The organism is Cryobacterium sp. (genome assembly GCF_026786305.1).
Lineage (GTDB): Bacteria > Actinomycetota > Actinomycetes > Actinomycetales > Microbacteriaceae > Cryobacterium.
The window spans coordinates 1-112,031 of sequence record NZ_JAJAYI010000064.1 but is presented as its reverse complement, the minus strand read 5'-3'; the positions used below and the strand labels follow the sequence as shown (position 1 = coordinate 112,031).

Sequence of the window (112,031 nt, the reverse complement as noted above, 5' to 3'; positions counted from 1 at the left end):
GGCTCGGGCGTGGCGACCGGAGCCGCAACGGGCTCGGGCGTGGCGACCGGAGCCGCAACGGGCTCGGGCGTGGCGACCGGAGCCGCAACGGGCTCGGGCGTGGCGACCGGAGCCGCAACGGGCTCGGGCGCGGCAACCGGGGCGGCCACCTCAGCCACGGGCGCCTCAGCTACGGGCGCGGCAGCGCCGGATCCATCGCCGATCGTGACGAGAGGAGTTCCGACCTCGACGGTCTCGTCTTCCTGCACCAGGATGGCTTCAATGATGCCGGCGACCGGGGACGGAATTTCCGTGTCCACCTTGTCGGTCGATACCTCGAGCAACGGCTCGTCGACCTCCACGCGGTCGCCCAGGTTTTTGAGCCAGCGGGTGACCGTGCCCTCTGTAACACTCTCACCGAGTGCCGGGAGGCTGACGGATTCGCTCATGCGCATGTCTCCTTCAAAACCGTTTTTTTATCTATAAATTGGATGAAAATGGTGAAAACCGACTACATCGCGTGAAGCGGTTTACCGGCGAGCGCCAGGAAGGCCTCACCCATCGCTTCACTCTGCGTCGGGTGAGCGTGCAAGAAAGGAGCAACATCCTCCGGGTACGCTTCCCAGTTAACAACGAGCTGGCCTTCGCCGATGAGCTCACCGACGCGGGCGCCGATCATGTGAATACCCACGATGGGGCCATCCTTGACTCGCACAAGCTTGACCGACCCGGCAGTGCCGAGAATGGAGCTCTTGCCGTTTCCACCGAGGTTGTACTCGTAGGTGGCAATCTGGTCGGCACCGAACTTGTCGGCGGCTTTGGCTTCGCTGTACCCGACAGACGCAACTTCGGGGTCAGAGTAGGTGACCTTGGGGATGTTGAGATCCTCGACGATGATCGGGTTCATTCCGGCGATTTCTTCAGCGACGAAGATACCCTGTTGAAAGCCGCGGTGGGCGAGCTGCAGGCCGGGAACGATGTCGCCCACCGCGTAGACACCGGGGATGCTGGTGGCGAGGCGCTCGTCGGTGATGACGAACCCACGGTCCATGGTGACGCCGACTTCGTCGAAACCGAGACCCGCGGTGACCGGGCCACGGCCGACGGCCACGAGCAGAAGATCGGCCTCAACGGTTGCACCGTTCTCGAGCGTGACGACAACGCCCGAGTCGGACTGCGTGACGCTCTGAAAGCGGATGCCGAGAGAATACTCGATACCGCGCTTGCGGAACGCGCGCTCCAACTGCTTGGAGATCGACTCTTCCTCGTTGGGCACGAGGTGCGGCAATGCTTCGATGATCGTGACGTCGGCGCCGAAAGACTTCCAGATGCTCGCGAACTCGACGCCGATGACGCCGCCGCCGAGCACGGCGACCTTCTTGGGAACGTATTCCAGGGCGAGAGCGATCTCGCTCGTGATGACGCGCCCGCCGATTTCGAGGCCGGGCAGCGAACGGGAATAGGAACCCGTGGCCAGAATGACGTTCTTGCCGACGATCGTGTCGTCGCCGACCTGTACGGTCGTGGGGGAGACCAAACGGCCTTCGCCCTCGACCACGGTGATGCCGCGCGCCTTGATCAGGCCCTGAAGCCCCTTGTACTTGCTCGCGACGATGCCCTCGCGGAACGCGGTGACGGCAGCGATATCGATGCCCTCGAACGCGGTCTTGACGCCGTATTTGGCGGCTTCACGGCTGACGTCGGCGACCTCGGCCGAGTGCAGGAGGGCCTTGGTCGGAATGCAACCGACGTGCAGGCAGGTGCCGCCGAGTTTGCCCTTCTCGATCAGACCAACGGTGAATCCCAGCTGCACGGCACGCAGCGCTGCTGCGTAACCACCGCTTCCGCCACCGAGAACGACAATGTCAAAATTCTGTTCCGACACTCAGCTACTCCCTCGCGCATTATGCTTTGTCACGACGGCCGACAAGATCGTGCTGATCGGCCGCGTGGATTGACAAGCTTTTTCTTGCCCCTACGACTGTACTACGGGCGTGAAAAGTCCTCGGCCAGTCGGAGAAGCGTCCGAACGGACACCCCGGTCGGTCCGGCGGCTGTGAATCCCCAGCCGGGTCCGGAATTCTGGGCCGGTCCGGCAATGTCGAGGTGAGCCCAGGGAATCGTCTGGCCGGCCGCATCCGTTCCGATGAATTCCTGCAAGAAGACCCCGGCGAGCAGCATTCCTCCGGCCGTGCTGCCGATCTTCGCGTTGGCGATGTCGGCGACGTCGGAATTGAGGGTGGCGCGCAACTCGTCCGGAAACGGCATCGGCCAAGCCGTCTCGCCGACCGCGGCGCTGGCTGCGAGCACGTGCTGCACGAGAGCATCGTCTCCCATCGCGCCGAAATAGCGGTTGCCCAGGGCAACCACGGCGGCGCCGGTGAGGGTGGCGACGTCGATTATGGCGTCGGGGTGTTCTTCGGCCGCAGCGACGAGCCCGTCGGCGAGCACGAGGCGACCCTCGGCATCCGTGTTGAGCACTTCGACGGTGCGTCCGCCGCGCAGGTGCAGCACGTCGTTGGGGCGAATCGCTGAACCCGACGGCATGTTTTCGGCGATACACATCCACGCGGTGATGCGCACTGGCAGCTGGAGTCTGGCGGCGGCGACCACCACGGCAAGTACCGTGGCGGCACCGGTCATGTCGTACTTCATACCGACCATCGATGCCGGCTGCTTGAGCGAGAGGCCGCCGGTGTCAAAGGTGATCCCCTTGCCGACGAGGGCGAGATGCTTGCTGGCTTCGCTCGGCGTGTAGCTGAGCTTGACCAGGCGCGGCGGGCGGGTTGAACCGGCACCGACGCCGGCGATGCCGCCAAACCCGTCGGCTACGAGCTGCTGTTCGTCCCAAACCGTCACGTCGAGTGGTAGGCCGTTCGCGGCCTCGATCGCCAGGTCGGCGAGTGAGGCCGGGTAGAGGTCGAGCGGTGGCATGTTCACGAGGTCCTTGACCAGGCGGATCGCCTCGGCGCTGACCTCTGCCCGTTGCACCGCGGATGCCGCCGGCGTCTCGGTGTGCACCACGACGGTGTGGGCCGGTACCTTGGCGGCTGCCAGTGAACTGTGCCGGTACGTCGTGTACGAATAGCCGCCGAGGGCCGCACCCTCGAGGACTGCTTCGACCTGCTCGGCGTCACGCAGGGGGAGGGCGAAGGCGACCGAGGCCGCACCGGTGAGCTGGCGCACTGCTGCACCGGCTGCGTGGCGAAGGGCGTCGGTGCTGGCCACACGTCCGAGCCCGACAACGGCGATGCTGCGCGGCGTACCGACAGTGACCACCAGGCGCACGACCTCGTCGCGGGCGCCGGTCACGCTGAGGAGCGGCAGGTGAGCCGTCACCGAGGCGATCAGATCGTCGCCGAGCGTGGCATCCGCGAGCAGCCGCGCCCCATCATCCGTTTGGAGGCACGCCAGGATGAGAATGTCGGCGGTGGAGCCCCGCGCGGACTCGGTGGACAGGGACAGTGTGGGAACAGTCATACCTCGATGGTAACCGTGGCACGAGTCGTGGCTGTTCGCTCTGGGCACGATGGTGAAAGCCCCGAAACACAGCGGAAATGAGGTCCCCGGATTAGAGTTAAGAAATGTTAGACCCCGAGGATCTGTACGAACTCACCGCAGACGCCGATGGCGTCCCGGAAGGATTACACCTGATCATGGGCCTGACCGGCTTCGCGGATGCCGGTGGCGCGGTCGCGCAGTTCACCGACTACCTCCTGACCACACTGGAGCACACCGTGGTGGCGTCGTTCGACACGGACACCCTGCTCGACTACCGCGCCCGGCGCCCGATCATTTACTTCGACCAGGATCACCTCACCAACTACCAGCCGCCAGCGCTGCGGCTGTACCTGGTCCGCGACGAGATCGGCCAACCGTTCCTGTTCCTGACCGGCTTCGAACCGGACTTCCGGTGGGAGCAGTTCACCGCCGCCATGCTGCAGCTCGTCGAACGATTCACGGTCGCCTCGACGACCTGGGTGCACGCCATCCCGATGCCCGTTCCACACACCCGTCCGATCGGCGTGACGGTCAGCGGTAATCGCTCCGACCTCATCGAGAACCGATCGGTCTGGCGTCCGCACACCCAGGTCGCGGCCAACGCCCTGCACCTGCTGGAATTGCGCCTACAGGAACGTGGCGCCTCGACCGTCGGGTACGTGTTACTCATTCCGCACTATTTGGGCGATACCGAGTTTCCCGCCGCAGCCCTGAGCGCTCTCGAGAGCACGAGCGCGTCGACCGGTCTGATCTTCCCGACCGATCGGCTGCGTGAAGCCAATCGCGAATTCGTCGCGCGCATCGACGATCAGGTGCGAGACAATCCCGAGCTGGCCAAGCTCGTGGGCACCCTCGAGCAACGCTACGACGCCTACATGGAAGGCAGTCCACTCCGGTCGCCCCTCACCGACGAAGACGGCGAACTTCCGTCGGCCGATGAAATCGCAGCGGAACTCGAGAACTTTCTCGCCCTGCGCCGCAGCCGAGACGACGGGGCCGTCAGCTAGGCGCAGCTGAAAGACGCCAGCGGCCGCGGCCAAAGTTGCCGGTCGGGTGAACGGGATAGGTTAGATCGAGTGAACTCTCGACGATCCATTCTGATCTTTATCATCGGGTCGTTCGCGTACCTGTCGGCCGTGCTGCAGCGCACCTCGATGGGAATCGCCGGGGTCGCCGCCACGGAGAGATTCGGCGGCTCGGCAGCCATCCTCTCGAGCCTGGCCGTGGTGCAGCTCATCGTCTATGCTGCCGCGCAGATTCCGGTTGGCGTGTTGATCGACCGGTACGGCCCGCGGGTGCTCATGATCACCGGTACGACGCTCATGGTGACCGGCCAGATCACGCTGGCACTGGCGCCGGATATCACGGTCGCCGTCATCGGCCGCATTCTCGTCGGCGCCGGCGATGCGACCATCTTCATCTCGATGATCCGCCTGATCAGTTCCTGGTTCAGCGGTCGCGTCGTTCCTCTGTTATCGCAGTGGATGGGTAACATCGGCCAGCTCGGCCAGGTGCTCTCCGCGGTTCCCCTGGCGTGGTTGTTGGACACGAGCGGCTGGACTCCGGCCTTTCTCTCGGCAGCTTCCGTGGCCGTGGTTGCCTTGATCGTGGTCATCATATTCGTGCAGGACCGGCCCAGAGACGTCGCGGAACACGTGCGCGCCAACAGCCTCGGCATCGCGCTGACCCAGCTGCGGCACAGCTTTCGGCGCCCGGGTACCCAGCTCGGATTCTGGTCGCACTATGTGACGCAGTCATCCGGGACCGTGTTCAGCCTGCTCTGGGGCTATCCGTTCATGGTCTACGGTCTCGGCTATGAACCGGCCTTCGCCGCGGGAATGCTCACGGTGTTGGTCGGCGCCGGGCTCGTCTTCGGACCGATCCTCGGCCTACTGACGGCCCGCCACCCGTTGCGCCGCAGCAACATCGTGCTCGGCATCGTGACGGGCATCGCGTGCGCGTGGGCGATCGTGCTGCTCTGGCCCGGCGTTCCGCCACTCTGGACGATCGTGTTGTTGTTGGTGGTACTCGGCATCGGCGGCCCCGGCTCCCTCATCGGTTTCGACTTCGCGCGCACCTTTAACCCGCAGCGCAGCCTCGGCTCGGCCAACGGTGTTGTCAATGTCGGTGGGTTCACCGCGAGCTTCGTCATGATGTACCTGATCGGTTTACTGCTCGACCTGCAGGACGGATGGCGCGTCGCCGGGGGAGGAGCGCGTGACTTATACGCGCTCGACGCGTTCCGGGTGGCGTTTTCGGTGCAATATCTCGTCATCGGAATTGGTGTCGGTTTTCTGGTACACGCCCGGGTACGCACCCGGCGCCAGCTCTCCCGCGATGAGGGAATAGAGGTCGCACCGATTTGGGTTGCATTATCACGCTCCTGGAAACGTCGTAACCGATGATCGTAGTACGTGTCGTGGCTTGTCGTCCAGACAATCCGTGCAATAATTGTCTTTAGGACCCGTTCTGGTCCGGGGCATGCTGACATCATTTTGGCATGGGTATCCCGGGACTTGACATGGGTCCAAGTTCTGCCCAAAAACGCTTCTGGCTCCTTTTCGGCCAACAGAAGCAGGTAAGACTCCGCATGAGAGGTGTTCGAATGGCAACCACCGTCAAGACCGAGGTGACCGACGAGTCCGTCACGACTCCCGTAGTAGTACCGCCGGTCAAGAAGACCGTCACCAAGGCTGCAGCTGCGAAAGCCGCTGCCGCCGAGGCCGCAGCGACGAAGAAGTCCGCGGCTCTTGAAGCGGTCGCCGACAAGCCGGCGCCGAAGAAGCGCGTCACCAAGGCGAAATCCGTCAAGAAAGACGACGACGCCGACGTTGATGGCGGTTCCGAGGCCGACGAAGAAGAGGCAGACGACGACAGCACCAAGCGCACGGCGTCAACGGAACCGCTTCCCAGCGGGGCCCTCGTGCTCTCGCTCGTCGACGACGACGACGAGGTTCCGGTGTACTCCAGCGCCATCACCGGCGCCACGGCTGACCCGGTCAAGGACTACCTTAAGCAGATCGGTAAGGTCGCGTTGCTCAACGCGGCTGAAGAGGTCGAGTTGGCGATGCGGATCGAAGCCGGGCTGTTCGCGGAAGACAAGCTGTCGGAGATGACCGACGTCGAGAAGAAGAATTCCCTCGGCCGCGAGCTGCAGTGGGTTGCCAAAGACGGTGCCCGGGCCAAGAGCCACCTCCTCGGCGCCAACCTGCGTCTCGTCGTGTCGCTCGCCAAGCGGTATACCGGCCGTGGCATGCAGTTCCTCGACCTGATCCAGGAGGGCAACCTCGGCCTCATTCGTGCGGTGGAGAAGTTCGACTACACCAAGGGCTTCAAATTCAGCACCTATGCCACCTGGTGGATTCGCCAAGCGATCACCCGCGCCATGGCCGACCAGGCCCGCACGATCCGCATTCCGGTGCACATGGTCGAGGTCATCAACAAGCTCGCCCGGGTACAGCGCCAGATGCTGCAGGACCTCGGTCGCGAACCCACGCCGGAAGAGCTGAGCCGCGAACTCGACATGACGCCCGAAAAGGTCGTCGAGGTGCAGAAGTACGGGCGCGAACCGATCTCCCTGCACACCCCGCTGGGTGAAGACGGCGACAGCGAATTCGGTGACCTCATCGAAGACACCGAGGCCGTTGTACCAGCGGATGCCGTGGGCTTCACCATGCTGCAGAAGCAGCTGGAAAGCCTGCTCGACTCGCTCTCGGAGCGCGAAGCCGGTGTGATCCGCATGCGCTTCGGCCTCGGCGACGGCATGCCGAAGACCCTCGACCAGATCGGTGACACCTTCGGTGTCACGCGCGAGCGCATTCGCCAGATCGAGTCCAAGACGATGGCTAAGCTTCGTCACCCGTCCAGGTCGCAGTCCCTGCGCGACTACCTCGAGTAAACGTGTCAGTGACAGGGTCCCCCCGGCTTTCGAATTCGATTTCGTGAGTTCCCTTCGGTATGCCCCCGCAATTTTGGTCGGTCGAGCCGTTCGAGTGTTGGCCCGCTGGCGCAAGCCGGGCGGTGGCTCAGCCATCCCCGGGGTCGTGGTCAACCGCATCGCCCCGGGCTTCTTGGCCGCGACGCTCAACGGCTTCCCCCTCGGGCTGGTGATCGTGACCGGGTCCAGCGGCAAATCAACGGCGACAAAGATGCTCGTCGCCGTTCTGCGGGCCCACGGCCTGACCGTGTTCACCAACCAGTCAACGGCGAACATCAGCCAGGGGTTGACCAGCGCCCTCCTGGAACGGGTCGGCCTGTCCGGGCGAATCGCCGGGGATGTGGCCGTGCTCGAAATGGACGAAGGCCACGGCGCGTTCATCGCCGGGTCGTTGAACCCGCGAGTTGTCGCCCTCACCAACGTCATGGTCGATCAGATCGATCGCTTTCACGACTCCGAGATGGTCGCTGCCCTGCTCGCGAAAATCGCCACTCGGGCCACGGAAACCGTGGTGCTCAACGCCGATGACCGCTATCTGGCCGAGCTCGGCTCGGCCCTCGAACCGACCGTGCGGGTTGCCCGTTACGGCGTGACCCCCGCCGTTCTCGGCCAGTATCCCCGCGGACTCGGCTACGCCGAGACCACACCGAATCGCCTGCCCACCGGTATCGGGCTGCAGCTGACACGCGTGGTCGGCCGGGACGCTGCCGTGGAATTTGGCACGGACGGGCACAGCATCCGCTTACCGGCCCGCGGCATTCACTATGCCGTCGACGCACTGACCGCATTGTGCACGGCCCAGGCGACGCTGGGGGAACGTTTCGATCCCACCGTCGCCTGTGCCTCGCTGTCGGCCATGCCGGCCGTCTTCGGTCGCGGCGAGGTCGTCACCGTTGGCGGAAAGACCATCGAGTTCGTACTCGTGCAAAACCCGTCAAGCTTTCAGCTCAACGTCGACAGCCTCGAGGCCGACACCGAGCAGATTCTGGTGATCATCGGATCCGATGTGCGCGACCCGTCCTATTTCTGGCCGGTGGACACCTCCGGGCTCCGCCACGTGCTCATCGCCTCGGGGCTCAAGGCGCACGACATCGCCCTGCAGCTCGCCTATGACAATGTGCAGGTCGACCGCATCGAACCCGATGTCCCGACTGCCCTCGACGCGTTCCTGGCGCTGCCTGATCCCGCATCCGGGGTGAAAACCATTATCTTCTCCGCCGACGGTATGCGGCGCACCCGCGCCCACCTCGGCCTCGTCTCCAATGCTGAGGAATCGTAAATGACCGCCACTTCGCTTCAGCGGCCGTTCACTGTCGTATCGCTGCTGCCCCGCCTGCTCGACACCAATGGAGATGCCGGCAATGCCCGGGTGCTCGCGCAACGGATTCGCTGGGGCGGCCACGACGCGCAGGTCGTCGACGTGCACTGCCGTGCCGACCTGCCCGAACAGGTCGACGCTGTGTCGATCGGTTCGGGAACGGATGCTGCGATCCTGCCGGCCCGCGACGCGCTGCGTACCCTGGTCCAGGAGCTTCGAGTCTGGTCCAACTCCAAAGTGCCCGTGCTGGCCGTCGGTACCGGCTGGGAACTGCTGAGCTGGGGCATCGACCGTGCCGACGGCACCGTTATTGAGGGCCTCGGGCTCGTGGCCGGTCAGGCCGCGCCGCGGGCGGCTCGCGCCACCGACGACATCATTGTCGCCTCAAAATATGGCAGGTTGATCGGGTTCGAGAACCACGCCCGTGACTACATCGGCGCCGAAGCCAGCCCGCTCGGACGTGTGCTCTACGGGACCGGAAACGGTTACCGAGCGTCCGGTCCGCTGATCGAGGGACTGACCATGGGAGAGGTGTTCTGCACCCACCTGCACGGCCCGGTTCTCGCGCGCAATCCCGCACTCGCGGACCACCTGCTGCGGGCTGCGTTCACCCGCCACGGACTCGAGTATGCGCGAGGTGCCAGGGCGGAATTCGTTGATGAGACCGCGCAGGCCGCACGCAACCAGGTGGCCGCGCGCTTGGGGCAACCGGTGGAATAACGTGCCCGGATGACGATGTGCGTGAGCCAAGAAAACCGCGCAGGAAGCTGGCCTCCGCCAGCCGCCTGCGCGGCGTTCGTTCTCGTTCGGCTCGAAGTCCGGATCAGCTAGGAACGCTGATCTTCCAGCAGACGACTTGACTCGTCGTGCCAGCTTTCGGCAATGCTCGCGAGCTTCTCTTGGTGCTTTCGGCCGTGGTGGGCGCAGAACAGCAGTTCGCTGTTCTTCACGACGACGCGAATGTAAGCCTGGGCGCCGCAAGCGTCGCAGCGGTCGGCTGCGGTGAGCTGGTGGGGGGCGCCCTGGTTATCTACAGCACCATTTCCGGTGGCGATCTGGGACATATTCTCCTCCTCCAGAGTTAATTGCATGAACCCTCGTTGCTAATGTAAGCACGCCAAGGGGTCAAAGACGAGATGAACGGCCGGTATTTCGCTTACCGCGTAGACGCGTCATGCCGGGCTCTGAGCCGCCACCGGGCAGCCCGGCGCGAAAGATTGCCGGTCGGGGCCGGTATTCTTGATTGTTGTGAGCTCTGACTATTCCGCGCGCCACCTGTCGGTCCTTGAGGGTCTGGAGGCAGTGCGTAAACGCCCCGGCATGTACATCGGTTCCACCGACTCGCGTGGACTGATGCACTGCCTGTGGGAGATCATCGACAATTCCGTCGATGAGGCCCTGGGTGGGCACGGTGCCAGCATCAGCATTGAGTTACACCCCGACCACAGCGTCGAGGTGTGTGACACGGCCCGCGGAATACCAGTCGATATCGAACCCAAGACCGGCCTGACCGGCGTCGAGGTCGTGTTCACCAAGCTGCACGCGGGCGGAAAGTTCGGCAGCGGATCCTATGCCGCGTCGGGCGGCCTGCACGGCGTGGGAGCATCCGTTGTCAACGCCCTCTCTGAGCGCCTCGACGTCGAGGTCGACCGCGACGGCAAGACCTGGGCCATGTCGTTTCACCGCGGCGAACCGGGCCTGTTTGCCGATTCGGGCGAGAAAAGCCCCGATGCCCCGTTCAGCCCGTTCGAGAATCGCAGTGAACTCCGGGTGATTGGCAAGGTCAAGCGGGGTGTCACGGGAACTCGGATTCGCTACTGGGCCGACCGGCAGATCTTCACCAAGGGCGCCACGTTCCACACCGACGAGGTGCTCAACCGGGCCCGCCAGACGGCTTTCCTCGTTCCCGGGCTCGCCATCGAGGTCGCCGACCGACGCACCGATGAACCGGTGACGAGCCTGTTCCAGTTCGACGGCGGCATCTCCGAATTCGTCGAACACCTCGCCACGGATGCCCCGATCACCGACACCTGGAGACTGACCGGCAGCGGATCCTTCAGCGAGACGGTGCCCGTGCTCACCGAGAAGGGCGCCATGGTGCCGACCGAGCTCGTGCGCGACTGCCAGGTGGATATCGCCCTGCGCTGGGGGACCGGCTACGACACGATCGTGCAGAGCTTCGTCAACATCATCGCCACGCCCAAGGGCGGCACCCACCAGGCCGGCTTCGACGCCGGGCTGCTCAAATTTCTGCGCGGCCAGGTTGACCTGAACGCCCGGAGGCTCAAGGTGGGCAGCGACAAGCTTGACAAGGACGATGTCATGGCAGGCCTCACCGCCGTGCTCACCGTACGCCTGCCCGAACCACAGTTCGAGGGTCAGACCAAGGAAGTGCTCGGCACCCCCGCGGTGCGGGCGATCGTCGCGAACGTCGTCGCGACGGCCATGGCCGAGAGATACGCCTCGCCGAAACGCGACGATAAGACCCAGTCAGCGCTGCTGCTTGACAAGATCGTCGCCGAGATGAAGTCGCGCATCTCCGCCCGGGCGCACAAGGAAACCCAGCGTCGCAAAAATGCCCTGGAAAGTTCGTCACTACCGGCGAAGTTGGTCGACTGCCGCAGCAATGACGTGTCAACGAGTGAACTGTTCATCGTTGAGGGTGACTCGGCCCTCGGCACCGCCAAGCTCGCCCGCGACAGCGAGCACCAGGCGCTGCTGCCGATCCGCGGCAAAATCCTGAACGTGCAGAAGGCGTCCGTCGCCGACATGCTCTCCAACACCGAGTGTGCCTCAATCATCCAAGTGATCGGGGCCGGTTCTGGTCGCAGCTTCGACCTGTCGGCGGCACGCTACGGCAAGGTGATCATCATGAGCGACGCCGACGTCGACGGCGCCCACATTCGCACCCTGCTCCTCACGCTGTTCTTCCGCTACATGCGGCCGATGATCACCGAGGGCCGCGTTTTCGCTGCCGTTCCGCCGCTGCACCGGGTCGTCGTGATGAATCCCGGCAGCAAACCCAATGAGACCATCTACACCTACTCCGAGACCGAACTGCACTCGGTGCTGGGTGCGCTGGAGAAGAAGAACCGGCGCTACCAGGACCCGATCCAGCGCTATAAGGGCCTCGGTGAAATGGATGCCGACCAGCTCGCGACCACAACCATGGAGCGGGCCCACCGCACGCTGCGGCGAGTGCGCGTCGACGATGCCGAAGCCGCTGGAAGGGTGTTCGAGTTACTCATGGGCAACGACGTCGCCCCGCGCAAGGAGTTCATCATCGACAGCTCCGACAAACTCTCCCGAGACCGCATCGACGTCTAACCCTTTGCGGTGCGCGCGCTGCGCTCAGCCGGTTTCTGCACGATCTACGCTAGATTTCGGTGCCGATCGCGTCGATGATCGCGTCGAGCATGACGCCGGAGGCGTCGCGGCGCGACCCCGACGCCGGCAGGCTCCGTGGCGTACCGTCCGGTCCGACGGCACGGGCCGGACTGCGGCCGACCCAGGCCGCCGCGATAGTGTCCTCGCCCTTGAGAAAACGCTGGGCTCGCACTCCGCCGGTCGCCCGACCCTTGGTCGGGTATTCGGAGAAATCGCTTTGTTTAGCGCTGCCCGGGTCGGTTCCGGGCAAAGTCTGGCTACTCGCCGCCACCGTGGCCACCACGGCCGTCGCAACGTCATCGGCCGACAGACTCGTGAAGAACACGACCGTCTCGCCCGGCGTCAGCTTGATGCCGGCCATGCCGCCAGCCGCTCTGCCCTGCGGCCGCACACCAGCAGCGGTGAATCGCAACAGTTGCGCATCCGAGGTGATGAAGACGAGGTCGTCGTTCTCGGCACCCTGCACCGCGCCGACCACCTCGTCCTTGGGCTTGAGCGCGATGATCTCGAAGTCCGGCTTGTTGGCCCAGTCGTTCGGGGCGACCCGTTTGACGACGCCCTGCCGGGTGCCGAGTGCGATCGCCTGATCCGAGTCGAGCGAGACTATCGCGAGCACCTGCTCCTTCGGGTCGGGCAGCACGAGGTACTCGCTAATGCGCACGCCGGCCGCGAGCTGAATCGACGTCGTCGGCATCACCGGAAGATCAACGGGGGAGAAGCGGATGAGCCGGCCCCGGTTGGTCACCGCGCCCACCTCGGTGCGACTCGTCGTGTCGAGCGTCGATAGTACGGCATCGTGCTTGCTGCGGCGCTGCGGCGGCTGGATGCGCGGCGGCACGGCGTCGTCGACCGCGACCAGGTCGACCCGGGCGATGCGCCCGGTCACGCTCAGAAAGACCCTGGTCGGAATGTTCTGCACCTCGAGCACGGCAGCCTGGCGTTTGGCGGCAGCCGCCGACAGGCCCGCGATGCTCGGCTTGGCCTCGGTCAGCACCGTGCGACGCGGGGTGCCGAACTTCTCGGCCACAGCGCCCAGTTCCTCGGAGACCAGCGTGCGGATGGCGGCCTTGGATGCCAGCAACTTCTCCAGCTTGGCGATCTCGGCGAGCAACTGGTCACGTTCGGCTTCGAGCTCAATGCGGGAGAACTTGGTCAGGCGCCGCAGCCGCAATTCGAGAATGTACTCGGCCTGGATCTGGCTGAGGTCGAACACGTCGATAAGTTTGGTCCGGGCCTGTTCGGTGTCGTCGCTTGCCCGAATAACCTGGATGACCTCGTCGATGTCGAGAATCGCCACGAGCAGCCCGAGCACGAGGTGCAAACGCTCCTTGCGTCGGGCCAGCCGGTAGGCGTAACGACGCGTGACGACCTCGATGCGATGGTTGACGTAGACGTGCAGCAGTTCGAGCAGGCTAAGGGTCTGCGGGGCGCCATCGACCAGGGCGACCGCGTTGATGTTGAACGAGTCTTCGAGCGGCGTGTACCGGTAGAGCTGCTCGAGCACGGCGTCGGGACTGAACCCGGTCTTGATGCCGATCACCAGGCGCAATCCCTTGGTGCGGTCAGTGAGGTCGGTGACATCTGAGATTCCGCTGAGCTTCTTCGAGTTGACGCCGTCCTTGATCTTCTCGATCACCTTTTCCGGGCCGACCAGGTAGGGAAGCTCGGTCACGACAAGTCCGGTTTTGCGGGCGCTGATCGCCTCGACCGAGACGCGGGCGCGGGTCTTGAAGCTGCCGCGGCCGGTGTTGTAGGCATCCTTGATACCGGCCAGGCCGACGATGGTTCCACCGGTGGGAAGGTCGGGTCCTGGCACGAACTCCATGACGTCGTCGAGGTTCGCGTTCGGGTGGGCCAGCAGGTGCCGGGCGGCCCCGACGACCTCGATCAGGTTGTGCGGGGCCATATTGGTGGCCATGCCGACGGCGATGCCGCTCGTGCCGTTGACGAGCAGGTTGGGGTAGGCGGCCGGCAGTACGTCGGGCTGAGTGAGCTGATTGTCGTAGTTGGGCACGAAATCGACAACGTCCTCGTCGAGATTCTCGGTCATCGCCAGTGCCGGGGCCGCCAGACGAGCTTCGGTGTACCGGGGCGCGGCCGGTCCGTCGTCGAGGGAACCAAAGTTGCCGTGCCCGTCGATGAGCGGCACCCGCAGCGAGAAAGACTGGGCCATGCGTACGAGGGCGTCATAGATCGCGGTGTCACCGTGCGGGTGCAGCTTGCCCATCACCTCCCCGACGACGCGGGCGCTCTTCACGTGGCCCTTGTCGGGGCGGAGCCCCATTTCGCTCATCTGGTAAAGGATGCGACGCTGCACCGGTTTCAAGCCGTCCCGGGCGTCGGGCAGGGCCCGGGAGTAAATCACCGAATAGGCATACTCGAGGAAGGACCCCTGCATCTCAACCGACACATCGACGTCTTCAATTCGTTCGGTGCCAGCTGTGCTGGTGGCTGGTGGGGTGCTGTCTGAGCGGCTCATTGTGAATTCTGCTTCAAGCGTGCGGCGGCAACCGATCGAACCGGCCACCGCTGCACTGGGTAGGGAGCGCTCGCGAGAGCGCTGGAGGGCTCGGGCTCCTCCCTGTGAAAGAATGAGACCCGATGCCCACCATGCTACCGGCCCGCCAATTCAGTGCTTTGCGCCTTGCCGATGTTCTCACCAGTTCCCTCGATGCTGTCTGCGCCAGGCCGAATCCGCTGGGCCTGCCCGCGGTGCGCAAGGCGGTCGTGATTCTGGCCGACGGACTCGGCGTCAGTTCGATCCGGGCCCGCGCCGGACATGCCCGGTTCCTGTCGGGTCGTCTCAACAAGTCCAGCATCATCGACGGGGTGTTCCCGGCCACGACGGCCGCGGGAATCGCGACCCTGACCACCGGGGTAGAACCGGGCCAACATGGCCTGGTCGGATACCAGGTGCTCGATGGGGCCCGCGACCGGGTGGTGAACCAGCTTACCGGCTGGGATGACGGCATGCAGCCGGCCACCTGGCAGCGCGCCCGCACCATCTTCGACCGAGCCGCCGACGAGAACGTGCCGAGCTTCGCCATCGGCCCTAAACGCTTCGTGGCCTCCGGCTTCACGCAGGCGGTGCTGCGCGGCGCCCGGTACGTTCCCGCCGAGAAGGTGGCCGATCGCTTCGCCGCCGCGCGCAGCATCCTCACCGACAACCCGACCGCGCTGATCTACCTCTACGTGGCCGAGCTCGACGTCGCCGCGCACACTCACGGTTGGGAATCCGACCGGTGGCTGGCCGAGCTCGAGAACCTCGACTCCGAGGTCACCCGTTTTGCGGCGACGCTCCGCTCCGACGAGGGTCTGCTGCTCACTGCCGATCACGGAGTGATCGATGTACCGAGCACCAAACACGTGTTGTTCGACACCGAGCCCGCGTTGGTTGCCGGCGTGCGCCACGTCGCGGGGGACCCACGCTGCGTGCAGCTCTATCTCGAGCCGCGGCAGTCCACGGTGACCGCTGACACACTGGCGGATGCCTGGCGAGCGTCCCAGGGTGACCGCGCCTGGGTCTACACCCGCGCCGAAGCCGTGGCGGCCGGACTGTACGGCCGGGTGGCCGACGAAGTGTTGCCGCGCATCGGCGATGTGCTCGTGGCCGCCCGCAAGTCGATCGCCTATTACGACTCCCGACCGGCGAACCAGAAGGCCCGCGGAATGATCGGGCAGCACGGCTCGCTGACCGATGAGGAAGTCCGTGTACCGTTTATCCGCGCGGGCGCCTTCGCACGATAGCTCGCGCCGCCGAACGGTCAGAACGGTGCCCGAGCGACTAGATCGGGTACTGGCGGCGCTTGACCTGCGGCTTGGGCAAACGCATGGGGCGCAGCTGGAGAGCGCGCATGGCCGCGTACCAGCGGACGCGTTCGGCCTTGTCGGCGCCGAACTTGGCCTCGATCTTCTTCGTCAGGATGAAGCCGAGCACGACGCAGTCGATGACCGCGAGGATGAAGAAGGCCCAGAGCGCAAAGATCGCGTACACGTCAACGCTGGGAATCGTGGTGAGCAGGATGACCAGAAACATTATCGGGATCATCAACTCGCCCACGTTGAACCGTGCGTCGACATAGTCGCGGGCGTACCGTTTCTGGGGACCGCGTTCACGCAGCGGCAGGTACTTGTCGACACCGGCGGCCATGCCGACCCGGGCCACGTCGCGCGCGGCGCTTGACTTGGCGCGCGCCTGCTTCGCAGCGAGCTTGCGGTCGTCCGGAACCAGCGGGCGCTTGTTGGCCGCTTCCTGCTGCTTGCGAGTGGGGGTCGCCTGACCCTTGCCCGCGTTGGGTGTGAGACCGAGGCGCGCTGCGGTCTCGTCGGAGCTTTCAATCGACGGCTGGGCGTCGGGGTGTACGGGAGGCTTGGCCACATCAAATCCTTGCAATCGGGTGCCTTAAGATTACCCGTATGACTGGCAACCCACAGACAAATTCCCACGCAACCGGCTCGACGTCCCGCTCCGCCACCGATTCGGCGGTCGATTCGGCGGTCGATCCGGCGGTCGATCCGGGGGTCGATCCGGCGGTCGATCCGGGGGCACAGTCCGCCCTGCGCACGGCGGTCGAACTGGGCCTCCCCACCACGATCGCCGACCTGTGCGCCTTGGTGCGCATCCCCTCGGTATCGTGGGCCGCCTTCGACCGTGCGCAGGTCGCGGCCAGCGCCGACGCCGTCGCGACGCTCGTGCGCGAGCTCGACGTATTCGAGTCGGTCGAGACCGTTCAGGCCGGTATTCCCGGCGGCACCGAACTGGGTCAGCCGGCGATTCTGGCGTCTCGACCAGCCCGCAACGGCCGCCCAACCGTCTTGCTCTATGCCCACCACGATGTACAGCCTCCCGGCAAGGACGAGGACTGGGAGTCCGATCCGTTCACCCCGACCGTTCGCGGCGACCGCCTCTACGGGCGTGGCGCCGCCGACGACAAGGCCGGCGTCATGGCGCACGTCGCATCCATTCGCGCCCTTGTCGCGGCCGTTGGCCCCGACTTTGACCTGGGGCTCGCCCTGTTCATCGAGGGCGAGGAGGAATTCGGCAGCCGATCCTTCGCGACCTTCCTCGACGAGAACCGGGAGGCTCTGCGCGGTGACGTGATCGTCGTGGCCGATTCCAACAACTGGGATATCAACACTCCGGCCATCACGACGGCCCTGCGTGGCAACGTCACCCTGCGACTCACTGTGCGCACCCTCGCGCACGCCTCACACTCCGGAATGTTCGGGGGAGCGGTGCCCGATGCCATGCTCGCCACGATCAGGCTGCTGGCCACTCTGTATCACGACGATGGCTCCGTGGCCGTCGCCGGCCTCACCAGCATCGACGTCCCCACTCCTGACTACTCCGAGGAGCAGCTGCGGGCGGAAACCGGTCTCCTGCCCGGAGTCACCCCGATCGGCCACGGCTCCATTCTGAGCCGGATCTGGTCGCAGCCCGCCCTGACCGTGACCGGTATTGATGCGCCGACCGTCGACAATGCCTCCAACACTCTCACCCCGACGGTGACCGTTCGGATCAGCACTCGCATTGCCCCCGGGCAGTCCGCGGTTGACGCCGCCGTGGCCATCGAGACGCACCTGCGCGAGAACGCGCCGTTCGGTGCGGTTCTTGAGATCGACGATGTGGATACCGGTGAGCCCTTCCTCGTGGATACCAGCGGCTGGGCAGTGACCGAGGCTCGATCCGCCATGACGGATGCCTGGGGCGTGCCGCCGGTCGATATCGGTGTCGGTGGGTCTATCCCGTTCATCGCCGACCTGGTTCGCGTCTTTCCGGCCGCCCAGATTCTGGTGACCGGAGTGGAAGACCCCGATTCCCGGGCCCACAGCCCGAATGAGTCCCTGCACCTCGGCGTCTTCAAACGTGCCGTACTGAGCGAAGCGTTCCTGCTCGGCAGTTTGAACGAGCGCACCGGCCACTGAACCACCCAGCCACAAACCAGACATCCCATTAACTGCCCACGGTCGAAGAAATGTGAGACGGTAGTAAAGCCCCCGTCGACTTTTTGGTTGTCGCAGGTAGAATTTATGAGATCGCAATCAATGAGATCGCAACTGTGCGTTACTGCGTGAACCGAGGAGAAGCATGACCGACACCATGACCGAAACCGTCAGCACTTCTGACACCGCACACGCCCCGGCCGCTGCCCATGGCATCGGACTCACCGAGGCTGCCGCGCTCAAGGTACGCAGCCTGTTGACCCAGGAAGGCCGCGAGGACCTTCGGCTGCGCGTCGCCGTGCAGCCTGGCGGCTGCTCTGGTCTGATATACCAGCTCTACTTCGACGAGCGCGTCCTCGACGGCGACGCCCTCGTCGATTTCGATGGCGTCGGGGTCGTCGTCGACAAGATGAGCGTTGCCTACCTCGATGGCGCCACGATCAATTTTGAGGACACGATCGAGAAGCAGGGTTTCACCATTGACAATCCGAACGCCGGCGGCAGCTGCGCGTGTGGAGATTCGTTCCACTAGCTCCGCACGCTCGCCCCAGCACTCAAATTTTCAAGCACGAATGACGGGGACATCATCACTTCGATGGTGTCCCCGTTTTTTTCTGCCCGGATTGCGTCCGATTCGCCCGCGTGTGCATCTTCAGCAGGGGTGGAGTCGCCCAAATAAGTGTGCCACCCGACTCGGAGTGCACTTCGTATGCGCTCTCGCAGAGTAAGCTGGAAATCGATCAAAACACTTCCTGAGAAGTGTCCTCGAATCTCCCGAAAGGTCCCCGGTGCGCAATAATCACCGCCTGCGTTGGGCTGCTGTTCCGCTCGCAGCGACGTTAGCCGTTGTACTGGCCGGATGCACGCAAGCCCAGCTCCATGGTTTCCTGCCCGGTTTTGAAGAAGAGGGCCAAAAGGCGGTGACCAACCACACCGATCGCATTGCCGGTCTGTGGACCACGTCCTGGATCGTGCTCCTCACTGTCGGTCTCATCACGTGGGGCCTCATCATTTGGACAATCGTCGTGTACCGACGTCGCAAGGGCCAGACCGGACTTCCCGTTCAACTGCGCTACAACATGCCGATCGAGATCTTTTACACTGTCGTTCCTCTCATTCTCGTCGTTGGCTTTTTCGCCTTCACCGTGCGTGACCAGATCGCCATTGAAACTCGCTACGACAACCCCGACGTGTCGATCGAAGTGCAGGCCAAGCAGTGGGCGTGGGACTTCAACTATGTCGATGAAGACGTGTACTCGCCCGGAATCCAGGGCCAGCCTGATCCCGCTGGCGCCACCGGTTCGCTCGTCGAGTCGGAACTTCCCGTGCTCGTGCTCCCGGTCGACAAGACCATTGAGATCGCACTGGAATCTCGCGACGTCATCCACTCGTTCTGGGTCATCGACTTTCTGTACAAGAAAGATGTCATCCCGGGCAAGACCAATTACATGTCGGTCACCCCACAGCGCATCGGAACCTACGCGGGCAAGTGCGCCGAGCTCTGCGGCCAGTACCACTCCCTCATGCTCTTCAACGTCAAGGTCGTCTCTCAGGCTGACTACGACACGTACATTCAATCGCTGCGCACCGCGGGTAACGTCGGTCAGCTCGACAATGAGTTCGACCGCCGTCAGAATCAGCCGGGCACGAGTGCCCCAACGGCTCCGGAGGGAAAATAAGCCATGACCACGACCATCGCACCCGTTGAGTCACGCCCGGCAGAGCCGGTCTCGACCTCGGCCGAACGCAAGGGCAACGTTCTCGTTCGGTGGATCACTTCCACCGACCACAAAGTCATCGGGTACATGTACCTGATCACCTCGTTCCTCTACTTCTGCCTGGGCGGCGTCATGGCGCTGATCATTCGTGCCCAACTGTTCGCTCCGGGCCTGGACGTGGTAGCGACCAAGGAGCAGTACAACCAGCTCTTCACGATGCACGGCACGATCATGCTCTTGATGTTTGCAACGCCGCTCTTCTTCGGCTTCGCCAACTTTCTGGTTCCGCTTCAAATCGGCGCTCCCGACGTCGCCTTCCCACGGCTGAACGCACTCGCCTACTGGTTCTTCAACTTCGGCAGCCTCATCGCCGTCGCCGGGTTCCTCACCCCGCAAGGGGCGGCGTCTTTTGGTTGGTTTGCCTATCAGCCGCTCGCGAGCACAACTTTCTCACCGGGAGTCGGCGGCAACCTCTGGATGGTCGGACTCGGCCTCTCCGGTTTCGGCACCATTCTCGGTTCGGTGAACTTCATCACCACGATCATCACGATGCGTGCGCCGGGCATGACAATGTGGCGGATGCCGGTCTTCACCTGGAACTCGCTCATCACGTCACTGCTCGCTCTCATGGTCTTCCCGGTACTGGCCGCCGCCATGCTTGCCGCAGCCTCCGACCGCATCTTCGGTTCGCACATCTACGATCCGGCCAACGGCGGTGCGATCCTCTGGCAACACCTGTTCTGGTTCTTCGGCCACCCGGAGGTGTACATCATCGCCCTGCCGTTCTTCGGCATCGTCTCCGAGGTGTTCCCGGTCTTCAGCCGCAAGCCGATGTTCGGCTATAAGACACTGATCTATGCGACCATCTCGATCGCCGCGCTGTCGATCTCGGTCTGGGCGCACCACATGTACGTCACCGGTTCGGTGCTGCTGCCGTTCTTCTCGCTCATGACCATGCTCATCGCGGTACCCACCGGGGTGAAGATCTTCAACTGGATCGGTACCATGTGGCGAGGGTCCATAACCTTTGAAACCCCCATGATCTGGGCCATCGGCTTTCTCATCACGTTCACCTTCGGTGGCCTGACGGGTGTCATCCTGGCTTCGCCGCCGCTCGACTTCCACGTGTCCGACACCTACTTCGTCGTCGCGCACTTCCACTACGTCGTCTTCGGCACCGTCGTGTTCGCAATGTTCAGCGGATTCTACTTCTGGTGGCCCAAATGGACCGGCAAGATGCTCAACGAGAGTCTCGGCAAGTGGCACTTCTGGCTCCTGTTCATCGGCTTCCACACGACGTTCCTGATCCAGCATTGGCTCGGCGTTATGGGTATGCCGCGTCGGTACGCGACGTATTCCCCGGAAGACGGATTCACCTGGATGAACCAGGTGTCCACCATCGGCGCCATGATTCTCGCCGTATCGATGATTCCATTCTTCCTGAACGTGTACATCACAGCCCGCAAGGCGCCGCTGGTCACCGTGAACGACCCGTGGGGTTACGGTTCTTCCCTCGAGTGGGCGACGTCGTGCCCGCCGCCGCGGCACAACTTCACGTCTATTCCGCGAATCCGCTCTGAGCGTCCGGCCTTCGACCTGAACCACCCCGAGGCCGGTATGCCCGTCGGCATCGGTCCGGGCAAGGATGCGCCCGACGTTGCGGTCTACGACATCGATTCGAATCAGGTTAAATAAATGAAGACCAACGTCAACATACTCTGGGTCCTCACCACCTTTTTCGGAATCGTAACGGTCGTTTATGTCACGTGGAGCCTGCTCGACCCCGCCCACGGTCGGGTGGAATGGGCTGGTACCTTCATGCTGGCCCTCACGACCCTGCTCGTGGCGTTCATAGCGTTCTACCTCGACAAGGTGCACGGCGCCCAGGGCGGAGAGCTGCCCGAGGACCGTCTCGATGGCAACATCGATGACGGGGATCCTGAAATGGGTTTCTTCAGCCCGTGGAGCTGGTGGCCGATCTTCCTGGCCGCATCAGCAGCGCTGCTCTTCCTCGGCCTGGCCGTCGGTTTCTGGATCTGCTTCATCGGACTGGGGCTCGGCCTCGTTGCCCTGACCGGCTGGGTATACGAGTATTACCGGGGCCTGTTCGCCCGCTAAGCGCACGTCCCGTGTGATACCGATCTTCCTCACGGGAGGTCGGTATCGTCGTTTAATGGACAAACAGTGCCGATTCAGTGCCCAACCATGAGGTCAGCGGCGGCGGAAACCAAAGATGTCGAAGGCGACCGTGACGTCCCGAGCGAGGTCTGCCACATCATCGTCGCCTGCGGCGCCGGAATGGTGAGAAGACGGGCCCATGCCGATGAGCGAAGCCACATCGGACGGCGACAACTGCACGGTGCGGTTGAGTCGCTCGTGTGATTCGAGGCTGAACCCGGCAGCGAGACTGGTCGTCAGATGCACAGCCTTGTCGGCCTGAATCTCCACGGCCAAGCCCGACTCTCGCAGCTGTCGCAGGTGCGTCGACTGCGGCACAACGACCAGCAGCAGGCCGTTGGGCCGCAGCACACGATGGAATTCGGCGGGATTGCGCGGTGCAAAGACGTTCAGAATAACGTCAATGCCGCCGCCGAGCAGGGGAAGCGGCGACCAGACATCCGCTACCAGCCCGTCAATGCGATTGTGCGAGTGGATGGTGCGGCCCACGGCAGTGGGGGAGAGGTCCATGCCCAGCGCGCGTACGTCGTCTCCTGGGGGCAGCGCCGCCCCCAGGTAGTAGCCAGTGCCGCAACCCACGTCTAGGATGCGCCGGGGGAACTCGCCGGTGACGATGGTGCGCACGGCGTTGCGGAGGGGTTCGAACCACCCGGCGCCGAGAAATCGATCGCGGGCGTCGAGCATTGTCGCACTGTCGCCGATGAACTTGCGCTGTCCGGTGAGCAGGTTGACGAAGCCCCGCTTGTTCACGTCGAAGGAATGCCCGCGCTCACATCCCAGCAGCAGCCCGCCGCTGGGATGGAGGGGCAGCAAACAGTTCGGGCACCGAAGCCACTCCGATAACGTCTGGAGTGACACCGATGCCCGATCTGTTGGGTGCTGCTATTTACCGGTGATCTCCGCGGGGTGATCGCCGTGGGCCCGGTTCAGCTCTGACTGCGCGACCGGAGTGATCCGGTCCTCGAAGAACCAGCGGGACAGGCCGGCGCGAACCTTCTCAGCGGGACCGATCTTGCCCTGAGCGTTGGGACGCAGCATGAGCGGCTTGAAGTCGCTGTAGCTGACCAGCTTCCAGCGCTCGTATTCGTCAACGGGCTGGTGAACCTCGACGAATTCGCCACCGGGGAGGCGAACGATGCGGCCTGACTCGTAGCCGTGTAGCACGATCTCGCGGTCCTTCTTCTGCAGGGCCAGGCAGACTCGCTTGGCGATGAAGAAGGCGAGGATCGGGCCGAGCAACGTGGTCGCCTGGAGCGTGTGGATGACACCTTCCATGGTGAGGTGGAAGTGCGTCGCCATGATGTCCGACGATGCTGCTGCCCAGAGCGAAGCGTAGAACGTGACGCCGGCCGCGCCGATGGCGGTGCGGGTGGGGGCGTTGCGCGGACGGTCGAGTACGTGGTGTTCACGCTTGTCGCCGGTGATCCACGCTTCGATGAATGGGTACATCATGACGGTCACGATGAACAGTCCGACCACGGTCAGCACTACGAGGATGTTGAGCGAGTAGGTGTGGTTCAGCAAGACGAACTCCCAGCCGGTCGGAATCAGCCGCATGGCGCCGTCGGCGAAGCCGATGTACCAGTCGGGCTGGGTTCCGGCGGATACCGGTGAGGGGTCGTACGGTCCGTAATTCCAGATCGGGTTGATCGTGAACAACGATGCGATGAGCATGACGACACCGAACACGATGAAGAAGAACCCACCTGCCTTGGCGGCGTACACCGGGAGAACCGGGTAACCAACCACGTTCTGGTTGGTGTGACCGGCGGCCGGGTACTGGGTGTGCTTGTGCACAACGACGAACAGAAGGTGCATCGCAATCAGCGCAACGATGATGGCCGGCAGCAACAGAATATGCAGCGAGTACAACCGGCCGACGATGTCATTACCGGGGAATTCGCCACCGAAGAGAAGGAAGGAAACCCAAGTGCCCAAGACCGGAATGCCCTTGATCAGACCGTCGATGATGCGCAGGCCGTTACCGGAGAGCAGGTCGTCGGGGAGGGAATAGCCCGTGAAGCCTTCGGCCATGGCCAGGATGAACAGGATGAAGCCGATGACCCAGTTGAGCTCGCGCGGCTTGCGGAACGCACCCGTGAAGTAGATGCGCAGCATGTGCAGGCCAATGGCCGCCACGAATAGCAGGGCTGCCCAGTGGTGTACCTGGCGCATGAGGAGGCCACCGCGAATGTCAAAGGAGATGTCCATCGTCGATGACATCGCCGCGGACATCGGGATTCCCTTGAGCGGGGCGTAGGAACCGTCGTAGACGACTTCGGCCATCGATGCCTGGAAGAAGAAGGTGAGGAACGAGCCCGACAGCAGAATGATGACGAAGCTGTACAGCGCCACCTCGCCGAGTAGGAACGACCAGTGGTCGGGGAAGATCTTGCGACCGAGCTCTTTGACCGCGCCAGAGATGCTCGTGCGTTCGTCAATGTAGTTGGCGGCGGAGGCGGTGAAGCCACCGGACTTCTTCATCCCGACAGCGTGATCCTCAGCGGGTTCGCGGGTGGTTATCGTTGTCATGCTCGCTCCCAGAAACTTGGGCCGACTGGTTCAGTGAAATCGCTCTGCGCGATCAGGTAGCCCTCAGCGTCCACGGCGATCGGGAGCTGGGGTAGTGGCCGCGCGGCCGGTCCGAAGATGACCTTGCAGTGGTTCTCAACGTCGAACTGCGACTGGTGGCACGGGCATAGCAGATGGTGCGTGTGTTGTTCATAGAGAGCCACTGGGCACCCGACGTGGGTGCATATCTTAGAATATGCCACGATGCCATCATACGACCAAGACTTGCGGCCCTCTTCTTCGATCAGGTCCTTGGGATCCATCCGAATGAGTAGAACAGCGGCTTTCGCCTTCTCTTCCAAACGACCGTGGCCCATTTCGGACAGGCCCTCGGGAATAACGTGGAAGGACGATCCGAGCGTGACGTCCGCCGCCTTGATCGGGGTTCCACTCGGGTCCATGGTGAGTCGAATTCCCTTTTTCCACATGGTCCCATTGAGGAGGGCCACCGGGTTCTGGTCCATCGGGCCGAGGCCACGAAACAAGACGACCGCCGGCAGGGGGAAGACGACGAGGGCGCCGATCAGGCTGTTGCGAATGAGCGTCCGGCGACCGAAGCCGGATTCCTCATTGGCCTGCTGAAAGATCTCCACGGCGCGGGCTCGCACGGGCTCGGTTCCACGCACGGGGTGGCGTTCGTCGACACCTTCATGATCGCTCATGAGGGCCTTGCCCCAGTGCACAGCGCCGATACCGATGGCGAGCAACGCGAGGCTGAGGCCGAGGCCGATGAAGAGGTTGTTCAGACGAACGGAACCCGGATCTTCGGCAACGATCGGAAAGGCCATGTACGCTGCGATGGCAAAAACGCTACCCACGATTGACACGTAGAACAGCGAGAAAACGGCGCGCTCCGCCTTGCGCTCTTCCTTGTGGTCAAGGTCGGTGATGCGTGGACGGTGCGGTGGGAATCCTGGGTTGACCAGGGCATCCCGTGTAACGACGGCTGTGCTTGCGGCGGATGTCGCGAGCTGCGCGCCAGGCGAGTCGGCGGCGGTTACGTGCTCCGCGCCGTTATCGTCCTTGGCCATTGTTCTCCTTTGTGGGCTGTATAAATGCTCTGCACCGTGGTGCTGCGCGACAGTCGATCGGTTCCGAGGGTCGTGTCAAGACCGGATACCCGGCTTAGTTTGATTTGGCGGTGATCCACACGGTGAGGGCCACGAGTGCACCCAGTCCGAAGATCCAGATAAAGAGTCCTTCAGCGACCGGCCCCAGGGAACCGAGAGCTAATCCGCCCGGGGACGGGTTGTCCTCGACGTATTTGAGGTAGGTGATGATGTCGCGCTTGTCTTCGGGCGCGATGTTCATGTCGTTGAAGACCGGCATGTTTTGTGGGCCGGTGATCATGGCTTCGTAGATGTGCTGGGCCGACACGTTCTCGATGGCGGGGGCGAACTTTCCCTCGGTCAGCGCGCCGCCAGCACCGGCGACATTGTGGCACATGGCGCAGTTAATGCGGAACAATTCAGCACCGGTCGCAGCATCGCCGGCAGCGTCGAGCAGCGCGGCGGCGGGGATACCAGGGCCGGGAGCGAGTGAAGCCACGTAGGCGGCCAGTGCTGCGGTTTGCTCGGCCGTGAACTGCACCGGCTTCTTCTGCGCTTGTGGACCCTGCATCTGCATCGGCATACGACCGGTGCCGACCTGGAAGTCGACCGAGGCTGCGCCGACTCCAATCAGGCTGGGTCCTTCGGACGAGCCCTGGGCGCTCAGCCCATGGCAGGTAGCGCAGTTCGCCGCAAAGAGCTTTTCACCCTGAGCGATGGTCTGCTGAGAGGATGCATCCGTCGTTGCAACGGCTGTGCTTGTGCTGAAGGCCGCGTAGGCGCCTCCGGTAAAGAGCAATCCGATGGCGATGAGAGCGATACTGGCGAGAGGATGGCGACGTCCGGTTTTGCGTGCCCGGCGTGCGCGAGGGGTTTTGATCGTGGTCATGCTGAAGGTGTCCGCTCCTGTTTCTATTTGAGAACGTAGATGACCAGGAAGAGCCCGATCCAGACGACGTCGACGAAATGCCAGTAGTAGGAAACTACAATCGCGCTGGTGGCTTCCTTATGGCCGAAGTTCTTGACCGCGAAACCACGCCCAATCACAAGAAGGAAGGCGAGCAGCCCGGCGGTGACGTGGATACCGTGAAAGCCGGTCGTAATGTAGAACGCAGAACCATAAGCGTTGGAGGAGAGTGAAACTCCCTCCGACACCAGGGTCGCGTATTCGAACACCTGACCAGTGACGAAGATTGCGCCGAGGGCGTAGGTGAGGAAGAACCACTCCACCATGCCCCACTCGCTCGGCTTCCAGCCGGTCGAGCGCGCCTGCAGCCGTTCGGCCGCGAACACTCCGAATTGGCAGGTCACCGAGGATGTCACCAGGATCAGCGTATTGATCGTCGCGAAGGCCACGTTGTGCTTGTCGGCCTCGAAGAGCCACAGCTCGGGGGAGGTTGAACGCAGCGTGAAATAGATTGCGAAGAGACCCGCGAAAAACATCACCTCGCTGCCCAACCACACAATGGTGCCCACAGCTACGCTGTTGGGCCGGTTCACGACGGGCGCACTCGCCGTCTGAGTAATTGAGGTGCTGGTCACCCCTCTATTATGGCCGATATTTCCACAGCTTTTTCTCAATTGCGCATGCAAGTGAGAGTTTCTACCCGATTGGGGTGGGCTATCTGGCCACGCGAACAGCGTGAATTCGGGGGAGTTCGGCCCGTTCTCCTATGATCGGAATCATGCTCGAATCGCAGTCCTGGCCGAAAATATTAAATTCCCTTCTTGACGGACGGGACCTGAGTGTGGCGGATGCCGCCTGGAGCATGGAACGAATCATGCTCGGTGAGGCCTCCCCCTCCCAACTTGGGGCTTTCCTGGTGGCACTTCGTGCCAAGGGGGAGACCGTGGACGAGATCGTGGGTTTCCGGGACGCGATCCTCGAGCAGGCTGTTGTCCTGCCGGTTGATCCGATGGCCCTTGACATCGTCGGAACCGGTGGTGATCAATTCGGGACGGTGAATATCTCCACAATGGCGTCGATCGTGTGCGCGGCTGCCGGGGTGCCAGTCGTCAAGCACGGCAATCGTGCGGCCAGCTCAGGCTCCGGATCATCCGACGTTTTGGGTGCGTTAGGAATCGACCTGTCGCGCGATGCGACGCGCGTGGCGCAGGTGTTCTCGGAGACCGGGATCACCTTTGCTTTCGCAGCAGCTTTTCACCCCGGATTTCGGCATGCGGCGCTCACCCGCAAGGAGTTGGGCATTCCGACCGTTTTCAATTACCTCGGCCCGCTGTGCAATCCGGCTCGGCCGGAGGCATCCGCTGTCGGAGTGGCCAGCCTCGACCGCGTGCCTTTGTTTGTGGGAGTCTTTCAAACGCGGGGTGCTACGGCCCTCGTCTTTCGTGGAGACGATGGGCTCGACGAACTGACGACGACAGGGCACAGTCACGTCTGGGAGGTGTCGCGTGGCCTGGTCACCGAGCACGACATCGACCCCCGTGATCTCGGCATCAAGCGCGCGCAAATCAGTGACCTGGTCGGCGGCTCGCCGCAACACAACGCGGATGTCGTGCACTCCGTGCTCGCCAGCGAGCCCGGGCCGATTCGCGACATCGTGTTGCTCAATGCCGCTGCAGGGCTCGTCGCCTTCGACCTGGCCAACGACGCGTCACAGGTGCAGGTGGCCATTCTTGACCGTTTTCGCGACAAGATGACCGTAGCCGCCGAAGCCATCGATTCCGGCGCGGCCACGGCCAAATTGTCGGCGTGGATTGCGGCGACTCAGGTCTGACTGAGAGGGCGCCTTGCGTTCGCGCGCTAGAGAACGTCCTCGTCAACCCACCCGAAGGTCTTCGTTACGGCCTTCTTCCAGTTGCGCATTTGGCGGCTGCGTTCCTCCTCGTTCATTTGCGGCGTCCACCGGCTGTCTTCCTGCCAGTTGGTGCGCAGTTCGTCGAGGTCGCTCCAGAATCCGACCGCGAGGCCAGCGGCGTAGGCGGCACCCAGCGCGGTCGTCTCCGCGACGACCGGCCGAACCACCGGCACACCGAGTATGTCCGCCTGAAATTGCATGAGTAGGTTGTTCGCGATCATGCCGCCGTCGACCTTGATCTCGGTGAGGGGAACACCCGAGTCGGCGTTCACCGCGTCGATGACCTCCCGAGTCTGAAATGCCGTCGCCTCGAGTGCCGCTCGGGCAATATGGCCCTTATTGACGAATCGGGTGAGTCCGACCAGGGCGCCGCGGGCGTCGGAACGCCAGTAGGGTGCGAACAGACCCGAAAACGCCGGTACGAAATAGGCTCCGCCGTTGTCATCCACCGTTTTCGCCAGGCTCTCAATCTCAGAGGCCGAGCTGATCATGCCGAGGTTGTCGCGCATCCACTGCACCAGGGCTCCGGTTACCGCGATGGACCCTTCCAGGGCGTAGTGCGGGGCCGCATTGCCGAGCTTGTACCCCACGGTGGTCAGCAGGCCGTTCTTGGAGTGCACAATCTCCGTTCCGGTGTTGAAAATTAAGAAGTTTCCGGTGCCGTAGGTGTTCTTGGCTTCGCCCTGGTCAAACGCCGCCTGACCAAAAGTAGCGGCCTGCTGGTCACCGAGGATACCGGCGACGGGAACCTCACGAAGCAGGCTGTGCTCGCTGGCGATGCCGTAGACCTCAGACGACGACTTGATCTCGGGCAGCATCGACTTGGGCACGTCGAAGATGGCCAGAATCTCGTCGTCCCACTGCAGCGTCTCGAGGTCCATGAACATGGTGCGGCTTGCGTTGGTGACGTCGGTCGCGTGCACGCCGCCGTCGACTCCGCCGGTCAGGTTCCAGAGCACCCAGGAGTCCGTTGTTCCAAAGAGCAGGTCGCCGGCCGCGGCCCTGGCCCGGGCCCCCTCGACGTTTTCCAGGATCCAGACGATCTTCGTGCCGGAGAAGTAGGTGGCCAGGGGCAACCCGACCTTCTTTTTGAACCGTTCGACGCCTCCATCAGCGGCGAGGCGGTCCACGATGGGCTGGGTGCGGGTGTCCTGCCAGACGATTGCGTTGTAGACCGCAACACCGGTCGTCTTGTCCCAGACCACGGCGGTTTCACGCTGGTTGGTGATTCCGATGGCCTTGATGTCGTGCCGGGTGAGGTTGGCCTTGGACAGTGCCTGCCCGATCACTTCGCGGGTGTTGTCCCAGATTTCTTTCGGGTCGTGCTCGACCCAGCCTGCCTGGGGAAAGATCTGCTCGTGTTCGAGTTGCCCGGTCGACACGATCGAGCCGGCCTTGTCGAAGATGATGGCCCGAGAACTGGTCGTTCCCTGGTCGATGGCGAGAATGTAGTCAGTCATTGGTGCGTGTCCTCCTATTGGGTGTGCATGAAATACAGTTGCGGTCGCACGAACGGACCGGTCCGTTGGGGAACCGGCCCGTTCGTTCGGGTCAGGTGGTGAGCAGCGGCAGCAGGATCAGCGCGGCCCAGCCGGCGAGTAGGCCGCCGATGATGGGGCCGACGACGGGGACCCAGGAGTAGGCCCAGTCGGAGCCGCCCTTGCCCTTGATCGGCAGGATGAAGTGGGCGATACGCGGACCGAGGTCACGGGCCGGGTTGATGGCGTACCCGGTCGGTCCACCGAGCGACGTGCCGATGACGATGACGAGGAGGGCCACGGGGAGGGCTCCAAGAGAAGCTAGGCCTCCGGATTCGCCCTGCCGGTTACCACCGAACGCGATGACGACGAAGACCAGCACGAAGGTGCCGATGATTTCAGTGACGAGGTTCCAGCCGTAGGAGCGGATGGCCGGCCCGGTGGAGAAGACACCGAGTTTGTTGGCCGGGTCAGGTTCGGCGTCGAAGTGTTGCTTGTAAGCGAGCCAGCAGGCGATTGCGCCGAGGATGGCTCCAATCAACTGGGCGCCGATATAGGCGAGCACGGAGACCGCGTTGACCGGGACGCCCATTCCGAACTCCGTGGCACCGTTGGCGACGAGGCCGAGGGTGACGGCCGGATTGAGATGCGCTCCCGACCGGTAGGCGACAACGACGCCAGAGAACACCGCGAAGCCCCAGCCGATGGTCACCATGAGGAACCCACCCCCGAGGCCCTTATTCTTGGCCAAAGCGACGTTGGCGACGACGCCGGTTCCGAGGAGGATCAGCATGGCTGTGCCCACGACCTCCGAGACGAATACAGCTCCGATATTTTCCACGAGAACCTTTCTGATCAGGCCGGTGATGCCGAAGCTACCCCTCTGCGGTGAGCGGTTGGCGGTTGGCAACAACATAGCGTGCGGTGTCATCGAGGGGAATAGGCGGACGCAGTTCAGTAGCGACCTTTACCGAGCGCGGGCACAGCGCGTATATTTACCGTGGGCAAAGAGCTCTCGTGGGGCAGTGCCGGCCCGACCCCGCCGTGGCACCCAGTTTCGAACCGTGGAATCACCGAGTGAATGGATGGTCATGAAGAAGCTCATCAACGATCCCAAGAACGTGGTCAATGAGGCCGTCGCCGGATTTGCGGAGGCGCACGCTGACATTGTTCGGGTCTCGCACGATCCGATCTTTATCGTACGAAGCGATGCTCCCATTCACGGCAAGGTAGGAATCGTCAGCGGTGGCGGAAGCGGCCATGAACCGCTCCACGGTGGTTTCGTCGGGTACGGCATGCTGGACGCGGCGGTGCCGGGACCCGTTTTCACGTCACCAACGCCCGACCCGATCCTGGCGGCGACCCAGGCCGTAGATGGTGGCGCCGGCGTACTTCACATCGTGAAAAACTACACTGGGGACGTGCTGAACTTTGAGACGGCGGCCGACCTGGCATCCGCTGAGGGAATCGAAGTGCGCGCGGTCATCATCAACGACGATGTGGCCGTGAAGGACTCGCTCTACACGGCCGGGCGCCGCGGTGTGGCGGGAACGGTCCTCGTCGAAAAGATCACCGGGGCCGCAGCCGAGCGCGGCGACGACCTCGATGCCGTCGTCGCCGTGGCCGAGAAGGTGAACTCCCGCGTGCGCACCATGGGCGTCGCGCTGACCCCGTGCGTTGTGCCGCACGCCGGGGAGCCGAGCTTCGTGCTCGCCGATGATGAGATCGAGATTGGCATCGGAATCCACGGCGAGCCCGGGCGGGAGCGAATCAAACTTGAACCCGCCGATGCCATCGTCGACCGGCTGCTCGCTCCCATTCTCGAAGACCTGCCGTTCGTCAGCGGCGACAAGGTGCTCTTGTTCGTCAACGGTATGGGTGGCACACCGCAGGTTGAGCTCTATATCGTGTTCCGCCGGGCTGCCGAAGTGCTGAAACAGCAAGGCATCACGGTCACCCGCAGCCTGGTCGGAAATTACACGACGAGCCTCGAAATGGCAGGAACGTCCATTTCAGTTCTGAAGCTCGATGATGAACTCACGAGCCTGTGGGACGCCCCGGTTCAGACGGCGGCGCTACGGTGGGGACGGTAGAAGGAGACGAGATGACCCTGAACGAGCAACCCGACGCAGCCCCAACCGACGCACTGATCACGTTGGACACCGCTTGGATCGTGCGGTGGATTCGGCAGAGCGCTGAGGTGCTGGCGGCCAACCGCACCGCGCTCAATACGCTCGACCGAGACATCGGAGATGGTGATCATGGCGAGAACATGGATCGAGGCTTCCAAGCGATCCTGCCCAAGCTTGAGGGCCTGGCCGTCGAGACAACGCCCGGTGCCGTGCTCAAGCTCCTCGCCACGACACTGATCTCCACTGTGGGAGGCGCCGCCGGGCCGCTGTACGGCACGGCCTTTCTCAAGGCCTCCGGTGCGGTCGGGTCAGTTGAATCGTTGGATGCGGCCGCGCTGGTGGCCCTGATGACGGCGGCTCGCGACGGTATCGTGCTGCGCGGCAAAGCCGAGAGCGGCGACAAAACCATGATCGATGCCTGGACCCCGGCGGTGAACGCGGGGGCATCTGCGCACGCGGCCGGTTCGGGGGTGGGCGCTGTGTTGCTCGCCGCAGCGGATGCCGCATCGGGGGGCGCGCAGGCCACGGATCCGCTCGTCGCGCGCAAGGGACGGGCAAGCTATCTCGGCGAGCGCGCGGTCGGCCACCGTGATCCGGGCGCACAGTCGACCGCGCTGCTGCTGCGCGCCGCGGCCGACACGGCCTTGGCGACCGAGTGATGGCGGCGGCACCCGCTGACCGCGTCGGGCTCGTCTTCGTCTCGCACAGTGAGAAGATCTCGACCGGTCTGGTTGACCTCGCGCGACAAATGGCACCGACCGTTCATCTCATTGCGGCAGGCGGCACGGACTCCGGCGGGATCGGCACGAGCTTCGAGAAGATCAGCGACGCAATCGTTCAGGCGAACACCGGCGGCGGCGTGGTGATTCTCTGTGATCTCGGCTCGGCAATTCTGACCGCGGAAACAGCCCATGACTTTCTCGCAGAGTCCGAACGGCACCGCGTGCGGATCGTTGACGCCCCGCTCGTGGAGGGCGGGGTGGCGGCCGCGGTGGCCGCAGAAACCGGGGGAGACCTCAACGCGGTCGTGGCCGCCGCGCAGACGGCGCTCCGTACGAACAGCTCAACAGCCTTCCCGGCAGGCGATGCCCCCCAGGTGGTCACCGCTACTTTGGCTGCGGGGGCGATCTCACGCACCGTAACACTCATCAACAAAGACGGCCTTCATGCCCGCCCGGCCGCAGAATTTGTGAATCTGGCGAGCAGCTTTTCGGTTCCAATAACCGTGAATGGAACCGATGCGAGGAGCCTGCTGAGCATAATGTCGCTCGGTCTCGTTCGGGGGAGTAGCGTGCAGCTCGCTTCACCCGACCCGTCGGCCGGACCGGCAATCAATGCGCTCGCGAACCTGCTGGAGTCCGGCTTCGACGAGGAGTAGCCGGGTCGATTGGATCAACCGGCGAATTGTCCTAGCAGTTCCGCGCTATTTTGTCCAATCCGGCGTATCGTATTGGGCATGATTCAGTACAGGAGTACCTCAAGCGGTTCAGAGGAGCGTGGCGCCACCGATGTGCGGGCCTGCCCTATTTGCGGTCATGCCATGCGCGAACACACGATCGATCATGCGTCCCGAAATACCGTGGTCAACTGTCCGGTCCCACACCCCGGGGCCTGGGACCGCGACGCCTTCGAACCCGTCAATGAATTTGGCATGGTGATTCACCGAACGAAGGCCTGACTCGTTCCTGCGGCCCGCACGCTCACAAAGCCCCCACGCACCAGAACAGCGCGAAGAGCACCCGAGTGCCCACCGGTCCGTCGCCCCGGTCTGCGACAGGCAAGTGGCTGCGGTCATTGAGCCTGGTCCGAAAAAACACGTTGAGAGCAGCCCGATCCGGCTCGACGACGGTATCCGGTCGGATGTCTGAATGGAGCTTCTGAATTGAGATACCAAGTTTGACGATGGCTCAGCGAGTAGCAGGCGAGAATGTTGGAGACGGCGACGGCCATAACGTGGGCGGTGCAGGTGGTCACGCTGAATGCTGACTGTCGACTCTGAGGTATCTCTTGACATAATGTACATTATCGGTCATGAGCCCGTGGTGCCGAGAGGGGGTGAAAAACTTGTCGCGGGTCGGCGACGGCCGGTCAGGCGCCGATGTTTGCACCGGCAGGGTTAGCATCACCCGACGAACCGACGTACGCCGCAAGGTGCTCGCCGGTGAGGGTCGACCGTGCAGCCACGAGGTCACACGGCGTGCCCTCAAAGACGATCCGGCCGCCGTCGTGGCCGGCACCCGGGCCGAGGTCGATGATCCAGTCGGCGTGCGCCATCACGGCTTGGTGGTGCTCGATCACGATGACCGATTTGCCGGAGTCGACAAGCCGATCGAGCAGGCCGAGCAGATTCTCGACGTCGGCGAGGTGGAGGCCGGCGGTCGGCTCGTCCAGAACGTAGACGTCGCCCTTCTCGGCCATCTGTGTGGCCAGCTTGAGTCGCTGCCGTTCGCCGCCGGAGAGCGTCGGCAGCGGCTGGCCGAGGCTGAGATAGCCGAGTCCAACGTCGGCGAGCCGGCCGAGGATCGTGTGAGCGGCCGGGGTCCGTGCCTCCCCCGCACCAAAGAATTCCCGGGCCTCGGTCACCGACATCGCCAGCACCTCGCTGATGTCGCGCCCGCCGAGATGATATTCCAGAACGGATGCCTGGAACCGCTTACCCTCGCAAACCTCGCACGGTATAGCGACGCCCGCCATCATTCCCAGGTCGGTGTAGATGACGCCGGCGCCGTTGCAATTGGGGCAGGCCCCGTCGGAGTTGGAGCTGAACAGTGCGGGCTTGACACCATTGGCCTTGGCGAACCCCTTGCGGATGGGTTCGAGCATGCCCGTATACGTCGCCGGGTTGCTGCGCCTGGAGCCCGTGATCCCGCCCTGGTCAACCGACACCACCCCGTCCCGGCCCGAGACCGAGCCGTGGATCAGTGAGCTCTTGCCCGACCCGGCGACACCGGTCAGCACCGTCAGCACGCCGAGCGGAATATCGACATCGACGTTCCGCAGGTTGTGTTCACTGGCACCGCGCACCTGAAGGACACCGGACGGTGTGCGCACCCTCGGTTTCACGACAGCCCGGTCGTCCAGGTGCCGACCGGTCAGCGTTCCGCTGCTTTTCAGCCCGGCCAGGGACCCCTCGAAAACGATGTCGCCCCCGTCGGTTCCTGCGCCCGGGCCAAGGTCGATGACGTGGTCCGCGATCGCGATCATCTCCGGCTTGTGCTCGACGACGAGCACCGTATTGCCCTTGTCACGCAGCTGCAGTAGCAGGCTGTTCATGCGCTGGATATCGTGGGGGTGTAGCCCAATTGTCGGCTCGTCGAGGACGTAGGTGACGTCGGTGAGGGAGGATCCCAGGTGGCGTATCATCTTGGTGCGCTGCGATTCTCCGCCGGACAGCGTGCCCGAGGCCCGGTCGAGGGACAGGTAGCCCAATCCGATCTCCACAAACGAGTTCAGCAGGTGCTGCAACGCCACGAGCAGCGGCCCGACGGACGGTTCTGCCAGCCCACGCACCCAGTCGGCGAGGTCGCTGATCTGCATCGCGCAGGCATCCGCGATGCTGATCTCGTTGATCTTCGACGATCGAGCCCCCGCACTGAGTCGGGTACCGGTGCAGTCGGGGCAGACGGTGAACGTCACCGCCCGCTCCACAAACGCACGAATGTGCGGCTGAAGCGAGGCGACGTCCTTGGAGAACATCGATTTCTGGATCTTCGGGATCAGCCCCTCGTAAGTGAGGTTGATGCCCTCGACCTTGATCTTGGTCGGCTCCCTGTAGAGCAGGTCGCCGAGTTCCCCGTTGGTGAATGCAGCGATCGGTTTGTTGGGGTCGAAGAATCCACAGCCGTTGAAGATGCGGCCAAACCACCCGTCCATGCTGTACCCGGGTATGGTGAGCGCGCCGTCGTTGAGAGACTTTGTCTCGTCGTACAGCGCGGTCAGATCGATGTCGGTGACGGAGCCGCGACCTTCACAGCGTGCACACATTCCGCCGGTGATGCTGAAACTGCGACGCTCTTTCACGGTCTGTCCGCCGCGTTCGATCGAGACCGCGCCCGCGCCGCTGATCGAGGCGACGTTGAAGGAGTAGGCCTGAGGCGAGCCGATGCGCGGCTGGCCGAGCCGGCTGAACAGGATGCGCAGCAGCGCGTTGGCGTCGGTGGCGGTGCCCACGGTAGATCGCGCGTTGGCGCCCATCCGCTCCTGATCGACGATGATGGCGGTCGTCAGCCCGTCGAGCACATCGACGTCTGGCCGCGCCAGGGTGGGCATGAAGCCCTGCACGAATGCGCTGTACGTCTCGTTGATCATGCGCTGGGACTCGGCGGCGATGGTTCCGAACACGAGTGAGCTCTTACCGGAGCCGGACACACCGGTGAACACGGTCAGCCGACGTTTTGGGATCTGAACGCTGACGTTCTTGAGGTTGTTTTCTCGTGCGCCCTGAACGCGGATCAGATCGTGGCTGTCCGCAGCCTGTGGCTCACGTGACGGGACGGCCGGTTTCGTGGTCATGCTCATCGAACCTCCTGTGATGTGAGGCGGCGGGCAGGTGGCGGGCCCACCAGTCCAGAATAATCTCGAACCGTTGCAATCGGTGCCGTGGGCGACCGGTGCGGCTGAGGTCGTGATTCTCCCCCGGAAAAATCACCAGTTCGGTCGGGACTCCCCCGCGTTTGAGTGCCGCATAGTAGCGCTCCCCCTGCGATAGTGGGCAGCGCAGGTCCTGCGCCGAGTGCAGCACGAGGGTCGGGGTTCTCACCCGACCGACCATGAACTGGGGACTTTGCGACCCCAGCAGGTCGGCATCCGTACCGACATATTCGTCACCGAAGTAGTCCCCAATATCGCTCGTGCCGACGAATGCGTCGGGGTCGAGAAAGCCGCGTTCCACGATGGCCGCCGCAAATCGGTGCTCGTGCGCGATCGTCCACGCGGTCAGGTAGCCACCGTAGGAACCGCCCATGATGCCGACCCGGTGTGCGTCGAGAGCGGGCTCAGCCTGGAGCGCGCCGTCGAGGAAGTCCACCACATCGGCCAGGTCGAGTGTGCCCATCCGCTGGCGGATGGCACGCCCATGCGCTTCGCCATAACCGGATGACCCGCGTGGGTTGCACATCACAACGGCATAGCCAGCGTCGACGTACACCTGGGTCTCATCGAGCAGCGCGCTGGTGTACTGCGCGAACGGGCCGCCATGAATGGTCAGTAGCACCGGATGCGGACCCGGTCCGTGCGGAATATGCACCCAGCCGTGCACCGGGTAGCCGTCTCGTGCGGTGACCGTGTACTCAAGGCCCGTCACGAGACCGGTGGCGCGTAGCGCCGCGCAAAAATCGGTCAGGCGCTTCGGTGCAGTGTCCTGCGCGTGCGTGCTGGCAAGGTCCGTGTGAACGAGAACGAGGTCACCGGACGTGCCGGCGGACTGGACCGCGACGACAACCGTTGCGCCCCGCGCATTCACGGCGGAGACGACAGCCGCGCCGCACTCGACTGCCTCGACCTGTCCCTGGCCGCGCACCCGAATCAACTCGACCTTTCCCCGGCTGTTGCCAAGGGCAAACACGGAGCCGTCCGGCAGCGGCGTGATGCCCCCGGAGGCATCCAGGTCGAGGCGGTCAGTATCGGTCTGGTCCGGGTCGGTCACGCGGATCGGACCTGAACCGTCAAACGGAGCGCCGACGCGGTAGAGCGCGGTAGCGCGGCCGACGAAGTCACGACCGGTGGCGCCCACGTCGCTGGCGAGCAGCCAGAGTGTGCCGTCATCGGCGCAGGCAAGGGCCGATACGCTCAGGTTCGCGGCGGACCGCAGCACGGCGCGAGCCTGAGCGATCGTTTGGGCGCCATCGGTGTGGTCGATTTCAAGGTCGAGTTCGACGATTTCGCTGCGCAGATCGTTGTCTCGCCCCGCGTGGCGGGCCGAGATTGTGAGGAGACGGGATCCATCGGGCGAGAAAGCCAGCCCGGAATGATCGAAGACCCCGTCGGTCAGCTGGCGGGCGATCGGAAGCCCGGACGGCAGAACGGCGGGCACGGCGAGATCTGCGCCGTGCCCGGTGCCGGACACCGTGGAAGTCACAGTGGCCGCGGAGGGCGCGGGAGCCGGGGTCGGTTCAGCCCAGACATTGGGAACCACTGCCAAGAACACGTGCGTGCGGCGATCGATGGTGTAGCCGACCCCGTTCGACCGGTATCGCAGGGTAAGGATGCGGCGGGCCGGCTCGGAGTCCGCTGACAAGCCAGCCACCGTGCCGTACCGTCCCTGCTCGGGAACCCGGGCCACAAAAGCGATCGTGTCGCCGCTCGGATGCCAGCGAAAGTCGGTCACACCCAGGGCCGCGTCGGTCATCACCACCGGCTCGCCGCCGGCCGCGTCGACAACGTGCAGCTGCGGCGTACCACCGGCACTCGCCCGAAGAAACCCGATCAGGGTACCGTCCGGGGAGAACCGGGGCGCCGAATCCCGAAATCCCCGTGTGATGCGGCGCGGCGCCGGTTCGCCGACGAGCGCGACGGTCCAGAGCTGGCCGACATAGTCATCCGCTGCAAAATCGGCGTGTGTCCTCGAAAACACGGCCCGCGAGCCGTCGGGATGGATCGTCGGTTGGGCTACCAGTGCGAGCAGCGGCAGATCGGCGGCCTTCATCGGCTACTCGTTTCTTATTCGCCCGTGAACCCGGCCGTATCGCCGACGTAGCGGGTGTTGCCGACCGGAACCGGCTCGATGGCGGCCGTGACGATCTCCGCGGCGAACTCGCTGACGTTATAGAGGCGACCGGCCGCCTCTTTGCGGGCACTCAGGGCGCCCGGATTCGACCGCTCGAGCAGTGTTGCGGTGATAGTGCCCTCGATCATGTCGCCGGAGACGACCACGAATCCGATGCCGGCTTCTTCGAGCTGCGGTATGACGGCGCGCAAAGCGTCTTCGCCGGCCCGCTTGCTGCGGGCGACCGGCTCATACTCCGGCATGGTCGGTGTGGTCTTGATGAAGTGCGCCTGGTGGCTGGTCACGAAAACGACCCGGGAGTTGTCGCCGAGTAGGGGGATGGCCTCGTTGAGCAGGTTTACCTGGGCATCGCGGTTCAGGGTCATGGCGTAGTCCTCTGCCATTCCGCTTTCCATGCCACCCGACGCGTTCATTACGAGAATGTCGAGGCCGCCGAATTTGGCACGAATGGTCTCGCACATCAAGGCAACGTGTGAAGGATCGGTCAGGTCGGCACCGACGGTGATCGCTTCTCCGCCCGCAGCACGAATGGCCTCGGCAAGTTTGTTAGCCCGCGCTTCTTTATTACGGTAATTGATCACGACGCGCGCGCCGGCTTCGGCGAAATAATTGACCGTGTCGGCGCCGATCCCGCGGGACGAGCCGGTGACGAGTACGCGCTTGCCCTCGAGTGAACCTGTTGCAAGTGGATTGGTCACGCGTGCTCCTCTAAATTCAGTGAAATTTATGCTGCGAAAAAGGTGGCGAAACAGTGCGGTGCCAACGTCGCTTCCGACCTTATCAACAAGCCCCGGTCACTCCCCCGGCGTATTGTCCCCAGCACCTGCTAGTTTCAACGTGAAACGAAATGTGGAAGGTGTCACACATGGTCGACCTAACCGACTATCTCTGGATTTTGTGGCTCGTATTCATTCTCGTGGCCATCACCATCGAACTGCTGAGCCTGGAATTTACATTTCTCATGATTTCCATCGGCAGTCTCGGGGGTTTGGGAGCCAATCTACTCGGCCTGGACTGGTGGTTGCAGATCGTGGTTGCCGCCGGACTTTCGGTGCTGCTGCTCCTGACGATCCGCCCCTTCTTACTGCGGGCATTACGCAAGGGCGGCGATCCGGCGCTCAGCAACATTGACGCCCTGATCGGAATGACCGGCCGGGTCGTCTCGACGGTCACAGACACCGGTGGGCTGGTGAAACTGGCCAACGGTGAGACCTGGACGGCTCGTCTTCAGCCAGACGGCCCCGGCAACGCCAGCGACGACACCAGTTTTCGGGTCAGTGTTGAGCCCGGCCAGCCGGTCACCGTGCATCTCATCCAAGGCTCCACCGCCGTCGTCATTTCTGCCGAAAGGACTCAGAACAATGCTTGACCCCGCAGCTTTCATCGGTCAGATCTTCGTGATCGCCCTGCTCGCCGTGTTGGCGGTGTTCGTCATCGTTATTCTCTTGCGCGCCATTCGCATCATTCCGCAGGGCAACGCCGGGGTGGTGGAACGCCTCGGCAAATATCATAAGACGCTGCTGCCGGGTCTGAACCTGCTGGTGCCGTTCGTCGACCGGGTGCGGCCGCTCCTCGACATTCGCGAGCAGGTCGTATCGTTCCCCCCGCAACCGGTGATCACCGAGGACAACCTGGTTGTCTCCATCGATACCGTCGTCTACTTTCAGGTGACGGATGCCCGGGCCGCGACGTACGAAATCAACAACTACCTCGGCGCGGTCGAACAGCTCACCACGACCACCCTGCGCAACGTGGTCGGCGGATTGAACCTTGAAGAGGCGCTCACCAGCCGTGACAACATCAACAGCCAGTTGCGCATCGTGCTCGACGAAGCCACCGGCAAATGGGGCATTCGCGTGGGCCGAGTCGAGCTCAAGGCGATCGAACCACCCCACTCCATCCAGGATTCCATGGAAAAGCAGATGCGTGCAGAACGTGATCGTCGCGCCTTGATCCTGACCGCCGAAGGCACCAAACAGTCCGCCATTCTCACCGCTGAGGGAGCACGCCAGGCGGCAATCCTCGAAGCAGAGGGCGATGCCAAAGCGGCGGTTCTGCGCGCGCAGGGCGAGGCCGAGGCAATCACGACCGTGTTCCGGGCCATACACGACGGTGATCCCGACCCGAAGCTGCTCGCTTACCAATACCTGCTCACCCTGCCCAAGCTCGCCGAGGGCAGCGCCAATAAACTCTGGATTGTGCCGAGCGAACTGACCGAAGCGATGAAGGGTATCGGCAGCGCGTTTGGTGCGAATGTCCAGAACCCGGGGACGGCGCCGTCCGCCCCAGCGGCACCGTCAGCATCCGCTACACCCGCAGCGCCGCAGGTGTAGCGGGTGGCCGAGAGCGCACAGTCACTATTTCTGACCGCACCGTATCCACGGATACTCGCCCACCGCGGTCTCGCCCAAGAGGCGCCGGAAAATACCCTTCTGGCCTTTGTGAAGGCCCTCGCGGGCGGGGCGACCCACCTCGAGACCGACGTGCACGTGTCCCGCGACGGTGTGGCCGTCATCAGCCACGACCGCGACCTCACGGGGCTGGGACAGGACGTACGCATCGACCAGCTGACCCTGACCGAACTGAAACGCATCAACCTGGGCTACGGGCAGTCGTTGACGTCCCTGGCCGAGGCCCTCGAGGCGTTTCCTTCCGCACGGTTCAATATTGATATCAAAACGGATGCCGCAGCCGAGCCGACCGCCCGCGCGATACGGGACCAGCGAGCAACAGCTCGGGTGCTCGTGACCTCGTTCAACGAACCGCGCCGTCGACGCGTGGTTGGCCTGCTGCCCGGCGTGGTCTCGTCGGCCTCCTCATTGTTAGTGGCCCGGGCCGTAGCCGCGACGAATCTGGGCCTCACAGCCGCCGTTCGACGCGCCCTGCAGGGCTGCGTCGCAGTGCAGGTGCCCCAACGGGCCGGGCCCGTTCGAATCGTCACTCCCCGTTTCATTGACATGATGCACCGAGTGGACGTTGAGGTGCACGTGTGGACCATTAATGACCCGGTCGACATGATTCGACTCCTCGACCTGGGTGTTGACGGCCTTGTCACGGATCGCACCGATCTTGCTGTGATCGCCAGTACTCGCCGAACCTGAGAGTTACCTCCCAGAACGCGGGTCTGGGAAGGTTAACGCCCAGCTTGATGGTTTACAACTGTGAAGGCATCGTGATCGAACTGTGATCGCGATCGAGAGGAGACCACACGATGGCTGACCGTAGTTTGCGTGGCATGAGATTAGGCGCACAAAGCCTACAGAGCGAAGAAGGCGTCACCTTCTCTCCCCGGGTCGCTCACACCTACCGGTGTGAAACGTGCGGGCGTGAGACGGTTATGATTTTTTCAGCCGAAGCTGAGGCTCCGGACGAGTGGGAATGCAAGTATTGCGCACGGACAGCGACCAGACTCGTGGACTCCCTGCCGGTAATTGTTGACCACTCCGACGAGAAGATTCCGCGGACCCACTGGGACATGCTGCTGGAACGTCGCACCAGGGACGAACTCGAAGAGTTGCTTGAAGAGCGCCTTTCCGTGTTGCGTCTTCGCCGTGGCGGCCAGCAGAAGATCGGCGCTTAACCGCCGATTGCACCGCTAACGACCCCGCACCTCGTGGCGGGGTTGTCGTTGGTTAACCGGCGGGCGACACGACTAGCGGCATCGTGGGCGCCGGGCGGCACCGGCGCAGAGGGCCAGACCGGCCAGACCCAGCCCCGACACGAGCCATTCGATGCCCCGGCCGGCCATCATCGCTGGTGTGATGGTATCGCTCAGCGGCACCGTTCGGACCATGGCCCCCGCCGTGAAGGTCGGCAGGCTGTCGAGGGTCTGTCCGTCCGGAGTGATGATGGCGCTCGATCCGACGGTGGAGATATTCACCACCGTGCGTCCTGTCTCCACCGCGCGCAGCCGGGCGATGGCGAGCTGTTGCACGCTCTCGTCGGTGTGCCCGAAATCGGCATTGTTGGTTTGGGCGAGAATAATCTCCGCTTTGTCGTCGATCATCTCGTGCACGAGCTGATCGTCGGCGATGTCGAAGCAAATCGCGATACCGGCCAGAACCCCGTTGATGTCGAAGATGTTGTCCCGAGTGCCGATGCCGTAGTCCCGGCCGATGAGGTCGATCAGTTCTGGGGCGAATGGTCGCCAGAAGGCCCGATCCGGCATGTATTCCGCAAAGGGAACCGGATGCACCTTGTCGTAGACGTCAACGGCGCCACGGCCGGCCTCCCAGAGCAGGGAGCTGTTGTAATAGGTGTTTTCGGGCTTGGTGATGGTGCCGGTAATGAGCGGGACATTCATTTCGGTGCTGATGTAGTCGAGCACCTGCGCAGCGGCCGTTGACCGGGTCGGGTCGATGTCGCTCGCGTTTTCCGGCCAGACCACAAAATCAACCTTCTCGCCGATCAACGGCAGGGTGGCCGAGGTGTGGTCCTGCAAAATTTGGCCCGGCGAGTACTCGGCGAACAGTCCGGCATCCGCGTTACCCTGCACGGCGGCGAGGCGGGCCGTGCCGCTCTCGATGGTCGGCCAGGCCGGGACGACGAGGATCACGGCGACGGCGCCGAGGCCAACGCCCGTACGCAGCGTTCGCGCCAGATCGGGTTCGCGGGCCAGTTGCACGGCGAGAGCGCTCAGCCAGACCATCATGAAGCTCAGCCCGGACATGCCCACCCAGGCCACGAGCGGTCCGAACGGACTCTCCGATTGCGACAGGGCAACTCGTCCCCAGGCGAAGCCGCCGTAAGGCCAGACAGCGCTGATCGCTTCGCGCGCCGTCCACAGGCCGGCGATGATCACCGGCACGACCCCGAGACGGGCCCAGACGCTCGGCCACACCCGGGGACCGTAGCGCAACACGACGGCAATGAAACCGAGTCCCACGGCAAAGAACAGGCTTTCCAGCCCTCCGAGCGCAAACCACGGAACGAGGCCGAGGTACAGCGTGATCCAGAAAATATGGGTCAACCAGAATGACAGTCCGGCGGTCAGTCCCACGAGCACTCCGGTGCCGAAGCTGCGACCGAGCAGGGCGACAAGCATCAGAGCTATACCGACCGGCGCGAGAAACCACCAGTCTCGATCCGGAAAACCGGCATCAAGAACCACTCCGGCACCGGCTGCGACGAGAACGGATGCCCACAGCGGCAGACTGAACGTGCGCTCACTCCCCCACATGGCTGGTTCAGGCTACCGAGGAATACGCGACGATGCCGCGACGGATCGCGTCCATGGCCGCCCGAGCGGTCGGCCCGACCTGCCCGTCGCCGGCACTGGAGAGTTGGTCGAGCAGGTCAATGGTCTGTTTGGTCCAGCGCACGAAATCCCCGGCCGCCATCTCCGCCTCGTAGAGCACGTCGCTCAGTGACGCGCCGCGAGCCCACTTCCACATTGCCAGGCTGAGGCCGACAGCGAGTGGGTTACTGCCGGGCAGTTGGTGGTCGCGTTCGAGGTCGTCGATGCGGCTCCACAGGTCCTCGGTTTCATCGAGGGCCGGTCGGAACGGTCCCTTGGGCAGGTAGCGGGCATCGATGAGCCCCTCTTCGCGGCGTGGTTCAAAGACGAGCGCGCACGCCATCGCGGCCAGGCTCGCAGCATCGAGGTCCTTCCACAGGCCTCGGCGCAGGGACTCGGCGACGAGCAGGTCCCGCTCGGCGTAGATGCGGCGCAGGATGCGTCCACTCTCGCTGAGCGCGATCGTGCCGCCCGCATCGGATTCGAGGTAGCCGTAGCCGAGAAGAACGTCGGTGACCCGGTCGAATACCCGGGCGATGGCTCCGGTGCGCTGGGAGATCTGCTGGTTGAGGGCATCCGTTTGGCGCTTGAGTTTGAACCAGCGTTCTGCCCACCGGGAGTGCGCCTCGCGGTCGGGACAGTGGTGGCAGCCGTGGGCGCGCATCTGTTTGCGCAGGCTGGCCACCTCACGCTGGCGTTTGTCACGCTCACCGCGCAGGGAATTGTCGGCTTTGGCGCCCTCACGTTCCAGCTCGGTGAGACGCCGCCGAATGGACGAATACTCCTCGAAATTGCCGAGGTGGCAGGTCATGCTGGTCTGGAAGCCTGCTAGGGACTCCTCGTGCTGACGCACCGAGCGGGCCAGGTCGACGACAGCGCGATCGGCCTGGAATTGGGCGAACGACGATTCCAACACGCCGCGCGTGCGCGCGACCCCGAACTGGTCGATGAGGTTGACGGCCATGTTGTAGGTCGGCTTGAAACTCGAATTCAGAGGATAGGTGCGCCGGGAGGCGAGCGAGGCCACGGCCTGTGGATCCAGTCCTTGTGCCCACTGAATCACGGAGTGGCCGAGGGTGTCGATTCCGCGGCGACCGGCACGACCGGTGAGCTGGGTGTACTCCCCCGGGGTGATCGGCACGCGAGCCTCCCCGTTGAACTTCTCCAGCTTGTCGAGAACGACCGTGCGGGCCGGCATGTTGATGCCGAGGGCAAGCGTCTCGGTGGCAAACACGGCCTTGACCAATTTCTTTTGAAACAGCTCCTCGACGACCTCCTTGAACGCCGGCAGCAGACCGGCGTGGTGGGCGGCGACACCGCGTTCGAGACCGTCGAGCCACTCGAAGTAGCCGAGCACGCCGAGATCTTCGTCGAGCAGGGTGCGGCATCGGTCGTCGACGATCTGGCGAATTTCGTCACGCTCGTGTTCTTGTGTCAGACGCACCCCGGAGCGGAGCACCTGCCGCACGGCCTGGTCACAGCCGACCCGGCTGAAGATGAAGAAAATGGCCGGTAGCAGATGTTTGCCGTCGAGCATGCGCACGATGTCGCCGCGATCCATTCTGCCGGCGTCGAACTGCGGGCGTTGCTTGTCGTGTCCCCGGTAGCCCCCGGAGGAGCCGCCCTGGCGGCCGGGACCGCGGCCGCGGCCGCCGGCCGAGCGCCCGCCGGCGTGCGCCAGACGAACGAGCTCGGGGTTCACCCGATGAGTGCCGATCAACCCGGTGGAATCGAACAGGTCGAGCATATTGTTCTTGACGAGCACATGCTGCTCGAGCGGGACCGGCCGTTCCTCAGATACAATCACGTCTGTTTCGCCGCGGACAGCCTGCAACCAATCTCCGAATTCTTCCGCGTTCGACACGGTGGCACTGAGCGACACCATGCGCACCGGCTGCGGCAAATGAATGATCACTTCTTCCCACACTGCCCCGCGAAAACGATCGGCGAGGTAGTGCACCTCGTCCATCACCACGAAGGCCAGGTCGGTAAGCAGATCCGAATCGGCGTACAGCATGTTGCGCAGCACCTCGGTCGTCATGACCACGATGCGTGCTTTCGGGTTGACATTGCTGTCTCCGGTGAGCAACCCGACCTGGTCCGCACCGTACTCACCGACGAATTCCTGAAATTTCTGATTGCTGAGCGCCTTCATTGGCGCGGTGTAGAACACTTTCGCTCTGGACTGCTGCATCGCCAGATAAATGGCAAATTCGGCCACGATGGTCTTGCCGGCTCCGGTTGGGGCTGCAACGAGCACACTATTGCCGGCTTCCAGGCAGGCACAGGCCTCCCGCTGAAACTGGTCGAGGTCGAATTTGAGCCTGCTCTCGAAAGCCAGCAGCTTCGGCTGGCTGGCCCGGATGCGCGCGGCCGAATACCGTTCGGCCGGTGATTGCGTGTGCGTCACGTGATCCTTCACAAATTGCTAGATCCGGGTCTCACTACTTCAGGGCGAGTTCTTTTTCGAAGGCGAGCGCTTTTCTGGCCGCTCGGCGGTCGTGCAGCCAGGCGATGCCGTAGGCGGCAAAGTACAACATGACCATGGGAACGGCCAACAGGAACATGGAAACCACGTCGGCCGCCGGGGTGGCGATTGCCGTGAAGAGCACGATGACCAAAATGGCGATCCGCCAGGACTTGATGATCGATGTAGCACTTATGACGCCAGCGAAGTTGAGCAGCACGATGAATACGGGCAGCACGAATGCAATACCGATCGCAACGACGAGCTTGAGCACGAAGTCAAAGTAGCCTTGCGCGTTGATGAACGCCGAATCCTCGGTGGGAGCGAAACTCGTCATGAGCTCGACCACGTGTGGCAATACGATCCAACCCGCCGCGCAGCCGGCCAGGAACAAGGGAATGGCCGTGAGAAGAAATCCAAACGTGTATTTCTTCTCGGTGCGGGTAAGTCCGGGAACCAGAAAGGCGAACACCTGATACAGCCACACCGGGCTCGAAACAATCAGGCCGACGTACAGCGAGATCTTCAGTTTGAGGTCGAAGGCGCTCGTGATGTCGGGGTAGTTGATCTGCGCGTTGCGATGCTGCGCATTGATGATGGCGTAAATCGGTTCGCGCAACTGATCCCAGACGAAATCGGAGAGGAACCAACCTGCAATGGCACCGATGAGAAGGCCGGCGGCGGCCAGATAGAGGCGCTTGCGCAGTTCGATCAGATGCTGACCCAGCGACATCTTTCCCGCTTCGGTCGCACTTCGTCGAGCGCGGACCGCCACGGGGCTAGGGCTTCGAGGCGGGATCGGCGGGGCCGGCCGACGTCGGGCCGGACGGCGTCGATGCGTCGTGACCCGTGCGCGTGGTCGGCTGGGCCGGGGCGTTGGGATCAGCGTCGACAGTGTCGCTCTTGATCTCGCTCTTGAAGATTTTCATTGACTGGCCGAGGCTGCGAGCGAGTCCGGGGAGCTTAGGCGCACCGAAGAGGAGCAGTACGACGACGAGGATGATCAGGAAGTGCCATCCGGTCAGGTTTTGCAGCATGACGGTGTGTCCTCTGGATTAGCGGGCGTTTGGAATAAGTTTACCCCGCATGATTCGCGCATCGCGACGCAGCTGGCGCCTGTGGGTGCGTTCTACTCGATGCTGCTCGACTTTACGGACCAACTCGGCCGAATCGGCGAACACGGCGGCGGTGAACGGAGCGGACCCGAGAGGCAGATCGAGATCCACCGAGGAGACCCGATCGCTGAGGGCTACTACCGCGCTCAGGGTGCCGAGCGACTTGCGGTACAGCGCCACAGCGAACCAGCCGAGGACAGCGAGCAGAATTAATGCAAGCCCAGTCCAGATGAGTGCCCACGACCACCACGGCATCGGCTAGTCCATTTCCGTCTGGGACTGTTCGTCCGGGGCATACTGCGCAAGTCCGGCTGCGGCCCAGTCGAACACAACCTGGCGTGATTCGGCCGGTTCGAGCACGGTCACGATGCCGGCCAGGCCGGTGACGAGGCGTTTGAGCGCATGGGTATGGGCGACGCGCAGGGTCGTGCGGGTGCGAACCCCCGAGCCGACAGGCTCCGAACCTTCGGGCCGGTAGTCGGCCAGCAACGGCAGCGCCGCAGTCGCGAGCTCAAGTCGAACGTCGACGTCGTCGGAGGACGCCTGGAATAGGGTGTCGGGCAGCAGCAGGTCTGCCGGGTGCGTGCTGAGCGGCACGACGGTGACGCGCGGGTTGCTCATGCGGTCCAGACGGAAGGTTCGCACCGCCTCTCGAAGATGGCACCAGCCACGGAGATACCAGTCACTGTCGACGGATTCAATGCGCAGCGGGTCGACGAGGCGGTGCACCTGACTGCCGCGCGCATTGAGGTAGTCGAACTCGATTTGCATCCCGGTGATCAACGCCGCCTGCACGATGCCGCGGGTCGTGCCGGCATCGCGCTGCGCGACTGCGAGTTGGGTTGGCGGCGCCGATGCCCCCCTGGTCAGTTTGGCCATCAACGACGAGATGGCATCGGTGTCGGCGTTGTTGGGCAGAGCTGACAGGTACTGCAGGCCGGCGATGAGCGCCGCAGCCTCGCGGGCGGAGAACCGCGGTGAGTCGTCGATGGCGACCTGATGGGTGAGCACAATCCGATCGTTGGTTTCAAACTCGTCCCAGAGGATGTCAAACAAGTCGCCGTGCAGGTACTGGCGTGTTTCGCCTGGGATGCCGGACAGGGCGATGAGGCTGACCAAGGCGCGCACCCGCTCCGCTGACAGTCCGAAGTGCTCGGCCACCTCGGTGACGGTGACTCGCCCCTGATCGATGAGGTACGGAACGAGGGAGAGTAAGAGGGTGAGCTGGTCGCCAGCCACTCGGGGCTGGGTGGCGACTTTGGTCGTCTGCGCGTGTGGCGGGGTTGCCCGGCGAAGCGGCGTACGCCCCGGAGGGATGACCGGGAGGGCGCTGGCATGAGCGTCACGGGCAGCGACCAGTCGTTTCTGCACGGCGTCGCGCAGGGCGAGCGGACTCTGGATAAAAACTTCCGGGCCGAATCCAGCCAGTTCGTCAGCGAGGACGTTCAGGTCGGTGAAGTGCAGGGTGCGCTCGAGTTCCGTGGAAGGGCCAACCCGAGGTGCGGGGTGTTGCGCCGCCTGACGCGCACCGAGCCGCACGGCGGCGTCGGACCCTGGCACCACGACGATGCGGGCGATATTGCTGGTCCACAGGTCATCGAGCTCGGCGAGAGCTTGTGCGCTGTCGGTTGCATTGTGCGGTGCGCCAGCGCTGATCGGAGCGGGAATCGCGTTGGGTACCACCGCTACCGTGCCGGCGATGCGGGCCAGGAGGAAAGTGCGCGGTGCGTGAGCGACCTCATCCGTGGCGTACAGGTGCCAGCGGCCTTCGTGTTGCACGAGCGCGCGAGGTGCAACCACTCGACGGGCCGGGTTGGTCTCCCCCGGTTTGAGGTAAAGAAAGGCCACGACCTGCGCGCGGTCAAGAGCCTTGCTCAGGGGTTCGAAGCTCTGGTCTTTCGTGCGCAGCAGGGGTGCGTAGCCGAGGACCGGTTCGCTCGATTCGACACCGAGGGAGTTCAACTTCATCAGGGCCCGGCGGGATTCTCCGGACAGCGATCCTTCCCGCCAGACCGTGCCGGCGAGTTTCAGCAGGGACACCTCGTCGGGCGTGAAGGTCACGTCGGCAGGCAGGTCGTAGAGACCCTTCGGAATGCGATAGCGCAGAAAATGGTTGCTGCCCGGATCATCTGGGGACTCAATTGTTTCGAGCGGAATACCCAATTCACGGATGTCGTCCTTGTCGCGTTCAAATTGACGCTCGAGGCTGTCGTTCAGGCCGGCGGACGAGTACCTCTGGCGGTAACCCTGCACGTTGGCGAGAATGTCGGCCTTGGTCAGGCCGGATTCCGTCGCCACCAGAGCCAGCACCAGACTGAATAAGCGCTCAGGAGCGGGGACCGATCGGGGTTTGGACGCACCCACGCCCGCGGCCGGTTCACGCTTCGGGTCAGGCTGGGCAGGCATCGCTATCACGCTGTGATCTTATCGCCCGAGCTGCCCGAGCGAGCCGGCCACCCGAGATGTGCGACGTGATCGGTGCCGGGCACCCGTGACCCGAGGGCGCGACCAGTGTCAGTTGATGCCCAAAATGTCGACCACGAAAATGAGGGTCGAGTCGGCCGGAATCGCGGCGGACGCTGCGCCGCCATAGCCCAGGCTGGGCGGAATGACCATGACGATCTGGGATCCGACTGTCTGACCGATGAGCGCCGTGGACATGCCGGCAATCACGCCCGGCTGGGTTGCGGATCCGACGGCGGCGACGAGCGGGACCGGCGATCCGTTGGCCCAGCTGGAGTCGAAGACGGTCTTCTCTTTCCACAGGATGCCGGAATAGTTCACCGTGACGGTCGAACCCTCCGTGACCTTCTCGCCGGCACCCTTCTTCAACACCCCGACTTCGAGCATGGTGGGAGCGTCGCCGTTTGGAATGACGACGCCCGGGACGCCGTTCTCATCGAGGACCACGGCCGGGAGGCCGTTCGCGACCGTCTGATCCACACCGTTAGCACGGGGCAGGAACGCCGTGACAACATCGGCGACGACGACGAGGGAATCCGTCGGTGCGACGCCAAACTGATCGTTGCCCGCTGCGCCGAAGGCGTCTTCGGGTGCCACGACGATCGCGACACGTTCGCCGACCTGCGCGCAGAGCAGACCATCGGTGAGGCCCTTGACGCCCGCGCCATTCAGCACAACCGGAATGAAATTCTTACCGTCGTAGGCAGCCTGCTGGATGACCTTGCCGGTCGTTCCGTTGTACACGTTGAGTTCGACGTTGAGTTGCTGGCCTGCCACGGCCTGTGTGCCCGAACCGGAGATAATCTCGGTGCGCTGCGTTGACGTCGTCTTCAGCGGGGTCGGAAACGTCACGTCTGGCGCCGAGCCGAAGTTCCCGGAGGCGGACACCAGCTCGGAGGCCGCACCCGTGGTGACCGGCGCATCACACGACGCCTGGGATATGCCGGGGCTGGCGCACGCGGTCAATGCCGTCATCACGAGGCCGGCGGTGACGATCAGCGCGGATGCTTTGCGCACGAGTCCTTCTTTCGGTACGGGTTTGCTGCAGCACGGATCTGCTGCGCGGGTGTGAGGGGTGGTGCGGGTGCTCCGGGGGTCAGACGGCTGCGGTTTCGGCGCAGTACAACCGAAACGGGCCGGAAACCATCCTAACCGGCGTCGAGGTCTCGAGCCTTGGAAAGCTCGGCGCTGGTACCGGCGGCACGCACGCGCTTGCGCATGACCTTGGCGCTCACGTTACGTTCCCCGAGCGCTCCCGGGGTCCAGGCTTCGACATCGGCGTCGCTGAAGTCCGTTTTGGACGGACGTCGCTTCAGTTCGGGCAGGATCGTGCTGGGGGCCAGACGGCGGGCGGTGATCAGAAAGCCGGTGTGGCCGATCATGCGGTGGTCGGGCCGCACGGCGAGTCCCTCCACATGCCAGCCTCGGATCATCGTTTCGTTGGAATCCGGGTTGGTGTAAAACCCGGTGCCGCGGATGGCCTCGGCCACGCGGGAGAGTTGCGTCACCGTGGCGACATAGCAGAGCAGCACGCCCCCCGGCTTGAGAGCATCGGAGACGGCGCCGAGGCATTCCCACGGTGCCAGCATGTCAAGGACGACTCGGTCGACGCTCTGCGCCGGCATAGTTGCGGGTAGCGTCTCGGCGAGGTCGCCGAGGGTGATGGTCCAGTTCTGTGGATCGCTCCCGAGGAAGGTGGCGATATTGTCCCGGGCGACGTCGGCGAATTCCTCGCGACGTTCGAAGGATGCGAGGCGGCCGGCCGGTCCGATTGCGCGCAGTAGCCAGAGCGACAGCGCGCCCGATCCGACGCCGGCCTCCACGACCGTTGCGCCGGGGAAGATATCGGCCTGTCCCAGAATTTGGGCCGCATCCTTGGGATAGATGATGGCGGCACCGCGCGGCATGCTCATCACGAAGTCGACGAGAAGCGGCCGCAGCGCAAGGTGCTCGACGCCGACGTTATTAGTGACGACCGAGCCGTCGGGCTGCCCGATGATGTCGTCGTGTGCGAGGATGCCGCGGTGGGTGTGAAACGTCAGGCCTTCCTGCAGGGTGATGGTGTTCATCCGCCCCTTCGGCCCGGTGAGTTGCACCCGGTCGCCGATGCGAAATCGTCCACTATTTTGAATGACCTGGTTGTTGCTCATGCGAGTGGTGCGCTTTCGTTGCGGGCGAAGCCGGTGGGGGCGGGAGGACTAACGGGATCCGCTGAATCGGTTGGGTTCGAGAATTGATACAGCGCCGAAATATCGAGGAGGGTGCGCCCGACGAGCGTCGGCCAGCGGGTGTAGGACATACTCTCCGGTAGGTCGATCTGGTGGGGAACGGCGATGGTAATGGTCCCGGCGGCGACAGCGGAAGCGACGCCCGGAACGGAATCCTCAATCGCGATGCACAGCCGCGGATCGACACCTAGACGGTCGGCGGCAACCAGGTACGGATCGGGATGCGGCTTACTGTTGGCGACCATATCGCCGGCGATGACAACATCGAAGGCGGGAAAATCAATGAGGTCGATGATCTGGCGGGCCATGCGCTCCACCGACATGGTCACCAGTGCGGTTGGTACGCCGGCGGCTTTCAATGCCTGGAGGAGCTCGCGGGATCCGGGGCGCCAGGGAATCCCGTGTTCGGCCAGCTGCTCCTGCACGCGGTCGGTGAGGCGAGCCACGATGGCATTCGGGGTGAGCTCCACACCGCGGGATTGCAGAATCGCCGCGGAATTCCACAGTCCGGATCCGACCAGCAACATGCCGTCGTCTTGAGTCCAGACACCGCCGAACTCGGCCACGAGCTCGGTTTCGGCGCGCATCCAGTACGGTTCAGTGTCAACGATGGTGCCGTCCATATCCCACAGAACGGCGGCGGGCAGGGAGGCGGGCGCGGGGAGCGGCAGAGGAAAAACATTCACGGGGTTCAAGTGTAGGGCCACCGCCTATCCTTGACTGAGGCCCTCCACGCGGGAGGCTGCAGGAATTGAGGGCGTACACGGTGACTGACGGTAATGGGTTCCTGGGCGGACGGCTTCTCGTCGTCGCTTTCGAAGGCTGGAACGATGCCGGCGAGGCCGCGACGGGCGCGGTTCGCGCGCTCAAAGATTTGCTCGACGTGGAAATGATCACTGAGGTCGATCCGGAGTTGTACTTCGACTACCAATTCAACCGACCCACCGTATCGACCAACGAGGACGGCGTGCGCACCATCGGTTGGCCGGGCGCGATCATGTATGGGCCGACGACGCCCGGCGTTGTCACCGTTCCGCTGGCCGAAGATGCCGAGTTGCGGGTCAGCGGGACGAATGCGGGCAACATCTACCTGCTGATCGGCACGGAACCATCGCGGAGTTGGAAGAGCTTTGCCGCCGAGATTCTCGACGCGGCCCTCGCCGCCGACGTGAGCGGCGTGGTGTTCCTGGGCGCGATGCTCGCCGACGTTCCGCACACCCGTCCCATTTCCATCTTCGTGTCGAGCGACAACGCGCAGGTGCGCGCCGAACTGCAAATCGAACGCAGCAATTATGAAGGCCCGGTGGGGATTCTCAGCGTATTGTCGGATGCCGCCGAGACGATGGGAATTTCGACACTGTCGATCTGGGCATCCGTTCCCCACTATGTGCATAATGCACCGTCGCCCAAGGCGATGCTCGCGTTGATCGACAAGCTCGAGGAGGTCATCGACGTTGTGATCCCCCGGGGCGCGCTCGTGACGGAGGCGGCCGAATGGGAGACCGGTATCGATGTTCTGGCCGGTGAAGACGAGGAAATGGCCGCGTACATTGCCCAGCTCGAGCAAGCCCGCGACACCGTCGATTCGCCGGAGGCGAGCGGCGAGGCGATCGCCCAGGAATTCGAGAAATACCTGCGCAAGCGCGGAACCGACGGGCGAGAGGGACGCGCAGATGGGCGACCCGATGGCAGACCGGATGGCCCAGGCAGCAGGCCGGACGGGCCTCGGCACTAGACACCCTCTGTACTGGGGGGGCATCGGCACCAGGCAGGCAGCCGAACGACACGACACGACGCAACTCAACCGTGCGGCATCGCGCGTTACAAGGCGACGCCAAGCAGCGCGCTGATGGCACGATTTAGTAGTGCCGGGTCATCGAGTGGCCCCGCGGCAGCGGCATCGATGAGTTGCATGGCTTGAGGCGTGTCGAGGTCATGGCGAAGTGCCAGCCGCACAGATTGCACGATCGAGGCCGCTGTGCGGGTCGTACCTGCAATATTGGCAGTACCGAGGTTCGTCGCCCTCGATGTTCCAGTCACGACCGCGGTGCCGAAGGCCGCCGCCCACACGGACAGTCGCTCGACGGCTTCGTCTAGAAGAGCTGTCGTCCATTCCCAGTCGGTGCGGTAGTGGCGGGCGAGCAGGGCCAGTCGAATGGCGCGCGGGTCTACATTGTGGGCGCGTAGTCCCGAGACCAGAACCAGGTTGCCGAGCGACTTGCTCATCTTCTCGCCACGATAGGCGACCATGCCGGTGTGGCTGTAGACCCCGGCGAGCGGATGCCCTGACAGCGCTTGCGCGTGCCCGGCACTCATGTCGTGGTGCGGAAAGATCAGATCTGACCCACCCCCCTGCACGGTGAAGTCGGTGCCGAGTTCCTTGAGCGCGATGACCGAACACTCGATATGCCAGCCGGGTCGCCCGGCGCCGACTGCCGATTCCCACGCCGGTTCCCCCGCGCGCGCGGCCCTCCACAACAGCGGGTCGAGGCGGTCACGCTTGCCCGCGCGGTCGGGGTCTCCCCCGCGCTCGGCGAACAGGCGGAGCATACTGACGGGGTCGAGATTGCTCTCCTCGCCGAGCGTCCAGTCGGTACTGGCCTCCGCGGCACGAATATCGAAATACAGGTCAGCGGCGATCGTTCCGTCGGCGCCGCCAATGGCATCGTCCGTGGGCACTGGGTAGGCCAATCCCGCATCCCGGAGCAGCGCGACGGCAGCGGCGACCTCGTCGATAACCTCGGTCACGGCGACGAAGTCATTCGGCGGAATGATGCCGAGCGCCTCCATGTCGGCGCGAAATAGCTCAACCTGCGATTCGGCCAGGTCACGCCAGTCCACGCCGGTGGCGGTCGCCCGCTCGAGGAGCGGGTCGTCGATGTCCGTCACATTCTGGGCGTAGTGCACGCGAAAACCGGCGTCGATCCAGACGCGTTGCAGGGTGTCGAAGGCGAGATACGTGTTGGCGTGGCCGAGGTGGGTCGCGTCGTAGGGGGTGATGCCGCACACGTAGAGGCGAGCCGCATCGCGAGGCCGGGCCAGCACCAGGCTGTCGGTTTTCGTGTCATGGAGCCACGGTGCACTCGACTCGCCGGGGACAGAGACAATATCGGGTCGTTTCCATGCACGCATGGAGCAAGCCTAGCTTTGCTGGGGCACCTGCTTCGCGAGCCGCCTACGCGGAGATGACGTTTGTGCCGAGGAGCACGAACAGCACGATACCGAGGACGATGCGATAGATCACGAATGGCAGAAAACTGCGCTTGGAAATGTAATTCATGAAGAAGGCGATCACGCCGAGGGCTACGACGAAGGCGATGACCGTCGCCAGGAGCGTTTCGAGCGGTCCGAATATTTCAGGAGTACAGGTCGTTGCGCCGGCCACACACGGCTCGGCAATGGATTTGTACATTTGGTAAAAGCCGCTGCCAAGTACAGCGGGAATCGCCAGCAGGAAGGCATAGCGGGCGGCTGCGGCGCGCTCGTAGCCCAGGAACAACCCGGCAGTGATGGTGCCGCCCGACCGTGACACTCCGGGGATCAGCGCGAGCGCTTGTGCGAACCCGAAGATCGCGCCGTGGCCGACAGTGATGTCTTGTAGTTGGCGTCGTTTAGCGCCGACGCGGTCGGCAATACCGAGCAGGATGCCGAAGACGATGAGCATGGTGGCGGTGAGCCAGAGCGAGCGCAGCACGGTTTCGATCTGGTCCTGGAACAGCAGGCCGAGAATGATGATGGGCAGCGAACCCAGAATGATCAGCCAGCCCATGCGGGCATCCGGATCCTTCCGAGAGACCTGGCCGCTGAGCGATTTCGCCCACTGGCCGATGATGCGTACGATGTCGCGCCAGAAGAATATAACCACGGCCGCTTCGGTGCCAATCTGGGTGATGGCCGTGAACCGAGCCCCTGGGTCTTCACCGGTACCCAGAAACTGGCCAACGATGGCGATGTGAGCACTCGACGACACCGGAAGAAACTCGGTCAATCCCTGAACCAGGCCCAGAATGATCGCATTCAGATAGTCCACAGGCTTCGCTTTCTTGGAAAGAGCCCACACCAACCAGGGTCGAGCGCGGTGCTCACAGCGTCAATATTTTGATAGCAGATCAGTCAAAACCTGCCTGCCAAACACTAATGCGTCCAGCGGCACCCGTTCGTCCACTCCGTGGAACATTGCAGGAAAGTCCAAGTCATTCGGGAGTCGAAGGGGCGCAAAACCATAACCCTTGATCCCGAGAGTGCTGAGCGCTTTGTTGTCGGTTCCCGCCGACAACAGGTAGGGCAGAACCGGTGCGCCGGGGTCATGGCGCTCCAGTGTGCTCACAACGGCCTCGATCAGCGGTCCGCTGAATTCGGTCTCCAGACCGATGTCGCGGTGCATGGTCACGATCTCGATGTCGGAACCGACAAGCTGCTGAATCTGGGCGAGTACGAGGTCTTCCTCCCCCGGCAGTGAACGGATGTCGATGAGCGCTTCGGCCGTGTCGGGGATGACGTTGTGCTTGTACCCGGCGGTCAGGCCTGTCGGGTTGGCCGTTGTCCGCAGGCTGGCCTGGATGAAGCCAGAAGCGGTTCCGGTGGCCAGGGCGAGTTCGTCGGGGCCGACGCGCTGCGGATCAACGTCGAGAATGCGAGCAATCTCGCCCAGGAGCTGCTCGGTCGTGTCGGTCAGCCGAATCGGCCATTCGTGGCGGCCCAGTTTGGCCACGGCCTCGGCGAGCCGTGTGATGGCATTGGCCGGGTGCATGCGGGAGCCGTGCCCCGCGTCCCCGCGGGCGACGAGCTTGACCCAGATGAGCGCCTTCTCTCCGGTTTGCAGCAGATAGGCGCGTTTGCCGCCGAGCATGATCGAGTATCCGCCGACCTCGCTGATCGCTTCGGTCGCGCCGTCGAACAGGTGGGCGTGATCATTCACGAGAAAGTGCGAGCCGAGCACGCCTCCAGCCTCTTCGTCGGCGAAGAAGGCGATGACGAGGTCGCGTTGGGGCGCACCGTTGGCGCAGATCACGTCCTGCAGGGATGCCAGGATCATTGCGTCCATGTTTTTCATGTCGACCGCGCCACGGCCCCACAGCAGGCCGTCCTTGATGACGCCGGCGAAGGGGTCGACGCTCCAATTGGCCGCGTCAGCCGGCACGACATCGAGGTGACCGTGCACGACCAGGGCGTCCCGGGACGGACCGCGTCCCGTCACCCGCGCCACAACACTGGTCCGGCCCGGTTCGGAATCGAACAGCTCGGGCTTCAAGCCGAGGGCTCGCAGCTTCTCGGCAACGTACTCGGCCGCATCCGTTTCGCCGTTGGAACGGCCCCCACCATAGTTCGTGGTGTCAAACCGAATGAGATCACGCGCGATTTCGGCGGTCAGGTCGAGTTTCTGTGGGGCATCTGTGGGCGACGTACCCGCTGTATCAGCGGGACTAGCTGCCGTGGGCACGTTCGGGGAGGAAGCCATGATCAAACGCTACCCGTCGTCACGGGCACAGTGACACAACCGGGGTTCTAATCCATGCTAAGTTATTACCTCGGCAGCCGGTTCGTCCGGAGGCCTTCACCCAGTCCGGGTGGCGGAATTGGTAGACGCGCTGGCTTGAGGTGCCAGTGCCCGTTAAGGGCGTGTGGGTTCAATTCCCATCTCGGACACGGAGATTTCTTTCGGGAGATCAACGAGGACTGGTTGAGACAGTTCACAGGGCCGGATCCCAGGGATCCGGCCCTGTCTCGTTAATCCGATTCGATAGTGACGGCACCATTGGCCGGGTAATGATTTCAGGACAAAATATCCTTGGTCACGAACCTGCTGTAGGCCAAGGCACCGAAAACGGCCAGGTAGCAGAGCTGAACGATCGCGTTCTGGCCAAACGAGCCCAGATCGAGGGGCTGCCGCAGCAGGTCGGCAAATCCGAGCCAGTAATGGCTGAACAGCCACGGGTGTAGCCACGACAGTTGCGGAATGACGTCGAGGATCTGCGCTACTACCGACACCACGATTGTCGCCGCCATCGCCCCGACGGGAACATCGGTGAGCGTGGAGATGAAGAGCCCAATCATGGACAGGCCCAGCAGAGACACGGTGACATAGGCGGCCACCAGCAGTGAGCGTAACAGGGACTCGGTCACACTGATGGTGTCGCCAGACAGCAGGGTGACCGGGCCGACCGGGAAAAGGGCGGCGCCGATGAGCGCTCCGGACACCGTAAGAGTCAACGTTGCCACCAGGCAGAACAGGGCGGCACCGACGTACTTGACCAGCAGCAGCCGCACCCGGCCGGCTGGTGCCACCAGAAGGTAGCGTAGAGTACCGAGGCCGGCTTCCCCGGCAATGGTGTCTCCGGCGACCACACCGATGGTGAGTGGCAGAAACAGCGGGATGGCGACGACCATCGCGGTGAAGCCGACAAATAGACCATTCTGTGTCACTCGGTCAAGAAATGGCGGGCCCTCCCCCGGCGCGAGCGTCGACGACGACAAACGCACCGCAACGGCGAGCAGGATCGGGATGAGCGCGACGGCGACCAGCATGGCCCAGGTACGTCGGCGGCGAAATAGCACCGAAATCTCGGAACCGAGCAGGTCCCATCCTCCTCCGCGGCGCGCGGGGTTCACGCTGCCCGGCACCGAGGGCAGAACTTCACTGGACGACATCAAAACCCTCCCCGGTCAGTGCGACGAAACGTTCTTCCAAGCTCGGCTCTTCGATGGCGAAACCGCGAATGCGCACCCCACCGGCCACGAGGGCCGTCACGATGGCCTCCGGCTGCCAGCGGGTGCTGATGAGCGGCGCGACGACGACCGGGTCAGCAGCATCGATCGCCCTGCGTGCCGGCTCCAGCCCGAGATGGGTGAGCACGCGCATGGCGCCTGCGGCGTCCGGTGTGCGCACGAGGACCCGGGTCTCACCGACCTGCCGCAGCGCGGCCAACGTGCCCTGGGCGACGATGCTACCGACGCTCATCACGGCGGCGTGCGTGCACATCTGCTCGACCTCGGCGAGCAGATGGCTGGAGACGAACACGGTCGTTCCCTCGGCGGCCAGGGAGCGCACGAGGCTGCGCACCTCCCGGGTGCCCTGGGGGTCGAGGCCGTTCGTGGGCTCATCGAGTATGAGCAGCTCCCGCGGCAGCAGCAGGGCGTTGGCTAGGCCGAGTCGCTGCTTCATTCCGAGCGAATACGCGTGCACTTTCTTGTCGGCCGCATGGGAGAGGCCCACCCGCTCCAGGGCTAGCTGCACCCGTGCCCGGCGGGTACCGCTCGGTGCATGCCGATCAGCGGTGTCGAGCCGCCAGAGGTTCGCCAAACCTGAGAGAAAGGGATAGAACGCCGGGCCTTCGACGAGGGCACCCACGTGGGGCAGCACCTCATGCAGTCGGGTTGGCATGCTCTGGCCGAGTACGGCGATGGTGCCGCTCGTTGCCTGGGTGAGTGCCAGCAGCATGCGAATGCTCGTGGTCTTGCCCGAACCGTTTGGACCCAGAAAGCCAAAGACCGATCCGCGGGGAACCGCAAGGTCAATGCCGTTCACTGCGGTCTGCGTGCCAAACCGCTTCGTCAGACCCCGGGTCTCGATTGCGAGGTCGAGAGCCGGGGGTTGACCGGTCACAGTGTGGCGCGACGCACTGCGATAGAGATCACTCGGCGGCTGCCTGGAGCCTGGCGAGCGGAACAGCGCCGGCGAAAACGCGACCGTCGGTGGCCAAGAAGACCGTCACGAGGGACGTTGTCAGGGCCCGACCGCCGCCGACAGCCGTGGTGACCTGTTCGACCATGAGGTTCTTGCTCAGTTCGGCTGGTACGGCGGCCGCGGGCACCTCGACGATGCTGGACCAACCGGTTCCCGTGACGACCGGAACCTCACCCGCTGCCGTGCTGCGGCCGCCCGCGTGATCAGCGGTAGCGCCGTCGGGCATCGCCGGAAGGGCTTGCTCCGTCACCGTGGCGCCGGCGGGCGGCACGAAGTCAAACAGGTCGGTGTTCGGAGCTGCGAAGTTGATGGCGGTAAAGCCAACCTGCAGAGCCGGCGCGCTCTGGCCCTCCGCAAGCACGGTCACCTGCAGGGGCAGGCCGGTCTCGGAGTCGACAGCGATAGAAACGGATGCGACGAGAGTGTCAGCCGTTTTCGGTTTCAGCACCAACTGGTACACGCTGCGCCCGGCAACCCGGGCGTCGGTCCCGACCGACACCGTCGTGCTCGGGTCGAGTTCGCTCAGGAAGCGTTCGGCGAGCTGGGAAGGCGTTGAAAGGTCAGTGGGCAGTTGCGATTCCAGCTCGGTGAATTTCGCTTGGGCGCTAGCGGCGAGATCGGTCGGAAGGCTCAGATGGTTCGCCGCGTTGCTGCTTGAGTCGTACAGCCAGACATCGCTGCCGTTATGCACGACGTCGCGTTCAGCCAGGCGGTCCTTGACCTGCACGCGGGACTGGTCCTGGCCGCCGATAAACACTCGAAACTCGTGGGAGCCACTGAGCAAGTCGAGTGCCGTGGTCAGCGCGCCGGTGGACGACACCGCGGTCGCGCCGTCGGTCGTGCCTTTCGGCGCACCTTCCGTCATGGATTTTTGCATAGATTCAGTCATACCCGGGCTGACGTCCAGTGGGGGGAGTCCGAGATCAGAGGATTGAACGACCGTTCCGGAGAAGGTCGACACGGTGCTGTCGTTCACCAGGAGGAGAACCTGCTCGGGTGTTTTGTCGGGCAGATCGACGGCGGCGCCGGCCTGAAGAGGCACGGCGATCACCGCGGCGACGACGACCGCCGGTACGAGGAAGGCGGGAAGCCATTTCACAGAATTATGAGACATGTTCAACGACCTCTTGCAGTCAGATTCATACTGTGATCGTACGCCCCCAGGGTGCTCGCCAGCTGCGAGATCAGTGTATTTTCAGGTACCGCAACGGTCGTCAGGCGGGTGCGCTCTGGACTGTACCCTCGTCGGTGATGCCGATGAACTGGCTGCCGATGCCGTCGCACTCGGTGCGGCCGAAACCGGCGGCCGGCTCGGGCAGCTCGTCGAAGCCATGATTTGAGCAACTGATATAGGTGAACTTCGGCCACCACTTTTTCGGGCGGACGGCTTCGGTATAGCCACAGATCGTGCAGGTGAGCTGAACCCAGACGGGCTTCGTACCGGTGCGATTAGCGCGCGACTGCACCAGCCAGACCGGCGGTTCCGCCTCGAGTTTGGCGAGCTGTCCCTCGCTGAGGCGCGAGGGAATTCCGTGGCGTGCCGCCATTTCCAGCGGAATGTCCAGGCGTAGTGCTGCTTCTCGTCGCGTAATCATCTCAGACAACGATAGGCGTTTGCGTAGTTGGCCGTAGCCTCCGCTGGCCGTCACCGCCTGATTCGGCGCCGACCGTTATGGGACAATAGCGAAATGCCTACGCCTGTGTCCCCGCTCGGACTGCTCCTCGACGTTGACGGTCCGCTTGCCAGCCCGGTCACTCGCACTATTGCTACGCCAAGCATTCTGAGCGACCTGATCACCCTCGCGGCCGGACACGTGCCGATCGCCTTCATCACCGGACGGTCAGCCGACTTCATTCGCGAGCAGGTCGTTGCCCCGCTCGTGGCGGTCGGGCTTCCCGAGACCTTTCGCATGTACGGCGTCTGTGAGAAGGGCGCGGTGTGGTTTCCGATCGGGCCGGGCGGAATGGGTGAGGTGATGGTCGACCGGGCCGTCGCCCTGCCGACGGCTGTCATCGAGGAGGTGCGCAAGGTGGTCACGGAGTCGTTTGCGAACGAAATGTTCTTCGACGAGACCAAGCAGGCAATGATCTCGGTCGAGCAGCGCACCGACGTCAGCCATGAGGACTTTCTCGCCCGCCAACCCGAATTCAACGCCGCCGCATTCGCCATCCTGGTCAAACACGGGCTCGGCGTTCGCTTCGACGATCAGGAGGCTACCGATAGGTGGGGCGAGATTCCGTTTCGGTTGGATGCCACGATCATCTCGACCGATATTGAATCGGTCACGCTCGATAAGGACCATGCCGCGAAACGCGCGCTCGCCTACTTCGCGCAGAGCGGTCCGCTGCCCCGGCTGTGGCGTTCGGTGGGCGATTCCCGCAGCGACTACCGTATGGCTGACCACCTGCATGAAGCCGGCTACGACGTGTCTCATGTGGACGTGCGGCCGTCTGATGGAATTCTGGACCGACCGTACCCGGTCATCGTGATCGGCGACCAGATTCACGATGAGGCCGGGGCTACGTTCCTGCACTATTGGGTCGAGAAACTGGCGCTGCCCGACTGACCGTTTAGGTGTTGACGAAGCGGATGCCGTTCTGGAGGGTGCTGCGCAGCTCGAAGACCTTCTCGAAGCTGCCGCGTTCCATGCCGGCCAATCCGTCGCGCAGCACTCCGACGAGGCGTGACCGCGGGATGACGATGATCATCGGTCGCCGACCGCGTTTGGGCAGCGACACGGGGGCGTCGAGCGCCCGGTCGGGTAGTACGACGATGAGCGCGGTGAAGCGCACCTTGAAGGCCCGGGTGATCATTCGGGCGGCGTCGTCGAACTGGCGGATCGGTCGGTCCTCCTCGGGCAGCTCGTCGCCGACCAGCTCCCCGCGGAGCAGCTGAACCGGGCCGCCCCAGTCCTCGGAGAGAATGCCGAACAGTCCAGCCGGGCCGAGAACGATGTGGTCGATTTTGTCGGTCTGGCCGCCGGTGTCAACGTCATGCCAGGCGGTGAAACCGATGCCGAGGTTCGCCACGAGCTGGGCGGTGGCCTCTTCGGCGAAAGCCTTGGCGAGGCAGTGGCGCACGAGTCGCGGGGCGCTGCGGATGAGGGCGGGGGCGTACGGGTCGTCGATGACCGTACCGCGGCCGGCCCATTCGCGCACTAAATCGAGGTATCTCAGCCTCGCCTGGCCGCCAGGGTGACCGTGCATGCGGGTTTTCAGGCTGGATTTCGTGGCCGGGCCGCTGGCGGAGGGGGCGGCGTAGGCATCCCCTGGGGCAGTCTGCTCGGGGTTATCAAAGCGTCGATGATCGTAGGCGGCCCGACTTTCGGGGCTGCCAATGCGCTCCCAAGCGAGCTGCACGGCGTGAAATTCGGTCGCGGTGCCGCCGACATCAGGGTGGGTTTGGCGCAAGAGCAACCGGTAAGCGCGACGCAGCTCATCGTCGGTCGCGGTTGGACTCACGCCAAGAACCTCGTAGGGGGTGGATGCGGCCGGGCTGTCTTGCATCCTGGGCGGGACCTTTCCGTGTTCGGGTAATCGGTGCGAAATCGATTGGACATCAACATTACCGCGCGATTCTGTTACCGGGCCGACGGTTCCTGCTGCGGTTGACCGGACCATTGTGTGCCACGATCGGCCTGTGACCATTCCACTTGCACACCTGCACCGGTACAGCACCCGGCTCGTCGTCATGCTCGTGGTCGGGATAGTCGTGGGTGTGGCGGCAGGGCTACCGGGTGACTGGGCCCTCGCGGTGATCCTCGGTTGGGCGGCCGCCTGCGTGACCTACATCGGCTGGGTCTGGATCGTCATCGGCCGTCAGGATGCGGACTCGACGGCCAGTCACGCGATCCGCGAAGATCCGTCGCGGGGCGCCTCGGAATTTCTCATTCTTTTCGCCGGGCTTGCAAGCCTGGGTGCGATCGTCGTATTGCTGCTCGGCACCCCCGCGACCTCGGGGTCGCAGCGCGGGCTGCTGGCCGGGGTGGCCATTGCGAGCGTTGCCCTGTCCTGGGTTCTCGTGCACACCCTGTTCACTCTGCGCTACGCGTCGCTGTATTACAGCGACTCCCCTGGCGGCATCGATTTCAACCAGACCGAAGCGCCGCGGTACAGCGACTTTGCCTACCTGGCCTTCACAATCGGTATGACCTATCAGGTCTCAGACACGAGTATTCAAAATCACTCGCTGCGGATGACGACGCTGCGCCACGCGCTGCTGTCGTTTCCGTTCGGCTCGGTGATTCTGGCCACGCTCATCAACCTCGTGGCTGGGTTGTTGCACTAGCCGCCCGCCCGCGTGAAACGTGACGGGCGCTGGAGGGGCCTTGGGGCCGGCTGGTTCGGCTTAGTCGCGCACCAGGTGAAACGGGATCGCCATGGCGACGGACACGCACAGGATTCCGCCGATGAAAATCGGCGCCATCAGGGACGTGGCAGAGAAGGCCAGGCCGAACAGCCAGAAACCGAAGACGAAGATCGCAAACGCGACGATGAAGGCGACAATGTGCATGGGTGATCCTTTCACGGCAGCGCCCGCGGAATTTCGTCACGTCACTGCTTCGAGCGTACGTAGTTGATCGTACTGATTCGAGCGTACCGGTTAGGGCCGGGTGCATTTACATCGAATCGTTGTTGACCGGCTCGATCAGTTCTGGGCCGTTACCTGTTACCGGGGTGACCTCATAGAAGTTGAGTGACTCTACGACCTGGCGGGAGGCCACCACGGCTGAATCGACCAGTAGTTGGTCGCCCTCGGTCCGCGGATCCAGCCACTGGTCCCACCATTCCTCCGGCAGGGCGACTGGTGTGCGGTCGTGAATCCGCGCCAGCGGACCGACGGCGTCCGTTGTCAGAATGGTGGCGGACAGCACCCAGCGGGCCGGATCGTTATCGGCTGCGGCCGGATTCTTCCACCAGGAATACAAACCTGCGAAGGCGAGCGGCAGGCCATCGTCGGAGTGGATGAAGTACGGAGTCTTCACCGTGCCCTCGGTGTGCCACTCGAAGTAGCCTGTTGCCGGAACCAGGGCACGTCGTGACCGCACGGATGCCTTAAAGGTCGGTTTCTCGGCAACGGTTTCGGCCCGAGCGTTGAAGGTAGAGAATTTCGAGGTCGGTTCCGTCGCGAACGACGGGATCAATGACCAGCGGGCCGATTCCAGCCGGCGGACGGCCGGGTCGGTTCTCGCGGATTCGAGCACGATCGGAATCTGCTCGGTCGGCCGAATATTCCACGACGGTTCCGGCAGGTTTTCCCCCTCATGTTCGACATCGAACATGGCAGCCAGATCGGGCGCTGTATCGGTAATGATAAATCGACCACACATGCCTTTAGAATATCGGGTTGTGTTTCACCGTCGTATTTTCCGGTGCAGCAATGCGGTGGATGGGATTATGGGGCCCGCGTTCGCGACCTTAGGCTCTTGACCTACTGGCACGTGCGTTCGATAGTGATGGATGTCGAACGTGACAGCGGGAACTCATCGCCCTGCCGTTGGCAGGGCCACTCTGGATGGCAGCACACTGCTGAGCACATCAGGCCACTGAGCTGTTGCACTCGCGTATTGACGGTCCGCATGCCAGTGACCTTTCGGTGTTGTTCGTCATGTTCGATGACGATGGCGACGGTTTTGCCGGCGCCGACCTCCCCGGTGATCACGCCGAGATGACGTTGGCTCCGCACCAATCGATGCGGGCGACCGCTTCCCACTGTGACGGGTGCGCGTGCAGGGCCTGCGACGGACCATCACGACTGAATGGCGTGCACGTGAAACCGTAATGGGTTTAAAGCAGGCGGACGATACGCATTCGAAGACGACCGTCCGGGCTGCAGCGGGTGTGGCCGCCGGTAGTGGCGGGGTGGGCATCGTGTCGAAGCTGATCGAGTGGACCTTCAGGGCCGCCTTGTGGCGAATCTCAGAAAAGAGCGGGTAATCGTCGACCGAGGACGCGTGTACCGCGCGGGCATCAGCGTCTTTGACAGCGTTGACGGCTTTGCTGTGAACGTGACGTTTGATCTCCAACAGCACCGCTTCGGCTGCGGGAACACCGTTGCCGGCGGAGACGGTCATCGGCCCGGCCAGATCGAACGGCGAGCCGTTGTTAACGTAAGAAAGTTCCGGGAACGCCGCGGGCTTGCAGGCCATCACCCACCCCGAGCTCGTTCGGATAGTCCGCTTCGAACCGGCCGCACACCTCCCCGTTCCCCGTCGGAATGTGCAGCGTGCCACAGTGACGCAGTAACACTGATTCCGACGACGCATCCCCGAGAGTGTCGGCCATGATGCGGCGGATCTGATCCGCTGTGCGCGCCGAGCGTTCCAGCTTCACCGTCGCCTCCAACTCGAGGATCTGCGCCGAAGTGAGCGCTCCCTGCGCGCGGGATTTCGGCTTGAGACCATAAAGCCCTCGCGGTGCCAAGCGCGAATTGGCCTGCTGCGGGGACTTCAAACCGCGGAACCAATGGATTCTCTGACGCTGGCAGGGCTGGCTGCTGATGACCATAATGATGCCGACGCACTCTGACATCGACCCTGCCATCCTCTGCCTCACAACGCCCGTCGCGCTCCGCAGTGTCATCAACGCCGCAATGTCATCAACTCCGCAGTGTCATCAACGCCGCAGTGTCATCAACGCCGCAGTGTCATCAACTCCGCAGTGTCATCAACTCAGTACCATCAACGATCGAGGAAGAACCAACACCCGATCCGGCACACGCGGGACCGGCTCGGGCAGGAGAACGGCCGTTGTATCGAAGGCGGGGTGTGCTCACCCACCGCCAGCGCCCCACCACCGCGAATGGAGTGACATTCATCAATCTGGATGACGAGACCGGAACGCTCGACGTCATCGCGGGATCGGTGTCTGGAATCGCTTCCGGCGCATCGCCCGCGAATCCCCGGCTCTCATCGTGCGCGGCGTGCCCGAACGCTCGCCGGAAGAAGTGATCAACGCGGTGGTCTATAAATTTGATCCACGCACCGTGGTCGTGCAGACCATGTCGCAGGACTTCCGCTAGCGTCAATGCAATGGACGATCGATACAGTGCAGACGTGCTCTCCCCCGGTTGGCGTGAGGCCGGCCGCATTACGATTCCGACGCAGGAAGCCACTCGTGACCTGGTCGTCGAAGAAGTCGCCACCGGATTTTGCGGTGCCGTCCTACGAGTGGAAAAAAAAATCGTCACGCTGGAAGATCGGCACGGCACGCTGCGACTGTTTCCGCTCGGCTCCGGTTTTCTGATCGACGGCCGTCCCGTCACCCTGGTTGCTCCGACGATGGCTGCGGCACTGGGGCGGACGCGCACGGCCTCGGGGTCGACAGCCGTACCCAACGCACCCGCTCGTGTCGCCCGCGCCAGCCGCATTTTTGTCGAGGGACGGCACGATGCCGAACTGGTTGAAAAGGTTTGGGGCGCCGACCTGCGTATCGAGGGCGTCGTTGTGGAATACATCGAAGGAGTCGACAACCTCGACGAAATGCTCCGCGAATTTCGTCCGGGTACGGGACGCAGGGTGGGGGTACTGGTAGACCACCTCGTCCCCGGATCCAAGGAGAGCCGCATTGCCGACGCCGTGGCACTCGGGCCGTTCGCAGCGAACGTGCTCGTCGTTGGGCATCCGTTCATCGACGTCTGGCAATCGGTGAAGCCTGCCCGGGTGGGCCTCACTGCCTGGCCCCAGATACCGCGGAGTATTGAATGGAAGCACGGCATCTGCGACGCGCTCGGCTGGCCGCACGATGAGCAGGCTGACATCGCCCGGGCGTGGCAGCGCATTCTTGGGCAGGTGCGCACGTTTGCGGATCTCGAACCGCAACTTCTGGGACGAGTGGAACACCTGATCGACTTCGTGACAGCCGAATAACTCATTTACATCAGCTCTCGAAAATTTCATGGAGCGCGAAGTGGGCAGTGGTAGACCCGGAGTTCACCTATTTTTTTCCAGCAAACGTAACGCTTTCGTGTCAAAAAGGTCGGGAATTCCTAAACAATCCAGACTTGTGGGCTAGTGTTGGATACGAAGTTGTAGTGCTTGCACGTCTTAAACGTACTGATTGTGATTCATCTGGATCGCAGCTGGTGCGCCACATTCCTTTCGGAAGCGGACGACGAATACCGCGACGAACGGTCCCGACAGTCGGGGCCGATCTAACACTCCTGGAGGAGTTTTACAAATGGCAACAGGTACCGTGAAATGGTTCAACGCTGAAAAGGGCTTCGGCTTTATCGCACCCGACGACTGAAGCGCCGATGTTTTCGCGCACTACTCCGCGATCGCGTCGAATGGCTACAAGTCCCTCGATGAGAACCAGAAGGTCGAGTTCGAGGTAACCCAGGGCCCCAAGGGTCCTCAGGCCGAGAACATCCGCGCCCTCTAAATAGAGCTTGCGAAGAACGCCTCCCGCTTCGGCGGGAGGCGTTCTTGTTTAAACCATCGACACCAACCGACTGTTGGCCCGGCCGATGCCGACCTACTTCACCAGATCTTGCCACCCGTCACCGTCGACGTACTCAAAGATCAGATTCGTCTCGGTGTGGGCGACGGCGGGATGCTCCGCGAGGTGTTCCAGCACAAAATCACGCAGATGAGACGCATCCGCTGCGGCCACGTGCAACAGGTAGTCGTCAGCACCGGCGGTGTGGAACAGTCCGATCACGCCGGGCCAGTGCGGGGCAGCATTACGGAAGTCGTCGATCTGCACCCGAGCGTGCTTGGCCAGACGCACCGATATGAGCGCCTGCAGGCTTGCGCCGAGCGCGGCCAGGTCGATATTGGCGCGGTAGCCACGAATGTGGCCGAGCTGCTGAAGCCGGCGCAGGCGCAGGGACACGGTGGACTCGGCGACGCCGATTTCGCTCGCCAGGGCTGCCCCCGAGGCCCGGGCATTGACCGACAGGGCGCGCAGCAGGGCGCGGTCAACCCGGTCAAGTTCCGGCTTCTTCGATTCCATCAAGTGACTCCCTCGTTACCAAGGAGTTTATGCGATTCGATGAGATGTTTCGCAAGGGTCTGCAGTGTCACTTGCGCGCAAGCACAGAATCTGTTTCTGTGGGGGCATGCTGCCACCGTTGTCACATATTGAAACCCTTGCCGTGCATGCCGGAATGGACGGCCTCACCGAGGCCGGCGTTCACGTTCCCGGTATCGACCTATCGACCACTAATCCGCTGCGCGGCGTCGAATCGGGTGGTGAGGCGTACGAGAATCTCGCGACCGGAGGAACCCCGAACCCCGGGGATTCCGCGGTCTATCAACGCCTGTGGCAGCCCGGAGTCGCCCGCTTCGAAAGTGCACTCGCGGCGTTGGAGCAGGCCGAGGGAACGGTGGCCTTCGCCACCGGGATGGCCGCCCTCACCGCAACGTTGATCGCGACGGTCACCGCCGGCAAACCCCATATCGCGGCCCTGCGCCCCCTGTACGGCGGAACCGATCATGTCCTGGCGAGCGGGCTACTCGGCACGACGGTGACCTGGACCGATCTCGCCGGCCTGACTGCGGCCATCCGCTCGGATACCGGCCTGGTCATTCTGGAAACGCCCGCCAACCCGACCCTCGAGCTGACGGACATTCGGGCGGTGGTGCACGCCGCCGGCGACGTTCCGGTGTTGGTGGACAACACATTCGCGACCCCGGTCCTCCAGCAACCGCTGCAATCGGGCGCCACGCTGGTGCTGCACAGCGCGACCAAGTTTCTCGGCGGGCACGGCGACGCCATGGGCGGAACTGTCTCCGGCCCCAAGGAGTGGATGGTGCGCCTGCGCCAGGTGCGCGCTCTCACCGGTGGCTTGCTGACGCCGTTCAGTGCCTACTTGCTGCATCGTGGTTTGCGCACGCTGCCGGTGCGGGTGCGGGCTCAACAGGAGACAGCCGGTGAGGTGGCGAGGCGGTTGGCTGGCCACCCCGCGCTGGTTCGAGTGCTCTACCCCGGTCTGCCCGGCCAAGACCCCCAGGGGTTGATCGGGCGCCAGTGTTCCGGAGCCGGGTCGCTCCTGGCACTGGATTTCGGCAGCTATGCGGCGGCCCTGCGATTCACCGAAACGCTTCGCCTGATCACCCATGCTGTGTCTCTCGGCGGGGTCGATTCGCTCGTGCAGCATCCGGCCTCGCTCACGCACCGGCCGGTCGCTGCCGACGCACGCCCGGCCGCCGGCATCGTGCGCATCTCCATCGGGCTGGAACACATCGATGACCTCATGGACGACATTCTGACCGCCCTGCTGGTCGCCCGTGTGCCGGTGGGAGCCGGGACCCCTGGCTGGTCGGCGCAGTCACCGAACTAACTGCGGCCGAGACGGCGCCGGAGCAGGTCGATGCGCATCTGCAGCTGGGTGACGCTGGCCTGGGCGACGGCCGGGCCGCCGCACAGCCGACGCAGTTCGGCGTGGATCATGCCGTGTGGTTCGTTTGCGAGTTTCGACCACATACCCACGAGGCTGGACAGCAGTGTGCGCTGTTCCTTGAGCGTGCGGTAGAGCGGCGGCGGATCGAGCGGGGCGATTTCACCGGTCACCGGATCTTTTCGCTTGTCGGTGGAACGCTTGGACTGCCGAGATTGGCGTTGCCGCAGCAGCTCCGAGACCTGTTCCGGCTCGAGCAGGCCCGGGATGCCGATGAAATCGAATTCCTCATCGGTGCCCGGCTCGGCGAGCTCGCCGAATTCGTCACCGTCGAACATGACCATGTCGAAGGTCGCCTGGGATTCGAGGGCCTGCCAGGTGAAATCGTCTTGGCCCAGGTCGTCGGAGGCTTTGTCTTCTTTGTTGGCCGCGGCGACCATGGCGTCTTCAGGGTTGAACATGCCGTCGTCGCCGTCGTCACGGTTGCTGCGGTCGAGGGCGTGGTCACGTTCCAGTTCGAGCGCGTTGGCGAGGCTGAGCAGCCCGGGAACGTTCGGCAGAAAAATGGATGCCGTCTCACCACGCCGGCGGGCCCGCACGAACCGGCCGATCGCCTGGGCGAAGTAGAGCGGGGTGGCCGCGCTCGTCGCGTACACGCCGACGGCCAGGCGCGGTACATCAACCCCCTCGGACACCATGCGCACGGCGACCATCCAACGACGGGTGTTCTTGGAGAACTCGTCGATGCGATCGCTCGCCTCTTTCTCATCGGACAGCACGATGGTGACCGGCTCACCACAGATGTCCTCCAGAATGACAGCGTAGGCGCGTGCAGTGGTCTGGTCGGTGGCAATGACGAGACCACCGGCATCCGGAATGCCGTGCCGCACCTCGGTCAGCCGGGAATTCGCGGCGCGCAGCACGGCGGGAATCCACTGCCCGCTCGGTTCGAGTGCGGTGCGCCAGGCCTGGCTCGTGATGTCCTTGGTGTTACCCTCGCCGAGCTTGGCTTCCATCTCGTCACCGGCCCGGGTTCGCCACTTCATATGCCCGGCGTACACCATGAACATCACCGGGCGCACGACGCCGTCAGAGAGGGCGCGGCCGTAACCGTAGGCATAGTCGCTCTGGGACATGCGGATGCCATGTTTGTCGGGCAGATAGCTGACAAACGGAATCGGCGAGGTGTCGGAGCGGAACGGGGTACCGGTCAGTGACAGCCGACGGGTGGCCGGTCCGAAGGCCTCGCGAATCGCGTCGCCCCAACTCAGGGCGTCTCCCCCGTGGTGAATCTCATCGAGAATGACGAGGGTGCGGCTCGACTCGGTGAGCTGCTTGTGCAGCGCAGCGCGAGCGGCCACCTGAGCGTAGGTGACGACGATCCCGTGATAGTGGCTGCCGTAGCTACGGTCGGCATTCTTGAACATCGGATCGAGACGGATGCCCGCGCGTGCTGCCGCATCCGCCCACTGGTTCTTGAGATGCTCGGTGGGGGCCACGACGGTGATGCGGTCGATGGTGCGACGAGAACGCAGTTCGGCGGCGAGGCGCAGGGCGAAGGTGGTCTTGCCGGCGCCGGGGGTGGCCGCGGCCAGAAAGTCGCGTGGCTCGTGCACAAAATAGGCTTCTAGCGCCTCGGCCTGCCAGGCGCGCAGCTTACCGGCGGTACCCCAGGCCGCACGTTCGGGGAAGGACGGCGACAGGTGTTCGGCTGCACGTGTTCCCTGTGCGGGACCGAAAACCGATGGAGTATTCACTTCTGCTAAATCTACCAAAGCCCATCGGCCTTCGCGTGCGTCACTGGGTTCGACCAGGGAGGGGTGTTCCGACAGAATGGTTTGATGACAAAGCAACAGCATCCATGGTCGCGCTATGTCGCGCTCGGTGATTCGTTTACCGAGGGCATCGGCGATCCTGAGGAGCAGAGCCCCGGCGGACACCGGGGCTGGGCTGATCGAGTCGCCGAAATCTTGAGTGACGGCACCGAGGATTTTGCCTATGCCAACCTTGCCGTGCGAGGCAAACTCATTCGGCAGATTGCCGAGGAACAGATTGCGCCGGCCTTGGCCTTGCGCCCGGATCTCATCACCATCTCGGCCGGCGGCAATGACGTGATTCGCCCCGGTACCGACCCGGATTTCATTGCGAGCCGCTGTGAGGAAGCAATTTCCCGGTTGAGCCAGGACGGTGCCACGATCGTCTTGTTCACCGGTGCCGACGTGGGCTTCTCCCCCGTTTTTCGCAGCATTCGCGGCAAGGTCGCGATCTACAACGAGAACTTGCGGGCCATCGCCACGAACTACGACTGCATCGTGGCCGATATGTGGCAGCTGACCGAGATCCAGGACCCGCGCATGTGGGCCCCGGACCGACTGCACCTGAACGCGCTCGGCCACCATACGGTAGCGCGCATGGTGCTGGCGACCCTCAATGTGAAGAATTCTCTCGAACCGAGCGCACCCGAGCCGATGCCCGGCACCAGCTGGCGTCAGGCTCGCACCGAAGACTTCGCTTGGGCGCGGGAATACCTCGTACCCTGGGTGCTGCGGCGGGTGCGTCACCAGTCGTCCGGCGACCACGTACTGCCCAAACGCCCCGACGCCGGCCCTTTCGCCCTGCCGCCGGTCTGAGCGGGTGCGCCGGTTGAGAGCGCGGTCAGCCTGCGGCGAGTTCGCCGGGGTGCCCCATGCGCCAGGCCGGGCCCGGATCGGTGAGGCTGTGCTTCAGTTCGAGCGGCACCGTCACGGTTGTGGGAGTTGCTGCGCCGATCGTGAAGGACACCGTGCCCACCTCGTCGCCGGCGCGGCCGAGCTGTACCTCGGCCGCCATCGCGGCGCCGGTGATCGGTGAGTCCGACCAGACCAGAACGGATGCCGCCCGTTCGGCGACAATGTCGCTCACGTCACCCCACTGGGTCGTGTAACTGCCGAACACAGCACCTTCCTCGGCCAGGACGACGTCGTGGAAGCCGGGCTGCACGCTCTTGATCAGCGCGGAGATCGCAGAATTGAGTTCGGAGTGCGTAGCGCCGCCGAGTACAACGCCAACGAGGGTGACCGTGCTGGTGCCGACCGTGAAATCGGTCGAAAACAACAGACAGGCACCGGCGACATCCGTTGTGCCCGTCTTGATGCCGTCAACACCATCTCGGCCGAGCAACTTGTTCGTGTTGGTGATGGAGCCGATCAGAGGCAGGACCGCGGACGGTAAGGCCACGATTTCGGCCAGGGCCGGGTGACCGACCACGAGTTTGCCGATCTCGACGAGATCGGCTGGGCTGCTCACGCTCAGCGTTGATAGGCCGCTGGTGTCGGCGACGCTGGTCTGGGTCAGGGCGTTGTCGGCTAGCCAGGTTGTCGCGGCCGCCAGATAGTTGTCCACAGATCCGTACGCCCATACCGCGAGGGACGCCGCATAGTTGTTCGCCGAGGGCAGCAGCATTGCCTCAAAGGCCTGACGCTGAGTGAGCACCATTCCGGACACGACGGGAGCCACCGAACCGTTTTCGGCGATCACGTCGTAGTAGATATCCACGTCGGCGGCGGTGAAGGTGATGTCAGGCCCGGTTTCACCGGCGCCGATCGGCTTCGCATCGAGGATGACGAGGGCGGTGATCATTTTGGTGATGCTCGCGATCGGCACCGTGTCCTGCTGGCCGCTCGAGGCCAGGACACCGGGAAAACCGACCGCGCCGAACGCGCTCTCGCCGAAGGCCGGCCAAGTCGGTGCGGCGACCGGCTGGGTCAGAGCGACCGGCTGCACGAGGGCTGCGGCGCTCGCCGGCACAGGGGCCAGGTTGGTGGCGCCGACATAACCCACTCCGCCCACCACCACGAGAAGGACACTGACGACGGCGAGTCGCCGCCGTCGGAGAAGAACGCGCCGGGAAGGGGACATTCGTTCAGCCTAACTTCTTCGAAGTGTGAAACCGGCCCGTCGGCCCCGGGTATTCACGAACGCACGCGCAGGGCGTACAGCGCGACCGCGCTCGCGGAGGCGACGTTGAGCGAGTCGACGCCGTGCAGCATCGGAATCGTCACGACCGTGTCCGCGGCGGCGAGAGCGTGCTGGCTGAGACCGTCGCCTTCGGCGCCGAGGATGATGGCGAGCCGTTCCGGCGCCGCCTCGGCGAACACGTCGAGGGAGACCGCGGAGTCGGCCAGAGCCAGGGCGGCCAGGTGAAAGCCGGCGGCGTGCAGCAGCGGGGTGGCCACGCTCCACTCCGGCAGCCGAGTCCACGGCACCTGCAGCACGGTGCCCATGCTCACGCGGACACTGCGCCGGTAGAGTGGGTCGGCACATCGCGGTGTGATCAGCACGGCGTCCGCGCCGAGCCCGGCGACGGAGCGAAAGATGGCACCGACATTGGTATGGTCAACGATATCTTCGAGGATGACAATGCGGCGGGCACGCGTCAGCAGCGCCTCCACCGGTTCGAGCGCCGGGCGGTGCATGGCGGCGAGGGCGCCGCGGTGAAGGTGGTAGCCGGTGAGCTGCTCCAGCACGCCAGCATCACCGACGTAGACCGGAACGTCGGGCCAGTCGGCCAGCAACCGTTCGGCGTCGGCCATCCACTGTTCCTGAATGAGCAACGACCGGGGCCGATGCCCGGCGTTCAGCGCCCGGGCGATCACCTTGGGTGACTCGGCGATATACAGGCCACCTGCCGGTTCCAGGACCCGTCGGAGGGCGACATCGGTCAAACTTGAATAGTCGGCGAGACCCGCACTGGACAGGTCGGTAATGCGGGTGATCTGCACGAAAAAGTGCCTTTCGGGACGAGTGATTAAGCGCAAGCCTGACAGGTGGGTAGTCAAACAGGAAAACAGACGAGTTTAGAATCAGGGGACGGGCATCCTTTTCTGCTCGCCCTGCCGAAAGGAGCGCCGATGACAGCCGACGCGGCTCTGCCCAGCGACACGTCGTTGGTCGACGCGCTCGAGCCGGCTGACGCTCCCGATGCCGCCGCCGTGCTCGACTCGGCGGTCGCCCTCGATTCCGAGCGGGCAGTGGATGCTGTCGCCACGTTGCTGCGCGGCAAACGTGCCGCCGTGCTCACCGGCGCTGGCCTCAGCACCGATTCTGGCATCCCCGACTATCGCGGAGAGGGCGCGCCGAAGCGCACCCCGATGACCTTTCAGACCTTTGTCGCCGACGAACGGTCACGCAAACGCTATTGGGCCGGCAGTCACCTGGGCTGGCCTGTGTTCCGCCAGGCTGAACCCAACCTCGGGCACCGGTCGCTCGCACAGTTGGAGAGCGCCGGCGCCATTGCCGGTGTCATCACCCAGAACGTCGACGGCCTGCACACCCGCGCTGGCTCCCGCCACGTGGTCGAGCTGCATGGTTCCCTCGACCGGGTCATCTGCCTGGCCTGTGGTCAGGCCTTCGGCCGGGACAGCATCGCTACGCGGCTCGAAACGGACAACCCGGTGCTCCGCGACCCGAAGAATATTCGCATCGCTCCCGACGGCGACGCCGACGTGGGAAATATCGATGACTTCGTGGTTCCGGAGTGCACGGTCTGCGGCGGCATGCTCAAGCCCAACGTCGTGTTTTTCGGGGAGCTGGTGCCAACGGAGACCTTTCTCGAAGCATCCGCTGTGATTCAGAGCGCCGAGGCCCTCATCGTGGCCGGATCGTCGCTGGCGGTGAATTCCGGCATCCGTCTGGTGGAACAGGCTCGCCGCCGCAAGCTGCCGATCATCGTCATCAACCGCGGCGTGACCAAGGGTGACGGGCGGGCGCTGCACAAACTCGAAGCCGGCACATCCGAAACCTTCGCCGCACTGGCCTACCGGCTGCTGGGCTGAACTCGCGTGTTCGCCGACGCACACAGGGATGTCGAGGATGAATCAGCCACGACGACGTTTTGCATCGTGCGTCACGGTCAGACCGACTGGAACCTCTACCAACGGATTCAGGGCAGTACGGATATTCCGCTGAACGCGACCGGGAGAGCGGAGGCTGCCGCCGCTGCGAAGCGACTGCAGAGCAGACGCTGGGATGCCATTGTGTCCAGTCCGCTGGCGCGCGCGGCGGAGTCAGCCCGCATCATCGCGGCAGAACTCGGTCTGAACGACCCGCAGATTGTTCCGGCACTCACCGAACGCCACCATGGCGCCATCGAAGGACTCACCTTCGCCGAGCGGCAACACCGATTTCCGGACGGCATGGCTGTTCCGGGGTTGGAAACCCGGCGTGATGTCGTCGATCGGGTTCTGGCCGCCCTGTCGAGCCTGGCGATTGGGCGAGCCGGCCAGTGCGTATTGGTGCTCAGTCATGGCGGCATCATTGGTACGCTTCTTCGCCACGCGACCGCGGGCGAGCGGCCACGACACGGCGAATCCATTGCCAACGGATCCGTGCACGATTTTCGGTGGGAGAATGATCAACTGCTGCTGACCCACTTCGACGCGACGCCGCGCACGCCGGACGATCGCGGCGATACCGCCGCGTCGCCCGTGCGGTGAGGCCCGCCGTCTGATCTCCACCAATCCTTCTATCCGGCACGAATCAATCGCGATAGAGCGAGCGTTCGGTCGGACTGCCGCGAGGCCTCGCGCCGCGGCGCGGGGGTTGCGCCGCTGCGCGGGAGTTGTGGCCCGGCCACAGATCGCACGCCACGCGTCGCGCGGGACCTGCGCCGCTGCGCCCGAGTTGCGCCTCCCGCGCAGTGGCGCAACTCCCACGCGCCGTGAAATGCTCTCCAGGAGGGCCGTCGAGGCCTTCAATCCAGGGCGCTTGGACGGGATCGACGGCGCGCACCGGGCTACACGGTGCGCTCGGTTCCCTCCAACACTCCGAGCAGCGTGCGGGCCGACGCCGCCCAGGTGAATCGGGCGGCCTGATCGATCGACTGGGCGGACCGGGCTTCCCACTCCCCCTGGTACGCAAGGCGTCGAACGGTCGAAACAATGGCAGCAGCGCTGTGCGGGTCGAAGTACAGCGCCGCGTCTCCGCCGATTTCACGAAAGATCGGAATATCGCTGACCACGACGGGGATGCCGATGCTCATCGCCTCGACCAGGGGAATTCCGAAGCCCTCATCGAGTGAGGCGGTCACGAGCGCGGTCGCCGTGCGCAACACGCGATGGTACTCCTCATCGGTCACCCCGTCGTGAAAGACGAGCCGGGCCTGCGGTGCCAGACGGGCCAACCGGGCCCGTTCGGTCGCCGACACCCGGCTGAGCAGGTGCAGCTCGTATTCCGGCAGATCGGCCAGGGCCAGCACGAGCGTGTCGAGGTTCTTGTACGGCATGAAGGAACCCATGTAGATCAACCGTGTGGTTTCCGGAATGCTCCGGTGGCTGGGTCTGCCCGGAACGGTATCGGCGGCGTTCGGCACCACGGTGACCGGGCGCCGGGTGAGATGGTGATCAGCGATCAGCGAACGTGTGGTCTCGGATACCGTCACGATGCCGTCGGCGCCGTTCAGCAGCATCCGCTGTGGCCACCACGACAGGTGGTAGGCGCGCCAGACCAGCCGGATAAACAGGGAGAGATCACGTGGCGGTGTGCGGTTGCGGTAGTAGATAAGGTCGTGCACGGTCAGGTATAACCGGTATTTGCGGCCCCAGGAGCCCATCGTCTGCATCGGGCTGAACACCACGTCGGGCTTCAGCCGGTTGACCGACAGGGCGACCAGCGGTTCGAGCAGGCTGGTCGGGGCCCGCACGAGCTGCCAGGGCAGGGCCGGCAACATCGCGAGCTGACGATGGTCGCTGATCAGCATGGTGAGCGGATGCAGGCGGCCCAGTTCGGTGACCAACCCCGCCGTGTAACGGCTGATGCCGTCGTGCTGATCGAGGCGCACATAGCGGCAGTCGATGACAATTCTCATAGCGGTCGCTCCTCGGCAAGAAATTCCCGAATGAACACGGCGGCCGGTTTCGGCTTTTCGTAGTGGATGAGGTGGCCGACGTTCTCGATGACCCGCAACGTCGCGTTCGGAAACAGCGTCTGCAACCGATACTGGGCGGACAGCGGCGTGATGTCGTCTTTGTCGGCCGCGATCAGAAGTGTTGGCTGCCGGATGCGCGCGGCGAACTCGCTCACGTCATGGCTGACCGAGGCGGTGAACGCGGCCATCACGACCTGACGGTTGGCGAAGGCACTGAAGTAGCGGTCGTGCTGATTGTGAATCCAGCGCCGCAGGGCACTCTCCCGCGTCTTGGCCATGCTCACGCTCATCATGCGCACGATGGCACGGTTCTGCAACAGTGCGTAGCCCCAGCGCTCCGGCAGGGTCGCAGCGACCCAATAGTAAAACACCGCCAGTCGGGTCAGCACACCACGCGGCCCGGACAGGGCCGGCGCGGCGATCGGATTGATCAGGATGACATCGTCGGCCGTCAGGCCTTCGGCCACGGCCGCAGCGACCACGATCGAACCGAAAGAATGGCCCAGCACGACCAGGCGCCCGGCCGGGGCGAGCACTCGGAGAAACTCCCGGAGCCAACAGGCGTATCCGGTCAGGGAATGCTCGCCGTCGGGGAGCGGGGCCGACTCGCCGAAACCGGGAAGGTCGGGTGCCACGATGTATAGGTCGGGCGGATTCGAGTCGCCACAGAGCAGCTCGGCCACGATCAGTTGCAGACCGTGGTGGTCGCCGCGAAAGCCGTGAACGAGCACGAGAATGGTGGCCGCGGTGGGGACGCCATACTCCCAGTACCGAGTGTCACTGCACGCTCGGTCGAGGCCTGGAACGGATGCGGTGAGCTCACGCACCGGCAGGCGCTCCATAAGCTTGTCGTAGGGAGAAGAAACGATCATCGGCCCTAGTTTAGGCGCGAGACTCACACAAGGCTGGACGTGGACCCGGGTGGTCGATCTAGACTCTACCCACCATATGCATCGAAAAAGCCCTTCGCGGGGACGGAAGGAAAGCCGTGAGCTTTACCGCACCCATTCAGCTGCCCGGTTTGGCCCTCGATCCGCGGTGGTATCGCCGTGCCGTCTTTTACGAGGTAATGATCCGGTCCTTTGTTGACAGCAATGCCGACGGGTCGGGCGACCTGTCGGGCCTGGTTTCCAAGCTCGACTACCTGCAGTGGCTCGGCATCGACGCCCTGTGGATTCCGCCGTTTTTCAACACTCCGCTGAAAGATGGCGGCTATGACGTCTCGGACTACCGCACGATTCTGCCGGAATTCGGCACCCTCGAGGAATTCAAGGACCTCGTAACCAAGGCGCACGAACGCAATATGCGCATCGTGATCGACTTTCCGCTCAATCACACCTCGGACCAGCATGAGTGGTTCCAGCAGTCCCGCGAAGACCCCGACGGACCTTACGGAGATTTCTACGTCTGGAGTGACACCGACGAGCGCTACCCCAACATTCGCATCATCTTTACCGACACCGAAGAATCGAACTGGGCCTTCGACCCGGTGCGTCGGCAATTCTTCTTTCACCGGTTCTTCTCGCACCAGCCCGACCTCAATTTCGAGAACCCGGCCGTACAGGAGGCCATCTTCGATGTCGTGCGCTTCTGGCTCGACCTCGGCGTCGATGGCTTTCGGCTGGATGCGATCCCCTACCTGTTCGAGTCCGAGGAGGGCAACGGCGAGGGCGAGCCGCCGACCCACGAGTTCGTCAAACGGTTGCGTGCCATGGTCGACCGGGACTACCCCGGACGGGTCATGATCGCCGAAGCGAACCAATGGCCGCGCGAAGTCGCCGCCTTCTTCGGCACAGAAGACGAACCGGAATGCCACATGGCGTTCGATTTTCCGGTCATGCCGCGCATCTTCTATTCCCTGCGCTCACAGCAGGCCAATGAATTGGTGCGGGTACTCTCTGAAACGACCGACATTCCAGAAGGGGCCGGTTGGGGCGTCTTTCTGCGCAACCACGACGAGCTCACCCTCGAAATGGTCAGCGAGGAATACCGCCAGGCCATGTATGGCTGGTACGCCTACGACCCACGGATGCGCGCAAATATCGGCATTCGCAGACGGCTGGCGCCGTTGCTCGACAATTCCCGAGCCGAGCTGGAGCTCGCCCACGCCCTGCTCTTTGCCCTTCCCGGCAGCCCGTTTCTCTACTATGGCGATGAGATCGGCATGGGCGACAATATCTGGCTTCCCGACCGGGACAGTTCACGCACACCGATGCAGTGGACTCCCGATCGCAATGCCGGCTTCTCCGATGCCGACCCCGGCAAGCTCTTCCTGCCAATCGTGCAGTCCCTCGTCTACAATTTTACGCAGACCAACGTGGAATCCCAACTGGCCCAGTCCGGTTCGCTCCTGCACTGGATTCGCAATGTGATCCACGTGCGCAAGGCGCATCCAACCTTTGGGCTCGGCACGATCCGCGTACTCAAGACCAACCACGAATCGGTACTCGTGTTCACCCGCAGTCATGCCGGCTCCGGTTCTATATTCGGTGACCAACCAGAAACCGTGATGTGCGTATTCAGCTTTTCGCACAACCCGGTCGCGTTCACGATCGACGATGTCGACATGGCCGGAACCCGGCTGTACGACCTGTTCGGCGGTGCAGTTTTTCCCAGTTTCAACGAGGAAGGCTCGCTCACCCTCACGCTCGGCGCGCAGAGTTTCTACTGGTTGCACTGCGGATAACTGCGGATCGAACACAGACGGGCTGGTTGCCGGCGGACCGTGAAGAATTGTCGCGTTAGACACCGACAATTTCTTTGTCGCGACGCTCTCACCACGTATTCTGGGGCTAGGCAAGCAATCGCCCAGGGTCTGGAGGCCGGCCGATCGTGGCGGAATGGTCCAGCACAGACGGTGGAGTCGAAGACACGCGCTTGTGCGCCCGTTTTCTCGTCGAGTTACCGGTGAACGGTGCCGCGGTGTCCGTGTTTGGTGGGGCGGTTCCCGAGACGGTCGTCTGTGCCACCGATGGCCTCGCCGCCCGTCTCGATGAGCTGCAGTTCGATCTCGGCGAGGGTCCGCGTTGGGAAGCGGCCCGCACTCGCCTTCCCGTCCTCGAACCGCGGGTACGCGAGGTGGAGCATTCTCTCTGGCCGATCTTTCACACGGCGCTGATGGACACCGACGTCGCAGCGCTCTACGTTTTTCCCCTCACGCTCGGCGCAATCAATGTCGGTATCGTTGAGCTCTACAGCACGACCCCGGGGGCGCTCGATCGCACAGACCGGGCGAAGGCCCTGGTGCTGGCCAACCAGACCGCGTGGAACCTGCTCGATCGACTGCTCCGGGTGCAGGAATCAGCCGTCACCGGGTCGGCGGCGTCGGCGGTGTCGGCAGCCTCTCCGCTGTCGCGGCGAGAAATTCACCAGGCCACTGGCATGGTGCTGGTGCAGATGAACGTCACACCGACGGATGCCCTCCTGTTGCTTCGCGCGCACGCATATTCGCATGGTCGAACCGTTCGGTCCGTCGCCGGGGACGTCGTCGCACGACGTCTGCTATTCACGCCAGACTCTGACTAAATTACAGAAATCGTTCTAGAATTCAGTCATGGTCACTCAGACTCGCGCCTCAATGGTGAGCGCCGCCTTCGTGAAGTTGACGGACACTCTGGTGGGCGAATATGACGTTCTCGACGTGCTGCACACTCTCGTTGAGGCATGCGTTGAGTTGCTCGACGCCACTGCGGCCGGCCTCCTGCTGGCCGACCCGACCGGGGAACTCCAGGTCGTCGCTTCGACGAGCGAAGAAAGCTACCTCGTGGAGGTTTTACAGCAGCAGGCCGGCACCGGTCCGTGCGTGGACTGCTACCTCACCGGCAAAGTCGTCACCCTCGGCGACATAGCCGCTTTCGCTGACACCTACCCGGTTTTCGTGGCAGCCGCGCTGTCGCAGGGTTTTCGTTCGGTCCACGCCATCCCGATGCGGGTGCACCATCGGACGATCGGGGCGCTCAATCTGTTTCGCACCGAGCCCGGCGATGTCACCCCCGAAGACGCTGCGATCGGCCAAGCCATGGCCGATGTCGCCACAATCAGTATCCTGCAGGAACGCACCGTGCGCGAAGACGCCGTCGTCAACGAACAGCTGCAGCGGGCGCTGAACAGTCGCATTCTGATTGAACAGGCTAAGGGGGTCATTGCCCAGATCAGCACGGTGGACATGGACGAAGCCTTCAAGCGACTGCGAGCGGATGCCCGGGCGAACAACTACACCATGCGCGAGAGCGCCGAAAACGTCATCAACCGGCGCATCACGCTCTGATCCCATCAGGGATTGATGCTGCCACCATCCCAGCAGCTGCCGGGCGAGTGCAGCAGCTGCCTGTCGGTGGTCGGCCCTAGGGTGGGATCATGAGCACCTGGAGCGATCACCTCGCCGTATTCGACCTTGAAACCACCGGCATCGACGTGGAAACCTGCCGCATCGTGTCGGCCACCGTCGCCGTTCTCGACGCGAGCGGTACGGCCGTGGAGCGCATTGATTGGCTCGTCGATCCGGGCGTCGACATTCCGGCCGGGGCTACCAACGTGCACGGCATTACGACACGGCATGCCGTAGAGCACGGCCGTGTCGCGGCTGAGGCTGTGGCCGAGATCGTTGCGGCCCTGCGTGGTTATCTGAGCGACGGTCTGCCCATCGTGGCCTACAACGCTCCATATGACCTCACCCTGCTCGACCGTGAAGCTGCGCGCTACGGCGTTGCCCCGTTGGTCTCCCCCAGTCCGGTCGTCGATCCCCTCGTCATCGACAAGGCCGTGGACAAGTATCGCAAGGGAAAGCGCACCCTCGAGGTCACGAGCGCGTTCTATGGGGTCACTCTCGAGGATGCCCATGATGCCGGAGCCGACGCGATTGCGGCCGGTCGTGTCGCGCAGGCGATTCACCGCGCGCACGAAGGCGCCCTGCCGACCACTCTCGACGAGATGCATGCGCTGCAGGTCACCTGGTATCGCCAGCAGGCCGAAAGCTTTCAGGAATATATGCGGCGCGGCCGCGATCCCGAATTTCAGGCTGACACCGCCTGGCCCCAGCGCTGACCGCGATAACGCTGCGGGGGTGCAAGCTGCCCAGCCCTGCCCAGCCCTGCCCCGTGAAGCCCCGTGAAGCCCCGTGAAGCCGACACAGGGAAAGCGACCAGCCGAAGATGGTCGCTTTCCCTGTTCTGAAAACCGGGTGCTACTTGCCGAAGCCCTTGTAACGCGAGTTGAACTTCTCGACCCGACCGGCGGAGTCCATGATGCGCTGCTTGCCCGTGTAGAACGGGTGCGACTCGGAGGAGATTTCCACGTCGATGACCGGGTACGTGGTTCCGTCTTCCCACTCGATGGTCTTCTTGCTGGAGACCGTCGAACGAGTCAGGAAGGTCGCGCCGGAGGCGAGGTCGCGGAACACGACGGCAGCGTACTCGGGGTGAATATCAGACTTCATGAAAATTTCCTTTTGCACTTCTGGTGGACAGACTTGTAACTGGTCACAGTGCTGTTCGATTGTTGGGCCCCGCCGCCTGAGACGACGACAAGCTGGTTGGCCAAATGACCAGCCTTTACTTTAGCAGAAAGCCCGGCAGTGCGAGCGCTCGTGTTCGAGACCTCGTCCCCGAACCCTCGTGTTCAAACGTCCTCTCAAAGCGAGCGTGCCGAGTAGCGGCCGTCGGTCTCGGTGAGTTCGACGGTCAGGCCAAAAGTGTCCGTGAGGGACTGGGCAGTCAGGGCCTCACCGATCGGGCCGACGGAGACGACCTTGCCGCCCGACAACAGCAGCACGTGGGTGAAACCGAGCGGAATCTCCTCAACGTGGTGGGTGACCATGATGATGGCTGGCGAGTTGGGTTCCTTTGCGAACCCGCTGAGCAGCTGCAGGAGGGACTCCCGGGCGCCGAGGTCGAGGCTTGCGGCAGGTTCATCGAGAAGCAGAATCTCCGGGTCGGTCATGACCGAGCGGGCGATCTGCACGCGCTTCTGCTCGCCGTCGCTCAGCGTGCCGAACTTGCGGTCGGCGAGCTGGTCGAGGTTCCATTCCTGCAGAACACGCTGGGCACGGCGTTCGTCAATGGACTCGTATTCCTCGTTCCATCGGCCGGTGACCGAATATGCCGCCGTCATGACGACGTCGAGAACCTTTTCCTGGCCGGGGACCTTGCGCGCCAGAGCGGTCGAGGCGAACCCGATCCGGGGCCGCAGCTCGAAGACATCCGTCCCACCGAGCGTCTCATCCAGCACCTCGGCCTCACCGCTCGACGGGTGCATGAAAGCGGCGGCGATCTGCAGCAGGGTGGTCTTGCCGGCACCGTTCGGACCGAGAATCACCCACCGTTGGTCGTCGTCGACGCTCCAATTCACTGAGTCGAGGATGGTGGTGCCACCCCGGACAACGGAGACGTCGGTGAAATGCAAAACGTTGACCATATATCCATGTTATCGGGCAGGGCCGGTCGCGAAAGACGCCGGGCCCGTCGCAGCGACGGGTCCGGCAGCCTGACCGGGTCATTCAGAGCAGAGACGCATAGATCTCTCGAGTGCGGGTGGCGATCTGGCTCCAGCCGAACACCTGCTCTGCGCGCAGGCGGCCGGCACGCCCCATTTCGGCTGCGCGGGACGGATCGTTCACCACCTCGGTGAGAATGCGGGCCAGGTCGGCGACGAACTGCTCCGGACGCAACGGGGTGCCCGTGCCGTCGGTGAGTTGCTCGATCGGAACCAGTCGCCCGGTCTGGCCGTCGGCGACGACCTCCGGGATACCTCCGGTGGCCGTTCCGACGACGGCCAGGCCGCACGCCATGGCCTCCAGGTTGACGATTCCGAGGGGTTCGTAAATGGACGGGCAGACGAAGACCGTGCCGTGGGAAAGTACGGCTGCCAGCTCGGGCTGGGCCAGGAGCCGGTTGATCCAGACGACTCCCGAGCGTTGCAGCTGCAACGCCTCCACTCCGGCGGTCACTTCAGCCAGAATGCCGGGAGTGTCGGGGGCGCCAGCGCACAGCACGAGTTGCACCTCGGGCGGTAGCAATGCTGCGGCGCGCAACAGGTACGGAAGTCCCTTCTGCCGCGTGATGCGGCCGACGAAAACCACGGACGGACGGTCAGGATCGATTCCCAGTCCGCGGACGAAGTCGGCGTCGAGTCGAGGTTTCCAGCGGTCGAGATCGATGCCGTTGTACACCGTGTGCACCCGGCTCTCGTCGAGTGCGGGGTAGCTGCGCAGGATATCGCGACGCATGCCGTCGCTGACGGCGATCACGGCATCCGCTGCCTCAAAGGCCGTCTTCTCGATCCAGCTCGACACACGGTAGCCGCCGCCGAGCTGCTCGGCCTTCCACGGGCGCAATGGTTCGAGACTGTGGGCGGTGACGACGTGCGGAATGCCGTGCAGCATCTTCGCAAGGTGCCCGGCCGCGTTGGCGTACCAGGTGTGTGAGTGCACCAGATCGGCACCAGCAGCGTCCTGCGCCATCTGCAGGTCGACACCGAGAGTGCCCAGGGTTGCGTTGGCCTCGACCAGCTGGGCGGGCACCTCGTAGGCAAAGGTATCGGTATCCGAGCGGGGCGCGCCGAAGCACCGCACCGACACGTCGATATCTTCGCGGAGCGCCCGCACGAGCTCCGTTACGTGCACGCCCGCTCCCCCGTAAATCTCCGGGGGGTACTCCTTGGTCATCAGATCCACTCGCATGGAGCAAAGGTAGCGCAGCCCGAGCCGACGCACACCCAGGGTGCTAGTCGAGTTGCCCGGTTGGCCTTACTCTGTACCTATGAAGGCCAAGAAAATCTTTGGAATCGTTCTCGCTGGTGGTGAGGGAAAACGGCTCATGCCGCTGACCGAGGACCGGGCCAAGCCCGCCGTCCCCTTTGGCGGGCATTACCGCCTGGTGGATTTCGCCCTGTCCAACCTCATCAATTCCGGCGTCACGCAGATCGTGGTGTTGACCCAGTACAAGTCACACAGCCTCGACCGCCACGTCTCCCAGACCTGGCATGTCTCCGGCGGCTTGTTCAACTCGTACATCGCCTCGGTGCCCGCTCAGCAGCGCCTCGGCAAACGTTGGTTCAGCGGCTCGGCCGACGCGATCCTGCAAAGCCTGAACCTCATTCACGACGAAAAACCCGACATTGTTGTCGTCGTCGGAGCAGACCACGTCTATCGCATGGACTTCAGCCAGATGATCGATGCGCACATCGCGTCGGGCCTGTCGGCCACGGTCGCGGCCATTCGCCAGCCCATCGGATTGGCTGATCAGTTCGGCGTCATCGAAGTGGATGCTGCCGCCCCGGATCGGATCTCCGATTTTCGGGAAAAGCCCAAAGACGCCGTCGGTCTCGCCGACGCGCCTCACGAGGTGTTCGCCTCGATGGGCAACTACGTCTTCAACACCGACGCCCTGATCGAGGCGGTGCTCCGCGATGGTGAGCGCACCGACTCGAGCCACGACATGGGCGGCGACATCATTCCCGACTTCGTCTCGCGCGGCGACGCGGCCGTGTACGATTTGCAACGCAACGAGTTGCCAGGGTCCACCGATCGCGACCGCTACTACTGGCGCGATGTGGGAACGATTGATTCTTTCTTCGAGGCACACCAGGACCTCATTTCGGCGCTTCCAGTGTTCAACCTGTACAACCAGGAGTGGCCGATCTTCAGCATGCAACTGAACTCGCCACCGGCGAAATTCGTACGCGACGGCCATGGCGCCCTCGGCACCATGATCGACTCGATCGTCTCGCTGGGCTGCGTCATTTCGGGCGCTCACATCGAGCGCAGCGTTCTCGGACCGTGGACCTCGATCGGTTCAGCCTGCGAGGTCGTCGACTCCATCGTGTTCGACCGGGTGCAGATTCGGCCGGGTGCCATCGTGCGCCGGGCCATTCTCGACAAGGAAGTGATCGTCGAGGCCGGCGCCACGGTCGGCGTCGATCGGGATCGCGACCTGGCGCGCGGCTTCAGCGTGACCGAATCCGGAATTACCGTCGTCGGTAAGGGCGTGCTCGTCACTCCGTGAACCTCGCTACCGCACCGCGCTTCCTGGTCGTCCTTGATGCCGACTCCACCCTGATTCGAGACGAAGTGATCGAGCTGCTGGCGGATGCCGCCGGCTCGCGTGAACTGGTCGCCGACCTGACCGAACGTGCCATGCGTGGCGAATTCGATTTCGCACAGAGCCTGCGCGAGCGGGTACTGACCCTGGCGGGACTGCCAGAGAGCGTCTTCACGGAGGTGGGGCGGCGTATCCGCCCGACCGAGGGGGTGCACGAACTTATCGCCGGCATTCACGCCGGCGGGGGCGTCGTCGGCGTGGTGTCTGGCGGTTTTCACGAGCTGCTCGACCCGCTCGCGGCCGACCTCGGTGTGGACCATTTACGGGCCAACCGACTCGAAGTCGAAGCGGGCCGTCTCACTGGGCGAGTGCTCGGACCGATCATCGACGCCAAGGCTAAAGCGGTCGCTCTCTGCGAATGGGCCGCAGTCGACCACATCGCCCTGTCACAGACCGTGGCGGTCGGGGACGGCGCCAACGATCTGCTGATGATGAACGCCGCCGGACTCGCCGTCGCGTTCAACGCCAAACCGCGAGTACAGCGCGAAGCCGACCTCATCATCGACCACTGCAACCTCAGCCAGGTCCTGCCGCTGCTTGGCCTGCGCGGCTGAGACCTGGCCCTCGCCGGTTTGCTCCAGTTGCCTAGTGGCCCATACCGAGGCCGCCGTCGACCGGGATGACCGCACCGGAGATGTACGCGGCGTCATCGCTCGCGAGCCAGGTGACGACGCGAGCAACTTCTAGTGGAGTGGCGAATCGCCCGACCGGGATATTGCGCTTGTAGTCAGCCTGCTGCGCTTGGGGCAAGGCTGCGGTCATGTCGGTTTCGATGAAACCGGGGGCGACAACATTCGCGGTGATGCCGCGGGCACCGAGCTCGCGGGTGACCGATCGGGCCAATCCGATCAGACCGCTCTTCGACGCCGAATAATTCACCTGCCCGGCGGAGCCGTAGAGGCCCACAACGCTTGAGATGAGCACGATCCGCCCGAAACGAGCCTTGAGCATGCCCTTGCTGGCACGCTTGACCACACGGAAAGCACCGCTCAGGTTGGTGTCGATCACCGCGGTGAAGTCATCCTCGGACATGCGCAAGAGCAGGGTATCGCGGGTGATTCCGGCGTTGGCCACGACGATTTCAACCGGACCGTAGGTCACCTCAATTTCCGTGAAGGCGGCATCGATGGATGCCGCGTCGGTCACGTCGGCGCGCACGGTGAGACTTCCGGAGGGCCCGTGCCCGGACCGCGAGGTTACGGCGACGCGGTGTCCCTGGGCGAGGAATTCCTCCGCAATGGCAAAACCGATGCCGCGGTTACCACCGGTGACGAGCACTGTTCGAGCCGTAGTCATGAAATTCCTGTTCTGTGCATACTGGGGGGGGATGGAGGGATGGAGGGATGGAGGAATGCGGGGATGCGGGGCTCGGTTCAACGAAATACCCGGCAGATTCAAGTTTAAGGCGTGCAACAATCAGGCCGTGCAGTCGTAGGCTTGAAGGCGGGGAATTTTGCCCACCGACGACCCGATGTCAAACTCGATGTCAAACCCGATGACAAAGCCGATATCAAACCCGATGACGAACTCTATGGACCTATGAAGCAGCAGTCGATCACCTCGCTCCCCGCCTCCCCCGAGGTCGAACGACGCAAGCGGATGATCAAATACTCGATTGCTATGGGCATCCGTGTCGTCTGCATTGTGCTCATGTTGTTCGTGCAGGGCTGGTGGCTGGTGCTGTGCGCCATAGGTGCGATCGCCCTGCCCTACTTCGCCGTCGTTGTCGCCAACGTGAAAATAGCGCCGCGCGGAGGCGAAGTCCGGCGGCCCGGTAGCGTGGAGATCTATCGCAATGCCGACGATGAGGTGAAGTGAGTGTTTGCGCGTCTGCTGCGACGAGTCCGATGATCGGACTGGGCGCACCCCTGGAGTCGTCCACTTGTTCGCGAGCGGACTGTCGGAATCCGGGAAGCTGGCGGTTGGACTGGCGTAACCCACGCATTCATTCGACCGACCGCGTTAAAACCTGGCTGGCCTGCGACGCACACGTCGAGTACCTGCGCGAGTTCCTGGCCGCCCGCGATTTTCCTCTCACAGTGAGCCCGCTTGATGCCAGCGCACCGGACCCCGCCGGAGATGGGCAATGACGGGCTGGAAATTCGCTTTCAGCCGTCGCTGGGCGGGTTATCTGGCGCTCACCATTCTCTTCGCGGCGGTATGTTCCGGGCTCGGTGTCTGGCAATTGGCCCGGCGCGACGAGGCCCTCACTGAGCTGTTCAAGATCGATTCCAATTTCGATTCGACGCCGGTTCCCGTCGCCGAGGCACTGCCCGGTCTGACCGCCTTCGCCGAATCCCAGAAGTGGATGCCGGTAGAACTGACCGGCACCTACCTCATCGACGATGAGATGCTCGCGCGCAACCGCCCGCTCAACGTCAATCCGGGCTTCGAGGTGCTGACCCCGCTGCTGCTTTCCGACGGCACGATCTTCATCGTCGACCGCGGCTGGCTGCCCACCGGGCAGAAACAGGATGCTCCGGACACGGTGCCTTCGCCACCGAGAGGAACGGTCACCGTGGTCGCCCGGCTCAAAGCCACTGAACCCGACCTGCCCGGCCGAACTGCCAGTGGTAATCAGGTCGCCACGATCAACCTCACCACCATTGCCGAGCGGCTCGACCATCCCACGTACACCGGGGCCTACGGTCTGATGGACACCGAGAGCCCCGCCGCGGCCGACGAGCGCCCGGCTGCCGTGCTGAAACCGGTGCGCGACGAGGGCCCCCACCTGTCGTACGCCTTCCAATGGTTCGTATTCGGACTGCTCGCCTTCATCGGCCTCGGCTGGGCCTTGCGGGAAGAATATCGTAGCGTGAATGCTGAAGACCCCGAGGAGCGCGAACGAGCCGACGAGCGTTCCCGCAAACGAGCCGCGAAGCCGCGCAATGATGCGGAGATTGAAGACGAGCTGCTCGACCGCCAACTGCACTAGTTCAGAGGGCGGCCGATCACGGTCGCTCAAACTCAGGAGTCAGGCGACGGCGCGGTGGTGCTGGCAGCTGCCGGCCAAGCCGTGGTCGGGTGTTCCCGGGGCGAGCAGCTCGCGGTAGACCTTGAGCAGGGACGTGGCCGACCGCGTCCAGTCGAGTTGAACCGCGTGCTCCCGAGCGGCCACCGACAGCCGCCGGGCGCGCTGCGGATCGGTGAGAAGGCGAGCGATCGCGTCGCCCCAGACCCGCGGATCGCGCGACTCGAGCACCAGGCCGGTTGCCCCGTCGACGACGGCTTCTCGCAGCCCCCCCGATGCCGCAGCGATGACCGGCACGCCGCTCGCCGCGCCTTCGAGCGCGACGAGACCATAAGTTTCCGAGTGGGACGGCACCAGCACGAGACGGGCACCGCGAAACAGGCTGGCTAGATCGACCCGGGACCGGGGGCCGACCAATCGAAGCTCGTCGGTGAGCCCGACCCGCTCGGCGAGTGCCCGCAACTCGTCGACGTAGCCGTCGTAGTCAGCCGAGGCCGCTCCGGCGATCACGAGTGCCGGTCGAATGCCCGCCGGGATAGCGGCGATCGCCGCAATCGCCAGGTCGAGGCCTTTCAGGGGCTGCAGACGGGCTGCGACGAGGACATAACCGCCGCTTCCGGCCGGTATCACCCGATCGGCATGCCCGGCCGGAGAGAACATTCCGCTGTCCACACCGGGCAGCACGACGGCCGTGCGCTGCGCAGCACCGCCCAATCGCCCCGTGATCGTCGCAGACTCGGCCGCACTGATCGCGACAACAGAATCCGATTCACGCGCCAACCAGGCCTCGCCGAGCATCCGTCCCGGTGATTCGGCCCGTTCACCGGCTGACAGCGGCGTCGTGTTGTCGGCGGCGATGCTGTGGAAGCTTTGCACGTGCGGAATGCCCCACCGTCGAGCGACCGGCAGGGCGGCCATGCCGGAAAACCAGTGATGCGAGTGGATGATGTCATACGGCGGGAGGGCGGCCAGCCGCGCGGAAAACTTCTCGATCCAATGTTCGTGCTGACCCTTGGGCAGGGTGACTGCCGGACCGGCATCAAGGAATTGCAGGGTCACGGCGGGTGCGAGCTGCATCGAGGCCGGCTGATCCGCCGCTGAGCGGCGGGTCAGAATGCTCACATCGTGGCCGAGGGCTGCGAGAGCTTCCGCCTGATGGCGGACAACGACGTTCATGCCGCCAGCGTCACCGGCACCCGGGTCCGCACCCGGCGAGGTGTGCAGGCAGACCAGCGCGATGCGCAGTGACTTCTCCAGCGGCAGCACGCACGCCTCCTTTGTCTTGGACGATCCGGCGCGACTACGCCAAATCAGAGAATCGTTAGGACAGCTCGATCAGGTCGAGGTAGTCCTTGTTCCAGTGGTCCTCGGTACCCTCGGGCATGATCAAGACGCGCTCCGGATTGAGAGCCTGAACGGCGCCTTCATCGTGGCTGACGAGCACGACGGCTCCGGCATAGTGCGCCAGAGCATCGAGGATCTCCTCGCGGCTGGCCGGGTCGAGGTTGTTAGTGGGCTCGTCAAGCAGCAGCACGTTGGCGCCCGAAACCACGATCATGGCCAGCGCGAGACGGGTCTTCTCGCCACCGGACAGCACGCCGGCCGGCTTGTTGGAGTCGTCACCGGTGAACAGGAACGAGCCGAGTACCCGGCGGGCTTCCATCTCGGTGATACTCGGTGACGAGGAGACCATGTTCTCGAGCACGCTGCGTTTGACGTCGATTGTCTCGTGTTCCTGCGCGTAATAACCGATGCGCAGGCCGTGGCCGGGTTCGATCGAGCCGGTGTCGGATTCGTCGACGCCCGCAAGCATCCGCAGGAGGGTGGTCTTTCCGGCACCGTTGAGCCCGAGAATAACGACCTTTGACCCGCGGTCGATCGCGAGGTCGACGGCGGTGAAGATCTCCAGGGAACCGTAGCTCTTCGACAGGTCCTTGGCCATGAGCGGAGTTCGGCCACACGGTGCGGGCTCGGGGAACCGCAACTTGGCGACGCGTTCCACGGCACGCACGGCGTCGAGCCCGGAGAGAAGCTTCTCGGCACGGGCCACCATCTGGTGGGCTGCGGCGGCCTTGCTGGCCTTGGCGCCGAACTTCGCGGCCTGCAGCTGCAGGGTTGAGGCCTTCTTCTCGGCGTTGGAGCGTTCCTTCTTGCGACGGTCAGCATCCGCTGTGCGCTGGAGCAGGTAGTTCTTCCAGTTCATGTTGTAGATATCGATCATCATGCGGTTCGCGTCGAGGTAGAACACCCGGTTGACCGTTTCGCCGACGAGTTCGATGTCGTGGCTGATGATGATGACACCGCCCTTATAATTCTTAACGAACTCGCGCAGCCAGGCCACCGAATCGGCGTCGAGGTGGTTGGTGGGCTCGTCAAGAATCATCATCTCAGCAGCCGAGAACAGGATGCGAGCGAGCTCGATGCGACGACGTTGACCACCCGAGAGAGTGCTGAGCGCCTGGTCGAGAATATGGTCGGGCAGTTTCAAATTGCTGGCGATCGACGCGGCTTCAGCTTCGGCGGAATAACCGCCGAGGCCGTTGAACTCGTCGGTCAGGCGGCCGTACTTTTTCATGGCCACGGCGCTGATCGTGGGATCGGGGTCGCCCATGGCCAGGCTGGACTCGTGCATGCCGAGGGCGATGGTGCCGAGGCCACGCGCATCGAGGATGCGGGTGCGGGCGAGCATGGTCGGGTCGCCGGCACGCGGGTCCTGGGGCAGGTAGCCGATCTCACCCGAGTGGCTGATCGAACCCTTGGTCGGGTTCGTCTCCCCGGCGAGCGTCTTCGTCAGTGTCGTCTTGCCTGCACCGTTACGGCCGACGAGGCCGATCTTGTCACCGCTCGCGACGCGGAAGTTGACGCCCTCCATGAGCACGCGGGCTCCAACGCGGATTTCGAGATCTTGCACGTTGAGCACAGCAATAGTCCATTCGAAGTGTTTGTACGGGTGTGAAGTGTGGGTGGGCCAGAGCGGCCCAACTCACTAGTATATTTGCCTTCAGGCTGTGCTCGGCACACGGGTACCCGCTCTGGTCTAGAGCAGTGCAGCCATAAGTGACTTTTCCAACCAGTTGAAGTACGCCTCCGTGGACCAGCCGAGTGACAGAACCAGCGTTCTGAAGGTATGCGGATGAGCCAGCGCCCACATGGTCGCCGCTGCCTCGTGATCGCTGACTCCCCCGCGCAGTCCGCGCTTCTCCCGCAGCGCAACCGCCACCTCGCCAAAGCCGTGCAACCGGGCCGCATCACGCTTCTTCTCGAACTCGCCCACGTCGGGATCGACCACGGCCGCTTCGCTGACAATGCGCAAAATGCCCGAGGTGCGCTCATTCACGAGCGCGCTTGCGCGGGCAAGAATGCGAATGACCTCGGTCGCCGTGTGGGCCTCGGCAATGCGTTCGCGAGTAGCTCCGGACAGCAAGGCCGGGGCATCCGGTTCCTCAGCAACCCGGTCGAGCACCGCCGCGAGCAGCTCGGCTTTCGAGCCCACCGAGTTGTAGATCGTTTGCACGACGACGCCGGCCTCCCCCGCAATCGCCGCGACCGACGTGCGCACATAGCCGCGCTCGAGCATGAGCCGGCCGGCCGCCATGACGATCTCAGCACGCGTTTCCGCTGCCTGGGCTGCCCGCCGCCGAATCGCTCCGTTTTCCCCTGTATCCACACAACTAGCATACCGTTCCACTCGCTAGAGCGGCTTGCTAGCTGTCGCGGGTCGCGACTGTGTCTTGCCGTTGGGTCATGCCGTTGGGTCATGCCGTTGGGTCATGCCGTTGGGTCATGCTGTGGGACGACACGCCGTGACCCACCCGAATGGCACCGGAGCACACCGCCGCGACCCAGCCAAAAACAGATTGTTCACAGACCGAAAGGCCCCGGCTGCGGGCGCGAACGGGGCCTTCGGGAAATACAGAAGCTACATTGCGAAGCCGAGGGCCCGCATCATGTCGCGGCCGTCGTCGGTGATCTTCTCGGGACCCCACGGCGGCATCCAGACCCAGTTGATGCGGAACTGGTCGACGACGCCATCGAGCGCCTCAGCCGTCTGCTCTTCGAGCACATCGGTCAGCGGGCAGCCGGCCGAGGTGAGGGTCATGTGAATGATGAGCGCGTTGTTCTCGTCATCCCAGCCGAGGTCGTAGATGAGGCCGAGGTCAACGACATTGATGCCGAGTTCCGGGTCCATGACGTCTTTGAGGGCTTCTTCGATTTCGTCGAAGCGAGCCGGACTGAGTGTTGAAGCCATTGGACTAGCCTACGACCGACGGGACAAGGAAGCGATCGTAGCCTTCATCCTCAAGGCGGTCGGCGAGCTCTGGGCCGCCCTGTTCGGCGATCCTGCCGTTGACGAAGACGTGCACGAAGTCGGGGTGGATGTAGCGCAGGATGCGCGTGTAATGCGTGATCAGGAGCAGTCCAAGGCCGGTATTGGCCTTGGCGCGATTGACGCCCTCGGAAACGATCTTGAGCGCGTCGACGTCGAGGCCGGAGTCGGTCTCGTCGAGTACGGCGAACTTGGGCCCCAGCAGTTCGAGCTGGAGAATCTCGTTGCGCTTCTTCTCGCCACCGGAGAAGCCCTCGTTGACGTTACGTTCGGCGAAGGTCTTATCCATGCGGAGGTTGGTCATCGCCTGGCGCACATCCTTGATCCAGGTGCGGATCGGCGGGGCTTCACCCTCGATGGCCGTCTTGGCCGTGCGGAGAAAGTTGGTGACCGTCACTCCGGGAATCTCGACCGGGTACTGCATGGCCAGGAACAGGCCCGCGCGGGCGCGGGCATCCACCGTCATGGTAAGCACTTCGGCACCGTCGAGCAGGACGGACCCGCTCTCAACGTGATACTTGGGGTGGCCGGCGATCGTGTAGGCGAGGGTGGACTTGCCTGAGCCGTTCGGGCCCATGATGGCATGGATTTCGCCCTCGTTGATGGTGAGGTTGACGCCGCGCAGAATCTGCTTGGTGCCCTGGTCGGTCTCGACGCTGACGTGCAGGTCTTTGATTTCAAGAACAGACATGAATGTCTTATCCCTTTCTAAAATGGCTGGTGAGGCGGTCGTTAAACCGCGACGGTGACGGAAGGATCGACGAAGACGAAACCATCGATGAGCTCAACGTTGTAAACCGGGACCGGGTCGTAGGCCGGTAGGGACAGCGGCTTGCCGCTGGTGAGGGAGAACATCGAGCCGTGGGCCCAGCACTCGAGAGTCTGTCCCTCCACGAATCCCTCGGACAGGGAGATATCGCCGTGCGTGCAGGTGTCGCCGATGGCGAAGACGTCGCCAGCGGCGTCACGCACGAGGGCGATGGCGACGCCATCAATTTCGACCTTGACGGCTTGGTTAACTTCGAGCTCATCGAGAGCGCAGATCTTCGTTGCGGCCATGCTTACTTGACGTCCGTTCCAGTGAGTTCGGCTTCGATTGCGAGTTGCAACCGAGCTTCAAGTTCGGGGGAACCAATCTGCTGCACGACCTCGGTGAGGAATCCGCGCACGACGAGGCGCCGCGCTTCTTCTTCGGTGATGCCGCGAGCCTGAAGGTAGAACAGCTGCTCGTCGTCGAAGCGTCCGGTGGCACTGGCGTGACCGGCCCCAACGATGTCGCCGGTTTCAATCTCCAGGTTGGGGATGGAATCGGCGCGGGTGCCCTCACTGAGCACAAGATTGCGGTTCTGTTCGTAGCTGTCGGTACCGGCCGCCGTGTTGCCGATCAGCACGTCGCCGATCCAGACCGTTCGGGCGTCCTGACCCTGCAACGCACCCTTGTAGTTGACCCGGCTGCGGCTCTTCGGGGCGTCGTGGAAGACGTACACCTGCTGTTCCAGGTGCTGGCCGGCATCCGCGAAGTAGAGGCCGAGGAGCAGCGTGTCGGAGCCGGGACCGGCCAGCCGCACCGAGGGGTTGACCCGCACGATGCTGCCGCCGAGGGAAACGACGACGTGCTTGAGGCGGGCGTCACGACCGATGGATGCGAAATGGTTGGCGAGGTGCACCGCGGAGTCGTTCCATTCCTGCAGAGAAACGACCGTGAGATTCGCGGATTCACCGAGGATGATCTCGACGTTTTCGCTCAACCGCGCGTCGCCCGTGTTGTGCAGGATGACCGTGGCCTGGCTGAACGGCTTGGCCTCAATGACCGTGTGGGCGCCGCGCGCGGAGTTGCCGAGAGTCGATCGCGTGACCGTGATCTCCTTGGCTTCTTCGCCGCTCACCGTGATGGCGAGGGCTTCGTCGAACACACCCCAGGCGTTCGCGGCTGCGCGTTCTTCCGGCAGACCGGCGGTGCCGATGCGGGCATCCGTTCTGGGCACCCACTCGACGGAAATATCCGATGCCGGGGTGGACTCGATCGGGTAGCGAGATCCGTCGAGTTCGCCGCCGGTGAGGTCGGTGAATTTCGCGACGGGCGAGTGCTTCCACACGGCCTCGCGGCCGGTGACAGCCTCGAAGTCGGCGACGCTGACGCTCTTGAAGCGGTCCGAGCGGGTTTGCACCGGCACGTAGCCGAAACGTCCGTCGGAGTGTTCCTTGATTCCGTGCTGGCCGGTCGGGAGAGCGGACGAGCCGGCAGCGGGTGCGGGTGATGCGGGCACAGTTTTTGACGCGCTCTGTGAGAGCGCTGAAGCGGCGGACATTTAGCCGACGGATCCTTCCATGCCCATTTCAATGAGCTTGTTGAGTTCGAGGGCGTACTCCATTGGGAGCTCCCGAGCGATCGGTTCGATGAAGCCGCGAACGATCATGGCCATCGCCTCGTCTTCGGGCATACCGCGGCTCATCAGGTAGAACAGCTGCTCTTCGCTGACGCGGGAGACGGTGGCTTCGTGCCCGAGCTGCACGTCGTCAACACGGATGTCGATGGACGGGTAGGTGTCGGAGCGTGACTGGGTGTCGACCAGGAGGGCATCGCAACGCACGGTGTTGGCGGAATGGTGCGCGGAGGCATCCACCCGAACCTCACCACGGTACCCGCTGCGTCCGCCACCGCGAGCGATGGACTTGGAAACGATCGACGACTGGGTGTAGGGAGCCATGTGGATCATCTTGGCGCCGGCGTCCTGGTGCTGGCCGGGTCCTGCGAAGGCCACCGAGAGTGTCTCACCCTTGGCGTGCTCGCCCATGAGATAGATGGACGGATACTTCATGGTGACCTTGGAACCGATGTTGCCATCGATCCACTCCATGGTGGCGCCTTCGCCGGCCGTGGCCCGCTTAGTGACGAGGTTGTAGACGTTGTTCGACCAGTTCTGGATGGTTGTGTAGCGAACACGGGCGTTCTTCTTCACGACGATCTCGACGACGGCGGAGTGCAGCGAGTCAGACTTGTAGATCGGGGCGGTGCAGCCCTCGATGTAGTGCACGTAGCTGCCCTCGTCGGCGATGATGAGCGTGCGCTCAAACTGGCCCATGTTCTCCGTGTTGATGCGGAAGTAGGCCTGCAACGGAATCTCCACGTGCACGCCGGGCGGCACGTAGACGAATGATCCGCCCGACCAGACGGCCGTGTTCAGCGCGGCGAACTTGTTGTCACCGGAGGGGATGATCGTGCCGAAGTACTCCTCGAAAAACTCCGGGTGCTCCCGGAGAGCCGTGTCGGTGTCCATGAAGATGACGCCCTGCGCTTCGAGTTCTTCGTTGATCTGGTGGTAGACCACTTCGGACTCGTACTGGGCGGCGACACCGGAGACGAGGCGCTGGCGCTCAGCTTCGGGGATGCCGAGCTTCTCGTAGGTCTTCTTGATGTCGTCGGGCAGGTCTTCCCAGGTCTGTGCCTGCTTCTCCGTGGAGCGCACAAAGTACTTGATGTTGTCGAAGTCGATCTCGGAGAGGTCGGCGCCCCAGGTGGGCATGGGCTTGCGTTCGAACAGCTGCAGGGCCTTGAGGCGCCGCTGCAGCATCCAGTCAGGCTCGGATTTCAGGTTCGAGATGTCCGTGACGACCTCGGGGGAAATACCACGGCGAGCGGATGCGCCGGCCTTGTCTGAATCGGCCCACCCGAATTCGTAGGTGCCAATCCCCTCAAGGTCGGGACGGTCTAGCAGGACATCCGACATAATTACCTCTTCTCCACCCAGCACAACCCGGATATTAGTCCGGTCATTCCCGGGCGATCTCGGTGGAGACCACGAGGAACGGGTTGTGTGGACAGCTACGTTGCGTACTTAGAATATTCATGGAGCAAAAATCTGAACCGGCCAGAGCCTGTTGAGGCACTGTTCAGTTTCGATAAAATCGTGCAATCACCTTGACCGCGCGAATGATCTCCATGGAAGTTTCAATTCTACAGGTTGATCAGCAGGATACGCGTGCTTGCCGGTCGATTCACATTTGAACAGGGCACGATCAGAAGACACGCGATCATGAGAAAGACAGTGGGAGCAGAACCCGTGAATCCGATATACCAATGGCTACCGAGCGCTATCGACGTACGCATCCGCGTGGTTGCCTGGCTGTCCCTCGTGACGGAGATTGTGATTGTCGGAACGGGCGGCGCTGTTCGCCTCACCGGTTCGGGACTCGGCTGCCCCACTTGGCCGACCTGTGTTGCCGGCTCGTTGGTGCCAACGCCGGAGATGGGTGTGCACGGTGTCATTGAGTTTGCCAACCGCCTGATGACCGGACTGATCGGCATCATTGCAATCGCGGCAGTCGTTCTGCTCGTGCGTTTGCGCAAGCAACGCAAGGACCTCTTCATACTTGCCGTGATCCTCGCCGCCGGTGTTCTCGCCCAAGCGGTCGTCGGCGGCATCACCGTGTTGACCGGCCTCAACCCGTTCATCGTCGGCTTTCACTTCACTGTGTCGCTCATCATGGTCTGTATTGCCACGGTGCTCGTGCACCGGGTCTATATCGCTCCGGGGCCGCGCGCCCTCGTCGTTCCGGTCGGCTTCGCCGGCCTGGCCCATGTCACGAGCTTCGCCGTCGCGCTGACCGTGATTATGGGCGTGCTGACCACAGCCTCCGGACCGCATTCGGGTGATGTTGCCGCGGGTCGAACGGGCTTCAATTCTGAGTTGCTCGCGCACCTGCATGCCTGGCCGGGCTACGCGACGCTGATTTTGACAATCGTGCTGCTGGTGGCATCCGTTCGCGGCAGACTGCCCGTGCGTTCGTTCGTCGTCACGCTGTTGGTGATTGAGCTCGTGCAGATTGTGGTCGGACTGCTGCAGGCAAACCTGGGTCTACCGCCGGTGCTCGTCGGCCTGCACATGGTGCTCGCCTGTGTGCTCGCCGCAACGATGGCCGCCGTCGTGCTGAATCTCAAGGCCCCGGCCGGTGTTACCGCCCACGCCACGGAATTTGCGCTGGCACATGAGGCCAGCGGCCGGTAGTTCGTCATCCGTGGCGGATTGTCGGCCGGGATCCGGGCCGTCATTTCCTGCTGCGGTAGCTCTCAGCCGTGGCGAGGAGGGCCTCGTTCCAGGGTGAGGCGGCGACGCCGAGTACGCTCTCGGTTTCGGTCGAGTCGATGACGTACGGCACCATGAACTGGTAGCTCGAAGCCCACACTTCGTGCATCATCGGATTGGCCACACCGAACGCGTGCAACAGCCATTGCGGATACCCGGAGACCTTTCCCCGGATTCCAAAGTGCAAGTTGAGCTGCGCGGCGATGTCCGTGCGGCTGACGGTGGCGCTGGGAACATGCCAGATTCGGCCCCAGTCGCCGGTATGGTCTGCGGCGGCGATGAGCGTAGTCACGATGTCGGGTAGGTAGCTCCAGCTGTGTTCGAGCTGTGCTTTGCCCACGACTTAGGCGGTCTTGGACCGGAGGACCGCCGTGAAAAATGATTCGCCGAGGTGTGCGGCGCCCGTGGCTCCCGGCCCGAAGTAGTCGCTGGCCCGCACCTCGACGGCACGGATGGTGCCGGCGTCCTGTGCGGCGCGCATCTTTGCCCATCCGGCCTGACGAATCAGTCCCTTGGCTTCGGTGGTCGTCTCGGGCGAGTGTTCGGTCATGGCGACGATCGGCGACCCATACGGGTACAGGTTGCCCATCACGACGATGCGGGAGCCCGTTGCGGAGGCGGCGGCAATCGCCGCATCGAAGATCGGCGGCCATTGGGCAGCCCAGTCGGTGTACGGCGGATTCGTGCACAGAAAGATCGTTGACATGCCACCGGCTGCTCGCGAAAATGCGGCCGGATCACTCGCATCGAGAACCAGGGCGGCGGCGCCGAAAGCAGCGGAGCCGGAGCGGGTCGCGATGGTCACCGAGTCGCCTCGCGCCGCGAGGCGCTCGGCGAGCGGATGCCCAATCAGGCCCGCTCCAACAACGAGATGCGTTTTCATGGCTTCCATTCGATTCGATCGGGTGCAGTCGAGTCTGCCAGAAGGACAGCTCGGGGACATCCCTCGCCCTGTCAGGTATCGCGGCCCAACTCAAGTGGCAACAGAATGTGTGGCGCCGCTGGAGTGAACAACGCCCATGAATTGCTGCGTGGCTCTCCCCCGACGGTGGCCGCCGGTGTACTCTCCAGACATGCATCTCGCTCCGGGAGCCAAATGGAAGCCGCCAGACGACGCGGCGCGCCTTGCCCTGTTCGGTCCGCCCGTGTTCGGTTTCGTGCCGCAATCACGTATTCAGGAACGCGGCTGGAGCTGGTACGGCAATCACGGCCGCACGCTGGAAGCACAGGCGCACTACTGGCTTGCCGACCCCGCGGGTAATTTCTGGTTCGAAGATTCGCCAGCCGGTCCGGTCGGGATCGCCGAACTGCGCGGATTCGTGTTCACCGATGTGCCGGGCTCCACCAATCGCGGCGGCGACCCGATTCGGGACGCACTCAACCAGCACCTGCAGTACATCGTAATGAACCATGCCAAGAACCCCTACGACTTCGGGTCGGAATTGTGGGCCGAGCGGCATACTCAACAGCAGTCGGAGATCGAAGTCGCGCTGGCACACCGGTCGAACCTGATCGTCGACGACACGGCGCTGCCCGCCATCACCGTCACGGCCTCCGACTTCACGGGCACAGCGATGGCTCTGGCCGGACGCGTGGTGACGGTCGTGATTCATATGGCCGACGTCGCCAAGATCGACACCCGACTCACCCGCCGGGTCTAGCTGCTGCGCCGGGTCTGGATGCAATCCCGCAGAAGGTGGCCCTAGAACGGAAGCAGTGGATCGACTCCGACGGCCACGAAGAGCAATGTCAGGTAGGCGATCGAGCCATGGAAAACGCGCATCGGTGAGACATGCTCGCGCCGGATCGCGAGGCTATACAGGCGGTGTGTTTCGAAGATGAACCAGCCGCCGGTGACAAGAGCGGTGAAGCTGTACAACAAACCCATGTCGGCGATCGGGATCAGCAGTAACGAGCAGGCAACGGTGGCCCACGCGTAGAGGATGACCTGCAGGCCAACCTGAGCCCGACCACGCACGACAGCGAGCATCGGAACGCCGGCGGCCTGATAGTCGCTGCGGTACTTCATCGATAGCGGCCAGTAGTGCGGCGGCGTCCACAAGAAAATGATCATGAACAGAATGATTGGTGGCCAGGACAGGTCCCCGGTCACGGCGGCCCAACCGATGAGCACGGGCATACAGCCGGCCACCCCACCCCAGACGATGTTCTGGGGGGTGCGACGCTTGAGAATGATGGTGTAGAACACGACGTAGAGCAAAATTGCGCCGAACGACAGCGCAGCGGAGAGCCAGTTGGTCAGTAATCCCAGCCAGAGAATGGATGCTGCGCCCAATGCCCACGCAAAAATCAACGCTTCTCGGTCACTGAGCTCTCCGGTGACCAACGGGCGATTCTTCGTGCGCTTCATGAGCCGGTCGATATCGCGATCGAGGTAACAGTTGAACGCACCGGCGGAACCCGCACTGAGCGACCCGCCAACGAGCGTGGCGAGGATCAGTCCCAGGCTGGGAATCCCCCGTTCGGCGAGAAGCATTGTGGGTGCGGTGACAACCAGGAGTAATTCGACAACTCGCGGTTTTGTCAGGGACACGTACGCTTTCAGGGTGCGCTTTCGTGTGCGCGGTCCGCTTTGGACCGGGTTCTTCAGGGCGACGTCCATTGTTCCTCTAACGCTAGGCAAGTCTTCTCATTCTAGGTCACGCCCTCACGGGCACTCCACCGGGACCGAATGCTGATTGCATCTTCATGTAACGTCATACGATCCGTGGGCCTCGACACGGTTTCCGTATACTTGAAGAGTCCCCCCACATTCTCTGCCATTCGGCGAGCCACCTCGTGGTGAACCGCTACCGATCAGCTGAGGGTGCCACCTCGTGGTGGTTGGCGGGTATCGAAGAACCAGCAGGTTTCGAACTCTATTCGTGTGACGACAAACACAGGACGGGTTGACAACAACTCGCCATCTTCGCTTTATAGAAGGGTCAATAAACGTGGCAGCATTGCAGTGGGATTCCATCGACGACAAAGCGGTCGACACCGCACGCATCCTGGCGGCTGACGCCGTCGAGAAGGTTGGGAATGGGCATCCCGGTACCGCGATGAGCCTCGCTCCCGCTGCGTATCTGCTGTTCCAGAAGGTCATGCGCCGCGACCCCGTCGACAACGAGTGGATCGGTCGCGACCGCTTCATTCTGTCTGCCGGCCACAGTTCACTGACGCAGTACGTGCAGTTGTACCTCGGCGGCTACGGCCTCGAGCTCGAGGATCTCAAGGCCCTGCGCACCTGGGGATCCAAGACCCCCGGCCACCCGGAATACGGGCACACCGACGGCGTCGAGATCACCACCGGCCCGCTCGGCCAGGGGTTCGCCTCCGCTGTCGGGTTCGCCTACGCGTCTCGCTTCGAGCGTGGCCTGCTCGACCCGGATGCCGCCGCCGGCGCGAGCCCGTTCGACCACTTCGTGTACGTCATCGCCAGCGATGGCGACCTGCAGGAAGGCATCACGAGCGAGGCCTCCTCTCTCGCCGGTCACCAGCAGCTCGGCAACCTCATTGCGATCTACGACAGCAACCAGATCTCGATCGAGGACGACACCAACATCGCCTTCACCGAGGATGTCGCTGCTCGCTATGCCGCCTACCACTGGCACGTGCAGACGGTGGACTGGAAGAAGACCGGTTCCTACGTGGAAGACGTCGCCGAGCTACACAAGGCCATTGAGGCCGCCCAGAACGAAACCGGCAAGCCCAGCCTGATCATTCTCAAGACGATCATCGGCTGGCCGAGCCCGAAGAAGCAGAACACCGGCAAGATCCACGGCTCCGCCCTCGGTGCCGAGGAACTCGCTGGCGTCAAGACTGTCCTGGGCTTTGACCCGGAGAAGACCTTCGACGTGGCTCTGGAGGTCATCACCCACACCCGGCAGGCCCTCGAACGTGGTGCGGCCCAGCACGCAGCGTGGACCGTGCAGTTCGACGCGTGGGCCGCGGCCAACCCAGAGCGCAAGATTCTGCTCGACCGGGTACTCTCCGGCAACCTGCCCGACGGCGTCGACGAGGCCCTTCCGGTCTTCGCCGGCGGCACCGCGGTCTCGACCCGTGCGGCGTCCGGAAAGGTACTCACCGCCCTCGGCGGTGTGATCCCCGAGCTGTGGGGCGGCTCGGCCGACCTCGCCGAATCCAACAACACCACCATCAATGGTGCCGCCTCGTTCATTCCGAGCGAGCACTCAACCGGTGAATGGGCCGGGAACTCTTACGGCCGCGTGCTGCACTTCGGCATTCGCGAGCACGCCATGGCGGCCATTCTCAACGGCATCGTGCTGCACGGTAACACCCGCCCATTCGGCGGGACCTTTCTGATCTTCAGCGATTACATGCGTCCCGCGGTGCGTCTGGCCGCGCTCATGAAGGCTCCGTCCATCTTCGTCTGGACCCACGACTCCGTCGCACTCGGCGAGGACGGCCCCACCCACCAGCCGATCGAACAGCTCGCGACCCTGCGAGCCATTCCGGGTCTCGACGTTGTGCGTCCCGGCGACGCCAACGAAACCGCCTGGGCCTGGAAAACCATCCTGGAACGCCGAAGCGGCCCCGCCGGGATCGCCCTGACCCGTCAGAACATTCCGGTGTATGAGCGGGGCGAGGGCGCAGCATCCGCTGAAATCTTCGCCTCGGCCAAAAATGTGGCACGTGGCGCCTACGTGCTGGCCGAAGCGGCCGGCGGAACCCCCGACGTCATACTGATCGGCACCGGTTCCGAGGTGCAGATCGCTGTTGAAGCCCGCGCCCAGCTCGCCCTCGAGGGCATCAATGCCCGCGTGGTGAGTGCCCCGTGCTTGGAATGGTTCGAAGAGCAGAGCAGCGCCTACCGCAAATCGGTGTTGCCCGCCGCGATCACTGCCCGGGTGTCGGTCGAGGCCGGCCTCGCGCTGACCTGGCGAGGCTACGTCGGCGATGCCGGCCGCAGCATCTCGATCGAGCACTTTGGGGCATCCGCTGATTACCAGACGCTGTTTCGCGAATTCGGCATCACCACCGAAGCCGTTGTCGCCGCCGCCAAGGAATCCATCAGCGCAGCCTGACCCGCAACCATGGGCCCGGTTCGGTATTAGTCTGCACGATGCTTCCGTACCTCCCCCCTTTTTCACCTCATTGCTACAGCCAGCTGCCTGACGGCAGCACGATCAGGAGATTTCAACTATGACAAACCCCACCCCCCTCGCCCAGCTGTCCGCAGCCGGCGTCAGTATCTGGCTCGACGACCTTTCCCGTGATCGCATCAATTCCGGCGGACTGCAGGACCTGATCGAGAACAGCAACGTCGTGGGCGTGACCACCAACCCGACGATCTTCGCCGGCGCCCTGGCCAAGGGCGAGGCGTATACCGAGCAGGTCGCGACACTGGCCGCCGCCGGCACGAACGTGACCGACGCCGTCTTCGCCATCACCACCGACGACGTCGCCGCCGCTTGCGACATCTTCCGCCCGGTCTACGACTCGACCAATGGCCAGGACGGCCGCGTCTCGATCGAGGTCGAGCCGAGCCTCGCCCGCGACGCTGCCGGCACGGTCGCGGAGGCCCAGCAGCTCTGGAAGAAGGTCAGTCGTCCCAACGCGATGATCAAGATTCCCGCGACGGTCGAAGGCCTGGAGGCCATCACGGCAACCATCGCCCTCGGAATCAGCGTCAACGTCACCCTGATCTTCAGCCTGGAGCGTCACCGCCAGGTCATCAACGCCTACCTGGCCGGACTCGAGCAGGCCAAGGTTGCCGGCATCGACCTCTCCACGATTCACTCGGTTGCCTCATTCTTCGTCTCGCGCGTCGACTCCGAAATCAACGCCCGCCTCGAAGCGATCGGTACGCCCGAAGCCCTCGCCCTCAAGAGCAAGGCCGGCGTCGCCAACGCACAGCTCGCCTACCAGGTCTACGAGCAGGCGTTCAGCAGTGAGCGTGCACTCGGCCTGATCAAGGCCGGCGCCACCAAACAGCGCCCGCTCTGGGCCTCGACCGGTGTCAAGGACGCCAGCCTGCCCGACACCCTCTACATAACCGAGCTGGTCGCCCCCGAGGTCGTCAACACAATGCCCGAAAAGACCATGCAGGCCGCCGCCGACCACGGCGTCATCCCGGCCGACTCGGTGACCCGTTCGTACGCCGCGGCCAACGCCGTGCTCGACGCGCTGGCCGCCCAGGGCGTCTCGTATGACGATGTCACTCGCCTGCTCGAAGAAGAGGGCCTATCGAAGTTTGCGGTGTCCTGGAACGAACTGCTCGACACGGTGCAGGCGGCCCTCACCGCTGCCTCGACCACGTCGGCCGTGTGATGAGCTTTCGCATCTCGGTGAGTGGCGCCGCGGCCGATGCCGTACGCGCCACGGTACCCACCCTGGTCACAGATCTCGTCGCCTCCGGCATCACGGCCCTCGACCCCGCCCTGTGGGGGCCGGAGGCCGAAGCCGAAGCCGCACTGCGCCTCGGCTTTACCGAATCCGTCGCCGTGTCACGCCCGCTCGTAGCCGAAATCGCGAGCCTGCGGGCTAGCCTGCAGGCTCGCGGTGTCACCCAGATCGCTCTCGCCGGCATGGGTGGGTCGTCACTGGCCCCCGAGGTCATCACCCGCACCGCCGGCATGAATCTGACCGTGCTCGACGCGACCGCCCCCGGCCAGGTGCTCTCGGCACTGAACGACAACCTGGCCGGAACGGCCCTCGTCGTCTCCTCCAAGAGCGGTTCAACCGTCGAAACCGACAGCCAACGCCGCGTGTTCGAACGCGCCTTCCAGGCCATCGGCATCGACCCGGCCGAACGCATCATCGTCGTGACCGACCCCGGGTCGCCGCTCGAGACATTCGCTCGAGAAGCCGGCTACCGCGTCTTCAACGCCGACCCGACCGTGGGCGGACGCTACTCCGCATTGACAGCTTTCGGTCTCGTGCCGTCGGGACTGGCCGGCGTTGATATCGGTGCGCTGCTCGACGAGGCTGAGTCTATTTCGCTGGCTCTGGCCGCGGACTCGCCCGAGAACCCGGGACTCGTGCTCGGCGCGGCGATCGCCGCCACCAGCCCGCGCCGTGACAAGCTCGCCATCATCTCGGACGGTACCCACATTGTGGGGCTCGCCGACTGGGTCGAACAACTCATCGCCGAATCCACAGGCAAGCGTGGCACCGGTATTTTGCCGGTCGTGCTTGAGCTTGACGCTCCCGAACTGACCGAGACGCTTCCAGACCTGCAGCTCGTGCGGGTCGTCGCTGACGCCGGCACCAACCTGTTTAACGAAACGGGCGACGAGATTCGCGTCAGCGGAACTCTCGGCGCACAATTCTTGGTCTGGGAATACGCAACCGTCGTTGCCGGGCGTCTGCTCGGGATCAACCCGTTCGACCAGCCCGACGTGGAGTCCGCCAAGATCGCCACCCGAGGTCTTCTCGACGCGCGCCCCGCGGCAGAACCGGCCGCATTCATCGCGGACGGCATCGAAGTGCGTGGCACCCCGCACATCATCGGTGCGGCAAGCGACCTCGCTTCGGCGATCGACGCGTTGCTCGAAGAGCTCGGCCCCGACGGTTATGTTGCCGTTCAGGCCTACGTCGACCGCCTCGCCCTTCCGGAACTGGCCGACATTCGCAACAAGCTCGCCTTACTGTCCAAGCGTCCGGTCACATTTGGTTGGGGCCCACGCTTTCTGCACTCCACCGGGCAGTTCCACAAGGGTGGGCCGGCAACCGCCGTGTACCTGCAAATTCTGGCCACGCCGGCGGAGGACCTCGACATTCCCGAGCGCCCCTTTACCTTTGGCGAACTGATCCAGGCGCAGGCCAGTGGCGACGCAGGCGTACTCGCCGAGCACGGGCGCCCCGTGTTGACCCTGACCCTGACCCAGCCGAAGCAGAACATCTCCACCCTGTTTCAGGCCTTGGCCTAGCCGGGGGTTGGTTCCTCCCGGGCGCTGCCCGCGAGGAATCAACCAGCTGAACGCACTATTCTTTTCGCAGCATCCCCGCCCGTTATACCCCTGATTCATCCCCAATATTTCTGCACTGTCCCGTCAAAGGAGCTGCATGTCCCCGGTGGAAATTACTCCGGAGTTTAACCCGCTCAGATCCCCCTCCGACTATCGCCTGAATCGAATTGCCGGGCCCTCCAGCCTCGTAATCTTCGGCGTCACGGGTGACCTCGCGCGCAAGAAACTCATGCCCGCGGTCTATGACCTCGCTAACCGTGGGCTGTTACCTCCCGGTTTCGCTCTCGTCGGCTTCGCCCGCCGAGACTGGGACAACGAAGACTTCATGCAGGTTGTGCATGACGCCGTCAAGGAGCACGCCCGTACCGAGTTCCACGAAGATGTCTGGGCACAGCTGTCCGAGGGCATACGTTTTGTTTCGGGCACTTTTGACGACGACGAGGCATTTACCCGCCTCACCCAGACTGTGGACGACCTCGATCGTGAACGGGGAACTATGGGCAACCATGCGTTCTATCTGGCCATTCCGCCCAAGGCCTTCCCCCAGGTCACCGAGCAGCTGCGCCGCTCCGGTCTGGCGGAGCAAAAGAACGGCCAGTGGCGACGCGTCGTTATTGAAAAGCCGTTCGGCAGCGACCTCAAGACGGCACGGCAGCTCAATGATGTCGTCGAGTCGGTCTTTCCGCCCGACTCCGTTTTTCGGATCGACCACTACCTCGGCAAGGAGACGGTGCAAAACATTCTGGCGTTGCGCTTCGCCAACGAAATGTTCGAACCACTCTGGAACGCCAACCACGTCGAACACGTGCAGATCACCATGGCCGAGGACATCGGTGTGGGTGGCCGCGCCGGATACTACGACGGTATCGGCGCAGCGCGCGACGTGATTCAGAACCATCTGCTGCAGCTACTCGCGCTGACAGCGATGGAAGAGCCCATCTCTTTCGACGCTGCCGACCTGCGCGCCGAGAAGGAAAAGGTGCTCGCCTCGGTGCGGCTACCCGCCGATCTCGGCCTCGGCACCGCGCGCGGACAGTACGCCGGCGGGTGGCAGGGCGGCGAAAAAGTGGCCGGGTTTCTTGAGGAAGACGGCATGAACCCGGAGTCGGTCACCGAGACCTACGCCGCCATGCGCCTGACAATCGACACGCGCCGCTGGGCTGGAGTGCCGTTCTACCTGCGCGCCGGCAAACGACTCGGTCGCCGCGTCACCGAAATCGCCGTGGTCTTCAAACGCGCCCCGCAATACCTCTTTGCCCCCGGCCAGACGGCTGAACTGGGCCACAACGCCCTGGTTATTCGCGTTCAGCCCGACGAAGGCGTCACGATCCGGTTTGGTTCAAAGGTGCCCGGAGTGGTTATGCAGGTGCGCGATGTGACCATGGATTTCGGTTATGGCCATGCCTTCACGGAGGCGAGCCCGGAAGCGTACGAGCGATTGATTCTCGATGTGCTCCTCGGCGACCCGCCGCTGTTTCCCCGTCACGAAGAGGTCGAACTGTCCTGGAAGATTCTCGACCCGATCGAAGAGTACTGGGCTACCCAGGGCCAGCCGGAGCAGTACCGCCCCGGAACGTGGGGCCCCACATCCGCTGATGACCTACTGGCCCGCGATGGCCGTACCTGGAGGCGACCATGATCGTCGATCTGCCCAACACCACCACCGCGAAGATCTCGAAAGCGCTTGTGCGCATTCGGGAAGAGGGCGGCGCTGTCGCTCTCGGCCGCGTGCTAACCCTGATCATTGCCGCAACCCTCGGACACGAGGAGGAGGCCATTGCGGCCGCCAATGAGGCCTCCCGTGAGCATCCGATGCGCGTCATCGTCGTCTCAACCCAGGAGACCGTCGCGTCCGCGAAGACACCACAAGCACGGGTCGATGCGGAAATTCGGGTGGGCGGCGACGCCGGAGCCAGTGAGGTCATCGTCTTGCGCGTGTGCGGCGACGCCGCAAAAGACCCGGAGAGTTTGGTCACCGGTCTGCTGCTGTCGGACGCTCCCGTGGTCGCCTGGTGGCCCGGAACGGCCCCGGCCGTTCCCAGCGATTCTCCCCTGGGGCGCATCGCCTATCGCCGAATAACGGATGCTTCGGCGCAGCCGGATCCGCAGGCTGCGCTACACCACCTGTGCGAAAGCTACCGTCCCGGCGACACCGACTTCGCCTGGACCCGACTGACCCCCTGGCGCGCTCAGCTGGCCGCCGTGCTGGACCAGCCGCCCTACGAACCGATCACGAGAATTGAGGTCACCGGCGCTGCCGCCTCACCGTCGACCACCCTGCTGGCCGCATGGCTGCAAATGCAGCTTCAGGTGCCCGTCGACTGCGAGCTAACCACAGACCCCCTCGCCATTGGCGTGCACGGGGTTCACCTCACCCGCGCGTCGGGAACGATCTCGCTCGAACGCGAGGTGCCCGACATCGCCACGCTCAACCAGCCGGGACAGCCAATGCAGGACCTGACGCTCAAGCGTCGCAGCCTGCGCGACTGCTTGGCCGACGAACTGCGCCGACTCGACCCCGACGAGCTGTATGGTGAGGTCATCACCCGCGGCCTGCCGCAACTCGAGGACGTGGTGACCCAAGGGACCGGAGCGCGACCGTGACACATGATCGACGCGTGCTGGTGCATCGGAGCAGGCAAGCGCTGGCCGGGTCGGTCGCTGCCCGCTTCTTGACAAACATGGTGGACGTATTGCAGGAGCGGCACGAAGCGAATGTAGTGCTGACCGGTGGTTCCGTGGGCATCGCCGTGCTGGCAGCCATTAACGAGTCAGCGGCCCGCGACACCATTGAGTGGTCCCGGGTGAATTTTTGGTGGGGAGACGAACGTTGGGTTCCTCGCGCCGATCCCATGCGCAACGAGTGGCAGGCACGCGAAGCTCTGCTGGATCACATCGACGTTCCACCAGCAAACATCCATTCGTTCGGTGCTTCCGATGACGCGACTGCGACCAGCGACGACGCGACTGCGACCAGCGACGGCGACCCGCTGGACGCTGCGGCCGCACGGTATTCGGCTGAATTGCTTGCCCACGCCCCGGAGGGTGCTCGATACCCCCGTTTCGACGTGACGTTTCTCGGAGTCGGACCCGACGGGCATATCGCGTCGCTGTTCCCGCACCGATCGGGCATTCGCGAGCGTGAGGCCAGTGTGATCACCGTGCGGGACTCCCCCAAGCCACCCGCTGTTCGTTTGTCGCTCACGCGGCCCGTGCTCAACTCCTCGGACCGGGTCTGGCTGGTTCTGGCCGGGTCAGACAAGGCATCAGCCCTCGGACTCGCGCTGGCCGGCGCGAGCCGCGACGAAGTTCCCGCGGCGGGAATCAAGGGACGCTATCGCACGATGTTCTTCGTCGACAGCGATGCCGCGGCCCAGGTTCCCGAAAACCTCATCGCACCGGCCTATTAGGCCCGTCAATCGCTGCCGAAAGCGCGGAGTGTAACGCTATGACATCGGCTCTCGAATGCTCGAGAGCCGGTTTTGGTGTGCCGAGTCAGTTCGTAGGTGACAGCTTGCCGCGACGAACGCGCAACTGATTGAGCGCCTCTTCCAGGAGAGACTCGGCTTCTTCCTCGGTTCGACGTTCCTTGACGTAGGCCAAGTGCGTCTTGTAGGGCTCAAGCTTCACCACGGAGGGAGGATTCTCCTTGTCGCGGCCGGCCGGAAGGCCGGATGAGGGGCAATCGATGGTGACGGGGATCTCCTCGTCGGGAAGGCTCGCCGCAAAGTACCGTACGGTCTCGTTGCCGAGGGCATCCCAGTAGGAGACCTTGATGCGGTCCGCGTGAAAACCGCGGTCCTGCTCGCCCATGGGGCCCGCGCCTACACGCGAGCCACGGATTGCGCTGCCGCCTGATGCCATCTTGTTCCTCCGTTAAATCGTGCAGGTATGCGCTGCAGATTCGAGCAGTTCTTGGTGCTGCTGCGATTGGTAATGCTGCTGATGAAGAGATGTGCTCGTGGAAAGCCTAGGGTAACCCCGCACAGTGCGAAAAGTTAAGCCCCGGTGTCAAACTTGGTGATCAATCCGAGGACCACGATGCAGGATACCCACAGCAGGCCCAGAATAATGGTGATGCGGTTGAGGTTGCGCTCGGCAACGCCCGATGCTCCGAGGTTGGAGGTAACGCCGCCGCCGAACATGTCGGACAATCCACCACCCCGACCCTTGTGCAGCAAAATGAGCATGGTGAGCAGGAGGCTCGTGATACCGACGAGCACCTGCATGACAACCTGGAGAATCTCCACACGAAACCTTTCAAAAAACGGTTGGCGCAACTCTGGCGCCCAGACCATAGTAATTATACCCTTCAGGCAGGAGCGGGGTGGTTTGCCCCCGGGGAGGCCCCCCCCAGCCCCCAATTAATGAAAATGTCGGGTTTTATGGCGAAGTGGGTGTGTTTCCGTATAATTATGGAGAAAACCGGTATATACAGGCTGGGCCCG

Annotated in this window: 104 protein-coding genes, 1 tRNA gene and 1 pseudogene; 47 read left to right on the top strand and 59 right to left on the bottom strand. The window is 63.7% G+C overall.

Annotated elements, in window-relative coordinates; translation table 11 throughout:
* The 3 genes from LH475_RS07225 to LH475_RS07215 all read right to left on the bottom strand — a co-directional run.
* Positions 1-428, bottom strand: a 428-nt coding sequence (locus LH475_RS07225; RefSeq protein WP_297413192.1) for a biotin/lipoyl-containing protein, incomplete at its 3' end; no start/stop codon positions are given.
* A gap of 62 nt (positions 429-490) precedes the next feature.
* Positions 491-1,864: a dihydrolipoyl dehydrogenase gene (gene lpdA, locus LH475_RS07220; protein ID WP_297413191.1), complete on the bottom strand. Its 1,374-nt coding sequence runs from the start codon at positions 1,862-1,864 to the stop codon at positions 491-493.
* Between the two features lie 101 nt (positions 1,865-1,965).
* On the bottom strand, positions 1,966-3,459 hold the full coding sequence (locus LH475_RS07215; RefSeq protein WP_196844369.1) for a leucyl aminopeptidase: 1,494 nt from the start codon (positions 3,457-3,459) through the stop codon (positions 1,966-1,968).
* A 104-nt stretch (positions 3,460-3,563) separates the two neighbouring features.
* Between LH475_RS07215 and LH475_RS07210 the strand changes: the two genes are divergently transcribed.
* The 5 genes from LH475_RS07210 (at position 3,564) to LH475_RS07190 (ending at position 9,455) form a co-directional block, all read left to right on the top strand.
* Positions 3,564-4,487 (top strand): PAC2 family protein, encoded by a 924-nt coding sequence (locus LH475_RS07210; RefSeq protein ID WP_196844368.1) that lies wholly within the window; start codon positions 3,564-3,566, stop codon positions 4,485-4,487.
* A gap of 69 nt (positions 4,488-4,556) precedes the next feature.
* On the top strand, positions 4,557-5,885 hold the full coding sequence (locus tag LH475_RS07205) for an MFS transporter (protein ID WP_297413190.1): 1,329 nt from the start codon (positions 4,557-4,559) through the stop codon (positions 5,883-5,885).
* A 200-nt stretch (positions 5,886-6,085) separates the two neighbouring features.
* Entirely contained in the window at positions 6,086-7,378 is a 1,293-nt protein-coding gene (locus tag LH475_RS07200; RefSeq protein ID WP_297413189.1) for an RNA polymerase sigma factor, read from the top strand.
* A 43-nt stretch (positions 7,379-7,421) separates the two neighbouring features.
* Positions 7,422-8,696: a MurT ligase domain-containing protein gene (locus LH475_RS07195; protein WP_297413188.1), complete on the top strand. Its 1,275-nt coding sequence runs from the start codon at positions 7,422-7,424 to the stop codon at positions 8,694-8,696.
* Positions 8,697-9,455: a glutamine amidotransferase gene (locus tag LH475_RS07190; protein ID WP_196844365.1), complete on the top strand. Its 759-nt coding sequence runs from the start codon at positions 8,697-8,699 to the stop codon at positions 9,453-9,455.
* A gap of 107 nt (positions 9,456-9,562) precedes the next feature.
* Here LH475_RS07190 and LH475_RS07185 read toward each other — a convergent pair whose 3' ends face one another.
* On the bottom strand, positions 9,563-9,799 hold the full coding sequence (locus LH475_RS07185) for a hypothetical protein (protein ID WP_196844364.1): 237 nt from the start codon (positions 9,797-9,799) through the stop codon (positions 9,563-9,565).
* 184 nt (positions 9,800-9,983) lie between these two features.
* Here LH475_RS07185 and LH475_RS07180 point away from each other — a divergent pair, with 184 nt between their 5' ends.
* Positions 9,984-12,062 (top strand): DNA topoisomerase IV subunit B, encoded by a 2,079-nt coding sequence (locus tag LH475_RS07180; protein WP_196844363.1) that lies wholly within the window; start codon positions 9,984-9,986, stop codon positions 12,060-12,062.
* A 49-nt stretch (positions 12,063-12,111) separates the two neighbouring features.
* On the opposite strand, the gene LH475_RS07175 is transcribed toward LH475_RS07180, so the two are convergent.
* The gene (locus LH475_RS07175) at positions 12,112-14,601 is read right to left on the bottom strand and encodes a DNA topoisomerase IV subunit A (RefSeq protein WP_297413187.1); all 2,490 of its coding nucleotides are present in this window, start codon (positions 14,599-14,601) and stop codon (positions 12,112-12,114) included.
* Between the two features lie 122 nt (positions 14,602-14,723).
* Here LH475_RS07175 and LH475_RS07170 point away from each other — a divergent pair, with 122 nt between their 5' ends.
* Positions 14,724-15,869: an alkaline phosphatase family protein gene (locus LH475_RS07170; RefSeq protein ID WP_297413186.1), complete on the top strand. Its 1,146-nt coding sequence runs from the start codon at positions 14,724-14,726 to the stop codon at positions 15,867-15,869.
* Between the two features lie 37 nt (positions 15,870-15,906).
* On the opposite strand, the gene LH475_RS07165 is transcribed toward LH475_RS07170, so the two are convergent.
* A complete protein-coding gene (locus tag LH475_RS07165; protein ID WP_196844362.1) occupies positions 15,907-16,500 on the bottom strand; it encodes a DUF3043 domain-containing protein in 594 nt (197 codons plus the stop codon).
* Positions 16,501-16,538: 38 nt separating this feature from the next.
* On the opposite strand from LH475_RS07165, the gene LH475_RS07160 reads away from it, so the two are divergent.
* The 5 genes from LH475_RS07160 to LH475_RS07140 all read left to right on the top strand — a co-directional run bounded on the left by LH475_RS07160 (position 16,539) and on the right by LH475_RS07140 (position 21,901).
* Complete coding sequence (locus tag LH475_RS07160) at positions 16,539-18,047, top strand: dipeptidase (RefSeq protein ID WP_297413185.1); 1,509 nt, start codon at positions 16,539-16,541, stop codon at positions 18,045-18,047.
* A 175-nt stretch (positions 18,048-18,222) separates the two neighbouring features.
* Positions 18,223-18,597 carry an iron-sulfur cluster assembly accessory protein gene (locus tag LH475_RS07155; protein WP_196844384.1) on the top strand — a complete coding sequence of 125 codons (375 nt, stop codon included), beginning with the start codon at positions 18,223-18,225 and terminating at the stop codon, positions 18,595-18,597.
* A 256-nt stretch (positions 18,598-18,853) separates the two neighbouring features.
* On the top strand, positions 18,854-19,744 hold the full coding sequence (gene coxB / locus LH475_RS07150; RefSeq protein ID WP_196844360.1) for a cytochrome c oxidase subunit II: 891 nt from the start codon (positions 18,854-18,856) through the stop codon (positions 19,742-19,744).
* A gap of 3 nt (positions 19,745-19,747) precedes the next feature.
* Entirely contained in the window at positions 19,748-21,478 is a 1,731-nt protein-coding gene (gene ctaD / locus LH475_RS07145) for a cytochrome c oxidase subunit I (protein WP_196844359.1), read from the top strand.
* Positions 21,479-21,901, top strand: coding sequence for a cytochrome c oxidase subunit 4 (locus LH475_RS07140; protein WP_196844358.1), 423 nt, complete (start codon positions 21,479-21,481; stop codon positions 21,899-21,901). It abuts the gene before it with no gap.
* Positions 21,902-21,994: 93 nt separating this feature from the next.
* Here LH475_RS07140 and LH475_RS07135 read toward each other — a convergent pair whose 3' ends face one another.
* The 5 genes from LH475_RS07135 to LH475_RS07115 all read right to left on the bottom strand — a co-directional run bounded on the left by LH475_RS07135 (position 21,995) and on the right by LH475_RS07115 (position 27,123).
* Complete coding sequence (locus LH475_RS07135) at positions 21,995-22,819, bottom strand: putative RNA methyltransferase (protein WP_327012160.1); 825 nt, start codon at positions 22,817-22,819, stop codon at positions 21,995-21,997.
* Between the two features lie 24 nt (positions 22,820-22,843).
* Positions 22,844-24,493: a ubiquinol-cytochrome c reductase cytochrome b subunit gene (locus LH475_RS07130; protein ID WP_196844356.1), complete on the bottom strand. Its 1,650-nt coding sequence runs from the start codon at positions 24,491-24,493 to the stop codon at positions 22,844-22,846.
* Positions 24,490-25,563, bottom strand: coding sequence for a Rieske 2Fe-2S domain-containing protein (locus LH475_RS07125; RefSeq protein WP_196844355.1), 1,074 nt, complete (start codon positions 25,561-25,563; stop codon positions 24,490-24,492). Before LH475_RS07125 ends, LH475_RS07130 begins: the two co-directional genes overlap by 4 nt.
* A 94-nt stretch (positions 25,564-25,657) precedes the next feature.
* Positions 25,658-26,470, bottom strand: a complete 813-nt coding sequence (locus LH475_RS07120; RefSeq protein ID WP_196844354.1) for a cytochrome c — start codon at positions 26,468-26,470, stop codon at positions 25,658-25,660.
* A 23-nt stretch (positions 26,471-26,493) separates the two neighbouring features.
* Positions 26,494-27,123, bottom strand: coding sequence for a heme-copper oxidase subunit III (locus LH475_RS07115; RefSeq protein ID WP_297413183.1), 630 nt, complete (start codon positions 27,121-27,123; stop codon positions 26,494-26,496).
* Between the two features lie 143 nt (positions 27,124-27,266).
* On the opposite strand from LH475_RS07115, the gene trpD reads away from it, so the two are divergent.
* Positions 27,267-28,319 carry an anthranilate phosphoribosyltransferase gene (gene trpD / locus LH475_RS07110; protein WP_297413193.1) on the top strand — a complete coding sequence of 351 codons (1,053 nt, stop codon included), beginning with the start codon at positions 27,267-27,269 and terminating at the stop codon, positions 28,317-28,319.
* 26 nt (positions 28,320-28,345) lie between these two features.
* On the opposite strand, the gene glpK is transcribed toward trpD, so the two are convergent.
* A complete protein-coding gene (glpK, locus tag LH475_RS07105) occupies positions 28,346-29,860 on the bottom strand; it encodes a glycerol kinase GlpK (protein WP_196844352.1) in 1,515 nt (504 codons plus the stop codon).
* 91 nt (positions 29,861-29,951) lie between these two features.
* Positions 29,952-30,719 carry an MIP/aquaporin family protein gene (locus tag LH475_RS07100; protein WP_297413182.1) on the bottom strand — a complete coding sequence of 256 codons (768 nt, stop codon included), beginning with the start codon at positions 30,717-30,719 and terminating at the stop codon, positions 29,952-29,954.
* A 250-nt stretch (positions 30,720-30,969) separates the two neighbouring features.
* Between LH475_RS07100 and dhaK the strand changes: the two genes are divergently transcribed.
* From dhaK to dhaM, 3 genes are read left to right on the top strand one after another with little or no spacing between them, the layout of a single operon-like run.
* Positions 30,970-31,971 carry a dihydroxyacetone kinase subunit DhaK gene (dhaK, locus tag LH475_RS07095; protein WP_196844350.1) on the top strand — a complete coding sequence of 334 codons (1,002 nt, stop codon included), beginning with the start codon at positions 30,970-30,972 and terminating at the stop codon, positions 31,969-31,971.
* A 56-nt stretch (positions 31,972-32,027) separates the two neighbouring features.
* Positions 32,028-32,669: a dihydroxyacetone kinase subunit DhaL gene (gene dhaL, locus LH475_RS07090; protein ID WP_196844382.1), complete on the top strand. Its 642-nt coding sequence runs from the start codon at positions 32,028-32,030 to the stop codon at positions 32,667-32,669.
* Positions 32,669-33,388: a dihydroxyacetone kinase phosphoryl donor subunit DhaM gene (gene dhaM / locus LH475_RS07085; RefSeq protein WP_196844349.1), complete on the top strand. Its 720-nt coding sequence runs from the start codon at positions 32,669-32,671 to the stop codon at positions 33,386-33,388. The genes dhaL and dhaM overlap by 1 nt, the downstream gene beginning before the upstream one ends.
* Before the next feature lie 710 nt (positions 33,389-34,098).
* Here the strand turns inward: dhaM and LH475_RS07080 are convergent.
* From LH475_RS07080 to LH475_RS07070, 3 genes are read right to left on the bottom strand one after another with little or no spacing between them, the layout of a single operon-like run.
* Positions 34,099-36,528: an excinuclease ABC subunit UvrA gene (locus LH475_RS07080; protein WP_297413181.1), complete on the bottom strand. Its 2,430-nt coding sequence runs from the start codon at positions 36,526-36,528 to the stop codon at positions 34,099-34,101.
* Positions 36,491-38,653 carry a S9 family peptidase gene (locus tag LH475_RS07075; RefSeq protein WP_297413180.1) on the bottom strand — a complete coding sequence of 721 codons (2,163 nt, stop codon included), beginning with the start codon at positions 38,651-38,653 and terminating at the stop codon, positions 36,491-36,493. Before LH475_RS07075 ends, LH475_RS07080 begins: the two co-directional genes overlap by 38 nt.
* 14 nt (positions 38,654-38,667) lie before the next feature.
* Positions 38,668-39,432 (bottom strand): SDR family oxidoreductase, encoded by a 765-nt coding sequence (locus LH475_RS07070; RefSeq protein WP_196844346.1) that lies wholly within the window; start codon positions 39,430-39,432, stop codon positions 38,668-38,670.
* A gap of 167 nt (positions 39,433-39,599) precedes the next feature.
* On the opposite strand from LH475_RS07070, the gene LH475_RS07065 reads away from it, so the two are divergent.
* The 4 genes from LH475_RS07065 to LH475_RS07050 all read left to right on the top strand — a co-directional run bounded on the left by LH475_RS07065 (position 39,600) and on the right by LH475_RS07050 (position 42,314).
* Positions 39,600-40,103, top strand: coding sequence for an NfeD family protein (locus tag LH475_RS07065; protein ID WP_196844345.1), 504 nt, complete (start codon positions 39,600-39,602; stop codon positions 40,101-40,103).
* Entirely contained in the window at positions 40,096-41,067 is a 972-nt protein-coding gene (locus LH475_RS07060; protein WP_196844344.1) for an SPFH domain-containing protein, read from the top strand. The genes LH475_RS07065 and LH475_RS07060 overlap by 8 nt, the downstream gene beginning before the upstream one ends.
* A gap of 3 nt (positions 41,068-41,070) precedes the next feature.
* Complete coding sequence (locus LH475_RS07055) at positions 41,071-41,835, top strand: glycerophosphodiester phosphodiesterase family protein (RefSeq protein ID WP_297413179.1); 765 nt, start codon at positions 41,071-41,073, stop codon at positions 41,833-41,835.
* Between the two features lie 110 nt (positions 41,836-41,945).
* Complete coding sequence (locus tag LH475_RS07050) at positions 41,946-42,314, top strand: RNA polymerase-binding protein RbpA (RefSeq protein ID WP_196844343.1); 369 nt, start codon at positions 41,946-41,948, stop codon at positions 42,312-42,314.
* 72 nt (positions 42,315-42,386) lie between these two features.
* On the opposite strand, the gene lnt is transcribed toward LH475_RS07050, so the two are convergent.
* The 9 genes from lnt to LH475_RS07005 form a co-directional block, all read right to left on the bottom strand.
* On the bottom strand, positions 42,387-43,913 hold the full coding sequence (gene lnt / locus LH475_RS07045) for an apolipoprotein N-acyltransferase (protein ID WP_297413178.1): 1,527 nt from the start codon (positions 43,911-43,913) through the stop codon (positions 42,387-42,389).
* A gap of 7 nt (positions 43,914-43,920) precedes the next feature.
* Complete coding sequence (locus tag LH475_RS07040) at positions 43,921-46,380, bottom strand: DEAD/DEAH box helicase (protein ID WP_196844341.1); 2,460 nt, start codon at positions 46,378-46,380, stop codon at positions 43,921-43,923.
* 34 nt (positions 46,381-46,414) lie between these two features.
* Positions 46,415-47,170, bottom strand: a complete 756-nt coding sequence (gene tatC / locus LH475_RS07035) for a twin-arginine translocase subunit TatC (RefSeq protein WP_196844340.1) — start codon at positions 47,168-47,170, stop codon at positions 46,415-46,417.
* Positions 47,171-47,216: 46 nt separating this feature from the next.
* On the bottom strand, positions 47,217-47,474 hold the full coding sequence (gene tatA / locus LH475_RS07030; RefSeq protein WP_297413177.1) for a Sec-independent protein translocase subunit TatA: 258 nt from the start codon (positions 47,472-47,474) through the stop codon (positions 47,217-47,219).
* Between the two features lie 18 nt (positions 47,475-47,492).
* Entirely contained in the window at positions 47,493-47,807 is a 315-nt protein-coding gene (locus LH475_RS07025) for a hypothetical protein (RefSeq protein WP_297413176.1), read from the bottom strand.
* Between the two features lie 3 nt (positions 47,808-47,810).
* Complete coding sequence (locus tag LH475_RS07020; RefSeq protein WP_297413175.1) at positions 47,811-49,850, bottom strand: WYL domain-containing protein; 2,040 nt, start codon at positions 49,848-49,850, stop codon at positions 47,811-47,813.
* Between the two features lie 216 nt (positions 49,851-50,066).
* Positions 50,067-51,032 (bottom strand): FKBP-type peptidyl-prolyl cis-trans isomerase, encoded by a 966-nt coding sequence (locus LH475_RS07015; protein ID WP_196844337.1) that lies wholly within the window; start codon positions 51,030-51,032, stop codon positions 50,067-50,069.
* A gap of 131 nt (positions 51,033-51,163) precedes the next feature.
* Entirely contained in the window at positions 51,164-52,165 is a 1,002-nt protein-coding gene (locus LH475_RS07010) for a tRNA (adenine-N1)-methyltransferase (protein WP_297413174.1), read from the bottom strand.
* Positions 52,162-52,929 carry an HAD family phosphatase gene (locus LH475_RS07005; protein ID WP_297413173.1) on the bottom strand — a complete coding sequence of 256 codons (768 nt, stop codon included), beginning with the start codon at positions 52,927-52,929 and terminating at the stop codon, positions 52,162-52,164. The genes LH475_RS07010 and LH475_RS07005 overlap by 4 nt, the downstream gene beginning before the upstream one ends.
* An 80-nt stretch (positions 52,930-53,009) precedes the next feature.
* Between LH475_RS07005 and LH475_RS07000 the strand changes: the two genes are divergently transcribed.
* Positions 53,010-53,978, top strand: coding sequence for a PAC2 family protein (locus LH475_RS07000; RefSeq protein WP_196844336.1), 969 nt, complete (start codon positions 53,010-53,012; stop codon positions 53,976-53,978).
* A gap of 86 nt (positions 53,979-54,064) precedes the next feature.
* Here LH475_RS07000 and mshC read toward each other — a convergent pair whose 3' ends face one another.
* From mshC to LH475_RS06985, 3 genes are read right to left on the bottom strand one after another with little or no spacing between them, the layout of a single operon-like run.
* A complete protein-coding gene (mshC, locus tag LH475_RS06995; RefSeq protein ID WP_196844335.1) occupies positions 54,065-55,375 on the bottom strand; it encodes a cysteine--1-D-myo-inosityl 2-amino-2-deoxy-alpha-D-glucopyranoside ligase in 1,311 nt (436 codons plus the stop codon).
* 43 nt (positions 55,376-55,418) lie between these two features.
* Positions 55,419-56,273: an undecaprenyl-diphosphate phosphatase gene (locus LH475_RS06990; protein WP_196844334.1), complete on the bottom strand. Its 855-nt coding sequence runs from the start codon at positions 56,271-56,273 to the stop codon at positions 55,419-55,421.
* Positions 56,274-56,333: 60 nt separating this feature from the next.
* Positions 56,334-57,701, bottom strand: coding sequence for a M20/M25/M40 family metallo-hydrolase (locus LH475_RS06985; protein ID WP_196844333.1), 1,368 nt, complete (start codon positions 57,699-57,701; stop codon positions 56,334-56,336).
* A gap of 103 nt (positions 57,702-57,804) precedes the next feature.
* Between LH475_RS06985 and LH475_RS06980 the strand changes: the two genes are divergently transcribed.
* Positions 57,805-57,889, top strand: a tRNA-Leu gene (locus tag LH475_RS06980).
* A 126-nt stretch (positions 57,890-58,015) separates the two neighbouring features.
* Here LH475_RS06980 and LH475_RS06975 read toward each other — a convergent pair.
* The 4 genes from LH475_RS06975 to LH475_RS06960 form a co-directional block, all read right to left on the bottom strand.
* Positions 58,016-58,891 (bottom strand): ABC transporter permease, encoded by an 876-nt coding sequence (locus tag LH475_RS06975; RefSeq protein ID WP_196844332.1) that lies wholly within the window; start codon positions 58,889-58,891, stop codon positions 58,016-58,018.
* Complete coding sequence (locus tag LH475_RS06970) at positions 58,878-59,846, bottom strand: ATP-binding cassette domain-containing protein (protein WP_297413172.1); 969 nt, start codon at positions 59,844-59,846, stop codon at positions 58,878-58,880. The genes LH475_RS06975 and LH475_RS06970 overlap by 14 nt, the downstream gene beginning before the upstream one ends.
* Positions 59,847-59,874: 28 nt before the next feature.
* Positions 59,875-61,041 carry a sigma-E factor regulatory protein RseB domain-containing protein gene (locus LH475_RS06965; RefSeq protein ID WP_297413171.1) on the bottom strand — a complete coding sequence of 389 codons (1,167 nt, stop codon included), beginning with the start codon at positions 61,039-61,041 and terminating at the stop codon, positions 59,875-59,877.
* 100 nt (positions 61,042-61,141) lie between these two features.
* Positions 61,142-61,522, bottom strand: coding sequence for a hypothetical protein (locus LH475_RS06960; RefSeq protein WP_196844329.1), 381 nt, complete (start codon positions 61,520-61,522; stop codon positions 61,142-61,144).
* Positions 61,523-61,615: 93 nt separating this feature from the next.
* Here LH475_RS06960 and LH475_RS06955 point away from each other — a divergent pair, with 93 nt between their 5' ends.
* Complete coding sequence (locus tag LH475_RS06955; RefSeq protein ID WP_297413170.1) at positions 61,616-62,494, top strand: hypothetical protein; 879 nt, start codon at positions 61,616-61,618, stop codon at positions 62,492-62,494.
* Positions 62,495-62,498: 4 nt separating this feature from the next.
* Here the strand turns inward: LH475_RS06955 and LH475_RS06950 are convergent, their stop codons facing one another.
* Positions 62,499-63,434, bottom strand: coding sequence for a DnaJ domain-containing protein (locus tag LH475_RS06950; RefSeq protein ID WP_196844328.1), 936 nt, complete (start codon positions 63,432-63,434; stop codon positions 62,499-62,501).
* Positions 63,435-63,567: 133 nt separating this feature from the next.
* Here LH475_RS06950 and LH475_RS06945 point away from each other — a divergent pair, with 133 nt between their 5' ends.
* Positions 63,568-64,215, top strand: a complete 648-nt coding sequence (locus tag LH475_RS06945) for a DUF1345 domain-containing protein (RefSeq protein WP_297413169.1) — start codon at positions 63,568-63,570, stop codon at positions 64,213-64,215.
* 60 nt (positions 64,216-64,275) lie between these two features.
* Here LH475_RS06945 and LH475_RS06940 read toward each other — a convergent pair whose 3' ends face one another.
* From LH475_RS06940 to LH475_RS06930, 3 genes are all read right to left on the bottom strand, one after another.
* On the bottom strand, positions 64,276-64,440 hold the full coding sequence (locus LH475_RS06940; protein WP_196844327.1) for a hypothetical protein: 165 nt from the start codon (positions 64,438-64,440) through the stop codon (positions 64,276-64,278).
* A gap of 106 nt (positions 64,441-64,546) precedes the next feature.
* On the bottom strand, positions 64,547-65,257 hold the full coding sequence (locus LH475_RS06935; RefSeq protein WP_196844326.1) for an SOS response-associated peptidase: 711 nt from the start codon (positions 65,255-65,257) through the stop codon (positions 64,547-64,549).
* A gap of 775 nt (positions 65,258-66,032) precedes the next feature.
* Positions 66,033-66,458: a hypothetical protein gene (locus LH475_RS06930; RefSeq protein WP_196844324.1), complete on the bottom strand. Its 426-nt coding sequence runs from the start codon at positions 66,456-66,458 to the stop codon at positions 66,033-66,035.
* Positions 66,459-66,958: 500 nt separating this feature from the next.
* Here LH475_RS06930 and LH475_RS06925 point away from each other — a divergent pair, with 500 nt between their 5' ends.
* Entirely contained in the window at positions 66,959-67,795 is an 837-nt protein-coding gene (locus LH475_RS06925) for a DUF3097 domain-containing protein (RefSeq protein ID WP_196844323.1), read from the top strand.
* Positions 67,796-68,105: 310 nt separating this feature from the next.
* A pseudogene (locus tag LH475_RS06920) lies at positions 68,106-68,309 on the top strand (cold-shock protein).
* A gap of 93 nt (positions 68,310-68,402) precedes the next feature.
* Here the strand turns inward: LH475_RS06920 and LH475_RS06915 are convergent.
* Positions 68,403-68,882 (bottom strand): Lrp/AsnC family transcriptional regulator, encoded by a 480-nt coding sequence (locus tag LH475_RS06915; protein WP_092107921.1) that lies wholly within the window; start codon positions 68,880-68,882, stop codon positions 68,403-68,405.
* A 106-nt stretch (positions 68,883-68,988) separates the two neighbouring features.
* Here LH475_RS06915 and LH475_RS06910 point away from each other — a divergent pair, with 106 nt between their 5' ends.
* Complete coding sequence (locus tag LH475_RS06910) at positions 68,989-70,212, top strand: PLP-dependent aspartate aminotransferase family protein (protein ID WP_196844322.1); 1,224 nt, start codon at positions 68,989-68,991, stop codon at positions 70,210-70,212.
* On the opposite strand, the gene LH475_RS06905 is transcribed toward LH475_RS06910, so the two are convergent.
* The gene (locus LH475_RS06905) at positions 70,209-72,026 is read right to left on the bottom strand and encodes a DEAD/DEAH box helicase (RefSeq protein ID WP_297413168.1); all 1,818 of its coding nucleotides are present in this window, start codon (positions 72,024-72,026) and stop codon (positions 70,209-70,211) included. The genes LH475_RS06910 and LH475_RS06905 overlap by 4 nt on opposite strands.
* A gap of 84 nt (positions 72,027-72,110) precedes the next feature.
* Between LH475_RS06905 and LH475_RS06900 the strand changes: the two genes are divergently transcribed.
* Entirely contained in the window at positions 72,111-72,899 is a 789-nt protein-coding gene (locus tag LH475_RS06900) for an SGNH/GDSL hydrolase family protein (protein ID WP_196844320.1), read from the top strand.
* Positions 72,900-72,924: 25 nt separating this feature from the next.
* On the opposite strand, the gene LH475_RS06895 is transcribed toward LH475_RS06900, so the two are convergent.
* Together LH475_RS06895 and LH475_RS06890 are read right to left on the bottom strand one after the other, a co-directional pair.
* Positions 72,925-74,166, bottom strand: coding sequence for a D-alanyl-D-alanine carboxypeptidase (locus LH475_RS06895; RefSeq protein WP_196844319.1), 1,242 nt, complete (start codon positions 74,164-74,166; stop codon positions 72,925-72,927).
* A gap of 53 nt (positions 74,167-74,219) precedes the next feature.
* Positions 74,220-75,029: an RNA methyltransferase gene (locus LH475_RS06890; protein ID WP_196844318.1), complete on the bottom strand. Its 810-nt coding sequence runs from the start codon at positions 75,027-75,029 to the stop codon at positions 74,220-74,222.
* Positions 75,030-75,158: 129 nt separating this feature from the next.
* Here LH475_RS06890 and LH475_RS06885 point away from each other — a divergent pair, with 129 nt between their 5' ends.
* Positions 75,159-76,082 carry a Sir2 family NAD-dependent protein deacetylase gene (locus LH475_RS06885; RefSeq protein WP_196844317.1) on the top strand — a complete coding sequence of 308 codons (924 nt, stop codon included), beginning with the start codon at positions 75,159-75,161 and terminating at the stop codon, positions 76,080-76,082.
* 66 nt (positions 76,083-76,148) lie between these two features.
* Entirely contained in the window at positions 76,149-76,742 is a 594-nt protein-coding gene (locus tag LH475_RS06880; protein ID WP_297413167.1) for a histidine phosphatase family protein, read from the top strand.
* A gap of 299 nt (positions 76,743-77,041) precedes the next feature.
* Here LH475_RS06880 and LH475_RS06875 read toward each other — a convergent pair whose 3' ends face one another.
* Positions 77,042-78,112, bottom strand: coding sequence for a glycosyltransferase family 1 protein (locus LH475_RS06875; RefSeq protein WP_196844316.1), 1,071 nt, complete (start codon positions 78,110-78,112; stop codon positions 77,042-77,044).
* Complete coding sequence (locus LH475_RS06870) at positions 78,109-79,044, bottom strand: alpha/beta hydrolase (protein ID WP_196844315.1); 936 nt, start codon at positions 79,042-79,044, stop codon at positions 78,109-78,111. The genes LH475_RS06875 and LH475_RS06870 overlap by 4 nt, the downstream gene beginning before the upstream one ends.
* Positions 79,045-79,160: 116 nt before the next feature.
* Between LH475_RS06870 and treS the strand changes: the two genes are divergently transcribed.
* From treS to LH475_RS06850, 4 genes are all read left to right on the top strand, one after another.
* Entirely contained in the window at positions 79,161-80,858 is a 1,698-nt protein-coding gene (gene treS / locus LH475_RS06865) for a maltose alpha-D-glucosyltransferase (RefSeq protein ID WP_196844314.1), read from the top strand.
* 146 nt (positions 80,859-81,004) lie between these two features.
* Positions 81,005-81,697: a GAF and ANTAR domain-containing protein gene (locus LH475_RS06860; RefSeq protein WP_196844313.1), complete on the top strand. Its 693-nt coding sequence runs from the start codon at positions 81,005-81,007 to the stop codon at positions 81,695-81,697.
* Positions 81,698-81,725: 28 nt separating this feature from the next.
* On the top strand, positions 81,726-82,439 hold the full coding sequence (locus LH475_RS06855; protein WP_196844312.1) for a GAF and ANTAR domain-containing protein: 714 nt from the start codon (positions 81,726-81,728) through the stop codon (positions 82,437-82,439).
* An 89-nt stretch (positions 82,440-82,528) separates the two neighbouring features.
* A complete protein-coding gene (locus LH475_RS06850) occupies positions 82,529-83,215 on the top strand; it encodes an exonuclease domain-containing protein (protein WP_297413166.1) in 687 nt (228 codons plus the stop codon).
* Between the two features lie 139 nt (positions 83,216-83,354).
* Here LH475_RS06850 and LH475_RS06845 read toward each other — a convergent pair whose 3' ends face one another.
* From LH475_RS06845 to glgA, 3 genes are all read right to left on the bottom strand, one after another.
* The gene (locus tag LH475_RS06845; RefSeq protein ID WP_092107894.1) at positions 83,355-83,606 is read right to left on the bottom strand and encodes a type B 50S ribosomal protein L31; all 252 of its coding nucleotides are present in this window, start codon (positions 83,604-83,606) and stop codon (positions 83,355-83,357) included.
* 194 nt (positions 83,607-83,800) lie between these two features.
* Positions 83,801-84,583 (bottom strand): ABC transporter ATP-binding protein, encoded by a 783-nt coding sequence (locus LH475_RS06840; protein ID WP_196844310.1) that lies wholly within the window; start codon positions 84,581-84,583, stop codon positions 83,801-83,803.
* A gap of 82 nt (positions 84,584-84,665) precedes the next feature.
* The gene (gene glgA / locus LH475_RS06835) at positions 84,666-85,847 is read right to left on the bottom strand and encodes a glycogen synthase (RefSeq protein WP_297413165.1); all 1,182 of its coding nucleotides are present in this window, start codon (positions 85,845-85,847) and stop codon (positions 84,666-84,668) included.
* Positions 85,848-85,926: 79 nt separating this feature from the next.
* On the opposite strand from glgA, the gene LH475_RS06830 reads away from it, so the two are divergent.
* Together LH475_RS06830 and serB are read left to right on the top strand one after the other, a co-directional pair.
* Complete coding sequence (locus tag LH475_RS06830) at positions 85,927-87,171, top strand: glucose-1-phosphate adenylyltransferase (RefSeq protein ID WP_196844308.1); 1,245 nt, start codon at positions 85,927-85,929, stop codon at positions 87,169-87,171.
* Positions 87,168-87,821 (top strand): phosphoserine phosphatase SerB, encoded by a 654-nt coding sequence (serB, locus tag LH475_RS06825; RefSeq protein ID WP_297413164.1) that lies wholly within the window; start codon positions 87,168-87,170, stop codon positions 87,819-87,821. Before LH475_RS06830 ends, serB begins: the two co-directional genes overlap by 4 nt.
* A gap of 31 nt (positions 87,822-87,852) precedes the next feature.
* Here serB and LH475_RS06820 read toward each other — a convergent pair whose 3' ends face one another.
* Positions 87,853-88,563, bottom strand: coding sequence for a beta-ketoacyl-ACP reductase (locus tag LH475_RS06820; RefSeq protein WP_196844306.1), 711 nt, complete (start codon positions 88,561-88,563; stop codon positions 87,853-87,855).
* 243 nt (positions 88,564-88,806) lie between these two features.
* On the opposite strand from LH475_RS06820, the gene LH475_RS06815 reads away from it, so the two are divergent.
* The 3 genes from LH475_RS06815 to LH475_RS06805 are packed head-to-tail and all read left to right on the top strand — an operon-like array spanning position 88,807 to position 90,202.
* Complete coding sequence (locus tag LH475_RS06815; RefSeq protein WP_196844374.1) at positions 88,807-89,085, top strand: DUF3099 domain-containing protein; 279 nt, start codon at positions 88,807-88,809, stop codon at positions 89,083-89,085.
* Positions 89,086-89,114: 29 nt separating this feature from the next.
* On the top strand, positions 89,115-89,357 hold the full coding sequence (locus LH475_RS06810) for a hypothetical protein (protein WP_297413163.1): 243 nt from the start codon (positions 89,115-89,117) through the stop codon (positions 89,355-89,357).
* Positions 89,354-90,202, top strand: coding sequence for an SURF1 family protein (locus LH475_RS06805; protein ID WP_196844305.1), 849 nt, complete (start codon positions 89,354-89,356; stop codon positions 90,200-90,202). Before LH475_RS06810 ends, LH475_RS06805 begins: the two co-directional genes overlap by 4 nt.
* A gap of 39 nt (positions 90,203-90,241) precedes the next feature.
* Here LH475_RS06805 and LH475_RS06800 read toward each other — a convergent pair whose 3' ends face one another.
* The 8 genes from LH475_RS06800 to sufB form a co-directional block, all read right to left on the bottom strand.
* Positions 90,242-91,504: a glycosyltransferase gene (locus LH475_RS06800; RefSeq protein WP_297413162.1), complete on the bottom strand. Its 1,263-nt coding sequence runs from the start codon at positions 91,502-91,504 to the stop codon at positions 90,242-90,244.
* Positions 91,505-91,559: 55 nt separating this feature from the next.
* Entirely contained in the window at positions 91,560-93,158 is a 1,599-nt protein-coding gene (locus tag LH475_RS06795; protein WP_196844304.1) for an ABC-F family ATP-binding cassette domain-containing protein, read from the bottom strand.
* A 117-nt stretch (positions 93,159-93,275) separates the two neighbouring features.
* Entirely contained in the window at positions 93,276-93,905 is a 630-nt protein-coding gene (locus LH475_RS06790) for a TetR/AcrR family transcriptional regulator (protein ID WP_196844303.1), read from the bottom strand.
* Between the two features lie 252 nt (positions 93,906-94,157).
* A complete protein-coding gene (locus tag LH475_RS06785; protein WP_092107875.1) occupies positions 94,158-94,487 on the bottom strand; it encodes a metal-sulfur cluster assembly factor in 330 nt (109 codons plus the stop codon).
* 4 nt (positions 94,488-94,491) lie between these two features.
* On the bottom strand, positions 94,492-95,256 hold the full coding sequence (gene sufC / locus LH475_RS06780) for a Fe-S cluster assembly ATPase SufC (protein WP_297413161.1): 765 nt from the start codon (positions 95,254-95,256) through the stop codon (positions 94,492-94,494).
* Positions 95,257-95,297: 41 nt separating this feature from the next.
* On the bottom strand, positions 95,298-95,624 hold the full coding sequence (locus LH475_RS06775) for a non-heme iron oxygenase ferredoxin subunit (RefSeq protein WP_196844301.1): 327 nt from the start codon (positions 95,622-95,624) through the stop codon (positions 95,298-95,300).
* Positions 95,625-95,626: 2 nt separating this feature from the next.
* Positions 95,627-96,874, bottom strand: coding sequence for a Fe-S cluster assembly protein SufD (gene sufD / locus LH475_RS06770; RefSeq protein WP_196844300.1), 1,248 nt, complete (start codon positions 96,872-96,874; stop codon positions 95,627-95,629).
* The gene (sufB, locus tag LH475_RS06765) at positions 96,875-98,293 is read right to left on the bottom strand and encodes a Fe-S cluster assembly protein SufB (protein WP_297413160.1); all 1,419 of its coding nucleotides are present in this window, start codon (positions 98,291-98,293) and stop codon (positions 96,875-96,877) included.
* 333 nt (positions 98,294-98,626) lie between these two features.
* On the opposite strand from sufB, the gene LH475_RS06760 reads away from it, so the two are divergent.
* A complete protein-coding gene (locus tag LH475_RS06760; RefSeq protein ID WP_297413159.1) occupies positions 98,627-99,571 on the top strand; it encodes a COX15/CtaA family protein in 945 nt (314 codons plus the stop codon).
* 40 nt (positions 99,572-99,611) lie between these two features.
* Here LH475_RS06760 and LH475_RS06755 read toward each other — a convergent pair whose 3' ends face one another.
* Together LH475_RS06755 and LH475_RS06750 are read right to left on the bottom strand one after the other, a co-directional pair.
* Positions 99,612-99,989: a hypothetical protein gene (locus LH475_RS06755; RefSeq protein ID WP_297413158.1), complete on the bottom strand. Its 378-nt coding sequence runs from the start codon at positions 99,987-99,989 to the stop codon at positions 99,612-99,614.
* A 3-nt stretch (positions 99,990-99,992) separates the two neighbouring features.
* The gene (locus LH475_RS06750) at positions 99,993-100,532 is read right to left on the bottom strand and encodes an NAD-dependent epimerase/dehydratase family protein (RefSeq protein WP_196844296.1); all 540 of its coding nucleotides are present in this window, start codon (positions 100,530-100,532) and stop codon (positions 99,993-99,995) included.
* A gap of 190 nt (positions 100,533-100,722) precedes the next feature.
* On the opposite strand from LH475_RS06750, the gene LH475_RS06745 reads away from it, so the two are divergent.
* Positions 100,723-101,310, top strand: coding sequence for a hypothetical protein (locus tag LH475_RS06745; RefSeq protein ID WP_196844295.1), 588 nt, complete (start codon positions 100,723-100,725; stop codon positions 101,308-101,310).
* 41 nt (positions 101,311-101,351) lie between these two features.
* Here LH475_RS06745 and LH475_RS06740 read toward each other — a convergent pair whose 3' ends face one another.
* Entirely contained in the window at positions 101,352-102,272 is a 921-nt protein-coding gene (locus LH475_RS06740; protein WP_196844372.1) for a heme o synthase, read from the bottom strand.
* A gap of 331 nt (positions 102,273-102,603) precedes the next feature.
* Here LH475_RS06740 and tkt point away from each other — a divergent pair, with 331 nt between their 5' ends.
* From tkt to pgl, 6 genes are all read left to right on the top strand, one after another.
* Positions 102,604-104,697 carry a transketolase gene (gene tkt / locus LH475_RS06735; protein ID WP_196844294.1) on the top strand — a complete coding sequence of 698 codons (2,094 nt, stop codon included), beginning with the start codon at positions 102,604-102,606 and terminating at the stop codon, positions 104,695-104,697.
* 118 nt (positions 104,698-104,815) lie between these two features.
* On the top strand, positions 104,816-105,943 hold the full coding sequence (gene tal, locus LH475_RS06730) for a transaldolase (protein ID WP_196844293.1): 1,128 nt from the start codon (positions 104,816-104,818) through the stop codon (positions 105,941-105,943).
* Entirely contained in the window at positions 105,943-107,544 is a 1,602-nt protein-coding gene (locus LH475_RS06725; RefSeq protein ID WP_297413157.1) for a glucose-6-phosphate isomerase, read from the top strand. Before tal ends, LH475_RS06725 begins: the two co-directional genes overlap by 1 nt.
* Before the next feature lie 136 nt (positions 107,545-107,680).
* Entirely contained in the window at positions 107,681-109,222 is a 1,542-nt protein-coding gene (gene zwf, locus LH475_RS06720; protein ID WP_196844291.1) for a glucose-6-phosphate dehydrogenase, read from the top strand.
* Positions 109,219-110,187: a glucose-6-phosphate dehydrogenase assembly protein OpcA gene (locus LH475_RS06715; RefSeq protein WP_196844290.1), complete on the top strand. Its 969-nt coding sequence runs from the start codon at positions 109,219-109,221 to the stop codon at positions 110,185-110,187. The genes zwf and LH475_RS06715 overlap by 4 nt, the downstream gene beginning before the upstream one ends.
* The gene (gene pgl / locus LH475_RS06710; RefSeq protein ID WP_196844289.1) at positions 110,184-110,993 is read left to right on the top strand and encodes a 6-phosphogluconolactonase; all 810 of its coding nucleotides are present in this window, start codon (positions 110,184-110,186) and stop codon (positions 110,991-110,993) included. Before LH475_RS06715 ends, pgl begins: the two co-directional genes overlap by 4 nt.
* A gap of 85 nt (positions 110,994-111,078) precedes the next feature.
* On the opposite strand, the gene LH475_RS06705 is transcribed toward pgl, so the two are convergent.
* Complete coding sequence (locus LH475_RS06705) at positions 111,079-111,447, bottom strand: RNA polymerase-binding protein RbpA (protein ID WP_092107849.1); 369 nt, start codon at positions 111,445-111,447, stop codon at positions 111,079-111,081.
* A 134-nt stretch (positions 111,448-111,581) separates the two neighbouring features.
* Positions 111,582-111,833 (bottom strand): preprotein translocase subunit SecG, encoded by a 252-nt coding sequence (secG, locus tag LH475_RS06700; protein WP_196844288.1) that lies wholly within the window; start codon positions 111,831-111,833, stop codon positions 111,582-111,584.
* Positions 111,834-112,031: the final 198 nt, after the last annotated feature.

Bases quoted from the DNA above. Each gene is read 5' to 3' on its own strand.
- LH475_RS06850 (WP_297413166.1), top strand. From the start codon at position 82,529: ATGAGCACCTGGAGCGATCACCTCGCCGTATTCGACCTTGAAACCACC.
- LH475_RS07130 (WP_196844356.1), bottom strand. From the start codon at position 24,493: ATGACAACGATAACCACCCGCGAACCCGCTGAGGATCACGCTGTCGGG.
- LH475_RS06750 (WP_196844296.1), bottom strand. From the start codon at position 100,532: ATGAAAACGCATCTCGTTGTTGGAGCGGGCCTGATTGGGCATCCGCTC.
- ctaD (WP_196844359.1), top strand. From the start codon at position 19,748: ATGACCACGACCATCGCACCCGTTGAGTCACGCCCGGCAGAGCCGGTC.
- LH475_RS07075 (WP_297413180.1), bottom strand. From the start codon at position 38,653: ATGAAGGCCGCCGATCTGCCGCTGCTCGCACTGGTAGCCCAACCGACG.
- LH475_RS06950 (WP_196844328.1), bottom strand. From the start codon at position 63,434: ATGCAAGACAGCCCGGCCGCATCCACCCCCTACGAGGTTCTTGGCGTG.
- LH475_RS07080 (WP_297413181.1), bottom strand. From the start codon at position 36,528: ATGAGCATGACCACGAAACCGGCCGTCCCGTCACGTGAGCCACAGGCT.
- LH475_RS06740 (WP_196844372.1), bottom strand. From the start codon at position 102,272: ATGGACGTCGCCCTGAAGAACCCGGTCCAAAGCGGACCGCGCACACGA.
- LH475_RS06985 (WP_196844333.1), bottom strand. From the start codon at position 57,701: ATGGCTTCCTCCCCGAACGTGCCCACGGCAGCTAGTCCCGCTGATACA.
- LH475_RS07185 (WP_196844364.1), bottom strand. From the start codon at position 9,799: ATGTCCCAGATCGCCACCGGAAATGGTGCTGTAGATAACCAGGGCGCC.
- LH475_RS06775 (WP_196844301.1), bottom strand. From the start codon at position 95,624: ATGGCCGCAACGAAGATCTGCGCTCTCGATGAGCTCGAAGTTAACCAA.
- tatA (WP_297413177.1), bottom strand. From the start codon at position 47,474: ATGCTGCAAAACCTGACCGGATGGCACTTCCTGATCATCCTCGTCGTC.
- LH475_RS06830 (WP_196844308.1), top strand. From the start codon at position 85,927: ATGAAGGCCAAGAAAATCTTTGGAATCGTTCTCGCTGGTGGTGAGGGA.
- LH475_RS06955 (WP_297413170.1), top strand. From the start codon at position 61,616: ATGCCTACGCCTGTGTCCCCGCTCGGACTGCTCCTCGACGTTGACGGT.
- LH475_RS06900 (WP_196844320.1), top strand. From the start codon at position 72,111: ATGACAAAGCAACAGCATCCATGGTCGCGCTATGTCGCGCTCGGTGAT.
- LH475_RS06725 (WP_297413157.1), top strand. From the start codon at position 105,943: ATGAGCTTTCGCATCTCGGTGAGTGGCGCCGCGGCCGATGCCGTACGC.
- LH475_RS06925 (WP_196844323.1), top strand. From the start codon at position 66,959: ATGGACGATCGATACAGTGCAGACGTGCTCTCCCCCGGTTGGCGTGAG.
- zwf (WP_196844291.1), top strand. From the start codon at position 107,681: ATGTCCCCGGTGGAAATTACTCCGGAGTTTAACCCGCTCAGATCCCCC.
- LH475_RS07120 (WP_196844354.1), bottom strand. From the start codon at position 26,470: ATGACCACGATCAAAACCCCTCGCGCACGCCGGGCACGCAAAACCGGA.
- tal (WP_196844293.1), top strand. From the start codon at position 104,816: ATGACAAACCCCACCCCCCTCGCCCAGCTGTCCGCAGCCGGCGTCAGT.
- LH475_RS07125 (WP_196844355.1), bottom strand. From the start codon at position 25,563: ATGGCCAAGGACGATAACGGCGCGGAGCACGTAACCGCCGCCGACTCG.
- LH475_RS06930 (WP_196844324.1), bottom strand. From the start codon at position 66,458: ATGTCAGAGTGCGTCGGCATCATTATGGTCATCAGCAGCCAGCCCTGC.
- LH475_RS06910 (WP_196844322.1), top strand. From the start codon at position 68,989: ATGCTGCCACCGTTGTCACATATTGAAACCCTTGCCGTGCATGCCGGA.
- LH475_RS06885 (WP_196844317.1), top strand. From the start codon at position 75,159: ATGACAGCCGACGCGGCTCTGCCCAGCGACACGTCGTTGGTCGACGCG.
- LH475_RS07060 (WP_196844344.1), top strand. From the start codon at position 40,096: ATGCTTGACCCCGCAGCTTTCATCGGTCAGATCTTCGTGATCGCCCTG.
- LH475_RS07140 (WP_196844358.1), top strand. From the start codon at position 21,479: ATGAAGACCAACGTCAACATACTCTGGGTCCTCACCACCTTTTTCGGA.
- LH475_RS06875 (WP_196844316.1), bottom strand. From the start codon at position 78,112: ATGAGAATTGTCATCGACTGCCGCTATGTGCGCCTCGATCAGCACGAC.
- LH475_RS07160 (WP_297413185.1), top strand. From the start codon at position 16,539: ATGACTGGCAACCCACAGACAAATTCCCACGCAACCGGCTCGACGTCC.
- LH475_RS07200 (WP_297413189.1), top strand. From the start codon at position 6,086: ATGGCAACCACCGTCAAGACCGAGGTGACCGACGAGTCCGTCACGACT.
- glgA (WP_297413165.1), bottom strand. From the start codon at position 85,847: ATGCGAGTGGATCTGATGACCAAGGAGTACCCCCCGGAGATTTACGGG.
- LH475_RS07210 (WP_196844368.1), top strand. From the start codon at position 3,564: ATGTTAGACCCCGAGGATCTGTACGAACTCACCGCAGACGCCGATGGC.
- LH475_RS07155 (WP_196844384.1), top strand. From the start codon at position 18,223: ATGACCGAAACCGTCAGCACTTCTGACACCGCACACGCCCCGGCCGCT.
- LH475_RS06855 (WP_196844312.1), top strand. From the start codon at position 81,726: ATGGTCACTCAGACTCGCGCCTCAATGGTGAGCGCCGCCTTCGTGAAG.
- LH475_RS06915 (WP_092107921.1), bottom strand. From the start codon at position 68,882: ATGGAATCGAAGAAGCCGGAACTTGACCGGGTTGACCGCGCCCTGCTG.
- LH475_RS06715 (WP_196844290.1), top strand. From the start codon at position 109,219: ATGATCGTCGATCTGCCCAACACCACCACCGCGAAGATCTCGAAAGCG.
- lnt (WP_297413178.1), bottom strand. From the start codon at position 43,913: ATGTGGGGGAGTGAGCGCACGTTCAGTCTGCCGCTGTGGGCATCCGTT.
- LH475_RS06815 (WP_196844374.1), top strand. From the start codon at position 88,807: ATGAAGCAGCAGTCGATCACCTCGCTCCCCGCCTCCCCCGAGGTCGAA.
- dhaM (WP_196844349.1), top strand. From the start codon at position 32,669: ATGGCGGCGGCACCCGCTGACCGCGTCGGGCTCGTCTTCGTCTCGCAC.
- LH475_RS07065 (WP_196844345.1), top strand. From the start codon at position 39,600: ATGGTCGACCTAACCGACTATCTCTGGATTTTGTGGCTCGTATTCATT.
- LH475_RS07175 (WP_297413187.1), bottom strand. From the start codon at position 14,601: ATGAGCCGCTCAGACAGCACCCCACCAGCCACCAGCACAGCTGGCACC.
- LH475_RS06785 (WP_092107875.1), bottom strand. From the start codon at position 94,487: ATGGCTTCAACACTCAGTCCGGCTCGCTTCGACGAAATCGAAGAAGCC.
- LH475_RS06820 (WP_196844306.1), bottom strand. From the start codon at position 88,563: ATGACTACGGCTCGAACAGTGCTCGTCACCGGTGGTAACCGCGGCATC.
- LH475_RS07170 (WP_297413186.1), top strand. From the start codon at position 14,724: ATGCCCACCATGCTACCGGCCCGCCAATTCAGTGCTTTGCGCCTTGCC.
- LH475_RS06840 (WP_196844310.1), bottom strand. From the start codon at position 84,583: ATGGTCAACGTTTTGCATTTCACCGACGTCTCCGTTGTCCGGGGTGGC.
- sufB (WP_297413160.1), bottom strand. From the start codon at position 98,293: ATGTCGGATGTCCTGCTAGACCGTCCCGACCTTGAGGGGATTGGCACC.
- LH475_RS06745 (WP_196844295.1), top strand. From the start codon at position 100,723: ATGCATCTCGCTCCGGGAGCCAAATGGAAGCCGCCAGACGACGCGGCG.
- tatC (WP_196844340.1), bottom strand. From the start codon at position 47,170: ATGTCGCTGGGTCAGCATCTGATCGAACTGCGCAAGCGCCTCTATCTG.
- LH475_RS06705 (WP_092107849.1), bottom strand. From the start codon at position 111,447: ATGGCATCAGGCGGCAGCGCAATCCGTGGCTCGCGTGTAGGCGCGGGC.
- dhaK (WP_196844350.1), top strand. From the start codon at position 30,970: ATGAAGAAGCTCATCAACGATCCCAAGAACGTGGTCAATGAGGCCGTC.
- LH475_RS07025 (WP_297413176.1), bottom strand. From the start codon at position 47,807: ATGCCGTGGTGGTCGTGGGCACTCATCTGGACTGGGCTTGCATTAATT.
- sufD (WP_196844300.1), bottom strand. From the start codon at position 96,874: ATGTCCGCCGCTTCAGCGCTCTCACAGAGCGCGTCAAAAACTGTGCCC.
- glpK (WP_196844352.1), bottom strand. From the start codon at position 29,860: ATGACTGACTACATTCTCGCCATCGACCAGGGAACGACCAGTTCTCGG.
- LH475_RS06810 (WP_297413163.1), top strand. From the start codon at position 89,115: ATGATCGGACTGGGCGCACCCCTGGAGTCGTCCACTTGTTCGCGAGCG.
- trpD (WP_297413193.1), top strand. From the start codon at position 27,267: ATGCTCGAATCGCAGTCCTGGCCGAAAATATTAAATTCCCTTCTTGAC.
- LH475_RS07050 (WP_196844343.1), top strand. From the start codon at position 41,946: ATGGCTGACCGTAGTTTGCGTGGCATGAGATTAGGCGCACAAAGCCTA.
- LH475_RS06940 (WP_196844327.1), bottom strand. From the start codon at position 64,440: ATGCACATTGTCGCCTTCATCGTCGCGTTTGCGATCTTCGTCTTCGGT.
- LH475_RS06870 (WP_196844315.1), bottom strand. From the start codon at position 79,044: ATGATCGTTTCTTCTCCCTACGACAAGCTTATGGAGCGCCTGCCGGTG.
- LH475_RS06960 (WP_196844329.1), bottom strand. From the start codon at position 61,522: ATGATTACGCGACGAGAAGCAGCACTACGCCTGGACATTCCGCTGGAA.
- LH475_RS06975 (WP_196844332.1), bottom strand. From the start codon at position 58,891: ATGTCGTCCAGTGAAGTTCTGCCCTCGGTGCCGGGCAGCGTGAACCCC.
- sufC (WP_297413161.1), bottom strand. From the start codon at position 95,256: ATGTCTGTTCTTGAAATCAAAGACCTGCACGTCAGCGTCGAGACCGAC.
- LH475_RS07190 (WP_196844365.1), top strand. From the start codon at position 8,697: ATGACCGCCACTTCGCTTCAGCGGCCGTTCACTGTCGTATCGCTGCTG.
- LH475_RS06935 (WP_196844326.1), bottom strand. From the start codon at position 65,257: ATGTGTGGTCGATTTATCATTACCGATACAGCGCCCGATCTGGCTGCC.
- LH475_RS06965 (WP_297413171.1), bottom strand. From the start codon at position 61,041: ATGTCTCATAATTCTGTGAAATGGCTTCCCGCCTTCCTCGTACCGGCG.
- LH475_RS06895 (WP_196844319.1), bottom strand. From the start codon at position 74,166: ATGTCCCCTTCCCGGCGCGTTCTTCTCCGACGGCGGCGACTCGCCGTC.
- LH475_RS06805 (WP_196844305.1), top strand. From the start codon at position 89,354: ATGACGGGCTGGAAATTCGCTTTCAGCCGTCGCTGGGCGGGTTATCTG.
- LH475_RS06845 (WP_092107894.1), bottom strand. From the start codon at position 83,606: ATGAAGTCTGATATTCACCCCGAGTACGCTGCCGTCGTGTTCCGCGAC.
- LH475_RS07215 (WP_196844369.1), bottom strand. From the start codon at position 3,459: ATGACTGTTCCCACACTGTCCCTGTCCACCGAGTCCGCGCGGGGCTCC.
- LH475_RS07010 (WP_297413174.1), bottom strand. From the start codon at position 52,165: ATGAGCAACAACCAGGTCATTCAAAATAGTGGACGATTTCGCATCGGC.
- mshC (WP_196844335.1), bottom strand. From the start codon at position 55,375: ATGCGTGCATGGAAACGACCCGATATTGTCTCTGTCCCCGGCGAGTCG.